Origin of the sequence: Allobosea spartocytisi, assembly GCF_014764685.1 — a bacterium.
In the GTDB taxonomy this organism is placed as follows: domain Bacteria; phylum Pseudomonadota; class Alphaproteobacteria; order Rhizobiales; family Beijerinckiaceae; genus Allobosea; species Allobosea spartocytisi.
Genome location: NZ_JACXWY010000005.1, coordinates 110,826 through 222,506, shown reverse-complemented (window position 1 = coordinate 222,506; position 111,681 = coordinate 110,826). Strand labels below are relative to the sequence as shown.

Annotated in this window: 109 protein-coding genes, 2 tRNA genes and 1 pseudogene (2 of these 112 running past the window's edge); 51 read left to right on the top strand and 61 right to left on the bottom strand. The window is 66.7% G+C overall.

The features are described from left to right. The 5 genes from IED13_RS10715 to IED13_RS10695 all read left to right on the top strand — a co-directional run. Positions 1–129, top strand: the end of a protein-coding gene (locus tag IED13_RS10715) for a hypothetical protein (protein WP_191124168.1). It extends 687 nt beyond the left edge of the window; only the last 129 of its 816 coding nucleotides appear in the window; its start codon lies off the left edge, out of view; it ends in the stop codon at positions 127–129. A gap of 514 nt (positions 130–643) precedes the next feature. Further along, positions 644–844 carry a hypothetical protein gene (locus IED13_RS10710; RefSeq protein ID WP_210323571.1) on the top strand — a complete coding sequence of 67 codons (201 nt, stop codon included), beginning with the start codon at positions 644–646 and terminating at the stop codon, positions 842–844. Then, positions 837–2,987, top strand: a complete 2,151-nt coding sequence (locus IED13_RS10705; protein ID WP_191124166.1) for a VapE domain-containing protein — start codon at positions 837–839, stop codon at positions 2,985–2,987. The genes IED13_RS10710 and IED13_RS10705 overlap by 8 nt, the downstream gene beginning before the upstream one ends. A gap of 331 nt (positions 2,988–3,318) precedes the next feature. After that, on the top strand, positions 3,319–4,560 hold the full coding sequence (locus tag IED13_RS10700; protein WP_191124165.1) for a site-specific integrase: 1,242 nt from the start codon (positions 3,319–3,321) through the stop codon (positions 4,558–4,560). Positions 4,561–4,761: 201 nt separating this feature from the next. Continuing rightward, a complete protein-coding gene (locus IED13_RS10695) occupies positions 4,762–4,941 on the top strand; it encodes a hypothetical protein (RefSeq protein WP_191124164.1) in 180 nt (59 codons plus the stop codon). Positions 4,942–5,424: 483 nt separating this feature from the next. Here the strand turns inward: IED13_RS10695 and IED13_RS10690 are convergent, their stop codons facing one another. The 3 genes from IED13_RS10690 to IED13_RS10680 form a co-directional block, all read right to left on the bottom strand. Continuing rightward, positions 5,425–6,369, bottom strand: coding sequence for a cation diffusion facilitator family transporter (locus IED13_RS10690; RefSeq protein ID WP_191124163.1), 945 nt, complete (start codon positions 6,367–6,369; stop codon positions 5,425–5,427). A gap of 66 nt (positions 6,370–6,435) precedes the next feature. Then, entirely contained in the window at positions 6,436–6,813 is a 378-nt protein-coding gene (locus IED13_RS10685) for a hypothetical protein (RefSeq protein ID WP_191124162.1), read from the bottom strand. A 58-nt stretch (positions 6,814–6,871) separates the two neighbouring features. Beyond that, on the bottom strand, positions 6,872–7,588 hold the full coding sequence (locus IED13_RS10680) for a hypothetical protein (RefSeq protein WP_191124161.1): 717 nt from the start codon (positions 7,586–7,588) through the stop codon (positions 6,872–6,874). Between the two features lie 114 nt (positions 7,589–7,702). On the opposite strand from IED13_RS10680, the gene IED13_RS10675 reads away from it, so the two are divergent. The 6 genes from IED13_RS10675 (at position 7,703) to IED13_RS10650 (ending at position 12,233) form a co-directional block, all read left to right on the top strand. Beyond that, the gene (locus IED13_RS10675; protein ID WP_191124160.1) at positions 7,703–7,939 is read left to right on the top strand and encodes a helix-turn-helix domain-containing protein; all 237 of its coding nucleotides are present in this window, start codon (positions 7,703–7,705) and stop codon (positions 7,937–7,939) included. Between the two features lie 7 nt (positions 7,940–7,946). Continuing rightward, positions 7,947–8,357, top strand: a complete 411-nt coding sequence (locus IED13_RS10670; RefSeq protein WP_191124159.1) for a hypothetical protein — start codon at positions 7,947–7,949, stop codon at positions 8,355–8,357. A 103-nt stretch (positions 8,358–8,460) separates the two neighbouring features. Next, complete coding sequence (locus IED13_RS10665) at positions 8,461–9,357, top strand: hypothetical protein (protein WP_191124158.1); 897 nt, start codon at positions 8,461–8,463, stop codon at positions 9,355–9,357. Positions 9,358–9,550: 193 nt separating this feature from the next. Continuing rightward, the gene (locus IED13_RS10660; protein WP_191124157.1) at positions 9,551–9,721 is read left to right on the top strand and encodes a hypothetical protein; all 171 of its coding nucleotides are present in this window, start codon (positions 9,551–9,553) and stop codon (positions 9,719–9,721) included. A 12-nt stretch (positions 9,722–9,733) separates the two neighbouring features. Then, on the top strand, positions 9,734–11,389 hold the full coding sequence (locus tag IED13_RS10655) for an Eco57I restriction-modification methylase domain-containing protein (protein WP_191124156.1): 1,656 nt from the start codon (positions 9,734–9,736) through the stop codon (positions 11,387–11,389). Further along, entirely contained in the window at positions 11,310–12,233 is a 924-nt protein-coding gene (locus IED13_RS10650) for a XamI family restriction endonuclease (RefSeq protein WP_191124155.1), read from the top strand. The genes IED13_RS10655 and IED13_RS10650 overlap by 80 nt, the downstream gene beginning before the upstream one ends. Here IED13_RS10650 and IED13_RS10645 read toward each other — a convergent pair. After that, complete coding sequence (locus IED13_RS10645; protein WP_191124154.1) at positions 12,230–13,264, bottom strand: Shedu anti-phage system protein SduA domain-containing protein; 1,035 nt, start codon at positions 13,262–13,264, stop codon at positions 12,230–12,232. The genes IED13_RS10650 and IED13_RS10645 overlap by 4 nt on opposite strands. Positions 13,265–13,325: 61 nt before the next feature. Between IED13_RS10645 and IED13_RS28780 the strand changes: the two are divergent. Then, a pseudogene (locus IED13_RS28780) lies at positions 13,326–13,548 on the top strand (transposase); the annotation flags it as partial. Between the two features lie 82 nt (positions 13,549–13,630). Here IED13_RS28780 and IED13_RS10640 read toward each other — a convergent pair. The 3 genes from IED13_RS10640 to IED13_RS10630 all read right to left on the bottom strand — a co-directional run bounded on the left by IED13_RS10640 (position 13,631) and on the right by IED13_RS10630 (position 15,922). Further along, positions 13,631–13,939 carry a hypothetical protein gene (locus tag IED13_RS10640; RefSeq protein WP_248312536.1) on the bottom strand — a complete coding sequence of 103 codons (309 nt, stop codon included), beginning with the start codon at positions 13,937–13,939 and terminating at the stop codon, positions 13,631–13,633. Continuing rightward, complete coding sequence (gene dndB, locus IED13_RS10635) at positions 13,936–15,054, bottom strand: DNA sulfur modification protein DndB (protein WP_191124153.1); 1,119 nt, start codon at positions 15,052–15,054, stop codon at positions 13,936–13,938. The genes IED13_RS10640 and dndB overlap by 4 nt, the downstream gene beginning before the upstream one ends. A gap of 793 nt (positions 15,055–15,847) precedes the next feature. After that, positions 15,848–15,922: transfer RNA gene (locus IED13_RS10630), tRNA-Gly, on the bottom strand. A 278-nt stretch (positions 15,923–16,200) separates the two neighbouring features. Between IED13_RS10630 and IED13_RS10625 the strand changes: the two genes are divergently transcribed. The 4 genes from IED13_RS10625 (at position 16,201) to IED13_RS10610 (ending at position 19,828) form a co-directional block, all read left to right on the top strand. Then, entirely contained in the window at positions 16,201–16,740 is a 540-nt protein-coding gene (locus tag IED13_RS10625; RefSeq protein ID WP_185748010.1) for a prolyl-tRNA synthetase associated domain-containing protein, read from the top strand. A gap of 95 nt (positions 16,741–16,835) precedes the next feature. After that, positions 16,836–17,735: a thioredoxin gene (gene trxA, locus IED13_RS10620; protein WP_191124152.1), complete on the top strand. Its 900-nt coding sequence runs from the start codon at positions 16,836–16,838 to the stop codon at positions 17,733–17,735. Between the two features lie 15 nt (positions 17,736–17,750). Beyond that, positions 17,751–18,422: an LON peptidase substrate-binding domain-containing protein gene (locus IED13_RS10615; RefSeq protein ID WP_142022817.1), complete on the top strand. Its 672-nt coding sequence runs from the start codon at positions 17,751–17,753 to the stop codon at positions 18,420–18,422. Beyond that, positions 18,419–19,828: an MFS transporter gene (locus IED13_RS10610; RefSeq protein WP_191124151.1), complete on the top strand. Its 1,410-nt coding sequence runs from the start codon at positions 18,419–18,421 to the stop codon at positions 19,826–19,828. The genes IED13_RS10615 and IED13_RS10610 overlap by 4 nt, the downstream gene beginning before the upstream one ends. Before the next feature lie 118 nt (positions 19,829–19,946). Here IED13_RS10610 and IED13_RS10605 read toward each other — a convergent pair whose 3' ends face one another. From IED13_RS10605 to IED13_RS10570, 8 genes are all read right to left on the bottom strand, one after another. Continuing rightward, positions 19,947–21,383, bottom strand: a complete 1,437-nt coding sequence (locus IED13_RS10605; protein ID WP_191124150.1) for a homospermidine synthase — start codon at positions 21,381–21,383, stop codon at positions 19,947–19,949. Positions 21,384–21,500: 117 nt separating this feature from the next. Continuing rightward, on the bottom strand, positions 21,501–22,331 hold the full coding sequence (locus IED13_RS10600) for a phosphodiesterase (RefSeq protein ID WP_191124149.1): 831 nt from the start codon (positions 22,329–22,331) through the stop codon (positions 21,501–21,503). Positions 22,332–22,438: 107 nt separating this feature from the next. Next, on the bottom strand, positions 22,439–23,770 hold the full coding sequence (locus tag IED13_RS10595) for an ABC transporter substrate-binding protein (RefSeq protein ID WP_191124148.1): 1,332 nt from the start codon (positions 23,768–23,770) through the stop codon (positions 22,439–22,441). Positions 23,771–23,781: 11 nt separating this feature from the next. After that, a complete protein-coding gene (locus IED13_RS10590) occupies positions 23,782–24,615 on the bottom strand; it encodes a carbohydrate ABC transporter permease (RefSeq protein WP_038362820.1) in 834 nt (277 codons plus the stop codon). Continuing rightward, entirely contained in the window at positions 24,612–25,547 is a 936-nt protein-coding gene (locus IED13_RS10585) for a carbohydrate ABC transporter permease (protein ID WP_133560930.1), read from the bottom strand. The genes IED13_RS10590 and IED13_RS10585 overlap by 4 nt, the downstream gene beginning before the upstream one ends. 112 nt (positions 25,548–25,659) lie before the next feature. Beyond that, the gene (locus IED13_RS10580; RefSeq protein WP_191124147.1) at positions 25,660–26,187 is read right to left on the bottom strand and encodes a GNAT family N-acetyltransferase; all 528 of its coding nucleotides are present in this window, start codon (positions 26,185–26,187) and stop codon (positions 25,660–25,662) included. Between the two features lie 229 nt (positions 26,188–26,416). Further along, positions 26,417–27,562 (bottom strand): type III PLP-dependent enzyme, encoded by a 1,146-nt coding sequence (locus IED13_RS10575; RefSeq protein WP_112761692.1) that lies wholly within the window; start codon positions 27,560–27,562, stop codon positions 26,417–26,419. Between the two features lie 569 nt (positions 27,563–28,131). After that, the gene (locus IED13_RS10570) at positions 28,132–28,692 is read right to left on the bottom strand and encodes a glyoxalase superfamily protein (protein WP_191124146.1); all 561 of its coding nucleotides are present in this window, start codon (positions 28,690–28,692) and stop codon (positions 28,132–28,134) included. 274 nt (positions 28,693–28,966) lie between these two features. Between IED13_RS10570 and IED13_RS10565 the strand changes: the two genes are divergently transcribed. Beyond that, positions 28,967–30,592 carry an OpgD/OpgG family glucan biosynthesis protein gene (locus IED13_RS10565; protein WP_191124145.1) on the top strand — a complete coding sequence of 542 codons (1,626 nt, stop codon included), beginning with the start codon at positions 28,967–28,969 and terminating at the stop codon, positions 30,590–30,592. Between the two features lie 24 nt (positions 30,593–30,616). Then, positions 30,617–30,889, top strand: a complete 273-nt coding sequence (locus IED13_RS10560; protein WP_112761695.1) for a GNAT family N-acetyltransferase — start codon at positions 30,617–30,619, stop codon at positions 30,887–30,889. A 6-nt stretch (positions 30,890–30,895) separates the two neighbouring features. Here the strand turns inward: IED13_RS10560 and IED13_RS10555 are convergent, their stop codons facing one another. Continuing rightward, the gene (locus IED13_RS10555) at positions 30,896–31,363 is read right to left on the bottom strand and encodes a Fur family transcriptional regulator (RefSeq protein WP_191124144.1); all 468 of its coding nucleotides are present in this window, start codon (positions 31,361–31,363) and stop codon (positions 30,896–30,898) included. A gap of 142 nt (positions 31,364–31,505) precedes the next feature. After that, the gene (locus IED13_RS10550; RefSeq protein WP_113254375.1) at positions 31,506–32,513 is read right to left on the bottom strand and encodes an LLM class flavin-dependent oxidoreductase; all 1,008 of its coding nucleotides are present in this window, start codon (positions 32,511–32,513) and stop codon (positions 31,506–31,508) included. Between the two features lie 207 nt (positions 32,514–32,720). Here IED13_RS10550 and IED13_RS10545 point away from each other — a divergent pair, with 207 nt between their 5' ends. Then, on the top strand, positions 32,721–32,903 hold the full coding sequence (locus IED13_RS10545; RefSeq protein ID WP_038362832.1) for a hypothetical protein: 183 nt from the start codon (positions 32,721–32,723) through the stop codon (positions 32,901–32,903). A gap of 9 nt (positions 32,904–32,912) precedes the next feature. On the opposite strand, the gene serA is transcribed toward IED13_RS10545, so the two are convergent. The 5 genes from serA to secA form a co-directional block, all read right to left on the bottom strand. Further along, complete coding sequence (gene serA / locus IED13_RS10540) at positions 32,913–34,172, bottom strand: phosphoglycerate dehydrogenase (protein WP_191124143.1); 1,260 nt, start codon at positions 34,170–34,172, stop codon at positions 32,913–32,915. Positions 34,173–34,279: 107 nt separating this feature from the next. Further along, on the bottom strand, positions 34,280–34,726 hold the full coding sequence (locus IED13_RS10535; RefSeq protein WP_038362835.1) for an NfeD family protein: 447 nt from the start codon (positions 34,724–34,726) through the stop codon (positions 34,280–34,282). Positions 34,727–34,733: 7 nt separating this feature from the next. Beyond that, positions 34,734–35,714, bottom strand: a complete 981-nt coding sequence (locus IED13_RS10530) for an SPFH domain-containing protein (protein ID WP_038362837.1) — start codon at positions 35,712–35,714, stop codon at positions 34,734–34,736. 776 nt (positions 35,715–36,490) lie between these two features. After that, positions 36,491–37,006 carry an invasion associated locus B family protein gene (locus IED13_RS10525; protein WP_038362839.1) on the bottom strand — a complete coding sequence of 172 codons (516 nt, stop codon included), beginning with the start codon at positions 37,004–37,006 and terminating at the stop codon, positions 36,491–36,493. Between the two features lie 185 nt (positions 37,007–37,191). After that, positions 37,192–39,978 carry a preprotein translocase subunit SecA gene (gene secA, locus IED13_RS10520; RefSeq protein WP_191124142.1) on the bottom strand — a complete coding sequence of 929 codons (2,787 nt, stop codon included), beginning with the start codon at positions 39,976–39,978 and terminating at the stop codon, positions 37,192–37,194. Between the two features lie 375 nt (positions 39,979–40,353). On the opposite strand from secA, the gene IED13_RS10515 reads away from it, so the two are divergent. The 5 genes from IED13_RS10515 to mutT all read left to right on the top strand — a co-directional run bounded on the left by IED13_RS10515 (position 40,354) and on the right by mutT (position 44,461). Continuing rightward, complete coding sequence (locus IED13_RS10515) at positions 40,354–41,211, top strand: peptidylprolyl isomerase (protein WP_248311156.1); 858 nt, start codon at positions 40,354–40,356, stop codon at positions 41,209–41,211. Between the two features lie 161 nt (positions 41,212–41,372). Then, positions 41,373–42,623, top strand: a complete 1,251-nt coding sequence (argJ, locus tag IED13_RS10510) for a bifunctional glutamate N-acetyltransferase/amino-acid acetyltransferase ArgJ (protein WP_191124141.1) — start codon at positions 41,373–41,375, stop codon at positions 42,621–42,623. Then, positions 42,604–43,533: a DMT family transporter gene (locus IED13_RS10505; RefSeq protein ID WP_191124140.1), complete on the top strand. Its 930-nt coding sequence runs from the start codon at positions 42,604–42,606 to the stop codon at positions 43,531–43,533. Before argJ ends, IED13_RS10505 begins: the two co-directional genes overlap by 20 nt. Then, positions 43,530–44,045 (top strand): peptidase associated/transthyretin-like domain-containing protein, encoded by a 516-nt coding sequence (locus tag IED13_RS10500; protein WP_133560920.1) that lies wholly within the window; start codon positions 43,530–43,532, stop codon positions 44,043–44,045. The genes IED13_RS10505 and IED13_RS10500 overlap by 4 nt, the downstream gene beginning before the upstream one ends. Before the next feature lie 11 nt (positions 44,046–44,056). After that, positions 44,057–44,461: an 8-oxo-dGTP diphosphatase MutT gene (mutT, locus tag IED13_RS10495; RefSeq protein ID WP_185748012.1), complete on the top strand. Its 405-nt coding sequence runs from the start codon at positions 44,057–44,059 to the stop codon at positions 44,459–44,461. A 7-nt stretch (positions 44,462–44,468) separates the two neighbouring features. Here mutT and IED13_RS28775 read toward each other — a convergent pair whose 3' ends face one another. The 5 genes from IED13_RS28775 to IED13_RS10470 all read right to left on the bottom strand — a co-directional run bounded on the left by IED13_RS28775 (position 44,469) and on the right by IED13_RS10470 (position 51,287). Continuing rightward, entirely contained in the window at positions 44,469–45,176 is a 708-nt protein-coding gene (locus tag IED13_RS28775) for a DUF930 domain-containing protein (RefSeq protein ID WP_248312535.1), read from the bottom strand. Between the two features lie 127 nt (positions 45,177–45,303). Further along, entirely contained in the window at positions 45,304–46,509 is a 1,206-nt protein-coding gene (locus IED13_RS10485; protein WP_191124139.1) for a winged helix-turn-helix domain-containing protein, read from the bottom strand. 112 nt (positions 46,510–46,621) lie between these two features. After that, positions 46,622–47,248, bottom strand: a complete 627-nt coding sequence (locus IED13_RS10480) for a CAP domain-containing protein (RefSeq protein WP_318652246.1) — start codon at positions 47,246–47,248, stop codon at positions 46,622–46,624. Between the two features lie 4 nt (positions 47,249–47,252). After that, positions 47,253–49,949 carry a DUF3772 domain-containing protein gene (locus IED13_RS10475; RefSeq protein WP_191124138.1) on the bottom strand — a complete coding sequence of 899 codons (2,697 nt, stop codon included), beginning with the start codon at positions 49,947–49,949 and terminating at the stop codon, positions 47,253–47,255. 255 nt (positions 49,950–50,204) lie between these two features. After that, complete coding sequence (locus IED13_RS10470) at positions 50,205–51,287, bottom strand: ROK family protein (RefSeq protein ID WP_191124137.1); 1,083 nt, start codon at positions 51,285–51,287, stop codon at positions 50,205–50,207. A gap of 200 nt (positions 51,288–51,487) precedes the next feature. Between IED13_RS10470 and IED13_RS10465 the strand changes: the two genes are divergently transcribed. Further along, on the top strand, positions 51,488–51,964 hold the full coding sequence (locus tag IED13_RS10465; RefSeq protein WP_133560914.1) for a DUF2938 domain-containing protein: 477 nt from the start codon (positions 51,488–51,490) through the stop codon (positions 51,962–51,964). Between the two features lie 44 nt (positions 51,965–52,008). On the opposite strand, the gene IED13_RS10460 is transcribed toward IED13_RS10465, so the two are convergent. Genes IED13_RS10460 through gloB form a run of 3 tightly spaced genes read right to left on the bottom strand, consistent with a single transcriptional unit; the run spans position 52,009 to position 53,998 of the window. Continuing rightward, on the bottom strand, positions 52,009–52,767 hold the full coding sequence (locus IED13_RS10460) for a GNAT family N-acetyltransferase (RefSeq protein WP_112761708.1): 759 nt from the start codon (positions 52,765–52,767) through the stop codon (positions 52,009–52,011). After that, complete coding sequence (locus IED13_RS10455) at positions 52,767–53,231, bottom strand: cupin domain-containing protein (RefSeq protein WP_038362849.1); 465 nt, start codon at positions 53,229–53,231, stop codon at positions 52,767–52,769. Before IED13_RS10455 ends, IED13_RS10460 begins: the two co-directional genes overlap by 1 nt. Before the next feature lie 2 nt (positions 53,232–53,233). Continuing rightward, entirely contained in the window at positions 53,234–53,998 is a 765-nt protein-coding gene (gene gloB / locus IED13_RS10450; RefSeq protein ID WP_191124136.1) for a hydroxyacylglutathione hydrolase, read from the bottom strand. Between the two features lie 143 nt (positions 53,999–54,141). Here gloB and IED13_RS10445 point away from each other — a divergent pair, with 143 nt between their 5' ends. The 4 genes from IED13_RS10445 (at position 54,142) to IED13_RS10430 (ending at position 58,750) form a co-directional block, all read left to right on the top strand. Continuing rightward, a complete protein-coding gene (locus IED13_RS10445) occupies positions 54,142–54,939 on the top strand; it encodes a class I SAM-dependent methyltransferase (RefSeq protein ID WP_112761760.1) in 798 nt (265 codons plus the stop codon). Between the two features lie 105 nt (positions 54,940–55,044). Further along, a complete protein-coding gene (locus IED13_RS10440) occupies positions 55,045–55,998 on the top strand; it encodes an acetyl-CoA carboxylase carboxyltransferase subunit alpha (RefSeq protein WP_038364053.1) in 954 nt (317 codons plus the stop codon). A 187-nt stretch (positions 55,999–56,185) separates the two neighbouring features. Then, a complete protein-coding gene (locus tag IED13_RS10435) occupies positions 56,186–57,622 on the top strand; it encodes a murein L,D-transpeptidase family protein (protein ID WP_191124135.1) in 1,437 nt (478 codons plus the stop codon). Positions 57,623–57,838: 216 nt separating this feature from the next. Then, positions 57,839–58,750 (top strand): TorF family putative porin, encoded by a 912-nt coding sequence (locus IED13_RS10430; RefSeq protein ID WP_081925362.1) that lies wholly within the window; start codon positions 57,839–57,841, stop codon positions 58,748–58,750. Positions 58,751–58,805: 55 nt separating this feature from the next. On the opposite strand, the gene IED13_RS10425 is transcribed toward IED13_RS10430, so the two are convergent. Further along, a complete protein-coding gene (locus IED13_RS10425) occupies positions 58,806–59,309 on the bottom strand; it encodes a MarR family winged helix-turn-helix transcriptional regulator (RefSeq protein ID WP_142022836.1) in 504 nt (167 codons plus the stop codon). 228 nt (positions 59,310–59,537) lie between these two features. Here IED13_RS10425 and IED13_RS10420 point away from each other — a divergent pair, with 228 nt between their 5' ends. Further along, complete coding sequence (locus IED13_RS10420) at positions 59,538–60,248, top strand: alpha/beta hydrolase (protein ID WP_185748016.1); 711 nt, start codon at positions 59,538–59,540, stop codon at positions 60,246–60,248. A gap of 108 nt (positions 60,249–60,356) precedes the next feature. On the opposite strand, the gene hemH is transcribed toward IED13_RS10420, so the two are convergent. Further along, positions 60,357–61,421 (bottom strand): ferrochelatase, encoded by a 1,065-nt coding sequence (hemH, locus tag IED13_RS10415; protein WP_191124134.1) that lies wholly within the window; start codon positions 61,419–61,421, stop codon positions 60,357–60,359. 178 nt (positions 61,422–61,599) lie between these two features. Here hemH and IED13_RS10410 point away from each other — a divergent pair, with 178 nt between their 5' ends. Beyond that, positions 61,600–63,123: a bifunctional metallophosphatase/5'-nucleotidase gene (locus IED13_RS10410; protein WP_191124133.1), complete on the top strand. Its 1,524-nt coding sequence runs from the start codon at positions 61,600–61,602 to the stop codon at positions 63,121–63,123. Further along, on the top strand, positions 63,120–63,818 hold the full coding sequence (gene ung, locus IED13_RS10405; protein ID WP_191124132.1) for a uracil-DNA glycosylase: 699 nt from the start codon (positions 63,120–63,122) through the stop codon (positions 63,816–63,818). Before IED13_RS10410 ends, ung begins: the two co-directional genes overlap by 4 nt. Before the next feature lie 115 nt (positions 63,819–63,933). Here ung and IED13_RS10400 read toward each other — a convergent pair whose 3' ends face one another. The 8 genes from IED13_RS10400 to IED13_RS10365 form a co-directional block, all read right to left on the bottom strand. Continuing rightward, positions 63,934–65,166 (bottom strand): phenylacetate--CoA ligase family protein, encoded by a 1,233-nt coding sequence (locus tag IED13_RS10400; RefSeq protein ID WP_142022841.1) that lies wholly within the window; start codon positions 65,164–65,166, stop codon positions 63,934–63,936. 41 nt (positions 65,167–65,207) lie between these two features. Beyond that, positions 65,208–65,888, bottom strand: coding sequence for a zinc metallopeptidase (locus IED13_RS10395; RefSeq protein ID WP_191124131.1), 681 nt, complete (start codon positions 65,886–65,888; stop codon positions 65,208–65,210). A 28-nt stretch (positions 65,889–65,916) separates the two neighbouring features. Further along, on the bottom strand, positions 65,917–66,762 hold the full coding sequence (locus tag IED13_RS10390; RefSeq protein ID WP_113253462.1) for an ABC transporter ATP-binding protein: 846 nt from the start codon (positions 66,760–66,762) through the stop codon (positions 65,917–65,919). A 175-nt stretch (positions 66,763–66,937) separates the two neighbouring features. Further along, complete coding sequence (locus IED13_RS10385) at positions 66,938–68,269, bottom strand: ABC transporter substrate-binding protein (RefSeq protein ID WP_191124130.1); 1,332 nt, start codon at positions 68,267–68,269, stop codon at positions 66,938–66,940. Between the two features lie 104 nt (positions 68,270–68,373). Next, complete coding sequence (locus IED13_RS10380) at positions 68,374–69,453, bottom strand: branched-chain amino acid ABC transporter permease (RefSeq protein WP_142022843.1); 1,080 nt, start codon at positions 69,451–69,453, stop codon at positions 68,374–68,376. 12 nt (positions 69,454–69,465) lie between these two features. Next, complete coding sequence (locus IED13_RS10375) at positions 69,466–70,380, bottom strand: branched-chain amino acid ABC transporter permease (RefSeq protein WP_051988150.1); 915 nt, start codon at positions 70,378–70,380, stop codon at positions 69,466–69,468. Between the two features lie 172 nt (positions 70,381–70,552). Beyond that, complete coding sequence (locus tag IED13_RS10370) at positions 70,553–71,353, bottom strand: ABC transporter ATP-binding protein (protein ID WP_208112841.1); 801 nt, start codon at positions 71,351–71,353, stop codon at positions 70,553–70,555. Positions 71,354–71,364: 11 nt separating this feature from the next. Then, positions 71,365–73,347: an AMP-dependent synthetase/ligase gene (locus IED13_RS10365; protein WP_191124129.1), complete on the bottom strand. Its 1,983-nt coding sequence runs from the start codon at positions 73,345–73,347 to the stop codon at positions 71,365–71,367. 274 nt (positions 73,348–73,621) lie between these two features. Here IED13_RS10365 and IED13_RS10360 point away from each other — a divergent pair, with 274 nt between their 5' ends. Then, a complete protein-coding gene (locus tag IED13_RS10360; RefSeq protein ID WP_038362859.1) occupies positions 73,622–74,020 on the top strand; it encodes a VOC family protein in 399 nt (132 codons plus the stop codon). A gap of 90 nt (positions 74,021–74,110) precedes the next feature. Here IED13_RS10360 and IED13_RS10355 read toward each other — a convergent pair whose 3' ends face one another. The 4 genes from IED13_RS10355 to IED13_RS10340 form a co-directional block, all read right to left on the bottom strand. Continuing rightward, entirely contained in the window at positions 74,111–74,404 is a 294-nt protein-coding gene (locus IED13_RS10355) for a hypothetical protein (RefSeq protein WP_038362860.1), read from the bottom strand. Between the two features lie 85 nt (positions 74,405–74,489). Continuing rightward, positions 74,490–74,693, bottom strand: a complete 204-nt coding sequence (locus tag IED13_RS10350; RefSeq protein ID WP_191124128.1) for a hypothetical protein — start codon at positions 74,691–74,693, stop codon at positions 74,490–74,492. Between the two features lie 103 nt (positions 74,694–74,796). After that, positions 74,797–75,471, bottom strand: a complete 675-nt coding sequence (locus IED13_RS10345; RefSeq protein ID WP_112761723.1) for a Crp/Fnr family transcriptional regulator — start codon at positions 75,469–75,471, stop codon at positions 74,797–74,799. Positions 75,472–75,638: 167 nt separating this feature from the next. Further along, positions 75,639–79,178, bottom strand: a complete 3,540-nt coding sequence (locus IED13_RS10340; RefSeq protein WP_248312534.1) for an indolepyruvate ferredoxin oxidoreductase family protein — start codon at positions 79,176–79,178, stop codon at positions 75,639–75,641. Between the two features lie 290 nt (positions 79,179–79,468). Between IED13_RS10340 and IED13_RS10335 the strand changes: the two genes are divergently transcribed. Next, the gene (locus IED13_RS10335) at positions 79,469–80,119 is read left to right on the top strand and encodes a DUF1007 family protein (RefSeq protein ID WP_191124127.1); all 651 of its coding nucleotides are present in this window, start codon (positions 79,469–79,471) and stop codon (positions 80,117–80,119) included. After that, positions 80,110–81,177 (top strand): nickel/cobalt transporter, encoded by a 1,068-nt coding sequence (locus tag IED13_RS10330; protein WP_191124126.1) that lies wholly within the window; start codon positions 80,110–80,112, stop codon positions 81,175–81,177. Before IED13_RS10335 ends, IED13_RS10330 begins: the two co-directional genes overlap by 10 nt. A 3-nt stretch (positions 81,178–81,180) precedes the next feature. Here IED13_RS10330 and IED13_RS10325 read toward each other — a convergent pair whose 3' ends face one another. Genes IED13_RS10325 through IED13_RS10305 form a run of 5 tightly spaced genes read right to left on the bottom strand, consistent with a single transcriptional unit; the run spans position 81,181 to position 85,721 of the window. Then, complete coding sequence (locus IED13_RS10325) at positions 81,181–81,648, bottom strand: nitrile hydratase accessory protein (RefSeq protein WP_318652245.1); 468 nt, start codon at positions 81,646–81,648, stop codon at positions 81,181–81,183. Beyond that, entirely contained in the window at positions 81,635–82,294 is a 660-nt protein-coding gene (nthB, locus tag IED13_RS10320) for a nitrile hydratase subunit beta (RefSeq protein WP_191124125.1), read from the bottom strand. The genes IED13_RS10325 and nthB overlap by 14 nt, the downstream gene beginning before the upstream one ends. Continuing rightward, entirely contained in the window at positions 82,291–82,917 is a 627-nt protein-coding gene (gene nthA, locus IED13_RS10315; RefSeq protein WP_133560886.1) for a nitrile hydratase subunit alpha, read from the bottom strand. The genes nthB and nthA overlap by 4 nt, the downstream gene beginning before the upstream one ends. A gap of 12 nt (positions 82,918–82,929) precedes the next feature. Next, a complete protein-coding gene (locus IED13_RS10310) occupies positions 82,930–84,126 on the bottom strand; it encodes an amidase (RefSeq protein ID WP_191124124.1) in 1,197 nt (398 codons plus the stop codon). A gap of 5 nt (positions 84,127–84,131) precedes the next feature. Beyond that, positions 84,132–85,721 carry a gamma-glutamyltransferase family protein gene (locus IED13_RS10305; protein ID WP_191124123.1) on the bottom strand — a complete coding sequence of 530 codons (1,590 nt, stop codon included), beginning with the start codon at positions 85,719–85,721 and terminating at the stop codon, positions 84,132–84,134. Between the two features lie 172 nt (positions 85,722–85,893). Here IED13_RS10305 and IED13_RS10300 point away from each other — a divergent pair, with 172 nt between their 5' ends. Beyond that, positions 85,894–86,133, top strand: a complete 240-nt coding sequence (locus tag IED13_RS10300) for a hypothetical protein (protein WP_038362877.1) — start codon at positions 85,894–85,896, stop codon at positions 86,131–86,133. A 153-nt stretch (positions 86,134–86,286) separates the two neighbouring features. On the opposite strand, the gene IED13_RS10295 is transcribed toward IED13_RS10300, so the two are convergent. The 3 genes from IED13_RS10295 to IED13_RS10285 form a co-directional block, all read right to left on the bottom strand. Next, positions 86,287–86,652, bottom strand: coding sequence for a DUF1850 domain-containing protein (locus IED13_RS10295; RefSeq protein WP_191124122.1), 366 nt, complete (start codon positions 86,650–86,652; stop codon positions 86,287–86,289). Continuing rightward, positions 86,649–88,784, bottom strand: a complete 2,136-nt coding sequence (locus IED13_RS10290; protein ID WP_191124121.1) for a TRAP transporter permease — start codon at positions 88,782–88,784, stop codon at positions 86,649–86,651. The genes IED13_RS10295 and IED13_RS10290 overlap by 4 nt, the downstream gene beginning before the upstream one ends. Before the next feature lie 150 nt (positions 88,785–88,934). Beyond that, the gene (locus IED13_RS10285; protein WP_038362881.1) at positions 88,935–89,903 is read right to left on the bottom strand and encodes a TAXI family TRAP transporter solute-binding subunit; all 969 of its coding nucleotides are present in this window, start codon (positions 89,901–89,903) and stop codon (positions 88,935–88,937) included. 257 nt (positions 89,904–90,160) lie between these two features. On the opposite strand from IED13_RS10285, the gene IED13_RS10280 reads away from it, so the two are divergent. The 7 genes from IED13_RS10280 to IED13_RS10250 are packed head-to-tail and all read left to right on the top strand — an operon-like array spanning position 90,161 to position 95,259. Continuing rightward, the gene (locus IED13_RS10280; RefSeq protein WP_156115940.1) at positions 90,161–90,322 is read left to right on the top strand and encodes a hypothetical protein; all 162 of its coding nucleotides are present in this window, start codon (positions 90,161–90,163) and stop codon (positions 90,320–90,322) included. A 12-nt stretch (positions 90,323–90,334) separates the two neighbouring features. Beyond that, the gene (gene aztA, locus IED13_RS10275; RefSeq protein ID WP_191124120.1) at positions 90,335–91,069 is read left to right on the top strand and encodes a zinc ABC transporter ATP-binding protein AztA; all 735 of its coding nucleotides are present in this window, start codon (positions 90,335–90,337) and stop codon (positions 91,067–91,069) included. Positions 91,070–91,088: 19 nt separating this feature from the next. Beyond that, positions 91,089–91,964, top strand: a complete 876-nt coding sequence (locus tag IED13_RS10270; RefSeq protein ID WP_038362885.1) for a metal ABC transporter permease — start codon at positions 91,089–91,091, stop codon at positions 91,962–91,964. Positions 91,965–92,000: 36 nt separating this feature from the next. Further along, a complete protein-coding gene (locus IED13_RS10265) occupies positions 92,001–92,939 on the top strand; it encodes a metal ABC transporter substrate-binding protein (protein ID WP_191124119.1) in 939 nt (312 codons plus the stop codon). 42 nt (positions 92,940–92,981) lie between these two features. After that, entirely contained in the window at positions 92,982–93,944 is a 963-nt protein-coding gene (locus IED13_RS10260; RefSeq protein WP_113253480.1) for a CobW family GTP-binding protein, read from the top strand. Positions 93,945–93,958: 14 nt separating this feature from the next. Further along, a complete protein-coding gene (locus tag IED13_RS10255; protein ID WP_191124118.1) occupies positions 93,959–94,966 on the top strand; it encodes a WD40 repeat domain-containing protein in 1,008 nt (335 codons plus the stop codon). Between the two features lie 5 nt (positions 94,967–94,971). Continuing rightward, positions 94,972–95,259: a hypothetical protein gene (locus tag IED13_RS10250; protein WP_191124117.1), complete on the top strand. Its 288-nt coding sequence runs from the start codon at positions 94,972–94,974 to the stop codon at positions 95,257–95,259. Between the two features lie 168 nt (positions 95,260–95,427). On the opposite strand, the gene IED13_RS10245 is transcribed toward IED13_RS10250, so the two are convergent. Then, positions 95,428–96,252, bottom strand: coding sequence for an OmpA/MotB family protein (locus IED13_RS10245; RefSeq protein ID WP_113253481.1), 825 nt, complete (start codon positions 96,250–96,252; stop codon positions 95,428–95,430). 14 nt (positions 96,253–96,266) lie between these two features. Next, positions 96,267–97,037: a motility protein A gene (locus IED13_RS10240; RefSeq protein WP_038362894.1), complete on the bottom strand. Its 771-nt coding sequence runs from the start codon at positions 97,035–97,037 to the stop codon at positions 96,267–96,269. 140 nt (positions 97,038–97,177) lie between these two features. On the opposite strand from IED13_RS10240, the gene IED13_RS10235 reads away from it, so the two are divergent. From IED13_RS10235 to IED13_RS10225, 3 genes are all read left to right on the top strand, one after another. After that, complete coding sequence (locus tag IED13_RS10235; RefSeq protein ID WP_051987945.1) at positions 97,178–98,995, top strand: glucan ABC transporter ATP-binding protein/ permease; 1,818 nt, start codon at positions 97,178–97,180, stop codon at positions 98,993–98,995. Positions 98,996–99,050: 55 nt separating this feature from the next. Then, on the top strand, positions 99,051–100,031 hold the full coding sequence (locus IED13_RS10230) for a TRAP transporter substrate-binding protein (protein ID WP_038362896.1): 981 nt from the start codon (positions 99,051–99,053) through the stop codon (positions 100,029–100,031). Between the two features lie 107 nt (positions 100,032–100,138). Next, positions 100,139–101,251 carry a calcium:cation antiporter gene (locus tag IED13_RS10225; protein WP_191124116.1) on the top strand — a complete coding sequence of 371 codons (1,113 nt, stop codon included), beginning with the start codon at positions 100,139–100,141 and terminating at the stop codon, positions 101,249–101,251. An 18-nt stretch (positions 101,252–101,269) separates the two neighbouring features. Here IED13_RS10225 and aroB read toward each other — a convergent pair whose 3' ends face one another. Continuing rightward, the gene (aroB, locus tag IED13_RS10220) at positions 101,270–102,424 is read right to left on the bottom strand and encodes a 3-dehydroquinate synthase (protein WP_248311160.1); all 1,155 of its coding nucleotides are present in this window, start codon (positions 102,422–102,424) and stop codon (positions 101,270–101,272) included. Then, positions 102,421–103,020 carry a shikimate kinase gene (locus tag IED13_RS10215; RefSeq protein WP_038362902.1) on the bottom strand — a complete coding sequence of 200 codons (600 nt, stop codon included), beginning with the start codon at positions 103,018–103,020 and terminating at the stop codon, positions 102,421–102,423. Before IED13_RS10215 ends, aroB begins: the two co-directional genes overlap by 4 nt. Before the next feature lie 248 nt (positions 103,021–103,268). On the opposite strand from IED13_RS10215, the gene IED13_RS10210 reads away from it, so the two are divergent. Together IED13_RS10210 and IED13_RS10205 are read left to right on the top strand one after the other, a co-directional pair. Then, positions 103,269–103,415, top strand: a complete 147-nt coding sequence (locus IED13_RS10210) for a histidine kinase (RefSeq protein WP_112761739.1) — start codon at positions 103,269–103,271, stop codon at positions 103,413–103,415. Continuing rightward, complete coding sequence (locus tag IED13_RS10205) at positions 103,412–104,341, top strand: site-specific tyrosine recombinase XerD (RefSeq protein WP_191124115.1); 930 nt, start codon at positions 103,412–103,414, stop codon at positions 104,339–104,341. Before IED13_RS10210 ends, IED13_RS10205 begins: the two co-directional genes overlap by 4 nt. 143 nt (positions 104,342–104,484) lie before the next feature. Here the strand turns inward: IED13_RS10205 and IED13_RS10200 are convergent, their stop codons facing one another. Together IED13_RS10200 and IED13_RS10195 are read right to left on the bottom strand one after the other, a co-directional pair. Further along, positions 104,485–105,183: a carbonic anhydrase gene (locus IED13_RS10200; protein ID WP_112761741.1), complete on the bottom strand. Its 699-nt coding sequence runs from the start codon at positions 105,181–105,183 to the stop codon at positions 104,485–104,487. Between the two features lie 68 nt (positions 105,184–105,251). Beyond that, positions 105,252–105,581: a DUF167 family protein gene (locus tag IED13_RS10195; RefSeq protein WP_142022858.1), complete on the bottom strand. Its 330-nt coding sequence runs from the start codon at positions 105,579–105,581 to the stop codon at positions 105,252–105,254. 139 nt (positions 105,582–105,720) lie between these two features. Between IED13_RS10195 and IED13_RS10190 the strand changes: the two genes are divergently transcribed. Together IED13_RS10190 and IED13_RS10185 are read left to right on the top strand one after the other, a co-directional pair. Then, the gene (locus tag IED13_RS10190; RefSeq protein ID WP_191124114.1) at positions 105,721–107,214 is read left to right on the top strand and encodes an amidase; all 1,494 of its coding nucleotides are present in this window, start codon (positions 105,721–105,723) and stop codon (positions 107,212–107,214) included. A gap of 50 nt (positions 107,215–107,264) precedes the next feature. Next, entirely contained in the window at positions 107,265–108,845 is a 1,581-nt protein-coding gene (locus tag IED13_RS10185) for an ABC transporter substrate-binding protein (protein WP_191124113.1), read from the top strand. Positions 108,846–109,032: 187 nt separating this feature from the next. Here IED13_RS10185 and IED13_RS10180 read toward each other — a convergent pair whose 3' ends face one another. Together IED13_RS10180 and IED13_RS10175 are read right to left on the bottom strand one after the other, a co-directional pair. Beyond that, positions 109,033–110,628, bottom strand: coding sequence for a gamma-glutamyltransferase (locus tag IED13_RS10180; protein WP_210323570.1), 1,596 nt, complete (start codon positions 110,626–110,628; stop codon positions 109,033–109,035). 123 nt (positions 110,629–110,751) lie between these two features. Further along, positions 110,752–111,042 (bottom strand): YggT family protein, encoded by a 291-nt coding sequence (locus IED13_RS10175; protein WP_038362916.1) that lies wholly within the window; start codon positions 111,040–111,042, stop codon positions 110,752–110,754. Between the two features lie 119 nt (positions 111,043–111,161). On the opposite strand from IED13_RS10175, the gene IED13_RS10170 reads away from it, so the two are divergent. Further along, positions 111,162–111,237 (top strand) — tRNA-Ala (locus tag IED13_RS10170). 250 nt (positions 111,238–111,487) lie between these two features. Here IED13_RS10170 and IED13_RS10165 read toward each other — a convergent pair. Next, positions 111,488–111,681, bottom strand: partial view of a xanthine dehydrogenase family protein molybdopterin-binding subunit gene (locus IED13_RS10165; RefSeq protein ID WP_260368413.1) — the end only. 2,155 nt of this gene lie beyond the right edge of the window; 194 of the gene's 2,349 nt are visible here — the last part of the coding sequence; its start codon lies beyond the right edge, outside the window — the gene reads right to left on this strand; the stop codon is at positions 111,488–111,490.

Genomic DNA, 111,681 nt, shown 5'->3' with positions numbered 1-111,681 from the left:
CGCCCGTCCTCTCCAACAGCGCTTCGCAAGCTTGTTTCGCAATCCGCGGTTGCTGACTTCCAACATGGTGTTTTGTCGGCTCGTTCATCCCTTCGAACCGGCGGTTCGGCTCTGTTCCTGAACGGTTGAGTGGCCCCTAGAAACAGCGCCGTGAGCGCCGCAGCCGTACCGCGTCACAGCTCCGTGACGCGCCGCGCGCACATACCGGAATACTCCGACGGCGGCGGCTACGCGGGCGTGCGCACGCGGGAGATTGACAGCCCGCCCGCGCTGAGGCACCAAGCTAGGGTGATCCGGGCACAGCGCCAGGCCTTTTACGTTGGGACATAGGAGCCCACGCGCGGGTACTGGGCTCATAGGCAAGCGATCGCGTCATTCCTCCCATCTTGGGCGGTGATGCGCTTTCGTGCCTAGCTTACGAAGGATCAGCAGCATCGCCCTCTTCGCAATGAGGCGATGTTGTGGATTCCGATCCTCTTCTCTCGATCAAAGATGCCGCCGACCGCGTTGGCGCCAAGTACTGGCAGCTCCTCCGTGCTGTCCAGAGCGGTCGCGTTCCTTATTTCCAGCCATTCAACTCCCGAAAGTTGGTTCGCCTCTCGGATGTCCTCGCCGTCATCGAGGCGTCGAAGAAGGGGTGCGAATGATGGCCGACATCATCAAGGCACCCATCGATATCCGTGACGAGGAAGACGCCTTCCTCGTCCCGCCGGGTCAGCCGGGCTCAGATGTCGACGCGCTCGCAGCTGCTCAGCGCTGGGCGACTATGCGCACCATCGTCATCGAAATTTTCGACAACGATATCGGCGCCGCCGTCACTATCACGGAGGTGCGCCATGTCTGAGGAGTTGCAGCTCAACCTGGAAGCAGCCTGGGATTTTGTCAGCAACATGAGCCGCGGCCGGCCGATGCACCTAGCGGCAATCGGGGAAGCTGGAGGTGTCGTGGCAGCGACCTTCGAGCCGAACGAGACCTCGCGGCTCACTGGCTGGATCACAAACCAGAGCGGCAAGAACATCTATTTTCACGTCAACCCGCTCCGGGTCGGCGTGAAAAATAAAAAGGGGAGCAAGGGCGATGTCGAGGAGGCGGTGGCCCTCTACATCGATCTCGACAACCCCGACGCGTTTGAACTGCTCGAAAACTTCCCTCTGCGGCCCACGGCCGTTGTTGCCTCAGGCGGCGGCCGCCAGGCCTTCTGGCTCCTGCGCGAGCCGCTGCGTGATCTAGCGCTGGCTGAGCGCCTCAACAAGGCCATCGCGGAACTCTGCGGTGGCGATCATTGCTGGAACAGCGACCGCCTCATGCGCGTGCCGGGGACAGTGAACGTCCCGAACGCCAAGAAGCGGGCGGCGGGACGGGTGCCGGTCCTAGCCCAGGTGATCGAAGCGGACTGGAGGCGTCTCTATGTCGCTGAGGACTTCCTGCCGTTCGACCCCGGCCCTAGCGCCCCGGGCACGGCGCTCCTTCCGACCGACTTAGTTCCAATCGGCCGAGAAAAGCTGCCGGAGACAATCCTGCCCGCAACACTCAGCTTGCTGGAGAACGGGGACGACCTGGATCGCCCGCGCGGTGGCCCAAATCCGCGACATAAATCGCGAAGCGAGAGTGTCTACCGCGGTGCCTGTGACCTAGCCCGCCTGGGTTGCAGCGCCGAGTTCATCGCCGGCGTCCTGCTAAACCCGCAGTTCCGCATCTCGGAATCGGTCCGGGAGAAACGCCGCCCCGAGGCCTATGCGTTGCGCCAAGCAAGCAAGGCGATCGAGAGCGTTGCCCAGGGCTGGCCGGACACCTTTAAGTCCGGCGCGCCGAAGCCTTCTATGCGGAATGCACGTGCTGCTTTGCGCCGCCTGGGCTTGTCGTTCGCCTATGACATGTTCCGTCATCGTAAGATGGTGGAAGGCCACGTGATCGAGCAGTTCGCGGGTGAGATCACCGATGACGCCTGCATGATGCTGCGCGGCTTGATCACGGACAAGTTTGGCTTCGATCCCGGAACGCAGCATGTCCAGGACGCGATCATGCTGATGTGCATCGAGGAGCCGGAGCACCCGGTTCGTGAGATGCTGGACAACCTCAAGTGGGATGGCGTGGCGCGGCTCGACACCTGGCTATCGCGTTACCTCGGCGCAGCGGACACTCCGCTCAACCGCGCCATCGGCACCATCATGCTGATAGCAGCGGTGCGTCGCGTTCGCGCTCCCGGCGTCAAGTTCGACCAGATCATCGTCTTCGAGGGTGCCCAGGGCACCGGCAAGTCCACCGCGGTCAAGATACTCGCCGGCGAGGGATTTCACTCAGACCAGGAAATCCTGTTGCTGGAGCCGAAAGCCCAGCTCGAGCTGCTCGACGGCGTATGGTTCTACGAGATCAACGAGCTGGAGGGCATGAACCGAGCCGAGGTCACCAAGATCAAGGCGTTCGCGTCCCGCCAGGTCGATCGCGCCCGTCTAGCCTATGGCCGCAACGCAGTCTCGCGCCCGCGCCAGGTAATCTTCATCGGCACCACCAATGAGGACAAGTACCTGCGCGACCAGACCGGCAACCGCCGCTTCTGGCCGGTGAGAACGGGCGCGATCGACCTGCCCGCACTCGCTCTCGATCGAGACCAGTTGCTCGCGGAGGCCGCTCACCGTGAACGCGAGGGTGCGTCGCTCGCCCTGCCGCCGGAGCTGTGGCCGGACGCAGCTGTTGAACAAGAGGCGCGCGTCGAGGAAGACCCCTGGGTCGAGCAGATCGAGGCCGCCGTGCCGATCGTCGCCGGCGATAAGCTGCGCTTCGTGACGACAAGTCTGCTGACCGACCTCCTCGGGATCAGGCCAGAATACCAGAACCAGGGACATACCAAACGGCTATCGGCACTGATGAAGCGTCTCGGCTGGCGCAACGAAAAATTCAAGCTGCACGGAAAGGTCGTGCGCGGCTACGAAAAGGCGAAGCCGGACGGCTATGAGCCGCCGCCCAAACCATATCATCGGAACTTTTGACCGGTGGCATGGTGGCGGGGGTGGCGTGTGCGGTAGGCGGCTGGGGTGCGGTGGGGCTTAGAGCGGGCATTTTTCTACCGCCAGCCCGGCAGCGCAGGCCAGGGCGCGCCACCCACGCCACCATGCCACCGCCCCTGCGATTTCAATCTCGGCGAGGCAATAATGCGATGTAACGAGAGCCCCGCCGAGACGTCATCTGAGCGTATTCCAAAATTTTGTGGTTACGCTCGTGGTTTCAATGCGAGTGCTCTGAAGATATCGGGTGCCTGATGATTAATTGTGCGGGTTCCTTCGCCGTGATTTTCTGAGCGTTTTTTATTCAGAGGTCGATATGACGTTTCGAACCAACATCACCAGGCGGGTTCGCCACCGCAAACTCAAGTCCGGCGAGATCGTGAAGCAGCTGCGCTATGTGCTGAATTACCGCGAGCCGATCTCGGGCGATCGTCGCCAGGAGTTCTACGAGACGTTGAAGGCCGCCGAGGCCCGCCGCAACGACCTCACCGCCAAGGTGATGTCGGATGGCTATGCCGATGAGCGTAAGGCGCCGACGGTCAGTCAGGCCGTCGATCATTGGATCGCCGATCGTGTCGGCAAGGTGAAGCCGAACACCCTTGCGGGCTACAAGGTGGTCGTCGAACACATTCGCGGGCCGTATTTCGAGGGCTCAGCCAAGGACAAGCTGGCCTGGAAAGCATCCGGAAAGCTTCCAAAGGGTTGCCGGCTCGTGGCGATGCTCGGCGAGATCAAGACGACCGAACTGACCACAGCGCGTATCCGCGCCTGGCACCGCGATCTGACCGCACTTTCGGGGCAGTACACCGCCAACCGGGCGAAATCGCACCTGATCTCAATCCTCGCCCTCAACGAGGAGGACTTCCGGGTACGGGCGCCCAGCATGCCGCGCGGTCTCGGTCGCAACCGGGTCAAGACGAAGAAGGTCATTCTGACGCCGGCCGAGATCGGCAAGCTGGTCGATGCGGCCCGGAATGATCCGGAGCACGGGCTTTACTATGCCTTCCCGTTCCTCGCCGGCACGCGCCCATCCGAGCAGCTCGGACTGCTCTGGGCGGATATCGACTTTGATGCGAACGTCGTCCGCATTCGTCGCATCCAGGAGCGTGACGGGTCGCTGACCAACATGACCAAGACCGAGGCCGGCACGCGCGACATCCCGATGAGCGCGGTTCTGCGCGCGCTCTTGTTGGAATGGCGGCTCCGTTGCCCCCGGTTGGGCAAGGTGCTGCATCGGGTGTTCCCTGGTCCAGGCCGGCTCCAGCCGTGGCCGAAGGTCGCTCGCATCGGCGGTGGTGGGCCGCTGCTCTACCAGAACTATCGCAGCCGATATTGGGAGCCGGTCTTCGCGAAGCTCGGGTTGCCTTATGTGACACCGCATTCGGCACGGCATTCCTTCATCTCGACGCTGCAGGCTGAGGGCATTGAGGTCGGTCTTGTCGCCAAGCTTGCTGGCCACGCCAACGCGACCGTGACGCTCGGCCATTACACCCAGGCGGTTCGCGGCGGCGAGGCCGCCGTGGCGGCGCTGGACCGGGCCTACGCCGCGGGCAGGTAGAACGCGCTCGCGCATGCGAACGCCTGTGAGCGGGGAGGATGGTGACGAGCCGCCCTCCCCATCGTCATTTGCGGTCGCTACCGGCGTTATTGGCGCCTGCGGCGATCCTGCGTCGAACGCAATATCACCCCGTCTCCCCGAAAATTATGCACGGCGTCTCGGCGTGTTTCGATCGTTCCAGAACACGATGGAGACGACGCCATGGACCAATACCGCCTGATCGATCTGCGCAGCCAGGCGCTAACCATCGTCACGCTGGACCAGGCCGCCGAACTCGCCGAGATCGACGCCGAAGAGATCCTCTGGGCGATCGAGGCCGAGGGCATCTGCGAGACCGACCTGCACGTCATCGCAGCCGTGGACGAGCCCGCCGCGCTCTGATGCGCGGCGATCTGCATGATCGTATCGTCGCCCGCCTCGTCGCGGAGCGGCGATTGCGGCGTCTGACCCGGGCTGAGCTCGTCCAGCGTCTCGGCCGCCCGACCAGCTTCGTGTTCCGCTGCGAGGCCGGCGCCCGCTATCTCGACGTCGCCGAACTCATGGTCATCGCTCGCGCTCGGTGTCGACCCGTGCGAGCTGCTGCGGCAAGCCGGAGCGGAGGGCTGACGGGCGGGCATAGCGCGCGGCAGGCACCACACCCGCTGCCCCGCCCGCACGGGGCGTTGGGGTACGTACCCCGGCCCGCGGCGCCCATGCTGGGCAGCACCGTGGGCCAGCCGCCGCCGTAGAACCATGCCCCTGGCCTTCCGGCGCAGATACTTCGCAACTCCCCCAACAATCCTATGGTGAGCGTGATTGTCGGAGGGACCCGCACGACAATCGCAAGTCGTTCCGAACCTGTACTATGGTACGGTGCCGCCGGCTCTAGTCAGCCAATTCAGCACGCCGCTGGCGCCATACTGCCGAAGTCTGAGGCTTGACGAAGACGGATGCGATGTCGGAGCGCCGTTCTCTCAACTTCGCTTCGATCCGCTCGACGCAGTCTTCGATGTCGGCGGTTGACCGATCGTCTTTGAACTCCAGGCTGAGCGCCACGACGATCTGATCGGGGCCAAGATGGACCGTTGTCATGCCATTGACGCGTTCAATGTCGGGGTCACCGCTGACTGCAGCCATGATCTCCTTTTGGACATGGGGCAGAGCCGCTTCACCCATCAGCAGCGCCTTCGACTCGCGGGCGAGAAAGATGGCAGTCGCCGCGAGGATAACGCCGATGAGGATTGACGCGACGCCATCCAGTTCGGGCCGATCGAAGTAGGCTGCAGCCGTGATACCGAGGAATGCGACAACCAAGCCAAGCAGCGCTGCCGTGTCTTCGAATAGGACGGTAAAGACGCTCGGGTCCTTGCTCTGTCGCACGGCTGCGAAGTAGCTGAGTTCGCCCTTCGCGGTACGAAATTCCTTCAGCGCCACTCGCCAGGAATAACCTTCGAACAGCACCGAGAGCCCCAACACGACATAGCTCACGGTAAGGTTCGTCGCGGGGTGCGGCTCGATGATATGCGCAACGCCTTCGTAGAACGATACGCCGGCGCCCACGGCGAACACCAAGAGCGCGACGATGAAGCTCCAGAAGTAAAGTTCGCGCCCATGACCGAACGGGTGGGTCAGGTCAGGCGGCCGCGCGGCTCGGTTCAGGCCGTAAAGGAGCAGCACGCCGTTGCCGGTATCGACGAGGGAATGGATTCCCTCCGAGAGGATCGCCGAGCTCCCGGTCCAGACTGCCGCGATGAACTTGGTAAGGGCGATCAGAAGATTGCCAGCGAGCGCGGAATAGATGACGGTCTTTGAGCCTGCGTGCGCTGCCATCGTCTTTCCCCACTCTCGCTGGCAACAAGTCCAGGTCACGGTGGTTCCGACGACAGCGCCGCGTGATCAGAATGTCAGGCAGTTCACCACCCCGTTGGTGTTGGTGCAGCGGGTGAGGTTAGGCGACGACGCAGCCTGACGGCGATTGAATTCGCTGTTACCCCGCTCCAGTTCGATCGCGAGCCGGGCCTTCGCCTCGGCATCGCTCATCTGGCCGGAACGGACGCTCTGCGCCAACAGGTCGCTGACGGCGAGATAGCGAACGCCGAGGTCGTTGTTCATCTGGCCAGCGGTTCCAGCGGCAACGCGGCCGCGAATGCAATCCCACATGGTCAGGTACGAAGCGGACTGCGCAGAGCATTTCGACTGCGCGTCGACGAGGCCGACGCAGCCAGATAGGGCGATGCCGGAGATCAGCGCAGCGGCAATGGTGGTGAGTTTCATTCGGAAAGCTCCTCAGGCAAAAAAGCGGCACCGAAACACGTCGAAAATTCGCGCACAATCATGGGCTTGCAGGCGCTGTCAGCTGCGCGTGCAGAAAACTCGGATCGACAGTTTCGCGGACGTGATGAGCGGCTTGAGATAGAGACGGCCGGTGTCGTGACTGGATCGCCAGCATGAACACGACATGCGAGGTTCGAATTGCCCAGATCTCGGCATCGGGAGCGACTCGCCGCAGATCATCCGCAACATCGCGGATGAAGCTTTCACGCTCCTTGCGCTGGAAGTGCTGATAGACCAGCAGCGAGTGACCGGCGCGATAGGTCGCGGCCAGTTCGTCGCGATAGATATACTTCGAGGAGTTGCGCCGGCCCTTGCCGACTGAGCCGACCTCGACGCCGTTGTCGGGGTCGAAAAAGATCACATCGGCATCCGCTAGCGCCGCGCTCGCCTGCTTGAACCAGAGCTGTCGTTCGAACAGCGTCTCGGGCACGATGGTGTTGACGAAGACGGCTCTGGGCAGGATCTCGCTGCCTTCGATCAGGATCAGCCGGCGGGCGTCGGGCTCGTTCCGCACTCGGCGCAGCAGCGCGAACAGCTCGGGATCGTGCCGTTCCTGCTTCGACTGATCGAGATAGCCGAGCTTGTTGCCGTCGCTGCGCCCATCATTCGGCGTCAGCATCCAGCAGACGCCGAGCCTCAGACCAGATCGGCCGAGCAGCCGCAGGAGGGCATATTTCCGATAGTCGTTGACGTCGCCAACGTACTGCTCCTTCACGCGCCGTCCCCCGAATCACAACTTCGGGGTGCAGCATGATCGAATACCCTGTTTTGGGGTATCCGAAATTAGGGTTCCATTGGTCGGCCGGTTTCACCGTTTCAGGCGCCGGCTTTGGCTTCAACGCAACCCGACCTCTATAAGGCCCTCCTCCAGGCGCTTATTCTGGCGCGCAAGGATGCCGGTATCACGCAGGTCGAACTCGCGGCCCGTATCGGCCGCCGGCAGACGTTCGTGTCGAAATACGAGACCGAGGAACGGCGGCTTGATGTGGCCGAATACATCGCGATCGCGAGGGCGATCGGCGCGGAGCCGTTTGAGCTGATGCGTTCGGCTGAAGCCACGAGGTAAGCTGATCATGGGGCAGGACCGCGAAACGGGTGCAGCTGGCAACGCTTACGGTCATCGTATGGGAAAGGCCGTTGCGGCATTGCTGCAGATTGAGAAGCTGTCCGATCGCTCCAATGAGGTGAGGTGGCGGGACGGTTTGGCCGTTATCAAATGCTGCGGGCCGCGCACGACGTTACTCGGCGTCAAGAGCAAAATGCTGGAGCGAATCCAAGCGGTTCTGGTCGCCTGCGAGGATGACAGTGGCAACGTCGAGATCATCGAGCTCGCCGCCGATCAATTTCGTCAGAGTATGGTCAACAGCCGTAGTGCGAGTGCTATTGGTGGACAAGTGAAACAGGTTCGTCGCTCGGTGGCCCGTCGAAATGGCGTGCGACTATGCCTGCTTAGGGCGGATCAATTACCCATTCTTAGCCGTTAGTGGTCCCATTGGCGGACACACAGAGTTTCTGGTTCCCAGCATCCCATTTCGGGCAAACAGCCGGCGCCAGGGCTGCTCCGCCGATTACTCCGAGGGCAATAAAATGTCCGATCAAGTACGTGCAGTCGAGGCGCCCAAGCCGAAGCCTCCAAAAGCCCCTGACATCGGCCTGGGCTATGGAAGCCTGATTTGTAACATGTCCACGGAAAAGCGACTCGCATTCATTGCCGAAGGCGTACCTTTGATCCATGCGAGCGCGCGTTCTCTCATGGAGGCCACTAACACGCTGAAGGAATATCCTCGGGAAGCGGAGATTCTTGAAGGTCAAGCTATCGAGGAATGCGCCAAAATCCTGATCCTCGTCGATATCATCCGTTGCCCAGCCAAGGTCGTGTCCTCGCGGGTGGGGACCATGATACGCTGGTTCTACGATCACCTTGCCAGGCGCATCTATGCCAAGGCCCAGACGTGGAAGCCAACATCGCTTGCGGAGCTGCAGGAGTACATAGATTACGACCGCCGCTCGCACTTTGTGGACGGCGATTATTTCGAACACATCATGCCCAATTCGGAATTGTTCTGGCGAGAAGCGGCCCTTTACGCCGACGTCGTCAGCAACGGCGAGGGGGAGCCGCAATGGCATACTCCGCTGAGAGGGATGGGACGGATCGGCAGCTGGGACCCTCCCGTTTTCTCGCTCGTCAACTCCCTTGCCGCAGCGGGCGCCTTCAGTCCTAAGGGGTTAGCAATCCTCAGAGACACATGGGGATCCATCGAATTTAAGGGTGACGTTTCTTGGGACGCAGTTAAGGAACCCTGCGAAGCGATGCTCAAGGCATTATTTGACGCGGGTCTGGTCTCGGAAAGCATTACCAAAGGCGATGTCAGCCTCATTCGCGGCAACTGGCAGATGCCCATGTACCACCTCGATTTCGCGAAGGTGGCCATCCCGCTTGAAGATCTCAAGCGAGAGCAGGAGGCTCGCCAGCCACGTGAATGATGCTTCGACCGGGTAAGCGGCAACCTATCGACCCGCGTTGCACTGCCGTTGCGTCGAATCCGAAATTAGAACATAATAAGAACATTCGAATCGCTACAGGAGGCAGGGTCGCCCGTTGAGCAGCTGTTTCCGCTCTTGCCAAGTGTGCAAAAAATCTGTTGAATGTGTCGACTCAAGTCGACAAGGTTGAGACATGGCAAAGACAGACTCGCGAAAAAGCCGTCAAGAGCGGCAAATCGTCGGGATCTCTCTCGATCCCGAAACGGCGAAAGCTGTGAAGGCCGAAGCGGAGCGGCGGGGTGTGACCGTTAAGCGTCTGTTTATGGAAGCGTGGGCGCTTTATCAAAAGCATCCTCCGAAGTAGCCGGGTAGCGTCATGATCATCGGATCGGAGACAACCCTCGCCGCGATCGCGGCGAGGATGGCGAACTCTCGCCGGTTGACCGCCAAGGAGCGGGCTCTGGTGCGAGATCGATGCGTCGTCTCCGAGGAGATTGTCTCGACAGCCTCCGCTCGGATCGCCAATGGCGAGGACGTCTTCGGCGACGCCTTCCTGAGCCTTCGCTCCAGCATCGCGCGTCGGGAGCTCGGCGCCGTCTACACGCCTGCGAAGATTATCGAGACGATGATCACTTGGGCGAAATCCGAGAATGCGGCGCCCTCGCTGGTGGTCGATCCTGGCTGCGGGTCCGGGTCCTATCTTGTCGCGGCTGCCGCCGCGTTCCCGGAGGCGCGCCTGCTCGGCATCGACATCGATCCGCTCGCCGCGCTCATGACACGCGCCCGAGCCGCCGTCCTGGGGTTTGCGGACAGGTTAGAAGTTCGCGTCGAGGACTATCGGAAGACCAAGCTGCCAAAGGTGGCCGGCGCCACGCTGTTCATCGGTAACCCGCCCTACGTCCGGCACCACGACATTGAGCCACACTGGAAGGCCTGGTATTCCGCGACGGCCTCCCGCCTCGGCTTCAAGGCGTCGCAGCTCGCCGGATTGCACCTGCATTTCTTCCTGCGAACCCGCGAGATCGCCCAGCCCGGGGACTACGGCGCTTTTATCACCTCGTCGGAATGGCTGGACACTAATTATGGCTCGACTCTCCGCGCCATGCTCGCGGACGGGCTTGGCGGCACTTCGGTTCACGTGATCGCGGCTGAGGCGCAGCCGTTCGCCGAGGCTATGACGACGGGTGCCATCACTACGTTCCGTGTCGGGAATCGTCCGGACGTGCTCCACATGCGTGCGGTAGCCAGTGCTGAGGATCTGCTAGGTCTGGGTTCGGGACAGCCCGTCGCGTGGTCCGACGCGACGCCTACGGCGCGGTGGTCGGAGTTTCTCCAGCAACACCGCTCGCGCAGGAACGACGACATGATGGAGCTCGGCGAACTATTTCGCGTCCATCGCGGCCAGGTCACAGGCAACAACGCTGCATGGATCGAGGGCATTCATAACGCCCACCTCCCTCGCCGCTTCTTCTATCCAACGATCACCAAGGCGAAGGACCTAATCAAGGCCGGCGCGGTGCTTTCCGACGTCTCGGTCCTCCGTAGCCTTCTCGACCTGCCAAATGACCTGGACGGGCTTCCCGCCCAAGAGAAGAAGGCGGTAGAGCAGTATCTCAAGGTTCTCAGGAACCTGGGGGTCCACGATGGTTATGTAGCGAAGAACCGCCGGGTCTGGTGGAGCGTGAACCTGAAACAGGCCGCTCCGATCCTCTGCACCTATATGGCTCGCCGTGCTCCTGCCTTCGTCAGAAATCGGGTAGGCGCCCGGCATATCAACATTGCTCACGGCCTGTATCCGAAGGAACAGATGACTGACGCGCTGCTCGATGCGATCGCGCTCTGGCTTGGCGAGAACGTGACCGTGCAGGGCGGCAGGACCTACGCCGGAGGTCTAACAAAATTCGAGCCGCGGGAAGTTGAACGAATCAGAATTCCGAGGCTAGATCGCCTCCATGGCCTTGCGACCGAAACGTTGGAACAAAGACGAGCTGACCGCCGACATAGGAACGGCGAAAGACGAGTTCCGGGCTGACCGGACGAAGGCACCGAGAGACCTCTATCTCAAGTACGTAGCCAGCGCACGGATCGACCTCGGTGCCGTCGTCCCGCAGTTGACAGAAATCCTAGGCAAGAAGCTCGATCTAGAAGCCCTCGCCAAGATCATCGCCCGCGACGAACACCGTCGAGCCTTGCTTTACACCGCAGCGCCTCCAATCAGCCAGGACGACCTGAAGACGGTCGCGAAAGCCAAGTTGTCGAGGAAAGCAATCCTCGACGCCAAGGGGGGCGACGGCGCCCGCATCGCCGCGATCCTCAAGTCGCACATAGATCCGGAGCGCTTTCCCTGGATCGAGAAGAATCGTGCCGCCACTAAGGACGAAGTGCGGGACGCGATCATGGCGACCGCCGCCATGCTCGCCGCGCAGCGCGTCCAAACCATTCGCCGGAACGCGGCCAAGCTGCTCGAAGAAACCGTCAAAGAGGAACTCGTCGCTCTCGGTTTCAAGGAGGTGCCCCGAAAGCCGATCACGACGATGGGACATGCCCCGCCGCCTGGATCGTTCATGGGCGAGACCAAGGTGGTCGGCCATCGCGCGGACGTCGTTGTCCGTCTGCCGGATCAGCGGTTGCTGCTGATCGAGTGCAAGGTCTCGAACTCCGAAGTGAATAGCTTCAAGCGCGTCGTCGCTGACACCGGCGGCAAGGCGCCGAGCTGGTATCGCGACCTGGGCGCAGCCAATGTCGTGGCCTGCGCTGTCCTGAAAGGCGTCTTCAAGAAGGACAACCTGCTGCACGTGCAGGACGACAAGGACGTCTACATCTTCTGGTCGCACCGGCTCGAAGACATGGCCAACTACATCGGCCGAAACCCTTAGGCAGAACCGCCTTCAAGATAGGCGAGCACGCGACGGGCGATAGCGAGCAGCCCATCGTACGTGATGACCTGGATGCGATGCAGATGCCCATTGAGACGCCTGAGCGCCGCCTGCTGTTCAGCATCGCCATCGCGCCCAATTATGACCTTCGCGCAGATCTTGGTCACGTCCACCTCGTCGTTGGCCAGGATGGCGTCGCGTTGCCGGTCGAGCTTCTCCAGATAGTTCTGACATTGGGCGATCACCTTAGAGAGCTCGGCTGACGGGTAGAGCGTGTTGTGCGATCGGTCACGGACGAACAAGAGCTGCGTCGGCATCGGCGTCTTAATCTCGATGAGTTCGACAACGCCGCTGGTCGTTCGCCTCGTCAGGAAATCCACCTGCTCGTCGCGTGTCCAGCGCCGGCGATCAAGGACCGCGCTGTATTCGCTGCCGAAAATCCAGGGGTTCGCTTCGAGCAGCCGCTGGAAATCGGCTTCCCTGTCAGACGTCTCAATCAGCCCGTTGAGCTCGGCGACGGCCTTGCAATAGACCTCCAAATTCAACGCCGTCGCGGCCTTCTCAAGGAAGCTCTGATCCTCCGACAGCTTGGCCGCGAGCTTGGCCAGCACGCCGGGCGTTGAAGCCGCCTGGCGCATGAGGGTGGCAAGCGCATCGAGCTTCGCACTATCGCCAAGCTCGGTCAGTTGTCGCAGCGTCTGCGCGTCACGCCCAGCGTCCAGTACCAGGAAGCTTCTGGCCCGATCCGGCAGGTCTCCGCCGCGGGCCGTTAGAAGGAAATCCGAGAGTTTGGTAATCTCGCCGCCTTCGAGACTGAGGCTTCGCTCCTGCACGAACGTGCAGGCCACTTTCGTCATCTTGTAGGTCTTCAGGCTCAGCGTGTCGTGGTGGAAGGCGCCGGAGTGCTGATCCTGGATATCAGTAATCTTGGCGATCTTACGGACCTGAGGGCCGTCTTTCAACGTCACTTGCTTAACGGCGCGAAGGTTTGGATGACGGTCGGCAGCTGGCTTGGCGATCTCTACCTTCATATTCGTGATCCACTCCCGTTTAATTGACCCACCTTGAAGTATGTCAGACAAGAGGACCACAATGCCGAAGAAGCAGCATAAGCCCGAAGAGAACATCGCGAAGTTACGGCAGATTAATGTACTGGTCTCGCAGGGGCGATCCGTTGCCGAGGCGATCCGTTCGATCGGCATGACGGAAGTTAGTTACTAATTACCGCTGGCGCCGTGAGTTCGGCAGCCTGAGATCGGATCAGGTCAAGCAGATGAAAGAACTTGAGGTCGAGAGCGCGAGACTCCGCCGCGCCGCCCCCCTACCACGACGATCGCCGAGATCCTGACCAATATGTTGAAAGCGCCGCCCAGGATGAGCTCGCGGCGCCTTCGGTGTTACTGGTGCTGCAGGACCGCTTCGCGCGCCGCGTGGAGCGCCTGCTCCGCTACCGCGAGGGCCTCAAGGGCGGCTACTGCATCACGGCCGCGAGGATACGGTCCAGGAGGCGGAAGCTCGCCGGTATACGGCTCTACCCAGTGGAAGGTGTGGCCAGTGGCGATCTCGGCGATACGGCCGCCGTTCACGCCGAACCATGCCGCGATGTCATGCTGACGGTCGCCACGAGCCAGCATGGCCTTGGCGATTGCAGCATCCGCCTCATTGAGAACCATGCCGCTCTTGTGTGCCCGCGAGCCCATGGTCATGCCACCGCTTTCGAAGCGATGAGGTCATCGGCCGTCGTGAGCGACTTTGCCTCAGCATCAGAGAGCGGGAGCCCCAGCTTGCGCTTGACATAGGCCTTGGTGGCCTGACGCGCTTGGCGGTTGGACGCGACCGAACCGGCCACAACCACGACGCCTTCCCACTCAGGGTTGGACTTGCGCCAGTCGATGTCGGTCAGCTTTTCCAGGCGCTGGCTCCAGTCGTTCGGGTATTCCTTCATCAGTTCGGCACCGGCCGAGCCGATGGCGCGGAGGATCGTCGCGTGGGAAGCGATGCTCTCCTGGCGCAGTTCCATGGCCTTCATGCCTCCGTCGCGCACTGCGCGCCATGAAGGCATATAGTCGGCCACGGCCTTCCAGAAGGTCACCGACAGCGCGGCCAGTTCGGAGGGAGGAGCATTATCTTCGTCATCGTTGGCGGAGAGACCGGCAATGTCTCGGAACTTCAGCAGTTCATTGTTGGCCTCATAGATCGAGGACAGCGAGAAGAGCTTCGGCGAGCGGATGCCGATGGAGATGGCATCTCGGTCAACCATGCCGTCGAATACGTCGACCAGGCGAATGGTATCGAGCGTAAGGCGACTCATCGGGTCGCGCTTGTCGTAGAGGATATTGAGCGACTTCGACGTGTTCTGACCGTACCGGTTAAGGTCGGAAAACATCTGCTGCATGCGGTCGCGGTTCTCATATGGGAACAGGAGTACCGACAGCGTCTCGTCGCCGAGCTGTGGGTTTTCCTTGATAGCCTTGGCGATCGCTGCACAGCGGTGCTGGCCGTCGTTGATGACGAATTCCGCGTCTTGAAAGTCCATTTCAAGCATGCCGAGCCCATCGCCCCCGATGGGCTTGAAGTTTACGTCGCATTTATATGAAGCAGTGATCGACGAGAACAGATAACCCTCTTCGTTGTCAAGGATGTACTTCGCCATGTGGGGGATGCGTTTCTCGTTAAGGATGCGCTGCTCGCGCTCCTCAGGCGTGAACTCCGCCCAGTCGCGGAAGGTGAACATCTTCGGGACGACGCTCATCTTCATCATGCAGGAGTAGTATTCGCGCTGGCCAATAGCGCCTTTCATGGCCGGGAAGGAGACCTTCATTTTTCAGTTTTCCTCATGAGAGCTCGGGTTGGTGCCGGGGTTAGAGCGCCGTCGCTCAGTCCGGCGAGGGGTGAGCTCGCGAGAATATAAAGCACAGCTCTGAGGATTTACGTCAAGAGCTCGAATGCATTTTTTTCGGAGCTCTCATAAAAAAACAACAGAGCTCTCGCGATAACTGACAAGAGCTCGTCAAAGAAATTGAGTTCCCGGGGATGCGCCGCGTCGTGAGCAAGTTCGATTTGACAGCGGCCAACCTTGTCGGGGTGCTCGTCGATCGCAGAGGCGAATCGTCGCTAGCGCATTTTGGAGGGCTGATCGCAAAAGCCGCTGCGGGGCGCGAAAGCTGGCGCTGCTGATTTTGAGACATATCGGGCTGCTACCTCGCCCGGTAGCATTCGGCGATCGGCGGTGTTTAGCGAACCGAGAGAAATTCGAACACACACATCGAAATGATCGGTAGGCGCTCTTTTGCGGCCGCCATGATGCAACGCAGGGGAAGGCCGCTCCGAGTCATGCTCTACAAGCCGGCAGGTCAAGCACTACCGCCGCCGCGAGCCCATGACCATCCGCATCCCCATTTCCTGCGGTGGCACCACGAAAATTGCTTCAAACAGTGGGGGTCAGCGGGCGCGCGCCTGAAAGGCCGGGAAGGACTATGGGGCCGAACGTGTAACCGCGAGGTAACCACGGGCTTTCGGAGCCCTTCGGAAGCGACCTCGAAACCCTCAGGCCCAAAAAGCAAAAAGCGCCGGGAAACCCGACGCTTGCATGCTTCTCAAACCTTGAGATTGTCTGGAGCGGGCGAAGGGATTCGAACCCTCGACCCCAACCTTGGCAAGGTTGTGCTCTACCCCTGAGCTACACCCGCATCCGAGACAGTCACGCCGTGGCGGCGCGGCCGGGTTATTGCCCCAAAGCGCTGCGGAGTGCAAGCGTTTCGGCAAAGTTTTTTTGCCCCCTGTCGATAAATCCCGCAGCGGACCGGCTTCGCGCCTCGGAATGCCGGAGGGCGGGGTCCGTCGATTCCGGGCCGGAGACGGCTCGGCGCGCGGCGCGGCCCGTCCTTGCCGGAAATGCGGATTCCGCTGCCGCCTCAAATGGTCTAGAGCCGGATCGGATCGGATTGAAACGGTTTCCCGCCCCGCCATGATTCCCACGTCCCAGATCATCCCTCTGACCGATGCGGAGCTGTGCGCGCGCCTCGCGGCGAGCGGCATCGCGTTCCACCGCACCGACCATCCGGCCGTGTTCACGGTGGCGGAGACCGCGCCGCATCGCGACATGATGATCGGATTGCAGACCAAGAACCTGTTCCTGAAGGACAAGAAGGGCCGGCTCTTCCTGGTCTCGGCCAAATCCGACGCACGCATCGACCTGAAGCGCTTGCACGAGACGCTGGGCGCCAGCGGCCGGCTGTCCTTCGGTTCGGCCGAATTGCTGCTGGAGAAGCTGGGCGTCACGCCGGGCTCGGTCACGGCCTTTGCCGTCGTCAATGATCGCGAAGGGGCGGTGACCATGGTGCTCGACGCCAATCTGACGACCGGCGAGGAGGTCAACTTCCATCCCCTGGTCAACACCGCGACCCTGCGCATCGGCCGGGACGATCTCGTCGCCTTCCTGCGCGAGACCGGCCATGAGCCGCTGATCGTCGATTTGCCGGTGCCGCCCGATGGACAGAACGGCTAAAGCTCCCCATTTAAGGGGCGGCCGCGTCGCGGCCGCCAATTGCTGAAAACACGCGAATCCGAACGTCGGAACGACGGCATCACGAAGGGCGACCCATGCTGGTCAATGGCGAGGCGGCCGAGCAACCCGGCCTGATCAAGGACACCACCACCCAGGGCTTCCGCCAGGACGTCATCGCCGAATCGATGCAGCAGCCGGTGCTGGTCGATTTCTGGGCGCCGTGGTGCGGGCCGTGCAAGCAGCTGACGCCCGTCATCGAGAAGGCGGTCAAGGCCGCCGGCGGCAAGGTCAAGCTCGTCAAGATGAACATCGACGAGCACCCGCAGATCTCCGGCCAGCTCGGCATCCAGTCGATTCCCGCCGTCATCGCCTTCAAGCAGGGCCAGCCGATCGACGGTTTCATGGGCGCGCAGCCGGAAAGCCAGGTGAAGGCCTTCATCGAGCGCCTTGTCGGGCCGGTCGGGCCGGGCGAGGCGGAGGAGCTGATCGCGGCCGCTCAGGAAGCGCTCGCGGCCGGCGATGCCGCCGGGGCGAGCGAGCTCTACGGGCATGCCCTGCAGCTGGAGCCGGAGAACCTCGGCGCCATCGCCGGCCTCTCGCGGCTGCATCTCGACACCGGCGACATCGAGGGCGCCAAGGGCATCCTCGCCATGGCGCCGCAGGAGAAGGCGAGCGACCAGGCGATCGCCGCCGTGCGGGCCGCTATCGAGCTTGCCGAGCAGGCCGCCTCGCTCGGCGACACGGCCGAGCTCGAGGCGAAGGTCGCCGCCGATCCGAAGGACTATCAGGCGCGCTTCGATCTCGCGCTGGCGCTCAATGCGCGCGACAAGCGCGAGGAGGCCGTTGACCATCTGATCGCCATCATCAAGGCCGACAGGAAGTGGAACGACGATGGCGCGCGTAAGCAGCTCCTCCAGTTCTTCGAGGCCTGGGGGCCGATGGACGAGGCAAGCGTGGGCGGACGCCGGAAGCTGTCGACCCTGCTGTTTTCCTGAAGCGAGGATGCGCGGATGGGCATGAACGCCGTCTACAAGGGGGCCGGGGATTGCCCGCAGGTGATCCCGCTCTTCCCTTTGACCGGCGCGCTCTTGCTCCCGCGCGGACAGATGCCGCTCAATATCTTCGAGCCGCGCTATCTGGCGATGATCGATGACGCGATCCGGGGCGACCGCGTCATCGGGATGATCCAGCCCGAGCCGGATGACGGTCGCCGCGTCGAGATTCCGCCGCTGGTCAGGGTCGGCTGTCTCGGCCGCATCACCCAGTTCGCCGAGACCGGCGACGATCGCTACATCATCAGCCTGACCGGCATCAGCCGTTTCCGCGTCGTGGAGGAATTGTCCGTGGTGACGCCCTACCGGCAGGGACGGGTGGATTACGAGCCCTTCGCGGTCGATTTCATCGCCCGCTCGGGCGAGGAGGCGGTCGATCGCGACGGGCTGCTCAAGGCGTTGCGCGACTTCGCCAAGGCAAACGACCTCAAGATCGACTGGAAGGGCGTCCATGAGGCGCCGAACGAGGCGCTGGTCAACGCGTTGGCGATGATGTGCCCCTTCGGCCCGCGCGAGAAGCAGGCGCTGCTGGAGGCGCGCAGCCTCAAGGAGCGCGCCGAGGTGCTGGTGGCGATCACCGAGATCGAGCTGGCGCGCGGCGGCGGCGATCCGGACACGACGCTGCAGTGAGCTCCGCCATTTCCTCGTCCGAGCCGGTTGCCGTCGCGCCGCCGTCGACCTGGCCGCCGCGGCGCGCGGTCGTGGCGTGGATCTTCTTCGACTGGTCGGCGCAGCCTTTCTTCACGCTGATCACCACCTTCGTCTTCGCACCGTTCTTCGCCTCGGCCCTGGCAAGCGATGCGGCGGAGGGGCAGGCGCTGTGGGGCTATGCCACGGGCTTCGCCGGCTTCTGCATCGCGCTGCTCTCGCCGCTGCTCGGTGGCGTCGCCGACCGGACGGGGCCGCGCAAGCCCTGGATCGCGGCCTTCGGGGCGCTGCTGGTGATCGGTTCGGCCATGCTCTGGTTCGCGGTGCCCGGCTCGCCATGGGCGGTGACGATCGCGCTCGCCGGCTTCGTCATCGCGACGGTCGGCGCCGAATTCGCGACGACCTTCAACAATGCGATGATGACGCGGCTGGTGCCGGCGGAGCGGTTGGGCTGGCTCTCCGGCACGGGCTGGGCGGTCGGCTATCTCGGCGGGCTTCTCTCGCTGGCGGTGACGCTTGGCCTGCTGGCGGCCGATCCGCATACCGGCAAGACGCTGGCCGGGCTGTCGCCGATCTTCGGGCTCGATGCCGCCAGCCGCGAGGGCGACCGTTTCTCCGGGCCGCTGACGGCGCTATGGTTCATCGTCTTCGTCGCGCCGATGTTCCTGCTCACTCCCGACTCGCCGCGAACCGGGATGCGGCTCAAGGAAGCGGCGCAAGGCGGCGTCGGACGGCTCAAGGCGACGATCGCGGAATTGCCGAAGCTGCCTGCGCTCGGGCGTTTCCTGCTCGCGAACATGATCTACCAGGATGCGCTGGTCGCGCTCTTCGCCTTCGGCGGCATCTATGCGGCCGGCGTCTTCGGCTGGCAGACCATCGAGCTCGGCGTCTTCGGCATCCTGCTCACCGTCACCGGCACGCTCGGCGCCTGGCTCGGGGGCAAGCTCGACGACGCCATCGGCGGCAAGCCGGTGATCCTGGGCTCGATCGCCTGCCTGCTCTTCGCCTGCCTCGGCATTCTCTCGCTGAGCGCCGACCATATCCTGTTCGTGATCCCGGCCGCCCCGGCGGTGCCGGGGGATGGGCTCTATGCCTCGGTGCCGGAGCGAGTCTATCTCGGCCTCGGCCTGCTGATCGGCCTCGTCGCCGGTCCCATGCAGGCGGCTTCGCGCAGCCTGCTGGCGCGGCTCGCGCCGGAAGGACGGATCGGCGAATTCTTCGGGCTCTTCGCCCTGTCGGGGAAGGTGACGTCCTTCATGGGGCCGACGCTGGTCGCGCTGGCGACGAGCGTCTTCGCCAGCCAGCGCGCGGGCCTGGCGGTGCTGATCGTGTTCTTCCTGGCGGGCGGGGCGCTTTTGGCGGGTGTTAACGTGAAACGGGCGCCGTAGCGCCCGTCTGTCACTGCCGTCATGCTCGGGCTTGCCCCGAGCATCTTTGGAACCAGTTGTCTCTCGTCATGAGAGTCTCGGGTCGCCGCTCAGCGGCGCCCGAGAATGACATCCAGCCTTACCGAACCAGGATGTTCCTGAACTGCCAGGGATCGCTGGTATCGATGTCCTCCGGGAACAGGCCCGGGCGGCCGTCGAGCGGGGTCCAGTCGGTGTAATAGCCCTTCACCGGACCGAGATAGGGCATCTGGATTCCCAGGCAGCGGTCGAGATCCATCTCCTCGACCTCGACGATGCCGGCATTGGGATTCTCGAGCGCCCAGACCATGCCGGCGAGCACGGCCGAGGTGACCTGCAGGCCGGTCGCGGTCTGGTACGGAGCGAGCTTGCGGGCTTCCTCGGTCGAGAGCTGCGAGCCGAACCAGTAGGCGCCCTTGTCGTGGCCGTAGAGCAGCACGCCGAGCTCGTCGATGCCGTCGACGACCTCGTTCTCCTCGAGGATGTGGTGCTTCTCCTGCGGACGGCCAGCATTGCCGAACATCTCGTGGAGCGAGAGCACCGCATCGTTCGCAGGGTGATAGGCGTAGTGGCAGGTCGGCCGGTAGATCGCCTTGCCGCTCTCGTCGCGCACGGTGAAATAGTCGGCGATCGAGATCGACTCGTTATGCGTCACCAGGAAGCCGTATTGCGGGCCGGGCGTCGGGCACCAGCTGCGTACCTTGGTCTCGGCGCCGGGCTGCATCAGGTAGATCGCGGCCTGGGAGCCGGTCTCGTGGGTGCGGGCATTCTCCGGCATCCATTTCTCATGGGTGCCCCAGCCGAGCTCGGCCGGCTGCACGCCCTCGGAGATGAAGCCCTCGACCGACCAGGTGTTGACGAAGACGCCGGGCGGCTTGGGGTTCTTCGAACGCTGCGTGTCGCGCTCGGCGATATGGATGCCCTTGACGCCGACCTGCTTCATCAGCGCGGCCCATTCCTCGCGGGTCTTCGGCTGGGGCACGTTGAGGCGCATGTCGGCGGCGACGTTCAGCAGGGCCTTCTTGGCGAGCCAGGAGGCCATGCCCGGATTGGCGCCGCAGCAGGAAATGGCCGTCGTCGAACCAGGCTGACGGGCGCGCTTGGCGGCCAGCGTCATCTCGCGCAGGGCATAGTTCGAACGCTCGCCCGGCCCCTTGCTCTCGTCGAAATAGAAGCCGAGCCAGGGCTCGTTGACGGTGTCGATATAAAGCGCCCCTAAGCTGGAGCAGAATTCCATCAAGTCGCGCGAGCCGGTGTCGCAGGACAGGTTCACGCAGAAACCCTGTCCGCCGCCGGCCGTCAGCACCGGTTCGAGCAGCGCCTTGTAGTTCTCGGGCGTCAGCGCTTCCTGGATGAAGCGGATGCCACGCTCATCGAGGAGCGCCCGGTTCTCGTCGTCCGGCGCGATCACCACGAAGCGGCTCTTGTCGTATTTGAAATGCCGTTCGATCATCGGCAGCGTCCCGCGGCCGATCGAGCCGAAGCCGATCATCACGATCGGGCCGGTGATCTCGCCGTATACGGGCCAATCCGTCATTCTTTTGAACTCCTGGGTTCGGGAAACATCGAAGCGAAGGCTGGTATGGGCGGGCGGCCCCGGCGTCAACAGCCGCGGCGGCATCGGACCGATGCGCCAGGCTCGCCCGCGCCGGATTCAGGCCTGCGCGCCCGGATAATCGGCGTCGAGCACGAAGGGGTAGGGGCCGGGATAGCGTTCGACATAGGCCGTGTGGCTGACGAAGCCGGCGACCGGATCGTAGCTGTGCAGGAGATAGGCCGGCGGCTCCATATGGAAGGTCGCGGCGCCCTCCTCGGTCAGGTCGAGCGTGACCTGATGGGTGACCGAGGGGGCGATCTGGGCGAGGGTGCCGGCGAAACGCGTCACGATCGGGCGGTGGTGATGGCCGCACAGGATGCGCTCGACATTGGGATGGCGCGCGACGATGGCCGCGAATTCCTCGGCGCCCTCGAGCAGGCGGATGGCGTCCATGTGGCGGATGCCGCAGTCGAAGGGCGGGTGGTGCATGAAGATCGCCACCGGACGCCCCTGCGCCTCGGTCAGCGCCTTGTCGAGGAAGGCGAGCCGCGTCCCGCAGAGCGCGCCGGCGCTCTGGCCCGGCAGCAGCGTGTCGAGGCCGATCAAGCGCATCGGGCCGAGATCGGCGCAGAACTGGACGAAGCCGTCCTCGCGCAGGCTGCGCGGGTCGAAGCTCAGGCCGGCGAGCAGCGTCTCGCGGCGGTCGTGATTGCCGGGCACCAGCAGCACCGGCATCGGCAATCGGCGCAGCATGGCTTCCAGCAGCGCATATTCCTCCGGCAGGCCGCAATCGGTCAGGTCGCCGGTGATCACCACGAGATCGGGGCGCGGGCGCAGCGCCGCGATCGCGTCGATGGCGCGCTCGGTCAGCGCATTGGTCTCGGAGACGCGATAGGCCGGCTTGCCGCGCGGGCGGATATGCAGGTCGGTGAGATGGGCGATGAGCATGGGCGGTGTCCGGAATGCCGTCATGGCCGGGCCCGGGCCCGGCCATTTCAGGCGGAAGGTCAAAAGAGGGATGCCCGGGACAGGCCCGGGCATGGCGCTGGGCGCGATCAGTTGCTGCCGGGCAGCTTCAGCGCGGTCTGCTCGACATAAGGCTTCATGATCTCGTCGGCGGCCTTCTGGGCGGCGACCAGCGCCTCCTTCGGCGATTTCTTGCCGGAGAGGACATTGGCGAGCTCGTCCTCGACCGCCTTGCGGACCGGCACGGTCTTGTAGGTGGCGAACCACGGCCTAGCATAGGCGAGCTGGTCGACAGCAACCTTGGCGTCAGGGTTCTTGTCGAGGAAGGCCTTCATCTCGGGCAGTTCATAGGCCTGCATGTTCGGCGCGAAATAGCCGGTGGCGCGGCTCCACCAGCCCGATTTCTCAGGGCTGGTCATCCAGTTGATCAGCGTCCAGGCGGCCTTGCGGCGCTCGCCCTCGACGCCTGTCGGAACCACCAGCGAGGCGCCGCCGATCGGAACCTGATTCTGCAGGTTCTTCGGCACGAAGGCGACCTTGAGCGGGAATTTGGCATTGCTGCGCACGAAGGTGAGCGAGCCGGTCGAGTGCAGCATCATCGAGGCCTGGCCGGAAAGGAAGGCGGTCGAGACCGCGCCGTTCTGCTGCACGCCGGGCTGCAGGACCTTGTTCTTGACGAGGTCGCTCCAGAAGGTCAGCGCGCCCAGCGTCGAGGGCTCGTCGTAATAGACCTCGCCGGCATAATCGACGTTGAACCAGCGCCCGCCATTCGAATAGGTCAGCGCCTGCAGCAGCCAGCCGCCGGTGTCGTATTGCGAGGGGATCGCGATACCCCAGCGCGTGACGCGGTCGCCTTCGCGCTTGGTCAGCTTCGCGGCGGCGGCGGCGAGCTCGGTCCAGTTCTTCGGCGGATTCTCGGGGTCGAGCCCGACTTCCTTGAAATGCTCGGCGTTGATGTAGAGGATCGGCGTCGAGTTGTGGAAGGGCACGCCATAGACCGAGCGGTCGAGCACGGCATTGCCGGAGAGCGCCGGGAAGAACTGGCCCATGAACTGGTCGTTGCTCTTGCCGTCGGCCTTGATCAGCGTGTCGAGCGGCTGGATCTCGCCCTCGATCTGGAGGTCGCGCAGGAAGTTCGCGGACATGATCGAGACCGCCGGCGGCTTGCCGGCCTTCATCGCGGCGCGGGTCTTGATCAGGGTCTCGTCATAGGAGCCGGTATAGACCGGCGTCACCTTGATCGCCGGATGGCCCTCGTTGAACTCCTTGATCAGGGTGGCCATGTCGCGGGCGAGCTGCCCGTCGACGGGAACCGGGAAGAACAGCTCGATCTCGGTCGGGGACTGTCCGAAGGCCGGCGTCATTGCGAGGGTCGCGGCGAGGGCGGCGCCGGCGAGAAGGGAACGGCGGGTGGTCGTCATGAGGCAATCCTCTATTTGATGCCGGAGGAGACGAAGGAGTTGACGAAGGCGCGCTGGAACAGGACGAAGGCGAGGATCAGCGGCGCGCTGACGATGAGCGTGCCTGCCGCGATGACGCCCCAGGCCTGCGCGCCCTCGGCCCCACGGGTGAAGGTGGCGAGCCCGACGGTGAGCGGGCGCAGATCGGGCGAATTGATCACCATCAGCGGCCAGAGGAACTCGTTCCAGTGGCTGGTGACCGAGACGATCGCGAAGGCGATCAGCGAGGGCTTGGCCAGCGGAAGGTAGATCAGGCGGATGCGCTGCCCGATGGAAGCGCCGTCGATCAGCGCGGCTTCCTCCAGCTCGCGCGGGATCGCGCGGAAGGCCTGCCGCATCAGGAAGGTGCCGAAGGCGGAGGCGAAATAGGGCGCCATCACGCCGAGCAGGCTGTCATAGAGGCCGAGCGAGGCAATCGTCACCAGATTGGGCACGATCAGCGCGACCGGCGCCAGCATGAGCTGCGTCAGGAACAGATAGAAGCAGAAGCTGCGGCCGGGGAAGTCGATCCGCGCGAAGGCATAGCCCGCCAGCGTGATCGTGACGAACTGCACCGCTAGGATGCCGAAGCTGATGATCGCGGTGTTGAGGCCGTAGCGTGGGAAATCGGCGAGCCCCCAGGCCTCGGCGAAATTGGCGAGGCTCGGCACATAGTCCGGGATCAGCGCGGCCATGCCGGCGCCGGTGCTCTCCGGGTTGAAGGCCGCGACCAGCATCCAGAGGAACGGCACGGCCCAGAGCGCGGCGACCAGCAATGTCGCGCCATAGCCGAGCTTCGGCGAGATCTCGCGATTGGCGACGCTCATGATTCCGGCTCTCCGAAGGAGCGCTCGAGAGTGCGCAGCGAAGCCGCCGTCAGCGCCAGCAGGAGCCCGAGCATCGCCAGCGAGCCGGCGGCCGCCCGGCCGGGCTCATAATTTTCGACCGCCTGCTGGTAGACGTAGAACAGCAGCAGGTTGGTGGCGTCGGCCGGGCCGCCCTTGGTCAGGACGAAGACGTGGTCGACCTGCGTCACGACATTGGTCAGGCCGATGACGAGGACGAAGCCGATGGTGGGCTTGAGATAGGGCAGGGTGACATAGCGCAGGCGCTGCCAGGGATTGGCGCCTTCGAGGATCGCCGCCTCGTTGGCGTCCGCCGGAATCGCCTGCAGCCCGGCGAGGAAGAACAGCATGTAGTAGCCGGCGTTCTTCCAGATCGTCAGCACCATGATCGACCAGAGCGCGACATCGGGGTCGCCGAGCCAGTTCGGGCCGGAGAGGGCGAGCTTGGCGAGGTAGTAGTCGAGAAGCCCGACATTGGGCAGGAACAGGAACAGGAAGATCGAGGCGGCGGCGACGAGCGGCAGCAGCACCGGCAGGAAGAACAGCGAACGCAGCACGGTGTTGATGCGGTTCGAGCGCGCCAGCGCCAGCGCGAAGCCCAGCGCCAGCACGAGGCTCGGCAGCACCGTGCCGAAGGCATAGATCAGATTGTTGACCAGCGCCTTGCGGAAGGCGGGGTCAGCGACGAGATCGGCGAAGTTCTTCAGGCCGGTATAGACCTGCGGCCCGCCGACACGCTGCTGGCCGTGCAGCGACTGCCAGGTCAACTGGATGATTGGCCAGTAGGTAAACAGCGCCAGCAGCACGAGCGAAGGCGCGAGCAGGCCGAAGGCGACGAGCGTCTTCCGGCGTGGATGCCTGATCGCCAGGCGCCATGCTGGTGCCGGCCGGCTTGCGATGATGGTGTCGGCCATGATGCGTCCCGTCTTGGGGCGCGGTCATGGCCGGGGTCGGTGACGGAGCCGTCACAGTGGGATGACAGCTCGGTGACGAACCCCGCATGTCGCGGGGTGCGCTGTCAATATTTCAGGCTGCCTTGCGCAGCGGCACAACACCTTCGGCCAGTTCGCCGGTCGCGATGAGCACGCCCTGCGCGCCATCGAGTGCGCCGTCGCGCAATTCGATGGCGAGGAAGCGCTCGCGCTCGACCGGGCCGGGCATGGCGAGGTCGCGGGTCAGCGCCGGATCGAAGCCGAAGCGGGCGTAATAGGATGCGTCGCCGACGAGGATGACCGCGCCGTGGCCACGGCAGGCCGCGCGCCAGAGCGCCTCGCGCATCAGCATCTTGCCGAGGCCCTCGCCCTGAAGCTCGGGCTTCACCGCGAGCGGGCCGAGCATGAGCGCCGGCACGCCGTTGGCTTCGACATGCCAGAGTCGGACCGTGCCGACGATCTCGCCGTCCAGCTCGGCGGTCAGGGCGAGCCCTTCCGCCGGCAAGCGGCCCTCGCGCAGGCGCTCGCTCGACTTGGCGGTGCGGCGCTCGCCGAGGCAACGGTCGAGCAGCGCCTCGCGGGCGGGAACATCGGCAGCGATTTCGTCGCGGATCCGGATCATGACGCACCTCCGGCCGGAGCGCCCGCTTCCTGGCGGACCTTCCCGGCGCCGCGCGAACGCGGCCACAAGCAGAACAGGATGTGGGAAGAGGGGTCCGGCGGGAGCCACGCCCGCGCTCCATTCTGGAGACGCGGTCGCTCCGCCCGGATTTCGCCGGGCAGCCTGCCGTTTCGGACAGGGCGCTTCGCCGGACCCGATTGGTGAGGGAGGGCCGGTCAGCCCTCCCACGTCAGATGACGTACTGCCTCAGCGGCGGGAAGCCGTTGAAGGCGACGGCCGAATAGGTCGTCGTATAGGCGCCCGTGCCCTCGATCAGCACCTTGTCGCCGATCTCCAGCGAGAAGGGCAGCATGTACGGGGTCTTCTCGTACATGACGTCGACCGAGTCGCAGGTCGGGCCGGCGAGCACGCAGGGAACCGTCGCATCGCCATCGCGCTCGGTGCGGATGGGATAGCGGATCGCCTCGTCCATCGTCTCGGCCAGGCCGTTGAACTTGCCGATGTCGAGATAGACCCAGCGGACCTTGTCGTCCTCGGCCTTCTTCGAGATCAGCACGACCTCGGCCTCGATCAGGCCGGCTTCGCCGACCATGCCGCGGCCCGGCTCGATGATCGTCTCGGGCAGCTGGTTGCCGAAATGCTTCGACAGCGCCCGGAAGATCGCGTCGCCATAGGAGGGCACGCCCGGAATCGGCTTCAGGTAGCGCGCCGGGAAGCCGCCGCCGAGGTTGACCATCGACAGCGAGATGCCACGGGTGGCGCACTCCTTGAAGACCGCCGAGGCCGAGGCCAGGGCGGAATCCCAGGCGTTCACATTGGCCTGCTGCGAACCGACATGGAACGAGATGCCATAGGCGGTCAGGCCCAGGCGATGGCCGTGCTCGAGCACATCCGCGGCCATCTCGGGCACGCAGCCGAACTTGCGCGAGAGCGGCCAGTCGGCGCCGGCACCGTCGCAGAGGATGCGGCAGAAGATGCGCGCGTCCTTCGTGCCGGTCTTGTCCGCCGAACGGGCGACCTTCTCGACCTCGGCCGTGCAGTCGACCGCGAAGAGGCGCACGCCGAGCTCCATGGCGCGCACGACGTCGCGCTCCTTCTTGATGGTGTTGCCGAAGGAGATGCGGTCGGCGGTGGCGCCGGCGGCGAGCGCGAGCTCGATCTCGACGACCGAGGCGCAGTCGAAGCAGGAGCCGAGCTTGGCGAGCAGGGCAAGCACCTCCGGCGCCGGGTTGGCCTTCACCGCGTAGAAGACGCGGGTGTCGGGCAGCGCACGGGCGAAGGCGTGATAGTTCTCGCGCACGACATCGGTATCGATGACGACGCAGGGCCCGTCCTCGCGGCGGGTACGAAGAAACTCACGGATGCGGTCGGTCATGACGCGCGACTCCCCCGGCGCAAGCGGCGCCGATGCGATGTATCGCCGAATGAATCGCTGCCGTCGCGAGGCGCTGTGGAGACGCCGGCGACAGCGGACGAAACGTCCGGACCCGAAACACCGTTCGATTGGGGAAGACCCCGCACGGCCGGCAATGAAGGACAAGCCTCTTCGGTGTTGGCCTTTGGAGGACCAACGAGACCAAAAAAGCCCGCTCCGTCGTTGCTTTAAGCTGCGTCCCCCGTGGAGATTCGGGGTTCGCCGGTTTTGCCTCCGGCTGCTGGTCTGTGTCGGGGAACAATCTCCTTGCGGAGACTGGGAGGCGTGATTTGAGGGATGTCCATCCCCTCCATCCGTCCTCCAACCCCTGGCGGCTGTCCGGCCTCTTGTCCGGATGCCCACCGACCAGCACGCGGCCACAGGCACGTGCGAATTGGGTGAACGCGATATACGGATAGCGACCCCGGACCACAAGTGTTTTGTGAACCCGAAGCCGCATTTTTTTGCAGGGCGGATCTGCGCGCCTCCGGGAACGGGTTAACGGCGGAAAGCGCTGTGCCGGCTATGGGTTAGCCGCGCTTCTCGCAGAAGCGGATTCGATTGCCGAACGGGTCCGGCACCTGCAGGGTGCGCCCGCCCGGCCCATCCTCCTCGATGCCCGGTCGCGAATAGGTATAGCGCTTTGCGATCAGCTCGGCATGGAGGGCGTCGATGCCGTCCATCCAGACGAAGACGGTCGAGCCGGGGCTGGCGTCGCCGTGATGCTCGGAGAGATGGAGCTCGAGCCCGGAGCGCGAGACCTGCATATAGAGCGGCGTGTCCGGCCCGAAGCGATGGTCCCAGTCCATGCGGAAGCCGAGGAAGTCGAGATAGAACTCCTTTGCCTTGGCTTCGTCGAAGATGCGCAGGATCGGGATGCCCATCCGCAGGCGCACGGCTTCGGCGGGCTTTTCGGCGGGCATGGCCGGCCCGGTCTCGCCGATCCTGGCCGCCAGCACGTTCCAGTCGTCATGGCCGAACTGGCGCGCCACGATCTCGAGGGTCTCGGAGTGGGTCAGCTGAACCTGCCTGGCGGCCATGGCCTCGCGCAGGCTTTTCGCCATCAGCTTCGCGTCGCGGAAATCGCGCATCGTCGTGATCCTTCTCGTTCGGGACGGAAACGATCGGGGCTCGCCTTGCCGATATCCGTCCGCGAGGAGAGCGGGATCAGGACAGCGTCGTCTCAAGGGATGCGTTCACCATGCCCAAGGGGCGCGAGCGGCTGGCCGCATCCGGCCGGGGGCAAAGGTTGCCATCTCTTCATGTCTTGTCAATCGCGCTGCCCTAGACCGGCCCCATTTCATGGCGTTAAGTCGCTGGCGCAGGCGCCTCCGCGACAACCGGTACCCAGTAGACGGACGAGAGATGACGAAGTTTGACCGCCGCCGCGTCCTTGGCGGGATTTCCGCCATGCTGTGCCTTTCGGCGGCTCCGTCCGCCCTGCTCGCACAGCAACCGCAGAATCCGAACCCGGTGCCGCCGCCGCAGACGCCGCCACAGCCGCGCTTCGGCTTCGAGGATGTGCAGCGCCGGGCGCGCGAGGTCGCCGCCGTCGCCTATGAGCCGCCGGCGGCCCTGCCCGAGCCGCTTGCGCGGCTCGACTACGATTCCTGGCGCGACATCCGCTTCCGCCCGGACCGGGCCCTGCTCGCGCAGAACGGCTCGCCCTTCCGGATGCAGATGTTCCATCCGGGCTTCCTGTTCACCCGGCCGGTCACGGTCAATGTGGTGCGCGACGGCGTGCCGACGCCGGTGCCCTATTCGGCCAATCTGTTCGACTACGGCAAGGTCAAGTTCGACAAGCCGCTGCCGGTCAATCTCGGCTTCGCCGGCTTCCGGCTGCACTACCCGCTCAACGATCCGCGCGTCCTCGACGAATTGATCGCCTTCATCGGGGCGAGCTATTTCCGCGTGCTCGGCCGCGAACAGCGCTACGGGCTGTCGGCGCGCGGGCTCGCCATCGGGGCAGGCACGAACAGCGAGGAATTCCCGGTCTTCCGCGAGTTCTGGGTCGAGCAGCCGGCCGCGAATGCGGAGCGGATCATCGTCAACGCGCTGCTCGATTCGCCTTCGCTGACCGGCGCCTATCGCTTCACGATCTATCCGGATGTCGACACGCTGGTCGAGGTCGCGGCGACGCTCATCCCGCGCAAGCCGATCGAGAGGCTCGGGCTCGCGCCGCTGACCTCGATGTTCTTCACCGGCGAGAACGACCGCCGCTTCTTCGAGGATTACCGCCCGGAGCTGCACGATTCCGACGGGCTGATGATCCATTCGGGCTCGGGCGAGTGGCTGTGGCGGCCGCTGCGCAATCCGAAGCAGCAGGCGGTCTCCGCCTTCGTCGAGCGCAGTCCACGCGGCTTCGGCCTGATGCAGCGCGACCGCAATTTCGAGCACTATCAGGATCTCGACCTCGCCTATGAGCGCCGGCCGTCCTACTGGGTCGAGCCGCAGGGCGACTGGGGCGAGGGCGTGATCGAGCTGATCGAGATGCCGACGACGGATGAAAGCAACGACAATGTCGTCGTGCAGTGGACGCCGAAGACACCGCTGGAGCCGGGCAAGGAATTCGCCTTCGGCTACCGGCTGACGGCGATGCTGGATTCCAGCGATCTCCATCCCGGCGGGCGCGTGGTCAACACCTTCCAGGCGGCGCCGAAGGCGCTCGGTTCGGTCGAGCCGGTGGCGGACGGCGCGCGCCGCTTCATCGTCGATTTCGCCGGCGGCGATCTCGACTACCATCTCAAGCAGCCGGACAAGGTGGAGATCGTGCCGTCGATCACCCGCGGCAAGATCGATCGCGCCTTCCTGGTGCCGAACCCGAAGATCAACGGTTTCCGCGCCTTCGTCGACATCACCGGCGAGCCGGGGCAGCTCGCCGAGATGCGCGCCTTCCTGAAGAGCGGCCCCAAGACGCTGACGGAAACCTGGAGCTATCCGTGGCGCGCGGAGGCCAGCGAGAAGCCCGCCCCGCAGCAGCCGGGCCAATAGCACGGGCCGCCAAGGAGAGACGCGATGGACGTCGTCGAGAAACCGGAAGAGAACCGCTTCGAGCTCGCTCTCGAGGGCGGCACTGCGGTTGTCGCCTATCGGATGGACGGCAACCGGCTCGTCCTGATCCATACCGAGGTGCCCGAGCAGTTCGCCGGCCAGGGCGTCGGCTCGCGGCTGGCCAAGGGCGTGTTCGAGCTGATCCGGGCGAGCGGGCGCAAGGCGGTGGTGCGCTGCCCGTTCCTCAAGGCCTGGGTCGCGAAGCATCCGGAATACGACGACATCGTCGACGGCTGAGCGGGCTCAGCGTTCCCTGGGGCCCGGCTCCTTGCGGCCCTTGCGCGCGGGCTGCTTCTTGCGGCCGTAGAGTTCGAGCCGGTGGCGGACGAGCTCGTAGCCGAGTTCGGCCGCGATGCGCCGCTGCAGCTCCTCGATCGCATCCGAGGAGAACTCGATCACGTCGCCGCTATCGACGTCGATGAGATGGTCGTGATGCTGCTGGTCGGCGTGCTCATAGCGCGAGATGCCGTCCTCGAAGGCATGCCGCTCGATCGCGCCCTGCGATTCCAGCACCTTCATGGTGCGGTAGACGGTCGAGAGCGAGAGCGTCGGATCCTGCGCGAAGGCGCGCGTGAAGATGCCCTTCGCGTCGGGATGATCGTCGGCCTCGGCCAGCACGCGCAGGATCAGGCGGCGCTGCTGCGTCATGCGCAGGCCCGCCCCCTTCAACTGGCTTTCGAAAACGGCAACGCGCCGGTCGGTTTCACTCATGCTCAGCCCATAGCAATGAGTGCGGCTATTTGCAAAAGCTGCCTTTTTGGAAGTCATAAGCATTCGCATTAAAATCGCGAATGCGTGTCATTCCCATCTGGATCATGAGCGCGTTGTCCGGCCGCAAATCCGGCCCTGCGCGTCACGCGGCGCCGCGCGCCTTCGCGAGCTCGGGGGCCAGTTCGGCGACGATCTCGAAGGAGCGCTTGCGCTTCTCATGGTCGAAGATCGGGGCCGTGACCATGATCTCGTCGGCGCCGGTATTGGCGACGAAGGCGCCGAGCTCGCGCCGCAACGTCTCGGGCGAGCCGATGAAGGCATAGCGCAGCATCTGCGAGACATGCGCCTTCTCGGCCGGGCTCCAGTACTGCTCGATGTCGTCGATCGGCGGCTGGAGCTTGCCGCGCGCGCCGCGGACCATGCCGACGAAACGCTGCTGCAGGGAGGTCGCGAGATGACGCGCCTCCTCATCCGTCTCGGCCGCGACGACGTTGATGCCGGGCATGGCGTAGGAGGATTGCAACTGCTCCGACGGCTTGAAGCGCTCGCGATAGACGGCGAGCGCCTGCATCAGCGCGTCCGGGGCGAAATGCGAGGCGAAGGAATAAGGCAGGCCGAGCTCGGCGGCGAGCTGCGCGCCGAACAGGCTGGAGCCGAGAATCCAGAGCGGTACGTTCAGCCCTTCACCGGGCACCGCGCGGATCGCCTGGTTAGGGCCGGCCGGGGCGAAGAGCGCCTGTAATTCCAGCACATCCTGCGGGAAGCTGTCGGAGGACATCGGGCTGCGGCGCAGCGCCCTGAGCGTGAGCTGGTCGGTGCCGGGGGCGCGGCCGAGGCCGAGATCGATGCGGCCGGGAAAGAGCGCCTCCAGCGTGCCGAACTGCTCGGCAATGACGAGCGGAGCATGATTTGGCAGCATGATGCCGCCGGCACCGATCCGCATCGTCTTCGTGGCGGCGGCGAGCTGGCCGATCACCACCGAGGTCGCGGCGCTGGCGATGCCGACCATGTTGTGGTGCTCGGCCACCCAGTAGCGGGTGAAGCCCAGAGCTTCGGCATGGCGGGCGAGGTCGATCGACTTCAGCAGCGCCTCGCGCGGGCCTTCCCCTTCGACGACGGGAACGAGATCGAGGACGGAGATCGCGACCATGGCGGGCCCTGCTGGCTGGTGCCGGAGCGAGCCGGCGACGATGGCGTGGCCTCACCAGATGGGAAGGATGGGCGTCGCGGTCCAGAGGTGCCCGCGCTTCGTCATGGCGCGCCTGCGCTGGCGTTCTGGCGGAACGGGCGCCGGGCTGACGCGTTGCCCAGATGACGGCCGCGTTTCCGCGCGGCGCCATCGAAAGGGGGGCAACCCATGACCACGACTGCCAATCCGGCCAAGGAGAGCTTGCGCAAGGAGCAGAAGGAGCAGCGCAAGGCCGAGCGCGAGCACGGCAAGGACGCCGAACTCAACCGGGCGCTGAAGGATACCTTCCCGGCCAGCGATCCCGTCGCGACCCAGACGCCGACCAAGCCCGGCGGCCGGGGAAAGCGCTGACGCGGCGGATCAACCGCGCTGGTAGAGCAGGCGGGCGCGGATCGTGCCGTCGAGCGCGCGGATCTCGCGCAGGATATCGGTCGCCTCGGGGCTGGTGACGCCGTCGGCCTCGATGACCGCGTAACCGACCTCGCCGTCGGTGTGATAGTTCTGCGCGGCGATGTTGACCTGGCGATTGGCGAAGACGTCGTTGAGGCGCCTGAGCATGCCCGGAACATTGCGCTGGACATGGATGAAGCGCGTGCCGACGGCCCGGGCCGGGATCTGCACCTGCGGGAAGTTGACCGCGCCCACCGTCGCGCCGACATCGGAATAATCGACGAGCTTGCGCGCCACCTCGGCGCCGATCCGCTCCTGCGCCTCTTCGGTGGAGCCGCCGATATGCGGCGTCAGGATGACGTTGGCGCAGCCTTGCAGCGGCGAGACGAAGCGTTCGGCGTTGGAGGCGGGCTCGACCGGGAAGACGTCGACCGCGGCGCCGGCAAGATGGCCGCTCTTCAGCGCCGCCGCCAGCGCGCCGAGATCGACGACCGTGCCGCGCGAATTGTTAATGAGGTAGCTGCCGCGGTTCATCTGGGCGAGCTGCTCGGCGCCGATCATGCCATGGGTCTGCGGCGTCTCGGGAACGTGCAGCGAGACGATGTCGGCCGAGCCGAGCAGTTCCGCCAGGCTGCCGACCGGCTCGGTGTTGCCGTGGCGCAGCCGGTCGGTGTGATCGTAATAGATCACGCGCATGCCCATCGCCTCGGCCAGCGTCGAGAGCTGGCTGCCGATATTGCCGTAGCCGACGATGCCGAGCGTCTTGCCGCGCACCTCGAAGGAGCCCTCGGCCGACTTGTCCCAGCCGCCCTCATGGGCCGAGCGCGAACGATCGGGGATGCGGCGCAGCAGCATGACGATCTCGCCAATGGTCAATTCGGCGACGCTGCGGGTGTTGGAGAAGGGCGCGTTGAAGACCGGCACGCCCTGCTGGCGCGCGGCTTCCAGGTCGACCTGGTTGGTGCCGACCGAGAAGCAGCCGACGGCGAAGAGCCGGTCGGCGGCGGCGAAGATCTCCGGCGTCAGCTGGGTGCGCGAGCGGATGCCGAGGACATGCACGCCCCGGATCTTCTCGATCAGCGCCGCCTTGTCGAGCGCCTTGGGCAGGCGTTCCAGATTGGAGTAGCCGGCCTGCTGCAGCAGCGCGACGGCGGAATCGTTGATGCCTTCCAGCAGCAGGACCTTGATGCGGTCCTTGGGAAGGGAGAGGCGTTCGCTGGCAGGGGTCATGGAATTCGCGCTCGTGAAGGAGCGGTTGCTATAGTCCTCGCCGGGCGCGAGGCCAACGCCCTAGATGCAACGCTGACGCGCGAAACGCCGCAAGCGATGCAAAAACCTCATGCCTTCTCGATCACCAGCGTCGAGCCTTCGACGCGTACGACCTTGACCTCCGTGCCCGCCAGCAGCTCGGGGCCGATGATCCGCCAGGAGGAATCGCCGACGCGGACGCGCCCTTCGCCGCCGGTCATCGTTGCTTCCAGCCGGAAGACCTTGCCGATGAGCTGGCGGCCGCGGTCGTTGAGCCCGGTCGCCGCATCGGGCTCCTCGCCGCGGCGGCGGGTCAACAGTCGCCCGGCGGCGACGCTGGCGATGGCGAGGATCGCGAAGACGATCGAGGCCGCCTGCCAGCCGAGGCCGAAGATGCCGACGACCGCGCCAGTGACGAGCGCGGCGAGGCCGAGCCAGATCAGGAAGACGCCCGGCGCCAGGATCTCGCCGCCGATGAGGACGAGGCCGAGAATGGCCCAGAGCCAGCCATTATGGGTGAGGAGCCAGTCAGGCATGGCGACCTCAGCTATTCGCGCGCCCGGCCGGCGGAACCGAGCCCGAATTGCGCCGCGCCGCGACGGCGTCCTCGCCGAAGACGGCCTTGGTGAGCTGGGCGATGCCGCCGACCGTGCCGGCGAGCGAGGCCGCCTCGATCGGCACGATCACCACCTTGCTGTTAGGGCCGGTCGCGATGGCCTTCAGCGCATCGGTATAGCGCTCGGCGATCAGGAAGTTGGCGGCCTGGATGTCGCCCTTGCCGATCGCCTCCGAGACCATGGCGGTCGCCGCCGCTTCCGCCTGCGCCAGCCGCTCGCGCGCCTCGGCGTCGCGCAGCGCCGATTCCTTGCGGCCCTCGGCGGCGAGGATCTGAGACTGCTTCTGGCCCTCGGCCTTGAGGATCTCGGCCTGGCGCAGGCCTTCCGCTTCCAGGATCGCGGCGCGCTTCTCGCGCTCGGCCTTCATCTGCCGGTTCATCGCGCCGGCGATGTCGGCCGGCGGCAGGATGTCGCGGATCTCGATGCGCGTGACCTTGACGCCCCAGGGCGAGGCGGCGGCGTCCATGACGCGCAGCAGCCGCTCATTGATCTCGTCGCGATGGGAGAGGAGCTGGTCGAGGTCCATCGAGCCGACGACGGTGCGGATATTGGTCATGGTCAGGACCATCAGCGCATCGTTGAGCGAGGACACCTCGTAGCAGGCCTTGGCCGCGTCGAGCACCTGGTAGAAGGCGGCGGCGTCGATGCGCACGCCGGCGTTGTCCTTGGTGATCGCCTCCTGCGAGGGAATGTCGAGCACCTGCTCCATGACATTCACCTTGTGGCCGATGCGGTCGATATAGGGGACGATCAGCCCGAGGCCGGCGCTGAGCGTGCGCGAATAGCGGCCGAAGCGCTCGACGGTGTAGTTGAAGCCCTGTGGAACGGTGCGGACGCCGCGCGCGATCGTCAGGATCACCAGCGCCACCACGACGATAACCGCGATATTGAAGCCCGACAGATCCATTCCGTTTCCCCCGCCGCGTTAGGCCTGCCCGTCTTTGCCGGCAGCGGCCCAAACTGGCGGTTGTGGCGGGCGGATGCAAGCGCGGGCGCAAACGTCTTCGCCCGCCCGCGTCGCCGCGTTCGGTGGTGGTGAGGGGCAGCGGAGCGCCGCGAGGCGCGGTGGATATAAAGCCGCTTCCATTGAGCCAGGATGCGGCGCGGAAGGATTGAGCCACCTTCCGCACGCCCCGTGGCGCTCCGCTTCCGGCGTTCTTTAAGTCTCCGGGCCGCGCTTATCGGGCCTGCGGCCATCCTTCGCCGCGAGCCCTTTCGACGCCAGTTCGGCTCATCGCCTTGTCGCGTCTACTCGGGCATGGGACGAAGGCGTGCTGCCATCGGCCGTTCCCAGCGAGCTCCTCGCACAGGGATCGTAGTGTCCCCAGGGCGGTGCCCCGAAGCCTCCCGGGAGTGGATCGTGACTCCACCCGCAGGCGCCGACCTCAGCCCCACCAACGGCACACCTCCGGATGGCTGCCCCTCGGGGATGAGGTGGCCCGAGGATAGGCGCGATGTGGGAGGGCGGGGATAAGTTTGCAGGGGAAGTGCGACGGCCCCTTCCTTCTCCCGGGTGGGAGAAGGTGGCGCGGAGCGCCGGATGAGGGTGTGTGCTTTCCGCAGAAGGCGCGGCGGCCGCGTCGTGCCTTGGCGGGAAGCGGCGGTCCCTCACCCCTGCCCCTCTCCCATCCGGGAGAGGGGTTCCCCGCGCCTTGCATCGGAGCCGCGAACGCCACCGATGTCCTAGCTCTGTGCCGCTGCCGTGTCGCAGCGCTGGAGCAGGCGTGAGGCGGCGGTGACGCCGGCGAGCGAGAAGGTGTAGCTCGTGGCGTTGCCACGGGCCGAGCGGGCTTCGAGCACCATGTCGCTGCCCGCGCGCATCGCCGCGAGAAGGGCGGGCTCACGCTCGACCTTCTCGAGCCAGGCGTTGTTGCCCTCGGTCAGCATGCGGAACTCCTCGTCGCCGATGGTGACGGTGACGGTCGAGTTCGTGGCGAAGCTGTAGCCCGTCTGGAAACTCGATTCCGTATTGGTGCCGTTATTTCCCGTCTGGACGAAGAAGAAGACCTCGCCGTGACGCAAGCCCGACGGATTCTCGGCCGTGGGGCTGCTCATGATGAAGCAACGGGTCGAATTGTCCTTGTCGTAGGCTGCCGCACTCCAGGCGTTGAACTGTCCGAGCGATTTGGCGGAAGCCGCTTCAGCACCCGTGCTCGTCAGCAAAGCCAGGCAGATTGCCGAAAGCGTTGTCTTGATCATCCGTTCATCTCCTTTCGCAGCGCGCAACTTGGAAAGAAGAGCCTTACCGAGGCGTAAACATGACCTCACGAATCCGTGCGTCCATCAGGCGCAGGCGCAGCTGCGAGCCGCCCATGCGCCGAGCCAAAACGACAATGCCCGGCCGGAGCCGGGCATGACGAAAGCGAAGCCGGAAGCGTTCTGCTTCAGACGTACTGGCCGTGGCAATGCTTGTATTTCTTGCCGGAACCGCAGGGGCAGGCCTCGTTGCGGCCGACCTTGCCCCAGGTCGAGGGATCGTCGGGGTTGCGGTCGAGCACCGCCGTATCGTCGGCACCGAGCGCCGCGAACTGCACGCCGCCGCTGCCGCCATAGTCGCCGCCGAAACCGCCCACCGGGCCCGCATCCTGCACCTGCAGCGGGGCCTGCTCCTCGGGCTGATCGAAGCGGACCTCGACGCGCGAGAGATGGCCGGTGACCTGCTGGCGGAGCTGCCCGATCAGCCCGTCGAAGAGCTCGAAGGCCTCCTGCTTGTATTCCTGCAGCGGGTCGCGCTGGGCATAGCCGCGCCAGCCGATGACCTGCCTGAGATGGTCGAGGGTGACGAGATGCTCGCGCCAGAGATGGTCGAGCGTCTGCAGGAGCACCTGCTTCTCGACATAGGTCATGACCTCTTCGGTGTTGCGCTGGATGCGGGCGGCATAGTCCTCGTCGGAGAGCTTGCGGATGCGCTCGCGCAATTCGGTGTCGGCGATGCCCTCCTCCTTGGCCCAGTCCTCGATCGGCAGATCGAGGTTGAGGTACTGCACCACCTCCTGCTTGAGGCCGGCGGTGTCCCACTGCTCGGGATAGGCCTCCTCGGGGATGTGGCGGGCGACGAGGTCCTCGGCGACGCCCTGGCGCATGTCGTCGATGGTTTCGCGCACGCTCGGCTGCTTCATGAAGTCGCGGCGCTGCTCGAAGACGACCTTGCGCTGGTCGTTCATGACGTCGTCGTATTTCAGGATGTTCTTGCGGATGTCGAAGTTGCGCGCCTCGACCTTGCCCTGCGCCTTCTCGACCGCCTTGTTGATCCAGGGGTGGACGATCGCCTCGTCCTCCTTGAGGCCGAGCTTCTGCAGCATGCCGTCCATCCGGTCGGAGCCGAAGATGCGCATCAGGTCGTCCTGCAGCGACAGGAAGAACTTGGAGCGGCCGGGATCGCCCTGGCGGCCGGCGCGGCCGCGCAGCTGGTTGTCGATGCGGCGGCTCTCGTGGCGCTCGGTGCCGACGATGTAGAGCCCGCCCGATTTCAGCACGCGCTGCTTGAAATCGGCGACCTCCGCGCGGATGGCGGCGGCCTTCGCGTCACGCTCCGGGCCCGGCTCGATCCCGGCGAGGTCGTGGGCGATGCGCATCTCGGCATTGCCGCCGAGCTGGATGTCGGTGCCGCGGCCGGCCATGTTGGTGGCGATGGTGATGGCGCCGGGCACGCCGGCCTGGGCGACGATATAGGCTTCCTGCTCGTGGAAGCGGGCGTTCAGCACGGCGAAGGCCTTGACGGTCTCGCCCTTGCGGGCGGCGGCGTAGACCGGCTCCAGCGCGGTGGGATCGGTGAAGTCGATGAGCTTGTAGCCCGCCTTCTCCAGCATCTCGGCGATGAGCTCCGAGCGCTCGATCGAGGTGGTGCCGACGAGCACCGGCTGGCCGTTCTCCTGCGCCTGCTTGATCTCGCGGATGACGCCGCGGACCTTCTCCTCGAAGGTGCGATAGACCTCGTCGTCCTCGTCCTTGCGGGAGATCGGGAGGTTGGTCGGGATCTCGACGACCTCGAGCTTGTAGATCTGGAAGAACTCGTCGGCTTCGGTCGCGGCCGTGCCGGTCATGCCGGCAAGCTTCCTGTAGAGGCGGAAATAGTTCTGGAAGGTGATCGAGGCGAGCGTCGCGTTCTCGGGCTGGACGGTGACGCGCTCCTTGGCCTCGAGCGCCTGATGGAGCCCTTCCGAATAGCGCCGGCCCGGCATCATGCGGCCGGTGAACTCGTCGATGATCACGACCTCGTCGTTGCGGACGATGTAGTCCTTGTCGCGGGTGAAGAGGGCGTGGGCCCTCAGCGCCTGGTTGACGTGGTGGACGATGGTGATGTTGTGGGCGTCGTAGAGGTCGCCCTCGGTCAGGATGCCGGCCTGCCGCAGCAACTCCTCGATATGCTCGTTGCCGGCTTCGGTCAGCGCCACCGTGCGCTGCTTCTCGTCGACCTCGTAATCGGTCGGGACGAGGCCGGGCAGCACCTTGTCGATCGAAACATAAAGGTCCGACTTGTCGTCGAGCGGGCCGGAGATGATCAGCGGCGTGCGGGCTTCGTCGACCAGGATCGAGTCGACCTCGTCGACGATGGCGAAGTGGTGGCCGCGCTGGCTCATCTGCGCGACGTCGTACTTCATGTTGTCGCGGAGATAGTCGAAGCCGAATTCGTTGTTGGTGCCGTAGGTAATGTCGCAGGCATAGGCGCGCTGGCGCTCCTCGTCGTCGAGGCCGTGGACGATGGTGCCGACGGTCAGGCCGAGGAAGTTGTAGAGCTTCGCCATCCACTCGGCGTCGCGCCGGGCGAGGTAGTCGTTGACGGTGACGACATGGACGCCCTTGCCTTCGAGGGCGTTGAGATAGGTCGGGAGCGTCGCGACCAGCGTCTTGCCCTCGCCGGTCTTCATCTCGGCGATGGCGCCCTCGTGCAGCACCATGCCGCCGACGAGCTGGACGTCGTAGGGGCGCTGGCCGAGCACGCGCTTGGCCGCCTCGCGCACCGTGGCGAAGGCCGGCACCAGCAGGTCGTCGAGCTTGGCGCCATTGGCGAGCTGCTGCCGGAATTCGTCGGTACGGGCCTTCAGCGCCTCGTCGCTCAGCGCGGCGATGTCGTTCTCCAGGGCGTTGATCGCCGCGACGCGGGGCTGGTAGCCCTTGACGCGGCGGTCATTCGACGAGCCGAAGATCTTCTTTGCGAGCGCGCCAAGCATGTTGGGCCTTTCAGGTGATGTCTCGGTCCACCGGCCGGCGCGGCCCCTCGGGTTTCGCGCCCGGGCCGGCAGGCCGCGGTATTCTCGAATTGCGACCGCGTGTTTAGACGCGTGCGCGGGCATGGTCCAGCATGCGTTTCGTCCAAGAGCGGGCAAAACGGCAAGAGATTTCCCGACCATGTGGGGTTTTGCCCGGCCGCTTCCAAGGGCGTCGGCCGCGCGGAAGGCATGGCCGCGAGCGGCGCGGCGCCGCTTGCCTCCGGATGATGCGCGATCCGCGCCGGGAACCCCCTGAACCGCCTTGCCTTTGCCGCGTTCAACTGGCAGTGCAGCGCCAGGTCGCGTCTTCGGCTCTCTATGGGAAAGGCCGTTTTCATGAAATCCACCCGTCTCATCGCCGCTCTCGGCTTCGCGCTGCTGGCGGGACCGGCTTTTGCCCAGGCCGACAAGGTCGTCGCCAAGGTCGACGGCATCCCGATCACGGAGCAGGAGGTCCAGCTCGCGACGGAGGATCTCGGCGAGCGCCTCGCCCAGCTCCCCGAAGACCGCAAGCGCGACGAGGTCATCAACTATCTCGTCGACCTCAAGCTCGGTGCGAAGGCCGCGGCCGAGGCCAAGGTCGCCGATACGCCGGAATTCGCCGCGCGCCTCGGCTATTACCGCGAGAAGGTGATGCTCGATCAGTATCTCTCCGGCGTCGGCAAGAAGGCCGTGACCGCAGAGGCCGCCAAGAAGCTCTATGACGACACCACCAAGGCGATGGCCCCCGAGGAGGAGGCGCATGCCCGCCACATCCTCGTCGAGACCGAGGACCAGGCCAAGGCGGTCGAGGAGCGGCTGAAGAAGGGTGAGGATTTCGCCAAGGTCGCCGCCGACGTCTCGAAGGATCCGGGCTCGGGCAAGGAGGGCGGCGATCTCGGCTGGTTCACCAAGGACCGCATGGTGCCGGAATTCGCCGAGGCCGCCTTCAAGCTCAACAAGGGCGAGGTCTCAGTGCCGGTGAAGAGCCAGTTCGGCTGGCACGTCATCAAGCTCGAGGACAAGCGCTCGAAGCCGCTGCCGGACTTCGCCGCGGTGAAGCCGCAGATCGACCAGTATCTCGAGCGCAAGGCCCAGCAGGACACCGTGCTGGCGCTGCGCGAGAAGGCCAAGGTCGAGCGCCTCGACAAGCCGGCTCCTCCGGCTGCCCCGGCTCCGGACGCCGCCAAGCCGGCCGAGCCGAAGAAGAACTGAGCGTTTCGCTCCCGACTACGCGATTTTGGAGGGCGGCCCTTGCGGCCGCCCTTCTTGTTTTCGTCATCGGCCTGCGGCAGAGGGGCTCTTGAACGAGACGCACTGCCCGGCGAGCGGACGATTCGCCGGTCTTCGAGCAGTGTCCCGCAGGAGGAAGCCCGATGGCCGGCAAGGATGTTCCCGTTTCCCCGCTCGCGCCGAAGCGCCAGCCCAAGGTTCCGCCGATCCCGGGCGTGCGCTTCGCGACCGCCGAAGCCGGCATCCGCTACAAGGGCCGCCAGGATGTCTGGTTCGCGCTGCTCGATCAGGGCACGCAGGTCGCCGGCGTCTTCACCCGCTCGAAATGCCCTTCCGCCCCGGTCGACTGGTGTCGCGAGAACCTGAAGCAGGGCTCCGCCCGTGCCATCGTCGTCAATTCCGGCAACGCCAACGCCTTCACCGGCCTGAAGGGGCGTGACTCGGTCAAGCTGACGGCCGAGATCGCCGCCAAGGCCGCCGGCTGCCAGCCGCAGGAGGTCTTCATCGCCTCGACCGGCGTGATCGGCGAGCCGCTCGACGCGACCAAGTTCAAGGGCGTGCTCGACGATTGCGCCAAGCGCGCCGCGGACGGCCCCTGGATCGACGCCGCCAAGGCGATCATGACCACCGACACCTTCCCGAAGGCGCTGACCCGCAAGGCCAAGATCGACGGCAAGGAGGTCGTGATCGCCGGCATCGCCAAGGGCGCCGGCATGATCGCGCCGGACATGGCGACGATGCTCTCCTTCGTCTTCACCGATGCACCCGTAGCCGCGCCCGTGCTGCAGGCGCTGCTGTCGAAGGGCGTGAAGGGCTCGTTCAACGCCGTCACCGTCGACAGCGACACCTCGACCTCGGACACGCTGATGCTCTTCGCCACCGGCAAGGCGGCGGCGCGCGGCGTGCCGGAGATCACCGAGGTCAATGATGCCCGGCTCTCGGGCTTCAAGCGGGCGCTGAACTCCATCCTGCTCGAGCTCGCCCATCTCGTCTGCAAGGACGGCGAAGGTGCGCGGAAATTCGTCGAGGTGCGCGTCAGCGGCGCGGCCTCGGCCCGCTCGGCCAAGCGCGTCGCGCTCTCGATCGCCAACTCCCCGCTGGTCAAGACCGCGATCGCCGGCGAGGACGCCAATTGGGGCCGCGTCGTCATGGCGGTCGGCAAGGCCGGCGAGCCGGCCGATCGCGACAGGCTCGACATCGGCTTCGGCGACATCGTCGTGGCGAAGCAGGGCGCCCGCGCCCCGTCCTATGACGAGCAGGCCGTGTCGAATTACATGAAGGGCGATACGATCGTCATCACCGCCGATCTCGGCATCGGGCGCGGCAAGGCCACGGTCTGGACCTGCGACCTGACCAAGGCCTATGTCGAGATCAATGGCGATTACCGCTCCTGAGCGGCCGCTTCCGGCCGATCCAAGCCGCAGCTTCATCGCCGTCAACCTGCTGATCTGCTCCCTGCTCTGGGGATCGAGCTACCTGTTCATCAAGCTGATGAGCGGGGAGGTTTCGGCGCTGGCGATCGCCGCCAGCCGGGGCTTGCTCGGCGCCGCCGTGCTGTCGTTGTGGAGCCTGGGCCGCGGGCGCAGCCCGCTGCCGCGCCGGGCCGAGATCCTGCCCTGGATCATGCTCGGCACCACCAATGGCTGGCTACCGAACGTGCTCGTCGGCTATGCGCTGATCCAGCTTGCCAGCGGCCCGGCGGCGATGATCCAGGCGGCGGGCCCGCTCGTCACCGCGCTCGTCGCGCATCTCGTCTTCGCCGAGGAGAGGTTGAGCCGGTGCAGGCTCGGCGGCATCCTGCTCGGCATGGCCGGCGTCGCGCTGCTGATCGGCCCGCGCCTGTTCGAGGGCGGCGGCACGGCGCTCAGCGTCGTCGCGATGATCGGCGCGACATTGAGCTACGCCGTCGCGAACCTCTATGTCCGGACCGTCCCGGCCGCGATCGGGGATCCAGCCCGGCTGGCGCTGGGCCAGCAGATGTTCTCCGGCGTGATCGCGACGGCGCTGACGCTCGCCATCCTGGGCCCCTCGGCCTTCCTGCCGCTCGGCTCGCATCTGCCGGTGATGCTGGCGCTCGGCATCTTCGCCACGGCGATCCCGGTCACGGTGTTCATGCGGCTGATCCGGGCGGCGGGGCCGACCCGGGCGGCGATGACCGGCTATCTTGTGCCGACGGTGGCGGTGATCCTCGGCGTCGTCGTCCTGCGCGAGGCTTTGGAGTTGCGGCAGGTTCTCGGTGGCTGCATCATCCTGGCCGGCGTCTTCCTGGTCACGACGGCGCCGCGCAAGCTGGGGGCTGCATGAGGATCGGGCTATTCGCGGCGGCGGCGCTGGCCGCAGCCATCATGGCCGGTTGCGTCGAACGCAAGCCGGCGACGGCGGCCTTCTCGACCGAGGAGGCCGCCTTCATCAAGCAGAGCGGCAACGGGGTCATCGTCGGCCACGCCTTCCGCACCAGGCCGAGCGGCACGGTGGTCAACGCTGCCGGGCAGGTGGTGCGCCTGATCCCGGCGACGGCCTTCGCCCGCGAGCGCTTCGCCAATTTCTACGGCAAGGGCAAATATGTTCCGCACCGCGCCTACCCGGCCGATGACGCGGTCGATCCCGCCTATAGCGAATACACCCGCACCACCAAGGCCGAGGCCAATGGCCGCTTCAGCTTCGACAAGGTGGCGCCCGGCAGCTATTTCGTCACCACTCAGGTGATCTGGGGCGACGAGGACGCCTTCTCGCGCGAGGGCGGCTCGGTCTATGACAGCGTCACGCTGACGGGCAAGGAAACCGAGCCCGTCCAGGTCATCCTCTCCGGCAACTGAGTCCTGTCCCCGTGAAACTGCTTCTCGTCGTCGCCTGCGCGCTGATCGATGCCGACAACCGCATCCTCGTCACCCAGCGACCGGAGGGCAAGGCGCTCGCCGGGCTCTGGGAGTTCCCCGGCGGCAAGTTGGAGCCGGGCGAGCGGCCGGAGCCGGCGCTGATCCGCGAGCTGCATGAGGAGCTCGGCATCACCGTGAAGGAGGAGTGCCTCGCGCCGCTGACCTTCGCCAGCTATGCCTATCCCGAATTCCATCTGCTGATGCCGCTCTATGTCTGCCGACGCTGGGAGGGCTCGCCCGCCTCGCGGGAGGCGCAGGCGCTGAAATGGGTTCGCCCAGGCAAGCTGCGCGATCTCGCCATGCCCCCGGCCGACGAACCGCTGATTCCGCCGCTGGTCGACCTGCTCGGAGCGTAAGCCCCGCTCAATGCACGGCCGGCAGGCCGAGCGCCTCCCAGCGATCTCGCGGGATGGGATCGCCGACATGGAAGGCGAAGGCGGTGACGCGCTTCAGATCGGGCGAGAGTGTGCAGGCGAAGCGCAGCCCATACCAGCGCTGCCGGCTGCGGAAGGCGGCTCCCTCGGCCATCAGGACCTGGCCTGAAAGCTTGGTGCCCGCCAGGGCATAGGCAGTGACGCGGTCGGGCTCGAAACTGCGCTGCCAGTCATGGATCTGGCCCATCGCTTCCAAACCGCAGAGCTGCTCGACCCGCTCGTCGGGGGCGAGGCGCGGCAGCATGGCGAGCGCATCGCGGCTGCGCGGATCGGCCAGCACACGCTGCGAGAGCATGCGCGGCGGGTGGACCATCCCGTCCGCCGCGACCGGGGCGGGAGGGCTCGGTGCCGGCGCGGCAGGGGTTGCGGGAGCAGGCGGGGCGGCGAGCGGTGGCGCGATGTCCGGGACAGGCGCGGTCGGTACGGGGGCCGGCGTCGGCGGTTGCGGCCGGGTCAGCGCCTCGAATTGCTCGGATGTCTGCAACTCGACCTCGACGCTCTGCTCGGCGATGGGGGCGATGTCGAATTGCTGGATCGCGACCGAAGCGAGCCAGGCGATCAGCGCGGCATGCAGGATCGCGGCAGCCGGCAGTCCCGGCGCCAGCGTCGCAGCTCGTGACCGAGGCGCCGATGGCATGGTTCAGGGCACGGCCTTGCCGCGCGCAGATGTGCCGCGAACAGACTTGCCGCGAACAGAATCGCCCGGTCGGAATATCGCCATCATCCGGTTTCGCGCCTCGCCCCTCGCCGGGGAACAGCCGCGATCAAGCCGGCATTTTTGTGTCGATCTCGGCCGGAGCGGGTTCCGCCTCGTCGCGGCCGAGCTGAAAGCGCTCGAAACGCTGCAACTCCTCCTCGATGGCGGTCTTGAGGGCGGGCGCCTCGAAGCCATCGAGCCAGGTCCAGCGCTGCATCAGGAGCTTGCCGGCGGCGCGGTCGGTCTTGAGGTCGAGGACGGCGACGATCCGGTCCCCCGCCAGTACCGGCAGGCCGAAATAGCCGTAGACGCGGTTCTCGGGGCGCAGATAGGCCTCGAAGACATGGGCGTAGTCGAAGAACAGCTTCGCGCGCTTGCGCTGGATCACCAGCGGGTCGAAGGGCGAGAGAATATGGATCAGGCCGGGCTCCGGCGGCTCCGGCACCGTCTCCAGCGCCTCGGGCGCCGCCCAGTGGACCTGCTTGCCGGCGCCCTCGATCGCGACGGGCACGAGCTCCTTGCGCCTGACCCGGCCGGCGATCTGCGCGGCCACCGCCTTTTTGCTGGGCGCGTCGAGATGGCAGGCGGAATCGAGGCTGACGAGCCCCTGCGCCCTCAGCGCCCGGTCGAGCTTGTAGGCGGCAACCTGCCGCTCGCTCGCCGGCGTCGGCCGCTTCTCCCACTGGAAATGCCGGTCGAACAATTCATAGGTCTTCACCATGCCGGTGCGGGCGGAGATCACCAGCTCGCCATCGTAGAAGGCGCGCTCCAGCAGGCCCTTCGAGGGCTTCTTGCTGGCCCAGAGATGGGCCTTCTCGATCAGCTCCTCCTCGATGTCGCGGATGGAGAGGGCGCCGTCCCGGCGGATGCGGCGCAGCAGCTTGCGGGTTTCCTCGCGGGAGCCGACGGCCGACCAGCGCTTCGGCTCCTCGCGATGCGCCTTCATCTCCGGCAGAAAATAGCGGATGTCGCGGGTGGGCACATAGGAGAGCGCATGCGTCCAGTATTCGAAGACGCTCTTCTCGACCGATTGCGCCTGGGCGAGGTCGCTGCGGCGATAAGCGGGGATGCGGGCGTAGAGGATATGATGGTGGCAGCGCTCGATCACGTTGATCGTGTCGATCTGGACATAGCCGAGATGCTCGACCGCGGCCCGAGTCGCTTCGGGGCCCGAGCCGAAGGGTGCGCGCCGGTTGAGCCGCTGGGCCGCGAGCCAGATGCGGCGGGCCTGTTCGGCGGAGAGGGCGAGCGGCTTGCGGGGGCGGGGCGGCATGGATGCAAGCTAGCCACCGCGCCGGCGCTTCGTAAGAGGGCGCGGGCTTCTCCGCTGACAGCGGCTGGCGGGAGCCGCATGGCGGATCCTCGAGCAGCCGCGACGCCGGGCCTCAGGGCGCGACGATCAGCGCCCAGTAGACCTGGTACTTGGAGCCCGGCGCATAGGCCGTGGCGATGCCCATGCGCTTCGCCTTCGCGTCCTTCATGACGCGGTCGTGCTGGGGCGAGTCGCGCCAGCCGGAGAAGGCTTCGGCCAGACGCCGGTAGCCGGCCGAGAGATTGGCCTCGGCGCCGGGCACGCCCTCCTTGGCGAGCCGTGCCTTCACCGCATCGGCCTGCGCCGGCTTGTCGGAGCGGGCCATCGCCTCGGCCTCGCGCTGGGCCGCCTCGTCGAGGGAGGGGTCGAGCGCCAGCGTGCCGAGGCCGGCGTTCATGCGGTAGGCCGAGATCATGGCGCGGGCCTGCTCGGCATCGACCTTGGCCGAGGTCGAGCCGAGGTCGCGATAGAAGGCGGGCTGGGCCTGGCGCTGCGGCTCCGTGCAGCCGGCGACGCCGAGCAGGGCGAGCGCGCCGGCGATGGCGGCGGGGCAGGTCATGGCGCGCTGGCCCGCGAGGCGGCGCAGGAGGCTGCGGCCATTCCGCGATCCCCCGAAGCGCGGAACGGCCTCAGTTCCTTGTTCCGGCGCATGGTCTCGACGCAAACCGATGTCCACTTCGCTCGCAAATGCTTTGGGCATCCGGTCATTCCTTGTCGCTGTCCTTGGCATTGGCGAGGTCGGGGAGGGGAAGCGGCTTCGTATCCGGCTTGTCCTCGTCCTGTGTTTCGTCCGCGTCGGGCGTGGCGGCCCGGGACCGCCGCGGTTGCGCCACGGCGGTCTTGCCGTTTGTCGCCGGCTTGCCGGCGCCGGGCGCGGCCTTGTGCCGCGCCTCGCCACCGCGGCCGACGGCAGCGGCGATCTCGCCCAGCGAGTGCTCGACGCCGTCGAGCCCTTTCACCAGCAATTGCGGCGTATCGGCCGGTGGCTCCAACTCGGTCAGGCGCTTCTGGATGGCGAAGTTGAGGTCGCTGTTGACCCGGCCGGTGATCTCGACGTCGGCGACGACGCAGATCAGCTCGAAATCCATCGTCGTGGTGCCGATCTTCTTGAACATCACGGCCGGCGGCGGCTTCTGCAGCACGTCGCCATGATTGCTCGCGACCTCCGAGAGCATGGCGCGGACCTGCCCGGCATCGAGCGTGCGCGGCACGGTGAGCGCGATCAGCACCCGGCCGGTGCGGTCGCTGCGGACGCGGTTGCGCACCACGCCGGAGATGAGGTTCGAGTTCGGGACGATGACCGAGGAGCGGTCGAAGGTCGCGATCTCGGTCGAGCGCACATTGATGCGCTTGACGATGCCCTCGACATCGCCGACCACGACCTGGTCGCCGACCCGGATCGGCCGCTCCCAGAGCAGGATCAGGCCCGAGACGAAGTTCGACACCACCGACTGCAGGCCGAAACCGATACCGACCGAGAGCGCCGAGGCGACCAGCGTCAGCCGTTCCAGGCTCAGGCCCACCGCCGAGACGGCGATGGCGACGGCGGCGATGTAGCCGAAATAGCCGGCGGCGGTGGTGATCGAGTTGCGCAGGCCGGGGTCGAGATGCGTCGTCGGCAGGAATTTGTTGTCGAGCCAGCGCTGCAAGGTCCGGGTCGCGGCGATGCCCAAGGCGAAGACGACGGCGCCGACGACGATGGTCGAGACCGAGACGGTGACGCCGCCGACCTGGAAGCCGAAGAAGGCGGCGCGCAGCGAACCCAGGAAATCCGAGGATTCCAGCCCCCAGGGCGCCAGCACCAGCAGCAGCGTCACGAAGAGCAGCAGCAGCTTCAGCACCCCGGCGCCGAGCACCGCGATCTTGTCGAGCGTGGCCGCGCGCAGGCCGACACCGGCGCGCAGCGTCAGCGCCAGCCGCCCGTTGCCGGTCAAGAGACGCGGGATGCCGAGATCGACGAATTGATGCGTCAGCAGATAGAGGCAGGCGACGATGCCGAGCCAGAGCGCCTGCTGGGCCAGGAAGGAGGCGAAGACGATATAGCCGCTGAGCGCGGCCGCGATGATGGCGAGGCCGATGATCCAGCCGAGAATGCGAAGCGGGCCGAGGCTCGCGCCATCGACCGGGACATAGGGGCCGAGGCAGGCTTCCTGCTCGACATCTTCGTCGTCCCGGATCCGGTAGAGCCCGGCAATCAGCGCCAGCGCGAAGAGGATCGCGAAGAGCGCCTTGACGATGATCGAGATGGCGAGGCCGGCGGCGATGGCCTGCAGCCAGGCCTCGAAGACCTTGCCGACCGCCGTCACCAGCGCGAGCGCGCTCGCGATCCAAACGACGCTGCGGGCGGTGTCGTCGAGCACGCGGATCAGGCGCCGCTGCGGGCTCGAGGGTGCGAACACCGCATCGGCGAGGGCCTGCACGAAGGCGACGAAGGCCAGCCCCATCACCACGGCCCAGATCACGGGCTGGATGCGCTCCGGCAGCAGGCCGGTGGTGCTGAGCGCCTTGTAGAGCAGCCAGCTCGCCAGAGCCGGCGGCGCGGCGCCGGCGACGATATGCGCCAGCGCCACGTAGAGGCAATGCAGGCTGCCGGTGTCCTGGGTGTTGGCGTAGCGGGCCTTGAAGCGCGGCAGATAGCGGGCGCGGGCCCAGTAGAGCAGGATGGCGCCGATCAGCGCGAGCGCGAGAATGCCGCCGCGCGTGCCCGAAAGCGCATCCGAGACGCCGGAGAGCCAGCCGCCGAAGACATAGCCCGAGGCGCGCAGGTCCTCGGGCGCTGTCGCCACCGCGTTGCCCCAGACATCGGGGCTGAGCACGGAGGGGCCGGCGGCGAAGAGGGTCGTGGCGAAGATCTCGCGGCGCTTGTCGCCGATGGTGCTCTGCAACTGCTCCGCCTGGAGCAGCGCGGCGCGGGCGATCTTCAGCGTCTCGTCGGCATCGGCATAGGCCTTGGTCCGGGCCTCGCGCTCGCGGGCGATCTCGGCGGATTCGGGCGGGGCCTTCTCGTCCGGCTTCGGGCCGAGCTGGTCGAGTTTGAGCTTGGCCTGGTCGACCAGCGGGCCCTGCTGCTCGATGACGAGGCGAAGCTGGTCGAGCGAGGGCTGCAGACGGACGCGCTGCCGCTGCAATTCGGCATCGCTGAGGTCCGGGCGCGTCAGGGTCGTCTCGATCTGCGAGAGTTCGAGCCGGACCGCATCGAGGCGCCCGCGCGGGCTGTTGGGGTCGACCGGCGCGGCGGCCGGCGCGGCCGCGGGAGCGGTGGCTGGAGCGCCGGTCGGCGCCGGGGCAGGTTGCTGGGCCTGCGCGCCCGGCTGCCCGGCGGCCAGTGCCAGCGTCAGCACGCAGAGGGCGAGCAGAGCACGCATAGCGTGCCGAAAGCGCGGCGCCAGCTCAGTGGTCATGGTCGGGCGGCCCCGCTCCTGAGGGTGATTCGTATCGCTCCCGAGCCTCGGCACAGCCACGGGCTCAAGGCAAGACGAAGGCCGCTTTTCGACTGCCGGCAAGGCAAGACTCCCGCAATTCCTTTGCTGGATCGCGCCCGAACCGGACGCCACGCCGCGTCTTCACCGGCAAAGGCGACCTGAAGATGGCAGGGCCGCGCTTTTTCTCCGCTGCGCGGCTCTCAGGACGAGGGCCCGTCTTCCCGAACCGGATCGTCAGCCCTTCTTCTTCACCTTGTCGCGGTTGCGATAGCTCGCATTGCCCAGCCCTGTGCCGATCGTGAGCACGGCCCAATTCTCCACGTCCTGCATCGCCGGCATCTCGCTCAGCCCCTGGATGACGGCGTCGTTGTGCATGACGATCTCGGTGTCGTGCTCGCCGATCCGGGGCACGAGCTCGCGCACGCTGGCGACGAGGTTGAAGCGGCTGCTCTCCCAGTTGCCCGGCAGGTTCTGGGCGCCGCGGTCGATGCTCCCGTCGGGCTCGATCAGGCCGGGGCAACCGATGCCGATGAAGGGCGCGACGCGCAAGCCCTCCTTCTCGGCCTGCTCGATCTGTTCCTTGAGCATCCGGCCCAGACGTTTGATCGCCTCGTCGCGGCTCGTCTCTTCGTCGGCATGGCGCCAGAGCTCGGATTTCCAGACGCGGGCCTTGCCCAGATCGGGCGCCTTCTTCTGTCGGAGCTCGACGATGCCGGCGCGGATGTTGGAGCCGCCGATATCGACGGCGACGAGGCTGTCGAAAGCCTCGAAGATCCATTTCGGCGCGAGATGCGCGCTACCGACGAGCCCGGCCTCGTCCGGGTGGTGACGGATCGGGACGAGGTCGATGTCGCGGCCCTCCGTGCGCAGGATGATGGCGGCGCGCGCGATGGCGAGCTCGCCGATGCGGCTCTCGCGAAAGCCGCCGCCCACGACGATGCGCTCGACCTCGGCCCAGTTCTTCAGCCGGGCAAAGCGGCGGATGACGAAGGCGAGCGACTGGGCGAAACCCTCGACCGCGCCGAGGACGAGGGCGGCCTCGGTGGCGTCGCCCTCCTTCAGCAGCGCATCGAGCTCCTTCTTGCTGATCTCGGCCGTCTTGCCCCGGAGCGGATCGTCGCCGTTCTTCTTCAGATGCTGCCGCAGCGCATCGAGATGCTCGACGAAGGCGCTGCGGCTCGCCTTGTCGCCGACGAAGCCGTCCTCGTCGCGGATTTCGAGATTGTAGCTGGTGACGATGACGGAAGGCAGCTCCGCCGCCCCGTGCGGGCCCGTCGCGCCGGCACTGCGCGTCTTCTCTGCCGTTGCCCCAGCCATGTGCTCTCCTCTTGCGATCTCTCCGGAGGCAACACCGCGCCCGGCGCGAGGTTCCGGTGCGGGCCGGATGCGTCTTCCGCAGGCCGCGGCTGCGTCGGGGGCGCCTCCGGCCGGTTGACCGCGGCGGCGATCGCCGCTCCAACGAGGAGGGCAGCGAAGATCGCCGGTTTTTGGGGGCGAGAGTTTTGGGGGGACGAGATTTGGCGGATCTGATCTATCGCGCGGTCGTCATCGGCATCGGCGCGACCATCCTGTTCGATCTCTGGGCGCAGTTCCTGCGGCTCTTCGGCATGCCGAAGCCGAACTGGGGTCCGCCGGGGCGGTGGTTCGCGCATCTGCTGCGCGGGCGCGTCGTGCATGAGGATATCGGCAAGGCCGAGCCGGTCGCCAACGAGGTCGCGCTGGGCTGGCTCTTCCACTACCTCGTCGGCATCCTCTTCGCCGGCATCGTGCTGGTGGTCTGGGGCATGGGCTGGGCGCGCAACCCGACCTTTCTCCCGGCGCTGATCGTCGGGCTCGCGACGGTGGGCTGCGGCTGGTTCATCCTGCAGCCGGGCATGGGCATGGGCATTGCCGCCTCGAAGCGCCCGAACGCCAACCAGATCCGCCTGCTCAACATCGTCGGGCATACGGTCTTCGCCATTGGCCTCTACGGCACGGCGCTGCTGATCCGTTGAGGCACTGCGCCGTCATGCTCGGGTCAAGCCCGAGAATGACGGCGCTAGTCCAGGATTCGCGTCTCGTAGGCGTAGAGCTGGCGGTAGCCGAGGCTGCGATAGAGGCTGATTGCGATGGCGTTGCTCTGCTCGACCTGCAGATAGGCGCTGTGGCAATCCATGGCGCCGGCCCAGCCCATCAACCCGGCGACGATCCGGCGGCCCAGCCCCTTGCCGCGATGGGCGGGATCGACGCAGATCAGCCCGATCTCGGCCATGCCGCGCTCCGCCACCGCCATGCCGAAGGCGACAGGCTCGCCCTCGACCAGCCATGAGGCGAAGGCGGCGGGCAGGCGGACCTTCTCGACGATGGCCGCCAGATTGCCCGCATGCGTCTTCACGCCGCTCTGGCGCGCGGCGACGCCGGCGATCCATTCCAGCTCGGGCCGGGCCTCGATCTGGAGCTCCGCCTCTTCGGAGACCGGGAGCCCGGCTAGCGGCGCGATCATGCCGAAAGAGGCGTCCTTGACCCTGTAGCCGCGTGCCAGCACGGCCGCGCGGGTCGCCTCGGCGACGAGCGGGGTCAGCCGGATCGTGGGCGGCAAACCGTCAGCGCGGTAGAGCTCCTCGAGCATGTCGAGCATGGCATCGTCGAGCTCGGCGCCATAGGCGAGCGGCGTCGCCGAGTTGGCGCGGCCGGAATAGCCATTGGCGAAGCGCAGCACCCAGTCGCCGAGGACGAGCGTCGACAAGGCCGGCCAGGCATTGATGATCCGCCGCTCGCATTCCAGCGCGAGCTGGCTGTCCTCGTTCGTCGTCAGCATCATGCTCCTCCAGCCGGCTTGCGGGGCGTCGGCCGCCAGCCCGGCGGCGCCATCTCGAATCCCGAAAACGCGAAGCCCGGCGCGACCGTGCAGCCCACCAGCGTCCAGGCGCCGAGCGAGGTCGCGCTCTGCCACCAGCCGGCCGGCACCACGAATTGCGGGCGCTGGCCGGCGGCGAGATCGGTGCCGAGATGATGGGCCGAGGCGTCGTGGCCATTGGGCGAGACGGTGATGACCAGCGGCGCGCCGGCATAATGGTGCCAGATCTCGGCGGCATCGACGCGGTGCCATTCCGAGGTTTCGCCGGTGTCGAGCAGATAGTAGATCGCGGTCGAATGGCCGCGTCCTTCCGGACCTTCCGCGTCGCGGAAGGTCTCGCGGTAATGCCCGCCTTCGGGATGGGGCTTGAGGTCGAGCAGGCGGATCACCTCCGCCGCCGTCAGCCCTTCGAGGCGATGCGGCATGGTCAGAACTTGTTCTTGGCTTCGCGGAGCGCCGCGAAGACCTGGGAAGTCGGCTTTCCGGCGAGATGGACGGCGGCCGCCAGCGCGGGCTCGCCGGCGCGGAAGAAGGGGTTCGTCGCCTGTTCCTCGGCGATGGTGGTCAGCGCCCAGAAGCGGCCTTCGGCCTTGGCTGTCCCGGCCTCGGCGAAACGCGCGGCGAGCGCCGCGTTCGTCGGATCGACCGAGCGGGCGAAGCGGGCATTGGCGAGCGTGTAGTCATGGCCGGTGACCAGCCGGATGTCGCCGGGCAGCGCCATGATGCGCGAGAGCGAGGTCCACATCCGGTCCATCTGGCCGGGCTGGACCCGGCCGCAGCCCATGACGAAGACGACGTCGCCGACGAGCGCGATCTTGCTGCCCAGGCCGATATAGCTGAGATGGCCGTCGGAATGGCCGGGCGTGTGCCAGATCTCGAAGCGCTCGCCCGCCAGCGCCACGCTGTCGCCTTCACCGATCACGCGATCGAGCGGGGCGGATGTGCGGGCATCGGCCGGGCCGACGACGGTCGCGCCCGTCGCCTGCTTCACCTCGGCGACGCCTTGCGTATGGTCGTGATGGGCATGGGTGATGAAGATGTCGCTGATCGTCCAGCCCTTGGCCCTGGCGGCGGCGAGCATCTCGCCGGCATCGGGCACGTCCACCGCCGCGCAGGCGCCGGTCGCGGGGTCGTGGAGCAGGGCGCCCGCATTGTCGCTGAGCGTGCGGAAGACATGGAGGTCGAGCGGCATGGCGGACTCCTGCGAGTGCGAACGGACGCCCTGCATGGGCCATGGCCGCCTGCCGATCAAGCCACCGGGCGCGCAGTGTCGTCGTGCAGTTGCTGCGGAAGCCGCCCTTGCGTTCGCGCGCGTGGCGTTCCATCTCAGGCGCCATGCCTCTCGACGTCGTCGACCTGCGCGCCTTCTACGCCAGCCCGCTCGGGCATGTGGCGCGACGCTTCATCGGCCGGGCGATGCTGCGCTTCTGGCCGGATTGCGACCGCCAGCGGCTGCTGGGGCTGGGTTTCTCCACGCCCTATCTCTCCGTGCTCGGCATCGAGGCCGAACGCACCATCGCCTTCATGCCGGCGGCACAAGGCGTGGTGAACTGGCCCTCGCCGGGGCTTTCCGCCTCGGCGCTGGTCGAGCCGACCCTGCTGCCGCTGCCGACCGCCTCGATCGACCGGGTCGTGCTGGTCCATGCGCTGGAGGAGACCGAAAGCCCCGACGACCTGCTGGAAGAGGTCTCGCGCGTGCTCAATCCGGGCGGGCGGATGATCCTGGTGGTGCCCAACCGGCGCGGCCTCTGGGCGCGCATGGACGGCACGCCCTTCGGGCAGGGCCGTCCGTTCAGCCGCCGCCAGCTCTCGGCGCTGATGCGCGCCGCCGAATTCTCGCCCGAGCACTGGGCCGAGGTGCTCTATGTCCCGCCGCTGCAGCGGCGGATCCTGATGCGTTCGGCCTATGCCTGGGAGCAGATCGGGCTCGGGCTGTCGCTGCCCTTCGCCGGGGTCCATGTCATCGACGCGACCAAGCAGTTCTACCGGCGCGCGCCGCTGCGCGCGACGCGGCGCAGCTTCGCGCTCAGGCCCATCCTGCTGCCGCAGCCCGCGCCGACGCCGCGCGCCGCGAAGCCTTCCGGCAGCGCGGGACTGGAATTCCCGTCACCTCGAAAACCCCATGCGGGTTGACAATTTCGCCGGGTCGCGGACATGGTCCGCCGCCTTTCGAGCCCCGGTTTCATGCGAAACCGCCGATCCGTGCCGAACCCGGCGCGGAAGCTGAACTGGATCACGATGCGTAGCTATCTGGATTTCGAGAAACCGGTCGCCGAGCTCGAGGCGAAGTCGGACGAGTTGCGGGCTCTCGAGGCGCGTGGCGACGGCATCTCGTTGTCGGAAGAGATCGGCAAGCTCGACGCCAAGGCGAACCAGGCGCTCAAGGAAATCTATGCGGCGCTGACGCCCTGGCAGAAGACGCTGGTGGCGCGCCATCCGCAGCGGCCGCATTTCAAGGATTACTGCGCCGCGCTGATCGAGGAGTTCACGCCGCTCGCGGGTGATCGCGCCTTTGGGGAAGACGAGGCGATCGTTGGCGGCTTCGGCCGCTTCCGCGGCGAGGCGGTCTGCGTCATCGGCCAGGAGAAGGGCGATTCGACCGAGACCCGCATCCGGCACAATTTCGGCATGCCGAAGCCCGAGGGCTATCGCAAGGCGGTGCGGCTCGTCGAGATGGCCGGCCGCTTCGGCCTGCCGGTGCTGAGCTTCGTCGACACCGCCGGCGCCTATCCGGGCATCGATGCCGAGGAGCGCGGCCAGGCCGAGGCCATCGCCCGCTCGACGGAGGCCTGGCTCGGCCTGCCCACCGCCAGCGTCGCGCTGGTGATCGGCGAGGGCGGCTCGGGCGGGGCGATCGCGATCGCGGCGGCGAGCCGCGTGCTGATGCTCGAGCATGCGATCTATTCGGTGATTTCGCCGGAAGGCGCGGCCTCGATCCTCTGGCGCGACACGGCGCGCGCGCAGGACGCCGCCACCGGCATGAAGATCACGGCGCAGGATCTGCTCAGGTTCGGCGTCATCGACGGAATCGTCTCCGAGCCGACCGGCGGGGCCCATCGCGACAAGCAGGCGGCGATGACCCGGGCGGGGGACGCCATCGCGGCGGCGCTCGCCGATTTCGCCGGCCTCGACGGGGCCGCGATCGTCGACAAGCGGGCGGAAAAATTCCTCGGGATCGGGCGCCATCTCTGAAAGCGTTGATTTCGCGCCTGCGAAACGGCGGCGTCTTTACCGGGCATTGACCATGTGGCCAGACTCAGGGAGCCTATGGTAAGGAACCCTCAAGGCTAACGCTTCTAAAACAGGACGACGGCACAATTTAGCCGTCTTGCGAAGTCACAGGTCGCGCCCCGGCCTGCCGTTCGATGGGATTGACGACGTGGCACTGAAGCAACTCGCGCTCGTGGCTTTTGTTGCATTGACCCTGGCGGCTTGCGAGGAAGAGCGTTATCGCGGCGCCGGTCGCCACAACATCCCGATTCCGTCGGCGACCTATGCGCTGATGTCCGAGAAGGGCATGAGCAAGGACCAGCCGATCCTGATCCGCTCCTACAAGAAGGAGTCGGAGCTCGAGGTCTGGAAGCGCAAGGCCGACGGCCGCTACGCCCTGCTCAAGACTTTCCCCATGTGCCGCTGGTCGGGCCAGCTCGGCCCGAAGGTGCGCGAGGGCGACCGCATGGCGCCGGAGGGCTTCTACGCCATCGCGCCGCAGCAGATGAACCCGAACTCGTCCTATTACGTCTCGTTCAACATGGGCTATCCCAACGCCTATGATCGGGCCCATGGCCGCACCGGCGCGCATCTGATGGTGCATGGCGCCTGCTCCTCGGCCGGCTGCTACTCGATGACGGACGACCAGATCGGCGAGATCTACGCGCTGGTGCGCGAGGCGCAGAACGCCGGCCAGAAGGCCGTGCAGATGCAGGCCTTCCCCTTCCGCATGACGGCGAAGAACCTCGCCCAGCACCGGCTCGATCCGAACATCGCCTTCTGGAAGAACCTGAAGGAAGGCTCGGACTATTTCGAGGTCGTGAAGGACGAGCCGGCGGTGTCCGTCGCCGGCGGCCGCTATGTCTTCAATGGCGGCTCGGAGCCGGCCGAGGTCGCCGCGAAGGAACGCCAGGACGCGGTCGAGGTCGCTGCCCTCGTCGCCAAGGGCACGCCGGCGATCCGGCTCGTCTATGACGATGGCGACCAGCATAATTCGTTCAAGCAGGCTCTGATGGCCGGCGGGGCCGATGCGCTCAACCGCAGGGCGTCCTGGGCGTCGCGGGATGTCGGCATCAGCCGCGAGGATGCGCTGGCCTCGGGGCCGAGCGTGGTCGTGCTCGACGACAAGGGCAAGGCGAAAGGCACGGCGCGCGCCGCTTCTGCGGATGACGGCGCGGTGATGGCTGCGGTTGCCGCCGCCGCGCCGGCCGAGGTTGCCAAGCCCGAGCCCAGCAAGCCCGAACCGGCAAAGGCCGAGACCAAGCCGTTCACCGCCCCGGCGACGACCCAGCTCGCGCGAATCCAGCCCGGCAAGGCCGAGCAGGCGCCGGTGCTGGCCAGCACCACCTCGGTGCCGGTGGCTGCGCCGGCCGAGGAGAGCAAGCCCTTCCTGCAGCGCGCGCTGAGCTTCATGCCGACATTCGGCGGCTCCTCCAGCACGAGCGGGCAGAGCACGGCTGCCGTCGAGGTGCCGGTCGAGGTCACCGTGCCGACAAATCCGACCAATATCCGCGCCCCGCTGCCGCCGCGACGGGCGACGAATCTGCGCACCAGCAGCCTGGACCAGTCGCCGGCCGCCTATGCCAGCCAGCCGGTCACGCGCTGATCGCGGTCGTTTCCGGCGTTTTGGGTATGTGACGGAACTGCAACAGTTCCCGATCAAATGATCTGAGCCTGTTTTGCAGGCGCGAAGGCCCCCGTTTCGGGGGCTTTTGCTTATTTGGCGGGCAGGCTGCCGAAAAGCTCGTCTTGCCGAAAATCCCCCGTGCCCTGCTTGATTGTGGCGAAAGCGCGACCAAGGCGCGGTGAGGGGTGCTGGGCGATGGTTCTGGATCTTTTTCGGTCTTCGGTGTTGGGGTTTGGCATTTCGACCGTCTTGGCGGCCGGTGCGCTCGCTTCGGACCTGCCCAGCAAGAAAGGGGCGCCGCCCGCTCCGGTCGTGCCGGCGATCACCTGGTTCGACATCGCGGTCAATGTGAAGGGCCAGACCGACTATAATTTCCGCGGTATCTCGCAGACCGATCGCAGGCCGGGCTTCGGCGCCGGCGCCGAGCTGCAGGTCTACAACAATCTGTTCTATGCCGGCATCTACGGCTCCAGCGTCGATCTGGCGACCAAGCCGAGCGCGGAAGTCGACTTCTACGGCGGCATCCGTCCGAAGTTCGGCGATCTCGCCTTCGATTTCGGCGTGATGCAGTACTACTATCCGCGCGAAAAGCAGCTGATCGACTTCGCCGGCACCTACTGGACGCCGAAGAACACCGATTACACCGAGGTTTATGGCAAGGTGTCCTACACCTTCGCCGAGAGCCTGACGCTTGGCGCGAACGTCTTCTACGCCTGGGATTGGCTCGGCACCGGCGCCGACGGCACCTATGCCTCGGTCACGGCGAAATACGCCCTGCCCTTCCTCGAGGGCCTGTCGGTTTCGGGCGAGCTCGGCCATTACTGGCTCGGCAGGACCAATCTGGCGATCTGGTCGACCAATCCGCCGACCAACCTGCCCGACTACACCTACTGGAACGCCGGCGTCTCCTACACCTGGAAGAACGTCACGGCGGATCTGCGCTACCACGACACGACGTTGTCGAAGACCGAGTGCTTCGCGCTGACCGCCGATCCGAGCGGGATCTATTCGGGCAGCGGCCGCTCGAAATGGTGCGGCGCCGCCGTGGTCGGCACGCTCTCCTTCGACATCACAGCCAGCAGCCTCGGCATCTTCGCACAGCAGTAAGCCGGGCTCTCCTTGTCCATCGCGAAGGGCCGCCCGTTGGGGCGGCCCTTTTGCGTCAGCTTTCCAGCGCCTTGGCGACGCGGCGCATCATCTCGCCGATCGCGTTGCATTCGTCCTCGCTCAGCACCGTCATCATCGCCTCGATCTCCGCGACATGGATCGCCATCGCCTTGCGGGTCAGAGCCTCGCCCTCCGGCGTGAGCCAGAGCCTGCGCACGCGCCGGTCCGCCTCGTCGCCGCGCCGCTCGATCAGCCCGCGCCGCTCCAGCACTGGCAGCAGCATGCTCATGGCGCTGCGCCCGACCAGCAGCTTCCCGGCCAGGGCCTGCTGCGTCAGGCCGGGCACGTGGAAGATGTTGGCGAGCACGTCATAATGGGCGACCTGGATGTCGAGCGGCGCCAGCGCCTCGCCGAAGGCCTTTTCCCAGAGCGTGTGGACGCGGGCGACCGAAATCCAGTTGCGGAAACGCGGCAGATCCCAGGGCAGGAGCTGGCGCGCCGGCTCCGGCCCGGAACCCGCCGTCGAAGAGGTCTGGGAAGAGGCTTGCTTTTTGTTCATGGCTGAACATAATAGTTCAGCGTTGAACAGATTGGGCTCCATGCCATGGCCGACACCGCTCTCCGCCTCCTGCGTCCTCTGACCCGGGTCGCCAGCTTCGTGGCGCCCGCGGCAACCGGCAGACTCGCCTTCCGTCTGTTCTGTACCCCGCCGCGCCGCCTGGCGCGAAACGAAAACGCGTCCTCCGGTGCGCGGAGCGCCGCGGGCCGCCTGGCGGAAGCGGAGGCGATGGCGGTTCCGTTCCCCTGCGGGAGCGTCACGGCCTATGTCTTCGCGCCGGAGGGGGCCAGCCAGCGCGGCACCGTGCTGCTGGTGCATGGCTGGAACAGCGAAGCGGCTTTCATGGCCGCCTTTGCAGCGCCGCTGCGCGAAGCCGGCTTCCGCGTGGTCGCCTTCGACCTGCCGGCGCATGGCGCCTCGACGGGGCGGGTGCTGAACCTGCCGCTCGGAGTGGCCAGCCTGGCGGCGGTGGCGCGGGCTTTCGGGCCGCTGCATGCGATCGTGACCCATTCCTTCGGCGGGGCGATCGCGCTCGCGGCGCTGGCGGGCTCGGTTCCCAGCCAGCCGCCGGTGAGTGCCGGGCGCCTCGCGATGATCGCCGCGCCCTCCTCGATCAAGCAGATCACACGGCGGTTCGGCGCCGGTATTGGGCTCGGCCGGCGCGGCCAGGCGGCGCTCGAACGGCGCATCCATGTCGTTGCCGGCAATCCGGTCGAGGCTTTCGAGGGGCCGGCGCAGCTTGCGGCGATCGGCGTGCCGACCCTGGTCGTCCATGACCGGCAGGATCGCGAGCTCGATTTCCGCCATGCCGAGGCGCTGGCGGCGGCAGGCTCCTTCGTCGACCTGGAGGAGACGAGCGGCTTCGGCCATCGCCGCATCCTGCAGGCGAAGCCGGTGATCGAGAGCGTCACGCGCTTCGTCGGTAGCGAAGAGCGTTAGAGTATTTCCGCGTTTCTCCGAATCGCAGAAATGCTCTATCTCTTTGTTTTAACGCATTTTCTTCACGCGAGCCGGTGTCCACTTCGCTCGAAAATGCTCTAGCTTGACTCAGAGCCAGCCCATCAATTCGCGCTGCACGACTTCGGCGATGACGTCGATACCCTCGGCGGAATCGTTGAGGCAGGGCAGGTAGGCGAATTTTTCGCCGCCATTGTGCAGGAAGATCTCGCGGTTCTCGCCGTCGAGCTCCTCAAGCGTCTCCAGGCAATCGGCCGAGAAGCCCGGCGCCACGATCGCCATCGACTTCTTCCCGGCCAGCGCCAGCGCCTTCACCGTCTCGTCGGTATAGGGCTTGAGCCATTCATCCGGCCCGAAGCGCGACTGGAAGGTCAGCGGGAAACGCTCCGCGGACAAGCCGAGCTCGGCGCGCAGCAGCCGCCAGGTCTTCACGCATTGGCAGTAATAGGGGTCGCCCTTGAGCAGGTAGTCCTTCGGCATGCCGTGGAAGGAGCAGAGGATAACCTCCGGCTCGAAATCGAGCCTGGCCAGCGATGCCCGCATCGAGCGGGCGAGCGCGCCGATATAGGCGGGGTCGTCGTGATAGGGCGGCGAGACGCGCACCGAAGGCTGCCAGCGCATCTGCATCAGCGCGCGGAAGGCCTGGTCGCAGGCGGTGGCCGAGGTTGGCGCGGCATATTGCGGATAAAGCGGCACCAGCAGGATGCGGTCGCAGCCCTGGTCGAGCAGGGCCTTCAAACGGCTCTTCACATCGGGCAGGCCGTAGCGCATCGCCCAGTCGAAGACGACGCGCTCGCCGGCCAGCGGCTTCAGGCGCTCTGCAAGCTGCTCGGTCTGCGAGCGCGTGATGGTCTTGAGCGGACCCTCATTGCGCTCGTTGTTCCAGATCGAGGCGTAGTCCTTGCCTTTGCGGCCCGGCCGCGTCGACAGGATGATCAGGTTGAGGATCGGCCACCATTTCCAGCGGGGTTCCTCGATGACGCGTCGGTCCGAGAGAAACTCCTTGAGATAGGCGCGCATCGGCCAGTAGCCGGTGCCTTCCGGCGTGCCGAGATTCATCAGCAGCACGCCGATGCGGCCGTATCGGGCTTGCGGGTGATCCGGCGGGAGCGGAACGGCTTCGCGGGCCGGGGCCGTGGCGATGTCAGCAGTCATGAGCGCAGGCTCTCCTTGCGCTCGTGATTTAGACGAGTTCGCGCTTTCGTCCAGCCTTGAAGAGAGGGGACGGGCCGGGTGCGACATCGCCGACAGGCAGGTCCGGGGCCGAAAGGCATCTGGTCAGCGCGGCGCGTCTCTTGCTAGTCTGGATGCCTTCTCAGGAGGGGCGCCCGCCATGACAAAGCTGACACGTCGCAAAGCCCTTGGCGTTCTCGCCGCCCCCGCGGCCCTTGCCGCGACGGCCCCGGTCGCGATGGCGCAGCAACCGGCGCCGAGCTTCACGCTGCTGCTGGTCAACGACATCTACAAGATGAGCGACGACAAGGGCCGCGGCGGCTTTGCGCGCGCGGCCGGCATCGCCAAGGCCGAGCGCGCCAAGGGCGTGCCGGTGCTGTTCTGCCATGCCGGCGACTGCTACTCGCCCTCGCTGATGTCAGGCTTCGACCAAGGCGCGCATATCGTCGCGATGCAGAACAAGATGGGCCTCGACGTCTTCGTGCCGGGCAATCACGAGTTCGATTTCGGCAAGGAAAACTATCTCAAGCTCGTCGCCGCGCAGACCTATCCGACCTTCGCGGCCAATCTGCGCGATGCGGCCGGCAACCCGCTGCCCGGCCACAAGGACAGCCAGATCTTCGAGCTCGGCGGCATCAAGGTCGGTGTCATCGGCACGGCCTATGACCCGACGCCGCAGATCTCCAATCCCGGCGACCTGAAATTCTCCTCGACCATGGAGGCGCTCAAGCGCGAGGCCAAGGCGCTGAGGGGGCAGGGCGCCGATATCCTCGTCGCCGTCGTTCATGCCGACCGGGCGATGGACAACGAGATCGTGCGCTCGCGCGTCGTCGACGTCCTGCTCACCGGCCACGACCACGACCTCGCCATCGCCTATGACGGCAAGGTGGTGATGGTGGAGTCGAACGAGGAGGGCAATTACGTCACGGCCATCGACATCGCGGTCAGCATCAAGGGCGAGGGCGCGGCGCGGCAGGTGACGTGGAGCCCGACCTTCCGCGTCAACGATTCCCGCTCGGCGACGCCGGACCCGGAGGTCGCGGCCATCGTCAAGGGCTACGAAGGGGAACTCTCGAAGGAGCTCGACGTCGATGTCGCCAAGCTCAACGTGCCGCTCGACTCGCGCACGGGCGTCATCCGCACGCAGGAGGCGGCGATCGGCAACCTGATCGCCGACGCGATCCGGGCCGCCACCGGCGCGCAGCTCGCCATCACCAATGCCGGCGGCATCCGCGCCAACAAGCAATATGCGGCCGGCACGACGCTGACGCGGCGCGACGTGCTGAGCGAACTGCCCTTCGGCAATGCCACCGTCATGGTCGAGATCACCGGCAAGGACGTGAAGGACGCGATCGAGAACGGGCTTTCGCCGGCGCCGCAGGGCTCGGGCAAGTTTCCGGTCGTGGCGGGGCTGAAGTTCGAGGCGGATATCAAGCAGCCGGTCGGCTCGCGCGTCACTACGCTCACCCTGACCGACGGCACGCCGATCGACCCGGCCGGCAAATACACCGTCGCCTCCAACAACTTCATGCTTGAAGGCGGCGACGGCTATACCGCGCTCGGCCGCGGCAAGACGCTGATCGGCCTGACCGACGGCAAGCTGATGGCCAATGAGGTGATGGTCTATCTGCGCCGGCTCGGGACGATCGACGCCAAGGTCGAAGGGCGGGCGGTCCTGAAGTGAGCTGCAGCAAGGCGCTCGCGGCTTTCCTGGCGAGCGGGAATTCCCGGGGCTGGCGCGACCTGCCGGTCTTTGCTCCCGGTGCGGAGGCTGCACGCGCCTGCGCCGCCGTGGATGCCGAGCGAGTTGCGGGGCATGTCGTGGCACCGGCCCCGGAACGGGTGTTCGCGGCGTTGTCGCTGACGCCGCTGGACGCGGTCCGGGCGGCCATCCTCGGACAGGACCCCTATCCGACGCCCGGCCATGCCAACGGGCTCGCCTTCTCCTATGTCGGGCCGCCGCCGCTGCCGCGCTCGCTCGTCAATATCTACAAGGAGCGCGCGGAGGATCTCGGGCTACCGGCGCCGGGCGATGGTGACCTGACGCGCTGGGCGCAGCAGGGTGTGCTGCTGCTCAACACGGCGCTGACCGTGCGCGAGGGGGCGAGCAAGGCGGGTTCGCATCTTCAATTGGGCTGGGGCAAGGTCACCGACGAGATCATCGCCGCCGTCGCGCGGATGCGGCCGCATGTCGTCTTCCTGCTCTGGGGCGCGCCGGCGCAGACGAAGCGGCCGCTGATCAACGAGAGCCGGCATCTGGTCATCGCCAGCGCCCATCCGTCGCCGTTGTCGGCAAGGCGGGGATTTTTTGGGTCGAAGCCGTTCAGCTGGGCGAATGCCTGGCTGGAGGAGCAGGGGGAAAAGCCGATTGCGTGGTGAAGCGTACCGCCTTCATGCTCGGGCTTGACCCGAGCATCTCGTGACGGAAAAGCGCCTTATCCTGGAAGAGATTCTCGGGCGAAGCACCGCTTCGACCCGAGAATGACGGCGCGGACTACCCCACCGGTCGCTCGTCCGCGATGACCTTGCCGTCGTTCGGCAGGGCGCCGAGCGGCAGGATTTCGACTGCGCCCTTGAGCTTGGTCACCTGCTGCAGCGTCGAGGACATCGCGTCGACCAGCCCGGCCGGCTCGGCATAAATCTCGGCCTTCAAGGTCATGGTGTCGACCTCGTCGGCGCGGCCGACAACGAGGCGGAGCTTGGCGATCTCGGCATGGCGCCTGGCGATCTCGGCGACCTGCTCGGGGCGCACGAACATGCCCTTGATCTTCGCCGTCTGGTCGGCGCGGCCCATCCACCCTCTGATGCGGGTGTTGGTGCGTCCGCAGGCGCTGATGCCGGGCAGGACGGCGGTGAGATCGCCGACGGCCAGCCGGATCTGCGGATGATGCGGGTCGAGATTGGTGACGACGACCTCGCCGACCTCGCCCTCCGGGACCGGGTCGCCGGTGCCGGGGCGGACGATCTCGACGATCAAATTCTCGTTGAGAACCATGCCCTCGCGGGCCGAGGTCTCATAGGCGATGACGCCGATATCGGCGGTGGCATAGAGCTGGTAGGCGTCGATGCCGCGCTCCCTGACCCAGGCCTGGAGCGAGGGCGGGAAGGCCGCGCCGGAGACGACGGCGCGCTTGATCGAGGCGATGTCGACGCCGCGGGCATCGGCGGCCTCGATCAGGATCTTGAGGAAGTCGGGCGTGCCGGCATAAGCGCTCGGGCGGTAGGCCGCGATCACCTCCATCTGCTGCTCGGTATTGCCGGGACCTGCCGGAATGACGGCGCAGCCGGCGGCACGCGCGGCCGAGTCCATGATGAAGCCGCCCGGCGTCAGATGATAGCTCAGCGTGTTCAACACGATGTCGCCCGGCCGGAAGCCGGCGGCGACAAGGCCGCGCGCGGCGCCCCAGGCGTCGCTCGCCGTGCCTTCCGGCTCGAAGATCGGGCCGGGCGAGGTGAACAGCCGCCCGAAGGAGCCGGGAGCGGAGGGGACGAGGCCGCCAAAGGGCAGGGCGGCCTTCTGCAGGGCCGGAAGATCGGCCTTGCGCAGAACCGGCAGGCGGGCCAGCGCCTTGCGGTCGGTGATCCCGGCGGGGTCGATGCCGCCGAGACGCTCGGCATAGGCCGGGGCGCGCATCGCGGCGGTGAGCAGCCCCGGCAGGCGCGCGAAGAGATCGGCCTCGCGAATCTCGGGGGGCCGAGTCTCCAGATCGTCGTGATGCGCGTTCATCTGTCGGGTCCCAGGTCGTGATCTCGTTCGGGGCGGCGGCGTCAGCGGATGACGCGCAGCAGGCGCAGGAAATTGAGCAGGCCGATCAGCGCGCCGGCGACATAGGTGAGGGCCGCAGCCCGCAGCACGCCGCGGGCGGCAGGCAAGTCGCGCCGGTCGAGATAGCCGTCCCCGGCGAGGATCGGCAACGCCTTGCCGAAGCTGGCGTCGAATTCGAGCGGCAGCGTCACCAGATGCACGACAAGCCCGATGCCGAGCAGCGCCACGGCAAGGCCGAACTGCATCAGTCCCAAGGCCGGCAGATGCGTCACCGCCGCGACCAGCGGGGCGGTGATCAGGATCGCCATGGCGACCTTGTCGACGATCCCCATTGTGCGGGCGAGCATGCTGCGCGCCGCGAGCAGCGTGCTGCCTTCCGCATGCTGGATGGCGTGGCCGACCTCATGGGCGGCCACCGCAACGGCCGTGATCGAACGGCCGTCATGGTTGTCGCGCGAGAGGCGCACGGTGCGCGCCTCCGGATCGTAGTGATCGCCGCCCTCGGTGGTCTCCACCGCGACGGCGCCGAGCTGGAAGCGGTCGAGCAGATGCCGCGCCAGTTCGCCGCCGGTTCCCGGCAGGTCCGGCCGGGCCACGGCATGGCGGCTCATCTGGCTGCGAACCCAGGCCTGTGGCCCGAAGATCAGCAGGAGAACCAGCAGGGCTGCCACGGCGTAGAGCATGGTGATCGACCGTTGAACCCGTCCCGTCTCAGGAGAGCCAGCGCTTGCGGCGCTTGTAGCTCTTCACCTCGCGGAAGGACTTCTTGTCGCCTTCCGCCACGCCGAGATAGAATTCCTTCACGTCCTCGTTCTCGCGCAGCATCTTCGCATCGCCATCCATGACGACGCGGCCGGTCTCCATGATATAGCCATAGGTGGCATAGCGCAGCGCCATATTGGTGTTCTGCTCGGCAACGAGGAAGGATACCCCTTCATCGGCGTTGAGCTGGCGCACGATCTCGAAGATCTCCTCGACGATCTGCGGGGCGAGCCCCATCGAGGGCTCGTCGAGCAGGATCATCTTGGGGTTCGACATCATCGCCCGGCCGATGGCGCACATCTGCTGTTCGCCGCCGGAGGTGTAGCCGGCCTGCGACGAACGACGCTGTTTCAGGCGCGGGAACAGCGTGTAGATCTTCTCGAGGTCGCGTTTGATTGCGGCATTGCCGTCGCGGCGGGTGAAGGCGCCGGTCAGCAGGTTCTCCTCGATCGAGAGATGGCCGAAGCAGTGGCGGCCTTCCATGACCTGGATGCAGCCGCGCCGGACGAGCTCGTTCGGCGAAAGCTTGTCGACGCGCTCGCCGTCGAAGACGATCGAGCCCTTGGTGACCTCGCCGCGCTCGGCCTTGAGCAGGTTGGAGATCGCCTTCAGCGTCGTGGTCTTGCCGGCGCCGTTGGCGCCGAGGATCGCGACGATGCCCTGGCGCGGCACGGTGAGCGAGACGCCCTTCAGCACCAGCACGACATGGTCGTAGATGACCTCGATATTGTTGAGCGACAGGATGGTGTCGCGCGCGGTCGCTGCGGCCGGTTTTTCGAGGGTGGCGGTCGACATCTCACACTCCTTCCTTCTCCCCTCGGGGGAGAAGGTGGCCCGGCGGAGCCGGGTCGGATGAGGGACATGACGGATGAGAACGGAGCAAGTCTGCCCTCATCCGTCTGCTTCGCAGACACCTTCTCCCCGAGGGGAGAAGGAAGGCGGGGGCGGCGCGAACCGCCCCCTTTTGTCGTCAGGACGACTTCTCGCAGGACTCCGAGCGCTTCGGCCAGTTGCCGGCCTTCTCGACATAGTCCTTGGCGTTGGATTCGATGAGCGGACGGACCTCGTCCTTCATCGGCTCGACCCAGTCGGCCTTCTTGGTCCATTTGGTGCCGTCCCACTCGGAGACGAACATCTTGCTGTGGCCGGAGTGGTCGGTGCAGGAGATCGTCGTCGGCGTGACGAAGCCGCCGAGCCCGATCTCCTTCAGGCGCGCCTCGGTCAGGTTGAGCGATTCCAGGCCCCGACGCATGTCCTGCGCGTCGATCACCTTCTTGCCGGTGAGCTTCTGCGCGTTGCGGATGCCCTCGACGACGAGCATCGCGTTGTAGACGCCGCGGTTGTAGAGGGCTTCGCCGACCTTCTCCTTCGGCGTCGTGCTCTTGCCCTTGTCGACCACGAATTTGAGGATGTCCTGCATCGCGGGCGCTTCGGTGCCGGCGAGCGTCCAGCTCAACGACGAGTAGCCCTTGGCCTGCTCGCCGCCGGCACGGGCATCGTCATCGCCGCCGGCCCACCAGACGCCGACGAACTTGTTCATCGGGAAGTTGTTCTTGGCGGCTTCCTTGACCGCGGTCGGGTTCATCGCCCCCCAGCCCTGGTTGTAGAGGAAGTCGGGCCGGTCACGCCGGATCGAGAGCCAGAGCGAGCCCTGGTTCTGCATGTCGGCCGCCGCCACCGGATAGAGCTTCAGCTCGAAGCCGTATTTCTTGGCGAGGTTCTCCAGAACCGGGATCGGCTCCTTGCCGAAGGGTGCGTCGAGATGGATCAGGCCGAGCTTCTTGCCCTTGAGCTTGTCGAGGCCGCCGAGCTCGGCCGCCATGTGCTTCACCATGACGGAGGCGCCGTCCCAATAGGTGAAGGGCGGGATGAAGACCCAAGGGAAGTTCGTGCCGTCGGCCGAAGCGGAGAGGCCATAGGCCATCGACAGGATCGGAATCTTGTCGACATGGGCGCGCGGGATCGCGGCCAGCGTCGCGCCGGTCGACCAGGGCGAGTAGACGATGGTGTTCTTCGCCTTGGCCTGCTCGTAGCACTCGATCGACTTCTTGGTGTCGTAGCCGGTCTCGCATTCCTCGTAGATGACCTTGACGCCGTTCACGCCGCCGTCGCGCTCGTTGATCATCGTGACGTAGTCGCGCATGCCGTCGCCGATCGGAATCCCTGAGCCCGAGAACGGGCCGGTGCGATAGGCGTTGTTGGCGAAATAGACGCTGTCCTGCGCATAACCCGGCGCGACGATGGCGGTGGCGGCCAAAAGGGCCCCGAGTCCGGCAGCTTTCATCAACTTGCTCGTCTTCATGGACTTCCTCCGTTCGTTTCCTCCGGGGCCGGTTCCAGCCGGTCCCGTCTTGCTTTTCGCCGGCGCTTCTGGCGTGCCGGTCGTTTGTTGGACTCTCTCCCGCCTCAGTACGGGAAGGGCCATGTCCGCAATTTCTGCTTGCCGATCTGCCAGAGCCTTGCGAGGCCGTGCGGCTCGACGATCAGGAAGGTGATGATCAGCGCGCCGACCAGCATGAAGGTGACGTGCTCGGCCGCGGCGCCGCCGATCGGGACGCCCAGCGCCGGCAGGCCGAATTTCAGCGCCGTCGGCAGCACCGAGAGGAAGGCCGCCCCGAAGAAGGAGCCGATCAGCGAGCCCAATCCGCCGATGATGACCATGAACAGGATGCTGAAGGACAGCCGGATCGAAAACACGTCCGCCGCCTCGCCGCCGCCGTACCAGAGGAAGATCATCATCGCGCCGGCGACCCCGGCGAAATAGGAGGAGACGGCGAAGGCCATCAGCTTGGCGTTGAGCAGCTTGATGCCCATGAGCTCCGCGGCGATGTCCATGTCGCGCACCGCCATCCAGGAGCGGCCGAGCTTGCCATGGACCAGGTTCGAGGCGAACCAGGTCAGCACCACGACCAGGCCGAGGCAGACGAAATAGCGCGTCTCCGGGGTGGCGGATGCGCCCGTGAGCGGGATATCGAAGAGGGTGCGCTGCGGCACCTCGATCGCGCCCGAAGCGTTGTAGTTGAACAGCCAGGGCACGCGCACGAAGGCCCATTGCAGGAAGAACTGCGCGGCGAGCGTCGCGACCGCGAGGTAGAAGCCCTTGATGCGCAGCGAGGGCAGGCCGAAGAGCACGCCGATGCCGGCCGAGAACAGCCCCGAGAGCAGGATCAGGACGATGATGTTCACGCCCGGGAACAGCGTCGTCAGCTTGTAGCAGCTATAGGCGCCGACCCCCATGAAGGCGGCAGTGCCAAGCGAGATCAGCCCGGTATAGCCGGTGAGGATGTTGAGCCCGATCGCCGCCAGCGAGAAGACGAGGAAGGGGATCATCACCGAGGCGATGAAGAAGTCGCTGCCGAAGAAGGGAATGACGACGAGGGCGATCGCCAGAATGACGGCGATGCCGATCCGGTCCTCCCGGAGCGGGAAGACGCCCATATCGGCGGCGTAGGTGGATTTGTACTGGCCGGCCTCACGGTAGAGCATGGTTCCGGCTCCTCAGATGCGTTCGATGATCTTGTCGCCGAACAGGCCCTGCGGCCGGAACAGCAGGAAACCCAGGGCGATGAAATAGGCGAGCCAGCTCTCGATGCCGCCGCCGACCAGGGGACCCCAGTAGAACTCGCCGAGCTTCTCGCCGATGCCGATGATGAGGCCGCCGACGATGGCGCCGGGGATCGAGGTGAAGCCGCCGAGGATCAGCACCGGCAGCGCCTTCAACGCCACGATCTCGAGCGCGAAGGACACGTCCGAGCGCGCCCCCCACATGATGCCGGTGATCAGTGCGACGATGCCGGCGGTGAACCAGACGATCACCCAGATCTGGTTGAGCGAGATGCCGACCGAGAGGGCAGCCTTGTGGCTGTCGGCGACGGCCCTGAGCGCCCGGCCGATGCGGGTGTACTGGAAGAAGGCGGCCAGCGCGGCGATCATCAGCGAGGCGATGACGGCGGCCGCGATGTCGATCTTCTGCAGCGAGACCAGCCCGCCGAGGATTTGCAGGTCGATCGCGCCCTTGGGCAGATAGAGCTGGTCGGCGATCATCTGCTTGGGATTGCCGCCGAAAAGCGCCTCGCCGAAGCCGATCAGGAAATAGGTGATGCCGAAGGTCGCCATGAACAGGATGATGTCGGGCTGGTTGACCAGGGGCCTGAGCACCACGCGTTCGATGGCCACGGCCAGCGCGAACATCACGCCGAGCGTGATGATGACGGCGAGAAAGGCCGGCACGCCCTTCTCGTAGAGGCCGACCAGCGTCAGCGCCGCGAACACCACCATGATGCCCTGGGCGAAGTTGAACACGCCCGAAGCCTTGAAGATCAGCACGAAGCCGAGCGCGATCAGCGCATAGAGCACGCCGGAGACGAGCCCTTCCCAGATCGTCTGCACCAGCAGGTCGGGCGCCTGGGCCATCTGCCGGAATGGGTCGACGAAGATCGCGTAGAGCGTGTTGGAGGAATCGAGCCAAATGCCGGCGGCGAGCGCCACCACGATGGCGGCCAGGAGCAGGCCGAACTTGACCAGCGGGCTGGCGAGCAGGTTCGGAGCGGGGCGGGTGGCGATGTCGCTCATGTCTCCACGCTCCTCAATGCGCCACGCCGAGATACGCGTCGATGACCTTCTGGTCGCGCTTCACCTCGTCGGGCGTGCCGTCGGCGATCTTGCGGCCGTATTCGAGCACGACGACGCGGTCGGAGAGGTCCATGACCACCCCCATATCGTGCTCGATCAACGCAATGGTGGTGCCGAACTGGTTGTTCACGTCGAGGATGAAGCGGCACATGTCCTCCTTCTCCTCGAGATTCATGCCGGCCATCGGCTCGTCGAGCAACAGGAGCTCGGGCTCCATGGCGAGCGCGCGGCCCAGTTCAACACGCTTCTGCAGGCCGTAGGGCAATTTGCCGACCGGCAATTTGCGGATGTGCTCGATCTGCAGGAAATCGATGATGTCTTCGACGACGCGGCGATGCTCGATCTCCTCGCGCAGCGCCGGGCCGTGACGCAGCGCCTGCCAGAAGAAGCCCCGCTTCATCTTGAGCGTGCGGCCGGTCATGATGTTGTCGAGCGTCGACATGCCCTTGAACAGCGCGACGTTCTGGAAGGTGCGGGCGATGCCGCCGGCGGCGGCGCGGTGCGGGCGCATCTTGGCGCGGCGCTCGCCCTTGAAGACGACGCGGCCTTCCTGCGGCTGATAGAAGCCGTTGATGCAGTTCAGCATCGAGGTCTTGCCGGCGCCGTTGGGGCCGATGATGGCGCGGATCTCGCCCTTGCGGATGTCGAAGGAGACATCGGTGATCGCCTTCACGCCGCCGAAGCGCAGCGAGATGTTCTCGACCGAGAGCAGGACTTCGCCCTTGTCGCGGAGGGGGGTGCCGGTCACGTTCATCGGTTCCGCGTTCATGCCGCCTTCGCCGTCGCCGGCGCTCCCTCGGCTGTCACGGGGTAGGTCTTGGCGTCGCGGACCTTGACGCGGGCCGAGATCACGCCCTTGCGCCCGTCCTCGAAGGTCACTTCGGTCGAGATATCCGCCGCTTCCGAGCCGTCATAGAGCGCCGTCACCAGCGGGGCGTAGCGCTCGGCGATGAAGCCGCGCCGGACCTTCTGGGTGCGGGTCAGTTCGCCGTCGTCCGCGTCGAGTTCCTTGTGCAGGATGAGGAAGCGCCTGATCTGGGCGCCGCCCATCATCGGCTCGGAAGCGAGCGAGCGGTTCACCTCGTCGACGTGCTTGGCGATCATGTCGTAGACGAGATCGTGGCCTGCAAGCTCCTGATAGGAAGCGTAGACGACGTTGTGGCGCTCGGCCCAGTTGCCGACGGCGGTGAGATCGATGTTGAGCGCGACCGTGGCGTAGTCGCGGCCCTGGCCGAAGGCGACGACCTCCTTGATGTTCGGATAGAACTTCAGCTTGTTCTCGATGTATTTCGGCGGGAAGAGATCGCCGTTGTTGAGCTTGCCGACATCCTTGGCGCGGTCGATGATCTTGAGATGGCCGCTCTCGTCGAAGAAGCCGGCATCGCCCGAGCGGACATAGCCGTCGGCGGTCATCGTCTCGGCGGTCTTGTCCGGGTCCTTGTAGTAGCCGCCGAAGATCGAGGGCGAGCGGTAGAGCACCTCGCCATTGTCGTCGATGCGGATCTCGACCATCGGCGCGGGCTTGCCGACGGTGTCGGCCTTGATCTCGCCATTGGGCTGCATGGTGATGTAGACCCCGGCTTCGGTCTGGCCGTAGAGCTGCTTCAGATTGACGCCGATCGAGCGGTAGAAGCGGAAGAGCTCGGGGCCGATCGCCTCGCCCGCGGTATAGCCGACCTTGATGTTGGTCAGGCCGAAGCGGTTGCGCAGGGGGCCGTAGACCAGGATGTCGCCGAGCCTGTAGAGGAGCCGGCCCTTCAGAGGCACGCTCTCGCCATTGAGGATCTGCTCGCCATAGCGTTTCGCGACGCCGAGGAAGTAGTGGAACATCTTCCGCTTGAGGGCGCCGGCATCCTCCATGCGCACCATGGTGATGGTCAGCATGGTCTCGAAGACGCGCGGCGGCGCAAAAGCGTAGGTCGTGCCGACCTCGCGGCGGTCGTCGATGACGGTCTCGGGGCTTTCCGGGCAATTGACGCAGAAGCCCGCCAGCATCGCCTGCGCATAGGAGAAGACGTGGTCGCCGACCCAGGCGATCGGCAGATAGGCGATGACCTCGTCGCTCTCGTTCAGCCCGTCGAAGCTGCAGCCGATCTCGGCCGCGATCAGGATGTTGTAATGCGAGAGCATCACGCCCTTGGGCCGTCCGGTCGTGCCGGAGGTGTAGAGGATGATGCCGAGATCGGAACCCTTGCCGACTTCCATCTCGCTTTGCAGGGCGGCGGCTTGCTGCGGGTCCTTCAGCGCCTTGGCGCCCGCCTGCATCACCGCCTCGATGGCGTGGAGCTTGCTGTGGTCGTAGTCGCGCAAGCCGCGCGGCTCATCATAGAGCATGTGCCGGAGATGCGGCAGGCGCTCGGCGATCGAGAGGATCTTGTCGACCTGCTCCTGGTCCTGCACCACGGCGAAGACCGCCTCGGCATGGTCGAGGACATAGGCCATCTCCTCGGCGACGCTGTCGGCATAAACAGGCACGGGGACGGCGCCGAGCCATTGCGCCGCGCACATCGACCAATAGAGCCTGGGCCGGTTGTAGCCGATGATGGCGACCTTCTCGCCGCGCTTCAGGCCGAGATCCTGCAAGCCCTTGGCGAAGCTGCGGACATGCTCCGCCACCTCGGCCCAGTTCCAGGACTGCCAGATGCCGAGGTCCTTGTGCCGGAAGGCGACGCGCGCGGCGCGCTCCCTGGCATTGCGCAACAGCAATTTCGGAAAGGTGTCCGCCTCAACAGCGGTGCCGCTCGCCACGATTGCGTTCTCCCTGTCGAGCCGCCATGCGTCGTGGCGACTTCAGCGGGCCGGTTTCCGGCCTCGTTCTCATGCCAGACTTGCAGGCGGCCATCATCCTTGCAAGGACCCGCTTGACAGACAATTCGCCTTTTGGTGACTATTGTCCCGCCGAAGTTTGCTTTTCACGCAGATGTGTTGCGCGGATTTTTCGCTTCGGCCCTGATTTTCCTCACGAATTCGGCAGATCGAATCGGCGGGCGGAACCGTGCCTGCGACGGTGGCGGACCGACTCATGCTTCATCATCTGTCTTTCGGCGTTGCCGATATCGAGCGTGCCTGCGCCTTCTACGATGCTGTGCTGGCGCCGCTCGGCTATGTCAGGGTCTGGCAGGATCTGCGCCCAGGCGAGACAGGGCAGGCAGTTGGCTACGGCGCTCCTGGCGGCGGCGACAGGCTCGCGCTGAAGCACAGGCCGGAGGGACAGAAGCCGCCGGGGCCGGGGTTCCATCTCGCTTTCGCGGCGCCCGATCGCGCGGCCGTCGCTCGCTTTCACGAGGCCGCGCTCCGTCATGGCGGGCGGGACAATGGGGCGCCTGGCCTGCGCCCGCATTACGGGCCGCATTATTACGCGGCCTTTGTGGTGGATCCGGACGGCTACGCCATCGAAGCCGTCTTCAATGCGCCGGCCTGATCGGCACGCCGCCGAAACCGTCTTCGCCATGCCCCGCGCAAGAAAAAGGCCCGCCCCCCGGTCAGGGGACGGGCCTCTCAGGCTGGATGCTCAGTAGCGATAGCCGTGGTGGCGGCGATAGCCATGCGCGGGCGCCCAGGGCGGCGGGCCGCCATGGCGGCGATAGCCGTAACCGCGGTCATAGCCACGGCCATGGCGGAAGTGCCGCCGTTCCATGTTCCGCTGGATTTCCCAGTGGCGGTGCTCGCGGTTGTGGCGGGTGAACTCGGCCGGCAGCTTGTCGAGCTGTTCAGCCTGCGGGAGGCTCTGCGGTGCGGCGGCGCCGGCAGGGGCCGCGGCGAAGGCAGCCAGGGCCAGGCTGGCGGCAATCAGAAGCTTGCGCATCGAATATGTCCTTCTTTTGCATCGACTGAGAGGATTTGAACAGCCCGGGTTGGAACCCCGCCTGAACGGTGTGTTCTGCTGGCGTTCAGCGAGGGCGGGAGGCGCTTTTTGCCATTGCGAGGCGGTGAAGCCGCTTGTCCCTTGCCGAAGAGCTTTCGATTCTGACGGGCTGGGCGGTCAAATCCGGCCACAGGCCGAAGCAGCGTTTCAGAACCTGTGTCTGCGCCGCGGCGTATTCCGCGGCCTGCTCGTTGATGCGTTTTGCGAAGGCTTCGAAGAACCAGAACATTGTCTCAATCCCGTCGCGCCGGAGGGCGCCTCGGGAAGAGCAACGCGCGAAGCGAGATTTTGTGCCGCCAGCTTGGCAGGCGCGGCGCTGGCCGATGATCCGGCTACGCCTCGTAGCGCGCCAGCCGCTCGAGATCGATGATGGTGACGCTGCCATGGCCGAGCTCGATCAGGCCGAGCGCGGCCAGCTTCGCCAGCCCCTGATTGGCCATCTGCCGCGAGATGCCGGCGAGCATGCCGAGCTCCTCCTGTGAGACTGTGAGCGTGCGGTCGAGGTCGGGATAGAGGATCGGGTTGAACAGCCAGGCGAGGTTGCGGGCGAGGCGCCCGGTGGAATCGAGCGTGCGTTCGGTCTCGGCCAGCGAGATGAACTGGGCGAGGCGCTCGTTGAACTGGTGGACGAGGAAGCGGTTGAACGCGGCCGAATGCTCGAACAGCCAGAGGAAGGTCGAGCGGCGCATCAGGGCGATCCTGGAATCGCGCAGCGCCACCAGCTCGTAGCGGCGCGGCTCGGCCTTGATCACCGTGCCCTCGCCGAACCAGGCGCCGGCGCGCAGGCCCGCGAGCGTCGCGGTCTTGCCGGATTTCGAGGTGGTCGCCATCTTGACCAGCCCCTCGGCCACGCCTGTCCAAGATTCCAGCCGGTCGCCGACATGGCAGATCGAGGCGTTCTTGCCGTAGCTCCTGAAACTGATGCCGCGCCGCGCCTCCTCGAATTCCGCTTCCGACAGATCGCGGGACCAGGAGGCGATGGCGCGCAGCTCTTCGGGGGCGATCAAGGTGGCGGTTATCCGGGTTGGCGGGGGCAGACTTCGGGCAGCGTGGCGTCATTCTCGGGCGAAGCGGAGCGTAGACCCGAGAATCTCCTTCAGGAAGGGGCTCCAGAGCCTGCTTGTCACGAGATGCTCGGGTCAAGCCCGAGCATGACGGCACAGAGCGTTGCCGGCTATTCCGCCGCCTGCGGCAAGGCCGCGGGCAGCCCCTCACGCAACTGCCCCAGCAACATCGCCTCCTCGGCCTTCGCCGCCTTCAGGTGCCGCTCCTTGACGTGGCCGAAGCCGCGGATCTTTTCCGGGATCGCGGCCAGCGCCATGCAGAGCGCGTGGTTCTCCGGCGAAAGCCGGGTCAGGATCTCGTTCAGCAGCGCCTCGTAATCGGCGATCAGCCGGCGCTCGGTGCGGCGTTCCTGCGTGTAGCCGAAGAGATCGAAGGCGGTGCCGCGCAGGCCCTTGAATTTCGCCAGCAGCGAGAAGGCCCCCATCATCCACGGCCCGAAGCTCATCTTGCGCGGCAGGCCGGTGTTCGGATCGCGCCTGGCCAACAGCGGCGGGGCGAGGTGGAATTCGTAGCGCAGCGCTTTGCCATCCTTGCCGTCGGCCTCGAAGGTCGCGGCGAGCTGCTGGCGGAAGGCGCCGTCGCTGTAGAGGCGCGCGACCTCGTATTCGTCCTTATAGGCCATCAGCTTGAAGAGATTGCGCGCGACGGCCTCGCTGAGCGCGCTCTGGCCGGGCGAGACGGCCGCTTCCTTCGTCTGCACGCGCGCGACGAGATGGCGGTAGCGGGCGCCATAGGCGGTGTTCTGATAGGCGGTGAGATAGGCGACGCGGCGGGCGATGATCTCGTCGAGCGTCTCCGAGAGATGGCGGGCGGCTGTCGGCGCCTTGGCCTGCGCCAGCAGCGCGTCGAGCGCGGCCGGATCGTGCGCGGCGCGGCGGCCGAGCTCGAAGGCCTCGAGATTCATCGCCACGGCCTCGCCATTGAGCGTGATCGCCCGGCGCAGCGCCGCGCGGGACAAGGGCACGGCGCCGAGCTGCCAGGCATGGCCGAGCATCAGCATATTGGCCGCGATGGCATTGCCGAGGAAGGCGACCGCCGTCGCGGTCGCGTCGAGGAAGCGGGTGTTGTCGCGGCCCGCCGCCGAGAGGATCGCGCGCTTCAGGCGTTCGGTCGGCAGTGAGAAGTCGGCATTGCGGGTGAAGTCGCCCGGCAGGCTCTCGGCGGTGTTGACGATGACCATGCCGCCTTCGGGCCGGATCGCGCCGAGCACCTTCTTCGAGCCGGTGACGGTCAGGTCGCAGCCCAGAACGAGATCGGCCTGTCCGGCCGTGACGCGGATGGCGTGGATGTCCTCGGGTCTCGGCGCGAGCTTGACGTGGCTGAAGACGGCGCCGCCCTTCTGGGCGAGGCCGGCCATGTCGATCATGCCGCAGCCCTTGTCCTCGAGATGGGCGGCCATGCCGAGGATCGCGCCGATGGTGACGACGCCAGTGCCGCCGACGCCGGTGACGATCACGGCGAAGCTGCGGTCGAGCGCCGGCACGGCGGGCTCGGGGATATCGGCCTCGCCCAGCGCCTGCGCATCGAGACGCATCGGCTCCGCCTTCTTCGGACGGGCGCCGTGGACCGTTACGAAGGACGGGCAGAAGCCCTTCACGCAGGAGAAATCCTTGTTGCAGTTGGACTGGTCGATCTGGCGCTTGCGGCCGAATTCGGTCTCGAGCGGCTGCACCGAGACGCAGTTCGACTGCACGCCGCAATCGCCGCAGCCCTCGCAGACCAGCTCGTTGATGACGACGCGCTTGTCGGGGTCAGGATAGGCTCCGCGCTTGCGGCGGCGGCGCTTCTCGGTGGCGCAGGTCTGGTCGTAGAGCAGCAGCGAGACGCCCGACGTCGCCGCCAGCTCGCGCTGGACGGCGTCGAGCTCCTCGCGGTGGTGCAGCGTCGTGCCGGCCGGCCATTGCGTGCCGGGAGGATATTTGCCGGGGTCGTCGCTGACCACGGCGATGCGCTTCACGCCCTCGGCCGCGACCTGCCTTGCCATCTGGTCGGGCGAGAGATGGCCTTCCGCCTGCTGGCCGCCGGTCATGGCGACGGCGTCGTTATAGAGCAGCTTGTAGGTGATGGTGACGCCGCTCGCGACAGCCCAGCGGATCGCGAGCGAGCCGGAATGGGTATAGGTGCCGTCGCCGAGATTCTGGAAGACGTGGCCGCGCGTCGAGAACGGCGCCTCGCCGATCCAGTTCGCCCCTTCGCCGCCCATCTGGGTAAAGCCGGCGGTGTCGCGGTCCATCCACTGCACCATGTAGTGGCAGCCGATGCCGGCATAGGCGCGCGAGCCCTCGGGCACGACGGTCGAGGAGTTGTGCGGGCAGCCCGAGCAGAAATAGGGCGTGCGCTTCGCGATCTCCTGCGCCTCGGCGAGCCTGCCTTGCGCCTTGGCGATCTCCTCCAGCCGGGCGCGCAGGGCGGGATCGTCGCGGTATTGTAGCAGGCGGCCACCCAGCGCGATGGCAATGTCATTGGGGTCGAGCGCGCCATGGACGGGGAAGAGCCAATTGCCGTTCTCGTCCTTCTTGCCGATCACCATGGGCTGATGCGCCGCGCCGTAAAGCTCCTCGCGGACCTGCACCTCGATCAGCGAACGCTTCTCCTCGACGACCATGATCAGGTCCAGGCCCTCCGCGAAGGATTTCAGCTCGGCCGGGTCGATCGGCCAGGGACAGGCGAGCTTGAACAGGCGGATGCCGAGATCATTGGCCCGGACCTCGTCGATGCCGAGATCCTCCAGCGCCTGGCGCACGTCGAGATAGGATTTGCCGACGGTGGCGATGCCGATACGCGGCTCCCGGCCGCCATGGGTGACGATGCGGTTGAGGCGGTTGGCGCGCAGATAGGCCAGCATCGCGTCGCGCTTGTAGAGATGCAGGCGTCGCTCCTGCTCGACGAAATCCAGTTCGCGGCGGATGGCAAGCCCGCCCGGCGGTGGCACGTAGTCCGTCGGCGTCACGATCGAGACGCGGTCGAGCGCGCCGTCGATCGAGGCGGTCGATTCGATGTTGTCCTTGACGCATTTGATGCCGACCCAGACCGAGGCGAAGCGCGAGAGCGCAATGCCGTGCAGGCCGTAATCGATGATCTCCTGCACCCCGGCGGGGTTCAGGATCGGCATCATCCGATCGACCAGGACGAATTCGGTCTGGTGGGCGTTGGTCGAGGATTCCGCGGTGTGATCGTCGCCCATCAGGCAGATCACGCCGCCATGAGGCGAGGTGCCGGCCATGTTGCCGTGGCGGAAGACGTCGCCCGAGCGGTCGACGCCCGGCCCCTTGCCGTACCAGAGCGCGAAGACGCCGTCATATTTGCCCTCGCCCTGCAGTTCGGCCTGCTGCGTGCCCCAGATGGCGGTGGCGGCGAGGTCCTCGTTCAGCCCGGGCTGGAAGACGATGTTGGCCGCGGTCAGGGCCTTGCCGGCGCGCATGAGCTGCTGGTCGAGCCCGCCGAGCGGCGAGCCGCGATAGCCTGAGACGAAGCCGGCGGTGTTCAGCCCTGCCCGCCGGTCGCGCTCGCGCTGCATCAAGAGCATGCGGGCGACGGCCTGCGTGCCGGTCAGGAAGATGTCCCGCTTGCCGAGGTCGTATTTGTCGTCGAGCGCGACGGAGCGAAGCGTGCCCGCATCGACGCTGGAATCGCGCATTGGCTCAGTCATGCCGGCCTCCCGATCGTCGTTCCCGCGGGCCGGTTGATCCGGCCTCTCGACCTGTCTCGATGCAAGATATGTCAGCAACGCTGACATATCGCCCGAAGGCGGTCAATCACATTGGCATTGTTCCAGTTTTTGCGAGGAGGTCCAGTCTTGCCGGCACGGGCAGCCTTGCGCGAAATGCCTGCGCCGCGATTTGGCCCCGATTCGCGGCGAAGGCTGCGACGGCCCGGTCGCAAAATCGTTGCGGGCCGGCCTTATCGCCCTCGGCTCCGGATCTGTGGAGGATACCGTTCTTGACGGGACGTGCGTTTCTTACGGCCTTGCCGGCCGCCACCCTGCTCGCCGCCTGCCTGGCGGGGCCGGCGCAGGCGCATCCGCATGTCTGGGTGAAGGCCAAGGCCGAGATCCTGTTCGCGCCGGATGGGACGGTGAAGGCGATCCGGCAGCACTGGAGCTTCGACGAGGCCTATTCGGCCTATATCACCCAGGGCCTCGACAAGAACGGCGACGGCAAGCTGACGCCGGACGAGCTGGCGGACCTCGCCAAGGTGAACATGGATTCGCTGCCCGAGGTCGAGTTCTTCACCATCGCCAAGGTCAATGGCCGCAAGCAGGAATTCGGCACGCCGACCGATGCCGGGCTCGTCTTCGAGAACAAGATCCTGACATTGAACTACACGCTGCCGCTCAAACATCCGCCGCCGAAGAGCCGCTCCTTCGGCATCGAGGTCGGCGACCCCACCTATTTCGTCGCCTTCGAGATCGTCGATGAGCCGGACGCCGTGGTGACGCGCGATGCCCCGGCCGGCTGCATCGTCAGGGTCAATCGCCCGCCCAAGCTCGCCGACGACGTCGCGCAGAAGCTGGCGCAGGAGGACATCACCGCGACGCCGGACATGAGCGGCTACGAGGTCACGACGCGGGCGCTGGTGGCATGTCCCTGACGACCCCCCTCAGTCCTCATCCCGAAGAGCCGCGCGCTTCCGGCGCTCCTCAGGCCGAGGGCTCGCAAAGGGCGACGTCGCTGTTGTCGCGCATCGTCGTCGCCGCGCTGGCATTGGCATTGGTCGCCGCCGCGCTCGGCCTGTTGGCCTGGGGCATCTCGCTCTGGAGCCCGCCGGCCCCGCCGCCGCCGCGAAACCCGTTCGGGACCGCGCTGCCGCGCGAGGCGCTGCCCTCGACGACGGGCTTCGGCGCCGTGCTGATCGCCTGGCAGTCGAGCTTCTATCGCGAGCTGACCGCGACGCTGAAGGCGATCGCCCAGACGCCGACAGCGGTCTGGGGGTTGCTCGGCCTGTCCTTCGGCTACGGCGTCTTCCATGCGGCCGGGCCCGGCCACGGCAAGGCGGTGATCTCCGGCTATATCGTCGCCGACAACCGCAGCCTGAAGCGCGGGCTCTCGCTCAGCTTCGCCGCGGCGATCCTGCAGGCGCTCGTCGCCATCGCCATCGTCTCGGTTGCGACGCTGATCTTCCGCACCACCGCCGTCAAAATGAACATGGCGACCAGTGCCATCGAGCAGGGCAGCTTCCTGCTCGTCGCGCTGGTCGGCCTGCTCGTGCTCTGGCGCAAGGCGGGCAGTTTCCTGGTGCTCGGGCAGGGGGCCGCCGCGCATGATGCGTCCTGCGACCACGTGCATATGCCGGATGCGCAGCAGGTCGCCGGGCTCCGGGACTGGCGCGACATGGCCGGCGTCGTCCTCGCCGCGGGCCTGAGGCCCTGCGCGGGGGCGCTGATCATCCTCGTCTTCGCAGCCTCGCAGGGGCTCTACTGGGCGGGCATCGCCGCCGCCTTCGCCATGGCGCTGGGTACCGCGATCACGACAGGGGCGCTGGCGGCGCTCGCCGTCTTCTTCAAATTCGCGGCGCTGAAATTCGCCAGCGGAGGCAGCTTGCGGGCGGTGCGACTGCTCGCCGGGCTCGAATTGGTGGCGGCCGCCTTCATCGTCGTGCTCGGCGCCGCACTCTCGCTCGGCCTGTGGATCGGCGGGATGGGAAGCTGAGGCTCAGCTCCGCAGCGGATCGTTCTCCAGCAGGATCGGCTTGCCATGCGGCGTCGCCTCGGCGGCCCGCGCCCAGGAGGCGGCAAGCGCGTCGACGCCAGCATGCGAGGCGAGGCCCTTTTCGATCAGCAGATGTTCCAGCGCCTCGCACCAGCGTTCGTAATAATCCGAGCCGTCGCGGCAGCCGCCCGCAGCCAAGGCCTCGCGGATCTCGGCACCCAGCGCCTGCGCCCATTCATCCGCCGTGAAGACGCCCCGGTTCTGGAGGGCGACGACCAGCGCGAAGGCCTGCGCCTGCCAGGGCTCGGTGAAGACCGGCCCCTCGACATCGCGCGGGATCGGCGTGTCCGCGGCCAGCGCCAGAGCATCGCACGAAAAAGTGGCCTCCGGTTTTTCGGAAGAGCAATGCTCCGAATTTTGGACATCGATCACATCGTGATCGATGCGCAGATCGGTCTCAGGCCGGCTCAAGATAGCTCTCCCAGGCCTCGATGCTGACGGTAGAGGTCGGATCGCCGTCGCGGCCCCAGAGCTCGGGGCCGGCGAAGACCACCGTGTAGAGCCACTGTGCCGTCTCGGCTTGCCCTTGAGCGCCGGTATCCGGGAAGACATGGCAGCCGGTGACGCGCTCGATCACGCCCTGCTTGCCGCGGGCATAGCGCGGCAGCCGCGTATGGTGCTGCGGATGCATGACGACGGTGCGGACCTTGTCGCCGACAGTGAAGCGTGCCGGCGCCTTCGCCTCGCGCTCATAAGGGAAGCCGCGCCTGAGCACCGCCGGCACCTCCTCGCCCTTGAGCACGCGCTTCGGCTCGCGGCGCCCGGGCGCGGGTTTGCCGGAAAGGAGCTCGGCCGAGGTCAGGAAGCCGTGCTTGACCAGTACTTTGTCGAGCGCGGCGAGCCAGATCTCGTAATAGCTCGCCGAGAGATACTGGGCCGGCGGCAGGCTCTCGCGATGATGACGGATCTCGTCGATGCTCCAGGCGCCCATCGCACCGGCCGCGACATTGATCGCGAGCACGCGCTTTTCCCAATCGCCGTGGAAGACCGGCTCGTCCGGCTCCGGCACGACCGGGCCGAAACCCATCTGGCCGCCGAGGTCGTGGGCGCTGTTCATGCCGCGTCCTCCACATGGGGCAGGCCGGTGCCGATCATCGAATCGCGGCTGACGATGCTCGCCAGCTTCTCCTCGCTCCAGCCTTCGGTGCCGGCCGGACGCATCGGGATCACGATGAAGCGGGTTTCGGCGGTGGAATCCCAGACGCGGATGCGCTGGCCCTCCGGCAGCGTCACGCCGAAATCGGCGAGGGTGCCGCGCGGATCGATGACCGCCTTGGCGCGGTAGGGCGGGGATTTGTACCAGACCGGCGGCAGCCCCAGCACCGGCCAAGGGTAGCAGGAGCAGAGCGTGCAGACGACGAGGTTGTGCTCCTCCGGCGTGTTGAAACAGGCGACGATATGCTCGCCGCCGCGCCCGCCATAGCCGAGCTCGGCCACCGCTGCGGTGCCGTCGACCTTGAGCCGCTCGGCATAGGCCGGGTCGGTCCAGGCCTTGGCGACGACTTGGGCGCCGTTGCGCGGGCCGACCCTGGTTTCGTAGGTATCGACGATGGCGTCGAGTGCGGCCGGATCGACATAGCCCTTCTCGACCATCAGCGTCTCCAGCGCCTTCACCCGCGCCTCGATGGCGGTGAAGTGGTTGTCGTGATCGTGGTCGTGGTCGTGATGGTGTCCGCTCATCCGGGCCTCCTCTCAGGCGATCCTGACGCGCGTGGCGCGCTGATAGGCGACGGCGAAGGCGATCAGCGACTTGTCCGAGCCTTTCGGCCCGATCAGCGACAGGCCGAGCGGCGCGCCTTCGCGCTGCGCCACCGGAATCGTCACTTGCGGGAAGCCCGACAGGCCGGACAGGCAGAGCAGCCTCAGCGCCCGGTTGCGGAAATCCTCCAGCTCGGGCTCCTCGGCGCTGACCAGTGGCGCGATGTCCGGCACGGTCGGCAGGATCAGCACGCCGTCCTGGCCGAGCAGGCGGGCGAGCCGCGCGCGGAAGGTCTTTCGCGTCGCCTCGCCCTTGGCGTATTCGGCATCCGTCACGGTTTTCGAGAAGGCGAAGCGCTCCTTCACGCCCGGCCCCAGCGGCGGGGCGAAGCGCTCGATCATGGCGCCGTCGGAGGCCCAGGCCTCGCGGCCCTGGATCCAGCGGAAGGCCCAGTAGAGCGCGTCGATGTCGCGCACGAGCTTGACGCTCTCCGGCTGGCCGACGCTGGGCAGCGCCCGCTGCACGACATTGCGCAGGATCGTTTCGGCCTCCGGCACGGCCTGGGCGAACATGTCGTCGGCCAGCAGCAGGCGCGGCACCTCCGGCAGTTCAGTGCGGTCCTTGCCGAGCAGGACGTTGCCGACGCGGGCAAAAACCTCGCCGTCGCGGGTGAACCAGCCGGGCGTGTCGAGGCTTTCCGCCAGCGGCCAGACCCGCTTCAGCGAGAGCCGGCCATGGGTGGGACGAATGCCGAAGAGCCCGCCATAGCTCGCCGGCGCCCGGACCGAGCCGCCGGTGTCGGATCCGACAGCGATGTCGGCGAGACGCCCCGCGACGGCTGCCATCGAGCCGCAGGAGGAGCCGCCGGTGATCCGGTCCGGCGCGGCCGGGTTGATCGGCGAGCCGAAATGCGCGTTCTTGCCGTTGAGCGAGAAGGCGAGCTCGTCGGTATGCGTCTTGCCGACGAAGCGCGCGCCGGCCTGCAGCAGATCCTTCACGATCGGCGCGGTCTTGGTCTTGATGCCGGATTGCGCCAACACAATCGGCGATCCCGCGCCCGTCGGGTAGCCCTTGACGTCGAAGAGGTCCTTCACCGCCAGCGTCAGCCCGGCGAGCGGACCGGTCGGGCTGTGTTTCACCGCCGCGTCGGGATAGGGCACGAAGCAGCGGAACGGGTCGTCATAGGTCATGTGAATCAGATCCCCCTCGCATCGCCATCGGAACGCGGATCGTGCGCGGCCTCGACGCGGCCATTCGCATGCTTCACCAGCATGCCGGCATGGCCGAAGCCCTCGGAATAGGCCAGTCCGCTCTCCTCGACCGGATGGCCGGCGGCGTCGAGCCGCTCCAGCAGGGCGGAATCGAAGCGGCTTTCGACCTTCAGCCCGGTGGAGGCCGAGCCCCAGGTGCGGCCGAAGAGCCAACGCGGCGCATCAATCGCGGTCGCGAGATTCTGGCCAAGGCGGTAGCGCGTCAGGATCTGCGCCTGGAATTGCGGCTGGCCGTCGCCGCCCATCGCGCCATAGGCGAGGATACGGCCGTCGTCGAAGCGGGCGAAGGCCGGATTCAGCGTGTGGAAGGGCTTTCGGCCAGGCATGAGCGGATTCGCGGCGGCCTTGTCGAGCGAGAAGGAGATGCCACGGTTCTGCCAGTGGATGCCGGTCGCGGGCAGCACGCAGCCGGAGCCGTATTCCCAATAGATCGACTGGATGTAGGAGACGGCGAGGCCCTTGCCGTCGATGGCGCCCATCCAGATCGTGTCGCCATGGCTCTGCTTCACCGGCCAGGGCGCGGCGCGCCTGGCATCGATCTCGGCGGCCTCGCGGGCCAGCATCGCCTCACCCAGAAAGCGGGCGGGATCGCCGGTCGCATAAGCGGGGTCGGTGACATGGTGGTCGCGGATGGCGAGTGCGCGCTTCGTCGCCTCGATCAGCCCGTGATGATGCGCGAAGGAATCGAGTTCGACCCGGCCGAGCCGCTCGAACAGACCGAGGATGACGAGGGCGGCCAGGCCTTGCGTCGGCGGCGGCATGTTCCAGACCGTGAGGCCGGGCAAGGCGAGCGCGAGTGGGGTGACGGTGCGGGCGTGGTAGCGTTCGAGATCGGCGCGCGTCACCGGCGCGCCGATGCGTTCGAGATCGGCGGCGATCTCGCGGCCGACATCGCCGCGGTAGAAATCGTCGAGCCCGGCACCGGCGAGCTGCTGCAGCGTCTCGGCCAGCGCCTCCATCTTGCGATGGCTGCCGGGTTTGGGTGGCGCGTCGTCAGGCCAGAAGGTCTTGAGGAAGCCCGGCGCGGCCTTCAGCGCTTCCAGCTCGTTGGGCCGGTTGCCGCATTCGGAAGGGGACACCGCATAGCCCTCGCGGGCGTGGCGGAGCGCATCGGCAAGCAATTCGCGCAGCGGCAGGCGGCCGCCGCGGGATCTGGAGAGGTCGAGCGCGAGACGCCAGCCCTCGACGGCTCCGGCGACGGTCAGCGCGGCTTCCGGGCCGCGCGCCGGGATGCTGTCGTAATCCTTGGCGCGATAGCGCTCGATCGTCGCGAGCGTCCCGGCCGGGCCGCAGGCCTCGATGCCATGCATCTTGCCGCCGGGCTCGTGGATCAGCCAGAAGCCGTCGCCGCCGATGCCGTTCATATGCGGATAGACCACGGCGATGGTGGCGGCCATCGCGACCATGGCTTCGATGGCATTTCCGCCTTCCGCGAGGACGGCGCGGCCGGCTTCCGAGGCAAGATGATGGGGCGCGGCGACTGCGGCCGAACCGAAGACAGGCGTATCGACCATCAGGACTTTTCAATCTCCCCATGCGTCCCCATCTGGCGCAAGGGCGCCTTCGGGGCGCGATTTTGTTGCATGGCGCGGCTGTGTCCGCTAGGTGCGTTGGGCGCATGGCGGCGTGAAGGCGCCAGTGCTCGACAATGTGTCCGCGAAGGCGGGCATTCGAAGGAAGGACAGCATGGCCGGACGGCACACCAACTGGCGCAGCCTGACCATCGTGGTTTCGCTGGGAATCCTGATCGCGGTCGAGCTCTTCGGCGTCGCGCTCGCGGCCGGCTGGGCCATCGCCGGCATGTTCGATCTCGGCACGATGTTCGAGTACATCATGATGGCCGTGTTCTCGGTCTTCGCGGCCTATGGCTTCGTCAATCTGATGCGGCGCGTGCTGAAGGTCGAGCATCTCACCACGGTCGATTGAGGCTAAACCCACCCTCTTCGTCATCCCGGGCGAAGCGGAGACCCGGGATCCATCCCTGAGCATCTCCGATCGGTGTTCTGGCATGGATCCCGGATCAGAGCGGCAAAAGCGGCTTGTCCGGGATGACCGCGCTTCAACGCGATTTCACCAAACTCATTCGCAAACCTTCAGCCTGACCGGGTCGGCCTCGGCCGGTAGATAATCGCTCATCGGCTTGCAGGCGCCGTCCATGCAGAGGCGCCAGTCGGCGGTGGCGCCGGAGCGGCGCAGCACCACCTCGGGCAGTGCCGGCAGGGAGGGGTGCCAGCGCCAGAAGCCGTCGATCAGCCTGGCGCCGTGGGGCGGGTCCATGCCGGCGCCCGAGCCCTCGATGCGGGCCTCGACGAGGACAAGCCCCGCCGGGGTCTCGCGCCAGACTTCCTCCCACAGCGTCTTCTGCACCGAATGCCGCCAGCCCAGCGTGATCTCGCCATGGCCAAGCGAGACGAGGAGCGCGCCGGCCGCAAGGCACAGACTCATGCCGCCGCCGGTTCCGCATGGCGCGCGGCAAACCAGTGCCGTGCGATGATCGCCGCCGTCAGCCCATAGCCGAGCGGGTCGCTATAGGCGAACTCGCCGAAGAGCAGCACCGCCGCGACGAAGCAGAGCACCCGCTCCACGACGGTCAGCCGGCCGAAGAGCCAGCCGATCGCCACCATCCCGAAGAGGCCGATCGCGACCGAGGCCTTGAAGGTGGCGTAGATCACCGCCGGCCAGAAGCCGATGACGTTGGCCATGGGATCTCCGGCCTGGAGCATCAGCGCCGGCGAATAGACCGCGATGAAGGGGATGACGTAGCCGGCAAGTGCGACGCGCATCGCCTCCCAGCCGATCTTGTCGGGGTTCTCCTTGGCGATCGGCGCAGCGGCCAGCGCCGCGAGCGCCACCGGCGGCGAGAGGTCGGCCATGATGCCGTAGTAGAAGGCGAACATGTGGCTGACGATCAGCGGCACGCCGAGCTTCTCCAGCGCCGGTGCCGCCAGGGCCGCGACGATGATGTAGGTCGGGATCGTCGGGATGCCGGTGCCGAGCAGGATCGAGAGGATCATCGTCAGGACCAGCGCCAGGAACAGGCTGGATTGGCCGAGCCCGATGATCCAGGCGCCGAAGGTGGTGCCGATGCCGGTCTGCGTCATCAGGCCGATGATCGTGCCGACGATGGCGCAGGCGATGCCGACCGGCAGCGCCGTCTTGGCGCTGTCGGCGAGCGCGTCGCGGCTGATCGCCAGCGTGGTGCGGCCGCCCAGGGTGAAGGCGTTGGCGAGCACGAGAAGCGCGATCAGGCCCGCGACGTAGCGGACATCGAGCCCCTCCTGGAAGAGCGCGGCGGCGATGAGCCCGAGCCCGATCCAGAAGATGACGCGCAGGCTCTGCCTGCTCAGGCCGGCGGCAAAGCCCGCGCCGAGCAGCAGCCCGACCGTCAGCGCAAGGCCCATCGTGCCGGCAAAGAGCGGGGTGAAGCCGTGGAACAGCATGAAGACGAGCACGGCGAGCGGCAAGGCGAGATACCAGCGCTCGCGCAGCGCCTTGAGCGGGCTCGGCAGCAAAGCGCGCTCGACGCCCTTCAGCCCGTACTTCCCGGCTTCCAGATGCACCATCCAGAAGGCCGAGGCGAAGTAGAGGATCGCAGGGATGGCGGCCGCCTTGACGATCTCGGCATAGGGCACGCCCAGGGTCTCGGCCATGATGAAGGCGACCGCGCCCATCACCGGCGGCATGATCTGCCCGCCCATCGAGGCGGTGGCCTCGACGCCGGCGGCAAAGGCGCGCCGGTAGCCGAATTTGATCATCAGCGGAATGGTGAACTGGCCGACGGTGACGACATTGGCGACGCCAGAGCCGGAGATCATCCCCATCAGGCCAGACGAGAACACCGCGACCTTGGCCGGGCCGCCGCGCGTGCCGCCGAAGATGCCGAGCGAGACGTCGTTGAAGAGATGGATCATCCCGGCCTTCTCGAGGAAGGAGCCGAAGACGATGAACAGGAAGATATAGGTCGCGGAGACGTAGATCGGCGTGCCGTAGAAGCCCTCGGTGCCGAAGGAGAGATGGCCGATGATCTGGTCGTAGCCATAGCCGCGATGGTTGAAGGGCGCGGGCAGATACTGGCCGAAAAACCAGTAGAGCAGGCAGACGCCGCACATGATCGGCAGGGCATTGCCCATCAATCGGCGCGCGGCCTCGAAGATCAGCACGATCAACAGCGTGCCGACGACGAGGTCCAGCGTCGAGGGATCGCCGTCGCGCAGGATCAGGTCGGCGTAGAAGATCCATTGATAGAGGCCGACCGCGAAGCCGAGCAGGCCCAGCGCCCAGCCGAGCAGCCGCCCGGGTGTGTCCTTCGCCCGGAAATTGGCGATGAGCCCGAAGCTCAGCAGCAGCAGGAAGCCGACATGGACGCCGCGCGCCGCCTGGCTCGGCAGGAAATTCCAGGCGGAGATCGCGATCTGGAAGGCGGCGAAGGCGAGCGCGAGGCCATAGGCCAAAAGCCCCCAGCGGCCGGGACCGAAACCGGGCGGGAAGCCATGCTCGAAATTGTCGAGATCGGCATGCTCGACCTCGCCCGGTCTTGCGCCGGAGAGGGCTTCCAACTGGTCGGTCTCGTGGGTCATGGTCCTGCTCGGCTCCGCGTCAGGCCGTCAAAGAATGTGCCGTCATCCCGGGCGACCGGAGAGAGACCCGGGATCCATGCCGGAACGGTTCAGGCATGGATCCCGGATCGGCGGGATGACCGCGAAGGCGTCGGAAAGGCGAAAGACCGCTTACGAACCGACCTTCAGCCCCTTTTCCTTGAGGTAGCGCGCCGCGCCCGGATGCAGCGGGATCGGCATGCCGTCGAGCGCGCGCTCGAGCTTGATGTCCTTGCCGGCGGCGTGCGAGGCGGCGAGATCGCCCAGGTTCTCGAAGATGTTCTTGGTCATTTGATAGACCAGCTCGTCCTTCACGCCCTCATGGGTGACGAGGTAGTTCACCACGGCCGCAGTGTTCACCGCCGCGGTCTGGCCGGTATAGGTATTGGCCGGGATCGGGGTGCTGATGAAGGGCGGGCCCGCCTTGTCGATGACCGCCTTCGGAACCTCGACGACGTTGATCTCGATCGAGGTGGCGAGGTCGCGCAGCGAGGCGACGCCGAGGCCGGCCGATTGCAAGGTGGCATCGAGCTGGCGGTTCTTCATCAGTTCCACCGACTCGGCGAAGGGCAGGTATTCGACCTTGCCGAGATCCTTGTAGCCGAGGCCGGCCGCGGCGAGGATGGCGCGCGCATTGAGCTCCGTGCCGGATTTCGGCGCGCCGACCGAGAGGCGCTTGCCCTTGAGATCGGCCAGCGTCTTGATGCCGCTCTCCTTCGAGGCGACGATCTGGACATAGTTCGGATAGATCGCGGTGATGCCGCGCAGCTTCTTCAGCGGCGTCTTGAAACCGGCCTCCTCGTCGCCCTTCCAGGCGGCGTCGAGCGAGTCGCCGAGCGTGAAGGCGATCTCGCCGCGGCCCTGCTGCAGCAGCACGAGGTTCTCGACCGAGGCCTTGGTCGCCTGCACGGTCGGGCGGACGTTCGGGATCTTCTCGCCATAGATCTTCGAGAGCGCGACGCCCATCGGATAATAGACGCCGGAGGTGCCGCCGGTGAGGATGTTGATGAATTCCTGGGCACGGGCACCCGCCGGCGCGGCGGCCAGCAGAACGGCAGCGGCAAGGCCGGCGAGGCGCCGGCCGCGGAACAGCGTTTTCATGGAAGCTCCCTGAATCTGCCCGGCTCGAACGGTGGGCTTGCCTTGAGTTGTAAGCAGGATGCCGGCCGAGGAAAAGCGCAAGACATGGCTTTCGCTTGCGCCTTTAGCCCAATTACCGAGGGTGATTCTTGCCGAAGCTCGCATCCGGCCAGGGCTCGACCCGCGTATCTCATCCCGGCAGGCTGGAGCTTCGCGAGGCGTGCACAAGCCGCGAAGATCGCTTGTGCCGTCGTCGATGTAATATTATATCGTCTCACATGGCTCACGCGCACGACCATGGCCACAGTCACGCCGCCTCGCAGGCCGTCTCGGATGATCCGGGCTGGTCGCTGTTGCGCCTGTCGGCCTGGAATCGCGTCGGGCTGGCCGCTGTCGTCGTCGTCCTGCTCTGGGCCGCGACGCTGGCCGTGATCGCCTGAAGGAAGTTCGCGTTGTCCGCCATCCGCCTCACCGACCTGACCTTGGGCTATGACCGTCACCCGGCGATCCACCATCTCTCCGGCGAGGTCGCCACGGGGAGCCTGACCGCGATCGTCGGGCCCAACGGTGCCGGCAAGTCGACGCTGCTCAAGGGCATCACCGGTACCTTGCTCCCGCTCGCCGGCGGCATCTCGCTCGCCAAGGGCAAGCGGCTCGCCTATCTGCCGCAATCGGCCGAGCTCGACCGCTCCTTCCCGATCCATGTCTATGATCTCGTCGCGATGGGCTTGTGGAGCCGCGCCGGCATCTTCGGGCGGATCGGGGCGAGCGTCGCCCACAAGGTCGAGCACGCCATCGCGGCGGTGGAGCTGACCGGCTTCGAGCGTCGGCCGATCGGCACGCTCTCCGGCGGGCAGATGCAGCGTGCGCTGTTCGCGCGGCTCCTGCTGCAGGACGCCGAAATCATCCTGCTCGACGAGCCTTTCACCGCCATCGACGCGCGCACCACCGCCGATCTGCTGGCGCTGGTCCAGCGCTGGCATGGCGAGAGCCGTACCGTCGTCGCGGTGCTGCACGACATCGAGACGGTGCGCCGGGCCTTTCCGCAGACGCTGCTGCTGGCGCGCGAGGCCGTCGCCTGGGGCGCGACCGCCGATGTGCTGACGCCGGAGAACCTGCTCAAGGCGCGCCGCATGGTCGAGGCCTTCGACAGCCACGCCGCCCCCTGCCAGCGCGACGCGGCGTAACGCTTTTCCGGTCAGGCCGATGCTCTACGATCTCTTCATCGGCCCCTTCGCCGAATTCGACTTCATGCGCCGTGCGCTCGTCGGCGTGACGGCGCTGTCGGTCTCCGGCGCGCCGATCGGCGTCTTTCTGATGCTCAGGCGCATGAGCCTGACCGGCGATGCGATGGCCCATGCCATCCTCCCGGGCGCGGCCTTGGGCTATCTCGTCGCCGGCTTCTCGCTGCCGGCGATGACGATCGGCGGGCTGGCCGCCGGCTTTGCCGTGGCTCTGCTCGCCGGTGCGGTGGCGCGCGCGACGGTGCTGAAGGAAGACGCCTCGCTCGCCGCCTTCTACCTGATCTCGCTGGCGCTCGGCGTCACCATCGTCTCGCTGCGGGGATCGGCGATCGATCTGCTGCATGTCCTCTTCGGCAATGTGCTGGCGCTCGACAACGACGTGCTGATCCTGCTCGCGGGCGTCGCGACGGTTTCGCTCACGGCGCTGGCGGCGCTCTACCGGCCGCTGGTGCTGGAATGCGTCGATCCCGGCTTCCTGCGCTCGGTCAGCCGCTCGGGCGGCTTCGTCCACCTGACGTTCCTCGCGCTCGTGGTGCTCAATCTCGTCGCCGGTTTCAACGCGCTCGGCACTCTGCTCGCGGTCGGCATGATGATGCTGCCGGCGGCGGCGGCGCGGTTCTGGACGGCGGACATCACGCGGCTGCTGCTGCTGGCGACCGGCTTCGGCATGGTCGCCGGCTATGCCGGCCTCGTCGTCTCCTATGCGGCGGGCTCGAGCCTGCCGGCCGGCCCGGCGATCATTCTCGCGGCGGGTTGCCTCTACATTCTCTCGCTTCTGCTCGGCTCGCAGGGCGGGCTTGCGCGGCGCGCCTTGATTCGGCCCCATCTTGAAAGATAGAAACATTATATCGTTTCATTTCGAGCGGAGAGTTTCATGCCTAACCGTCGCAGCCTTGTCGCCTATCTGGTCGCGGGGCTCTCCCTCGCGGCATTGCCCACCGCCGCTTTCGCGCAGCAGAAGCTGCCGGTGGTGGCGAGTTTCTCGGTGCTGGCCGATTTCGTGAAGCAGGTCGGCGGCGAACGGGTCAGCGTGACCTCGCTCGTCGGGCCGAATGGCGACGCCCATGTCTATTCGCCGACGCCGGCCGACGCCAAGGCGATGGCGGCGGCGAAGCTCGTCGTCATCAACGGCCTGCATCTCGAAGGCTGGCTGCCGCGCCTGATCAAATCCTCCGGCACGAAGGCGACGGTCGTGACCGCGACCAAGGGCATCAAGCCGATCGAGGCGGCCGAGGAAGAGCATGACGCGAAGGGCGGGCACGGCCACGATCATGGCCATGACGATCCGCATGCCTGGCAGGACATCGCCAATGCCCGCATCTATGTCGCCGATATCCGCGATGCGCTCGGTGCCGCCGATCCGGCCGGCAAGGCGGTCTACGATGCCAATGCCACGGCCTATCTGGCCAAGCTCGATGTCGTCGAGGGCGAGGTGAAGGCGGCGGTCGCGCGCATCCCGGCCGACCGGCGCAAGGCGATCACCACGCACGATGCCTTCGGCTATTTCGTCAAGGCCTATGGCATCGAATTCATCGCGCCGCAGGGCGTCTCGACGGAATCGGAGGCCTCGGCCAAGGACGTCGCTCGCATCATCCGCCAGATCAAAGCGCAGAAGGTGCCGGCCGTCTTCCTCGAAAACGTCACCAATCCCCGCCTGATCGAGCAGATCGCCAGGGAATCCGGCGCCCGGATCGGCGGCACGCTCTACTCCGACGCGCTTTCCGACGCCTCGGGCCCGGCGGGGACTTACATCGACATGATGAAGCACAATATAAGCGAGATCGAGAAGGCGCTCGCCGCCGGCCCGGCCTGACGGCCAGCCGCTCCCGAGGCCACCAGCCATCAGGTTGCAATCATGTCCGAAAAGATCCCCGTCACGGTGCTCACCGGCTATCTGGGCGCCGGCAAGACCACGCTGCTGAACCGCATCCTCACCGAGGAGCACGGCAAGAAATTCGCCGTCATCGTCAACGAGTTCGGCGAGGCGGGGATCGACGGAGACCTCATCGTCGGTGCCGATGAGGAAATCTTCGAGATGAACAACGGTTGCATCTGCTGCACCGTGCGCGGCGACCTGATCCGCATCCTCGACGGGCTGATGAAGCGCAAGGGCAAGTTCGACGCGATCATCGTCGAGACCACCGGTCTCGCCGATCCCGCGCCGGTCGCGCAGACCTTCTTCGTCGACCAGGATGTCGGCGACGCCACCCGCCTCGACGCGGTCGTCACCGTCACCGACGCCAAATGGCTGAAGGACCGGCTGAAGGACGCGCCCGAGGCGAAGAACCAGATCGCCTTCGCCGATGTCATCATCCTCAACAAGACCGACCTCGTCTCGGCGGATGAGTTGGCCGAGGTCGAGGCGCAGATCCGCGCGATCAACCCCTATGCCCGGCTCGAGAAGGCCGAGCGCTGCAATGTCGAGATCGCATCGCTGCTCGACCGCAAGGCCTTCGACCTCGACCGCATCCTCGACATCGAGCCGGATTTCCTCGAGGCCGGCCATCACCATCACCATGCCGAGGATGTGCGCTCGATCTCGCTGACGATCCCCGGCGACGTCGATCCGGAGAAGTTCATGCCCTGGATCAACGAGATCGCCCAGATCCAGGGCCCCAGCATCCTGCGTTCCAAGGGCATCCTCGCCTTCAAGGACGAGCCGCGCCGTTTCGTCTTTCAGGGCGTGCACATGATCCTCGACGGCGACCTGCAGCGCGACTGGAAGGCCGGCGAGAAGCGCGAGAGCCGGCTGGTGTTCATCGGGCGCGGACTCAACGAGAACGAGTTGCGCAAGGGGTTTGAAGCCTGCGCGGCGTGAGTTAAAGCCGCGTCATGGCTACTTTGACCCAACCCACCTCGCTGCGCGAGCATGTCGTCCCCATCGCGGCGGGAGACCATGTCGTCGCCACCCGCTGGCTGAAGCAGGGGCTCGTCTTCGCGCTGGCCGACGGGCGCGTGCTGCGCTGGCGCGACGGCGCGACCGACAGCGTCGAGGCCCATGCCGGCGGTATCCTCTGCGCGACCGGCGACAATGAGCGGCTGATCTCGGGCGGCGATGACGGGCGTGTCGTCGCAACGCGGTTCGCGGGCGAGCCGGAAGAGCTGGCGAAGGATCCGAAGCGGCGCTGGGTCGACGCGATCACGCTGTCGCCTTCGGGCCATCTCGCCTGGAACACCGGCAAGACGGTCCATGCCCGCGACGAGAAGGGCCGCGTCCGCACGCTGGAGGCCGCGAGCACGCCGCAAGGCCTCGTCTTCGCGCCGAAGGGTTATCGCCTCGCCGTCGCGCAGATGAACGGCGTCTCGCTCTGGTATCCGAACACCGAGGCGAAGCCGGAATTCCTCGACTGGAAGGGCTCGCATCTCGACGCCGCCTGGTCGCCGGACGGGCGCTTCGTCGTCACCTCCATGCAGGAAAACGCGCTGCATGGCTGGAAGCTCGGCGACAGGCCGGGCCATATGCGGATGACCGGCTATCCGGCCAAGCCGCGCTCGCTGTCCTGGTCGCATGACGGGCTCTGGCTCGCATCCAGCGGAGCGGACGGCGCGATCGTCTGGCCCTTCCAGGGCGACGGGCCGCAGGGCAAGGCGCCGCGCGAGTGCGGCGTGCGCCATGCCCGTGTCACCCGCGTCGCCTTCCATCCGGGCGCGCTGGTTCTGGCGATCGGCTATGACGATGGCTGCATCCTGCTGGTGCGCCTGACCGACGGCTCCGAATTGCTGGTACGGCCGGCCGAGCGCGGCAGCGGCATCAGCGCCTTCGCCTGGGACAAGGCCGGCAAGCGCCTCGCCTTCGGTGCCGAGGACGGTGCCGCCGGCGTGCTGACGCTGCCGGCTTAGGCACGATGCGCTTCGGGCTCTTCGGCAAGGGCGAGGCCCGCAAGGATGACGGCGCGAAAGCCGAGGCGAAGGCCGTGGCCGAAAGCCTGAAGAGGCAGGTTCGCGAGTTGCTCGGCCTGCCCGAGACGACGGTGATTGCCGTCAACGAGATCCTCTGCGCCGATCCGAGCTGTCCGGGCACCGAGACGGTGATCCTGGTGATGCAGCCCGGCGCGAAGACGCAGGCCTACAAGCTGCAGATGGCGATGGCCGAGGTGACGGATGCGGCGCTGGCGGAGGCGCTGCGATCATGACCCGTCTTTTGCGGCCACGCGCAGTTTGAAATCGCACCGTCATTCCGGACAAGCCGCAAAGCGGCGCCGATCCGGAATCCATCGAAGCGCGCTGTGTTCCATGATGGATTCCGGGTCTGTGCTGCGCTTGCCCGGAATGACGGGGCGCGTTTCGTTCGAGCCGCTGAATTACGGCTTCAGCCCTTGCGGCAGCACCGGCGCATCAGCCTTCAGGACGATCCCGACCCGCCGGTTATAGGGCAGATAGGGGTTGTCCTTGATCAGCGGCTCGATATCGCCCTTGCCGGTGACGGAGAGGAAGCGCTCATTGGGCACGCCGGCACCGGCGAGAATCTCGCGCACGGCGTTGGCGCGGGCGACGGAGAGGCCCCAGATATCGCCTTCGGGCGGCTGGCCGGGGCGGGGCGTCGCGCTGTGGCCGGAAATGGCGATCTTGTTGGACATGCGCCGCAATGTCGGGGCGATGGCGGCGAGCACCTTGCGCATGCGCTCGTTGGGCTGGGCCGAGCCTTCCGCGAACATTGCGCGGCCCTCCTGATCGACGAGCTGGATGTCGATGCCGGCCTCGGAGACCTCGACGAGGACGTTGCGCGAGACCTCGGCGATCTCCGGCATGTCGCGCAGCGCTTGCCTCAGCGAGGCGGCAGCGAGCGCGAAGCCGCGATCGTAGGTCGCGGAGATCAGCCCGTCTTCCTTCTGGTTGTTGTGGTTGGGCGCGGTGTTGTCGGAGGCGTCCTGCAGCGGGCGGATATAGGCGTTCTTGATATGCGTCTTGGTCGGGATGCCGTCGAGCTCGACGATGCCGGCGAGCCGCACGTCGCTTTGCGTGCCGAAGGCGTCGCGCATCGAGCCGGCGACGATCTGCATCTTCTGCTTGTCCTGGCTCGAATAGGCGGCGACCATGACGAAGAACGCCATGAGCAGCGCCATCAGATCGGCAAAGGTCACGAACCAGCCGTGGCCGCCGTGACCGCCGCGTTTTTTCTTCGCCATGGCCTAGAGCCCGGTCATGCCGCTGCCGCCATCTCTGCGCGATGGTGGTCGGGCAGGTAGGCCAGCAGCATCTCGCGCACCAGCGTCGGGCTCTTGGCGTCGCGCATCTGCAGCACGCCGTCGATGATCAGCGTGCGCGAGATCTCCTCTTCCTCGAGCTTGATGTGCAGCTTGTCGGCGATCGGCAGCGTGAACATGTTGGCGACCATGGCGCCGTAGAGCGTCGCCAGCAGCGCCGTCGCCATGGCCGGGCCGAGCCTGGAGGGGTCGGACATGTTGGCGAACATCGTCACCATGCCGAGAATCGTGCCGATCATGCCCCAGGCGGGGGCGCAGTCGCCGATGGCGCGGTAGACCTTGGAGCCTTCGTCGAGCCGCTGCAGGAAGTTGTCGCGGTCGCGCTCCATCGTGTCGCGGATGAAGTCCTTGTCGTAGCCGTCGGCGATGTAGCGCAGCCCCTGGGCGAGGAACGGGTCGGAGACCTCGACATTCTCGAGCGCCACCGGGCCGCTCTTGCGGGCGATCTCGGCGACGCGCGTGATCTCGTCGATCAGCTCGCGGGGATTGACCGAACGCATGGTGAAGGCGAAGCGGACGCCCATCGGCAGGCCGTGCGCGATCACCGAAAACGGAAAGCGCAGCATGGTGGCCGCGCTGGCGCCGCCGAAGATGATGATCGCGGCGTGCTTGTCCCAATAGGCGGCGAAATTGCCGCCATCGATCAGGATCAGCGCGACGATCGTCGCGATACCCCCCAGAATACCTGCGCCGGTGGCGAGATCCATAAGAGCACCCTGATGCACGCGCTGCTCCGGGGTCGCGGGCCGGGGCTTTCCGCAGTGCGAGACCATAAGAGGTGTGGTTTGAACGAAGCGTTAAGGTTTGGGTGCTTGCCCCGGCGAAACGCTCCGTTAAGAGTCGGCCGATGTCGCTGCTTGCCCTCTATGCCCGCGTCCTCGGCGAACTCGGCCCGGAAAGGCGGCTGGGCGTCGTGCTGGCGCTCGCCAACATCCTGCTGGCGGCCGTGGCCTTCGCCGAGCCGATGCTGTTCGGTGCGCTGATCGACCGGCTGACGACGATCCAGTCCTCCGGCGGCAAGCTGACCTGGGACAGCATCGACATCCTGATCCTGGCCTGGGTCGGCTTCGGCCTCGCCAATATCGGGCTCGGGGTCTTCGTCGCGCTCCATGCCGACCGGCTCGCGCATCGGCGCCGGCTCGCGGTGATGGCGCAGTATTTCGAGCATGCGCTGACCCTGCCGCTCGCCTATCACACGCAGACGCATTCCGGGCGCGTGCTCAAGGTGATGCTCGACGGCGCCAGCGCGATGTGGGGGCTGTGGCTCTCCTTCTTTCGCGAGCAATGCGCCTCGATCGTCGCGCTGTTCGTGCTGCTGCCCTTCACGCTCTGGAAGAACTGGCAGCTCGGCCTGCTGCTGATCGGCCTCGTCGTGCTGTTCGGAGCGCTCACCGGCTTCGTGCTGCGCCGGACCGACCAGCTCCAGCGCAATGTCGAATCCTATCATTCGAGCCTGGCCGAAAAAGCCTCGGATGCGCTCGGCAACGTGCCGGTGATCCAGAGCTTCACCCGCATCGAGGCGGAGGTGCGCGGCCTGCGCTCGACCATCACGAGCCTGCTCAACGCGCAATTGCCGGTGCTGTCCTGGTGGGCGGTGGCGAATGTCGCGACCCGGGCCTCGGCGACGCTGACGGTGCTGGCGATCTTCATCGTCGGCACCTGGCTGCTGATGCACGGCCAGACGACGGTGGGCGAGATCGTCACCTTCATGGGCTTCGCCACCATGCTGGTCGGGCGTCTCGAGCAGATCGTCGCCTTCGTGAACTTCATCTTCATGCAAGCGCCGAAGATGCGCGAGTTCTTCGAGGTGCTCGACACGGCGCCGACGGTGCGAGACCTGCCGAACGCGCCCGATCCCGGCCGGCTCGTGGGCGCGGTCGCCTTCGAGGACGTGTCCTTCTCCTATGACGGCAAGCGCACCGCGGTGCGCGACGTCTCCTTCGCGGTGAAGCCGGGCGAGACGATCGCGGTGGTGGGCTCGACCGGCTCGGGCAAGTCGACCACGCTCGGGCTGCTGCACCGTGCCTTCGACCCGCAATCGGGCCGCATCGCCATCGACGGCCTGGACATCCGCGAGATCTCGCTGTTCTCGCTCAGGCGCAATATCGGCGTCGTCTTTCAGGAGCCGATGCTGTTCGCCCGCTCGATCCGCGAGAATCTGCAGGTCGGCAAGCCCGATGCCACCGATGCCGAGATGATGGAGGCGCTCGACCGCGCCCAGGCCGCCGAGGTGATGGCGCGCCAGCCGGATGGGCTCGACACGCTCGTCGGCGAGCGCGGCCGCACCTTGTCCGGCGGCGAGCGCCAGCGCCTCTCGATCGCCCGCGCGCTGCTCAAGAACCCGCCGATCCTGATCCTCGACGAGGCGACCTCGGCGCTCGACGCCGCGACCGAGGTCAAGCTGCAGAAGGCGCTGGAGGAGGTGATGAAGGGGCGCACCACCTTCGTCATCGCGCACCGGCTCGCGACGATCCGCAACGCCGACCGCATCCTCGTCTTCGAGCAGGGCGAGGTCGAGGAGATGGGCACCTTCGACGAGCTGGTCGCCAAGGGCGGGCGCTTTGCGGCGCTGGCGCGGGCGCAGTATCTGGTCGCCGACAAGCCGGCCGCCGAGCTGGCGGCGGAGACTCCGAGCCCGCTGGCGCAGAAATTGCGGGCGGATTGACGGAGGGACGCCCCTCTTGCTGGAATGATCCGGCACAGCAAGAAGAGGGTTTCTCATGCGTTGGCTCGCGGCCGGTTTTCTCGTCTCCGGCCTCCTTCTCGGTGCGGGCGCTGCCCTGGCGCAGACGACCTGGGACATGCCGACGGAATATCCGGAAACGGCGATCCCCGGCGAAGGCGTCGCGACCTTCGCCAGGCTGGTCAATGAACGATCTGGCGGGCGCCTGACGATCCGCCCCAGCTACGATGCCAAGCGCGGCATCAAGTCGGCGCAGATGATCGCCGCCGTGCAGAAGGGCGAGGTCGCCGCGGGTGACGCCTTCGCCGGAGCTCTCGGCGCGGTCGATCCGCTGTTCGGCCTGTCCTCGCTCCCCTTCCTGGCGACCTCGATCGCCGATGCCCGCCGCCTGACCGATCTGGCGCGGCCGGTCTATGAGAAGAAGCTCGCCGGTTTCGGCCAGAAGATCCTCTACACCACGCCCTGGCCGGCCTCGGGCATCTGGTCGAAGGCGCCGCTCGATTCGGCGGCTGACCTCACAGGCCTGTCGATCCGGACCTATGACGCGACCTCGACCGCGGTGATGGACGCGGCAGGCGCCAAGGCGGCCAATCTCTCCTTCGCCGATGCGATGCCCAAGGTGAAGGACGGCTCGGTCACGGCCGTGCTCTCCTCCGGAGATGGTGGCGCGGGGCGCAATCTCTGGGACTTTCTGCCTCACTTCACCGAAGTGAACTACGCGATGCCGATCTCGCTCGCGACGGTCAATCTCGCAGCCTATGAGGCACTGCCGGCCGATCTCAGGCAGGTCGTCGACGCGGCTGCGAAGGATACGGAAGCGCGGCAATGGGCCGCGATCCGCACGCGGCTCGACGAGAACTATGCTCGCATGCGGGCCAACAAGGTTTCGATTCGTGCCGATGTGCCGGCGGATGTCGCGCAAACCCTGGCCAAGGCCGGGCGTGGTGCCATCGAGAGCTGGCGCCGCAGCACTGGAGCCGACGGGGCCACCCTGCTCGATCAATACGATAGGAAATAGCGGCGGATGGCAGAAGGATCGTCGCAGCTTAGGGCGACCGTCGAGACAGCGTCGAGCGATTATGCGACAATCACCGCCTTGCCGCCGAAAATCAGAGCCATTTCAGCATGATGTTGTTTCGCCTCGCCTGTGCCTGGGCTTCCGTTGTCGCTTTCCAGCTGTTCGGCGACAGCCTGCTCGGCCAGCTCGGCGCGCCGCTGCCGTCGTTGCTGGTCTTTCTCTGGCTGCTCGCCGTGATCATCTGGTCCGCGTTCGGGGTGGTGCACGAGGCGGAGGAGCTGGCGGAGCGGCTGGGCGAGCCTTACGGCACGCTGATCCTGACGCTGTCGATCGTCATCATCGAGGTCGCGCTCGTCGGCGCCGTGATGCTGGGCGCCAAGGGCGCGCCGACGCTCGGCCGCGACACCATGTTCGCGGTGCTGATGATCGTGCTCAACGGGGTGGTCGGCATCGGGCTCCTGATCGGTGGCCTCAGGCATTTCTCGCAGCGCTACAACCTGAAAGGCGCCTCCGCCTATCTCGCCGTCATCATCCCGCTGACGGTGATCCCGCTCTTCCTGCCGAATTTCACGACCTCGACCACGGACGGGACGCTGACCTCCTTCCAGGCGGTCGCCTTCTCGATCTTCACCCTGGCGCTCTACGGCGCCTTCCTCATCCTGCAGACCGGCCGCCACAGCGCGTTCTTCCACGAGCCGGCGCCGGAAGGCGAGGTGTCCGCTGCCGCGGCCGTCGCAGAAGGGGACGAAGCCTCGTCCTCCACGGCGCGGGAAATCCTGCCGCGCATCGGGCTGCTGCTGGCGAATATCCTGCCCATCGTGATCCTGTCGAAGAGCCTCGCCGCGGTGCTGGATTTCGGCATCGTCAAGCTCGGCGCGCCGACGGCTTTGGGCGGCATCCTGATCGCGATGGTGGTGTTCACGCCGGAATGCATCGCCGCGCTCAAGGCGATCACCGGCAATCAGCTCCAGCGCGCCATCAATCTGTGCCTGGGTGCCGCCGCCTCGACGCTCGGCATGACCGTGCCGGCCGTGCTGCTGATCGGCGTCTTCACCGGCCAGCCGGTGGTGCTCGGCCTGTCGGCGACCAATATGGTGATCGCCGCGATGACCCTGCTGCTCTCGACGCTGACCTTCACCGGCACGCGCACGACCATGCTGGAAGGCGCGGTGCATCTGGCGGTGTTCTTCGTCTTCATCGTGCTGGTGTTCAGCCCGTAGGCCGATCCGGCGGCGCGATCAGTGCGCCGCGCCGTTGGCGGCGAGCTCGGCTTCGAGGAAGCCCTTGACCTCCTCGGCTGCGACGCCGGGCGCGATGAAGCTCTTGCCGATGCCGCGGGCGAGGATGAAGGTCAGCGCGCCGCGCTTGACCTTCTTGTCCTGCGCCATGGCGGCGAGGATTTCCTCGGCGCTGCCGGCCCCGCCCGGAACCTGCTGCAACCGACTCGGCAGGCCGACATGGTCGAGATGGCGGGCGACGCGTCCCGCATCCTGGCCGGAGCAGAGCTCCAGCCGCTGCGAGAAGCGGAAGGCGAGCGCGAGCCCGATGGCGACAGCCTCGCCATGGACGAGGCGGCGGGAATCGTAGCCCGTCAGCCGTTCCAGCGCGTGGGCGAAGGTATGGCCGAGATTGAGGAGGGCGCGGTCGCCCTCCTCGCGCTCGTCGCGGGCAACGATCGCGGCCTTGGCGCGGCAGGAGACGGCGACGGCGTGGTCGCGTTCCGGGCCGCCGGCGATGACGCGGCTCCAGTTGGCCTCGCACCAGTCGAAGAAGGCGGGGTCGTCGATCAGCCCGTATTTCACCACCTCGGCATAGCCGGCCTTGAATTCGCGCTCGCTCAGCGTGTCGAGCAAGGCGGTGTCGGCGATGACGAGGGCCGGCTGGTGAAAGGCGCCGATCAGGTTCTTGCCATGCGGCGAGTTGATGCCGGTCTTGCCGCCGACGGAGGAATCGACCTGCGAGAGCAGGGTCGTCGGAACCTGGATCAGGCGCACGCCGCGGCGCAACACCGCCGCGGCGAAGCCGGTGAGGTCGCCGACGACGCCGCCGCCGAACGCGATGACGAGATCGTTGCGCTCGATCTTCGCCGCCAGCAGGGCGTCGCAGAGCGCGACGAACTGGGCATAGGATTTGGAGGCTTCACCCGGCGGGATGGTGATCCGGGTCGCCGCGATGCCTTCCTGCTGCAGGCAGGTCTCGAAGGCCGCGCCATGGAGCGCGGCGACGCTCTCGTCGGTGACGAGGGCGGCGCGGGCGCCGGGCGCGAAGGCGGCGATCAGCGCCGCCGCCTCGCAGAGCTGGTGGCGCCCGATATGGATGTCGTAGCCGCGGCCCTCGAGCGCGACGGGGACGACGATGCGGGCCCCGGTTTCGCGGGACATGGTGGCGTTCATGATTCAGCGACTCCGCCAGCCGCGACGCCAAGGTAGCGTTCCAATGCGGCGACAATTTCACCGACGATGACCTCATGGGGCTCGTCGCGCGACTGGATTGTGAGATCGGCCAGCGCATAGACCGGCTCGCGCTGGGCCAGCATGGCGCGCAGCGTCGCCTCCGGATCGGCCGTCTGCAGGAGCGGGCGGTTCGAGCGCTTGCGCACGCGGCGCATCAGCACGTCCGGCTCGGCCTTCAGCCAGACCGAGACGCCGAGCTCCTTCACCCGGACGCGGGTCTCGGCATTCATGAAGGCGCCGCCGCCGGTGGCGAGCACCAGGGGCGCCTGCGTCGTCAGGATGCGGCTGATCACGCGCCGCTCGCCGTCGCGGAACTCGGCCTCGCCGCGCTGCGCGAAGATTTCGGGGATCGACATGCCGGCTGCGGTCTCGATCTCGATATCGGCGTCGACGAAGCCCATGCCGAGACGGCTGGCGAGCCGCCGGCCGATCGAGCTCTTGCCCGAGCCCATCATGCCGATCAGCACGACGGCACGGCGGCCGAGCGCGCCACGTAAATCGACGGTTTCCGGAGCTGGGATGGTTTCGACGGTCATGCTGGCTCGTTTCCTCGGGCGGGGATGTAGCACGCAGCGACGGCCTGCGTCATGCCTCTGTCACGCCTCGTCCGGCCCGATTTCGAAGAGTTTTACGCATCGCTGTGGCGTGCTTGCCCTTGCGCCGGCCGGGCGGCATCGCGGATAACAGTGGTGCGCCGACAACTGCGCGCGCATCGGCCCTCGACGCGGCATGCGGTTTTCGGACAAGGCCGGTGCCGTAAAGCAAGAGCGAAAGTTCGCCAGACGTGCCGACCCTGTTCCGGTTCCTGTTCTTCGTCGCCGTCATCGCCGGGCTGGTCTTCGCGGGCATGATCGCGCTCGTCACCTTCGTCCAGCCGGTGCAGCGTGAGATGGTCGAGATCGTGCCGCCGGCGAGGCTGCAGCCGAAATGAGCCGGATCCCGCGCCAGCGCCTCAACACCTTCCTCGACATGCTGGCGGCCGAGCGCGGGGCGGCGCGCAACACGCTCGATGCCTATGAGCGCGATGTCTCGGATTACCTCGTCTTCCTCGCCGGCAAGCCGCTGGAGAGCGCGACCTCGGACGATATTCGCGGCTGGCTCGCCGATCTGGCGGGGCGGGGGCTGAAGGCGTCCTCGGCGGCGCGACGGCTCTCGGCCGTCAGGCAGTTCCACCGCTTCCTCTATACGGAGGGGCTCTCCGGCAGCGACCCCACGGCCGCGATCGCGGGGCCGCGTCAGGGCCGGCCGCTGCCCAAGGTCGTGTCCGTCGGCGATGTCGACCGTTTGCTCGGCGCGGCGCGCGAGGCCTGCGAGCGCGAGGGGCTGACGCCGGCCGCCCGGCTGAGGGCGCTCAGGATGCGCTGCCTCGTCGAGATGCTCTATGCGACGGGCTTGCGCGTCTCGGAGCTGATCGCGCTGCCGCTTTCGGCCGCGACGACGCGCGAGCGCTTCCTGATCGTGCGCGGCAAGGGCGACAAGGAGCGGCTGGTGCCGCTGAACGAGGCGGCGCGTGCCGCCGCCCGCGCCTGGCTCGACGCGCTGCGCGAAGCCGGGCAGGCGGATGGCCGCTGGCTTTTTCCGTCAGACGGCGAAAGCGGGCATCTGACCCGCCAGGCCTTCGGGCGCGAGCTCAAGGCGCTGGGTGGCGCGGCCGGGCTGCCGGGCGCGTCCTTGAGCCCGCATGTCCTGCGCCATGCCTTCGCCAGTCACTTGCTGCAGAACGGCGCCGATCTCCGCGTGGTGCAGGAACTGCTCGGCCATGCCGACATCGCCACCACCCAGATCTACACCCATGTCCTCGACGAGCGCTTGAAGAGCCTGGTGCGCGATCTCCATCCGCTGGCGGATGGGGATTGATACGGGCGTACAGGCGTCATTCTCGGGCGGAGCGAAGCGTAGACCCGAGAAACTCTTACAGAAGGGGCGCCTGCGCCTCCGTGTCGTGAGATGCTCGGGGGCAAGCCCGAGCATGACGCGCGAGCCCCGCCCAGCTCGGCGGCCTAACCCTCGACGCAGCGGATCTGCTGGACCCGCTTGGGCATCTCGCCGACGGCGGGGATGAACTGCCCGGTCGCGGGGTCGAGGATCATCAGCACGCCGGTCGCCACTGCGAAATAGGCGCCGTGCAGATGCAGCCGGCCCTTGCTTTCGAGGATCTGCACGCAGGGGAAGGTGCGCAGATTGGCGAGCGATTGCTGGATCGAGGCGAGTTCCAGCCGGTGCAGGTAGTCGTCGAAGCTTTCGTTGCGGCCGCGCCCGCCGGTGCGTTCGGCGGCCGGCCCGATCAGGGTGATCCATTTGCCGATGAAGTCGCCGGGCGAGAGCGCCTCCTGGCTGTCGTCGGCGAAGGCGCGGATGCCGCCGCAGCGGCCATGGCCGAGCACGACGATATGCTCGACCTTGAGCGCCTGGATCGCATATTCGAGCGCGGCCGAGGTGCCGTGGAGCTGGTCGTCCGGCGCGAAGGGCGGCACGAGATTGGCGATATTGCGGGCAACGAACATCTCGCCCGGCCGCGCATCGAAGATGACCTCCGGCGAGACGCGCGAATCGCAGCAGCCGATCAGCATGATCTTCGGCGTCTGGCCGTTCTCGCCGAGTTCCTCGTATCGGTCCTTCTCGCGGATGAAACGATCGTCGAGGAAGGTGCGATAACCTTCCGTGAGCCGCTGGGGAAAGGGGGCCGCGGGCTTGTCCATGGCCCTGTCGAACAGGAAAGCGAGGCGTCCGTCAAGCGGATGCTGCGCTGCGGCAATGGAAGCGAGGATCAGGCGGCGGCGAATCGTGCCCGCAACCGCGCCGCCAGCACGGCCGGATCGCCTTGCAGGGCGACGGTCTTCAGCCGGGCGGTGGCGCCGGCCGCGATCGTGACCTGAGAGCGCGGCAGCCCGAATTCCTTCGCGACCAGCGCGACCAGGGCGGCGTTGGCCTCGCCCTCGCTCGGTGCGGCGCGGACGCGCGCCTTCAGCACGGCGCGGCCATCGGCGAGCGTCTCGACGCCGTCGAGCGCGTCGCGCCCGCCGCGTGGCGTGAGCCGCACCGAGACTTGCACGCCGCTGGGCGTCTCTCGCCAGAACGGGCTCGCCGCCTTGCTCACCGGCTCGCCCTTGTCCGAAGGTCAGCCATGCGCGCTTCGGTCATGGACATTCCGCTTTCGTTTTTCCTACGCTGTCACACCGGACGCTCGGCGCCCGGCATAACGCTTGCTGAGGGGCAGGCACAATGGAGACCATGCCTTGACTGAACCCTGCGACCTCACTGCCGTCACTGCGCGCGCCCTGATCGGCGCCAAGAAGCTCTCCGCCCGCGAACTGCTCGAAAGCTGCATCCGGCGCATGGATGCGATCGACCCGGCCGTGAACGCCATGGTGGCGCGCGACGACGAGGCCGCCCGCAAGGCCGCGGCGGCGGCCGACGAGGCTACGGTGCGTGGAGAGGCGCTCGGCGCGCTGCACGGCCTGCCGGTCGGCATCAAGGATCTGGAGAATGTCGCGGGCCTGCGCACGACCTATGGCAGCCCGCTCTATCGCGATTTCGTGCCGAAGCAGGACCAGCTCATCGTCGCCTCCGTGCGCAAGGCCGGCGCGATCATCGCGGGCAAGACCAACACGCCGGAATGGGGGGCGGGCGCCAATACCCGCAATGCCGTCTATGGCGTGACCGGCAATCCCTTCGATCCGACGAAGAGCGCGGCCGGCTCGTCGGGCGGCTCGGGCGTCGTGCTGGCGACCAATATGGTGCCGCTCGCCACCGGCTCCGACACGGGTGGCTCGCTGCGCAACCCGGCGGCTTTCAACGGCATCGTCGGCTTCCGGCCGTCGCCGGGGTTGGTGCCCAGCGAGAAGCGCGCGCTCGGCTGGACCCCGCTCTCCGTGCTCGGGCCGATGGCGCGCAACGTGCCGGATCTGTGCCTGCTGCTCTCGACCATGGTCTCCGATGACGCGGCCGATCCGCTGGCGACGACGATCCATGGCAGGACGGTGCGGCGGCCGGAGGATTTCGCCAGGCCGGACGCCATCGACCTCGCCTCGCTCAAGGTCGCGCTGACACCGGATTTCGGCTTCGCGCCGACCGAGCGCCTGATTCGCGAAACCTTCGCCGAAAAGACCGGCGCCTTCAGCCACCTCTTCCGTGCGGCCGAGGCGGCGACGCCGGATTGCGAAGGCACCGACGAGGTCTTCGAGATCCTGCGGGCGGTCGCCTTCCTCGCCGGACATCACGACAAGGTGCGCGACACGCCGGATCTGGTCGGGCCGAATGTCCGCGCCAATGTCGAGGAGGGGTTGGGCTATTCCGCGCTCGACGTGACCCGGGCGATGAAGCAGCAGACGGCGATCTATCAGCGCTGGCAGCATTTCTTCGCCGATTACGACGTCATCCTGTCGCCGGCGATGACGCTGAGCCCGCGACCCTGGAGCGAGCTCTATCCGGCCGAGATCGACGGCAAGCCGACGCGGACCTATTTCCACTGGCTCGCCATGGCCTATGCGGTCACGGTCGTCGGCCATCCCGCCATCTCGCTGCCGGTCGGGCTCGACCGCAACGGCATGCCCTTCGGCCTGCAGATCGTCGGCCCTCGCGGCGGCGACGCCAAGGTTCTGGCGGTCGCAGCGGCGCTGGAGGCGCAGCTCGTCGGCGATCCGCTGACGGCCCGGCCCGTGCCCGACCTCGCCAGGCTCGCCAAGGCCCGCCCGATCAGCGAGAGCCCGAATTTCATGGGCTTCGACTGAGCGAGCCGGAAAAAGCAGACGAATTCACCATAAAAACGAGGGGAACTGACATGAAGCGTCGCGATTTTCTGAAAGGCACGACCGCACTGGCACTGGCCGGGCCGTCTCTTGCTCGGCCGGCCGCCGCGCAGAGCTCCGATCTGATGAAGTTCGTGCCGCAGGCCAACCTGACGTCGCTCGATCCGATCTGGACGACGGCGACCGTCACGAACAACCACGGCTACTATGTCTTCGAGACGCTCTATGGCGGCGATCTCGACCTGAAGCCCCAGCCGCAGATGGCCGAGGGGCATGAGGTCTCGGCCGATCAGAAGACCTGGCGCATCAAGCTGCGCGAGGGGCTAGCCTTCCACGACGGTCAGCCGGTCAGGTCCGCCGACTGCATCCAGAGCATGAAACGCTGGTGCCAGCGCGATCCCTACGGCCAGCTCCTCGCCAAGGTGGTGGAAGCCTGGAACGCGCCGGATGAGCGCACCATCGAGATCAAGCTGACGCGGCCCTTCCCGATGATGCTGGATCTGCTTTCCAAGGCGGATAATCCGCCCTTCATCATGCCGGAGCGCCTGGCGCAGACCGATGCGACGAAGCAGGTCACGGAGATGGTCGGCTCCGGGCCCTACAAGTTCGTCGCAGGGGAATTCGTCTCCGGCAGCCAGGTCGTCTACGAGAAGTTCGACGGCTACAAGCCGCGAGCCGAGCCGCCCAGCCGCAATGCGGGCGGCAAGGTCGCGCATTTCAAGCGCATCGAGTGGAAGGTGCTGCCCGACCCGGCGACGGCGGCGGCCGCATTGACGCGAGGCGAGATCGACTGGTGGGAGCGGCCCCTGTCCGATCTGCAGCCGATGCTGGCGCAGAATCCCGACATCAAGCGCGAGGTCATCGACAAGGCGGGGCGCGGCTCGATTATCCGGCTCAATCACCTCCAGCCTCCCTTCAACAATCCGAAGGTGCGCGCCGCCGTCCGCATGGCGGTGAAGCAGGAGGACTACATGCGCGCCACCCAGGGCGACGACACCTCGATGTGGCAGACTTGTCGGAATCTCTGGTGGCGCGGCACGCCCTATTACACCGGGGAACTGGAAGATCTGATGCCGCAGAGCCTCGAAAAGGCGAAGGCCGCGCTGAAGGAATCCGGCTACAACGGCGAGAAGGTCGTGATCATCAACCCGACCGACTTCCCCGATATCGGCCCGCTCGGCGACGTGACCTTCGAATTGCTCAAGCAGCTCGGTATGAATGTCGAGATGGCGGCCAGCGACTGGGGCACGGTGATCCAGCGCCGCAACAGCCGCGAGCCGGTCGAGAAGGGCGGCTGGAGCATCTTCCACACCACCGGCGCGGCGGTCGGCTGGGGCAACCCGGCCCTGTCGAATCTGGTGCGCGGCCAGGGCGACAAGGGCTGGTTCGGCTGGTGGAAGAGCGACAAGGCCGAGGCCCTGGCCGAGGAGTGGCTCTACGCACCCGACGCGGCGGCGCAGAAGAAGACGGCGGTCGAGCTCGGCCGGCTGGCGCTGGAGGAGGTCGCGACCATCCCGCTCGGCCAGTTCGTCATCCGGACCGCCTACCGCAAGAACCTGACCGGCATGCTGGCCGGTTCGGCGCCCTATCCCTGGGGGCTGAAGCGGGTTTGAGACTGTCTGTCAACGCTACTGCGGCGGTCGACTGACGGCGTTTTCTGCGCTTCCGGTGCTCACGTACTGATGTACGCTCCGCTCCGGTTCTCGAAGACACCGCCATTCGACTCCCCGCAGCGCGTTGCCAAACAGTCTCAACGCAGCCGCGTGCAACGAGCGGGAATGATCCCGCCCCATCATCCGATTAGTGTCGGGCAGCGACGGCGGCCGACCAGGGCGAAGCCGCGTCGCTCGACCCCTCGGCGCCGTTCCGATCGACGCGGATGAAGTTCGGGCAGGCGAAGTTGATCGGCAGCACGGCGTGCTCGGCGAGCGCGGTCGGTCCGGCGGCCTCCAGCGTGGCGAGGGTCTCGGCCGGCAGGCGCGGATCGGCGCTGGTCGAATCCGGGCCGGAGACGTCGATGCGCGGCTGATGGGCGGTCGCCTCGGCCTCCATCCCGAAATCGAGCTGCCAGGCCAGCGTCTGGTAGACGCTGGCGAGGATGCGCCGCCCGCCCGAGGAGCCGGCCGCGAGGCGCGGCCAGCCGCCGTCCTTCGGCGTGACGACGACCGGGCACATGTTGCAGAGCGGCCGGGCGCCCGGCGCGATGGCGTTGGCGCTGCCGGGGCGGGGATCGAACCACATCATGCCGTTGTTCATCAGCACGCCGGTCGAGGGCAGCACGACGCGGCTGCCCATCGAGGAGAGCAGCGTCGTGGTGACAGTGACGAGATTGCCGTCGCGGTCGACCACGGTGAGATGGGTGGTGCAGGTATCGCCGGGTTCCTTGGCCGCGGTCGCGGCGCCGAGCCCGTCCAGCCGCTCGCGATAGGCCTGCCGCATCACGCGCGAGAGCTGCGCGAACCAGGCCGCGGACGGACCGCTCCCATCGGCCGGGGCGTCGGCCATGCCGGCGATGACCCGTTCCAGTGTCGGCGCGGCGGTCAGCCCGCCGGCGGTGTGGATGAGATGGCTGCCGCGCCAGGCGATGCTCGGCGCCTCGCGAATCTCGGCCTTGCAATCCGCCAGATCCTGCGCGTCGACCACGCCGCCAGCGGCCGCGATGTCGGCCGCGATACGCCGCGCGATGTCGCCCCGGTAGAAATCGTCGAGCCCGGCTTGCGCCAGCCGCTCCAGCGTCGCCGGCAATTCGCCCAGCACCATGAAGCCCGGCGAGCCCTGATAGGGCGGCACCGGCGGCAGGCCGCCGGGGAGGTAGATCCGCGCGCTCTCCTCATAGAGGCGAAGCACCGAAGCCGAGGAGGCGACCTTGAGCGTCGTGTACCAATCGGCCGGCAAGCCGCGCTTCGCGAGCGCGATGGCGGGGGCGAGCAGGTCCGCCAGCGGCAGCGCCGAGCCGAAGGCCTCCTTCAGCTTCGCGTAGCCCGCGACCGAGGAGGGGGTGACGAAGGAGAGCGGGCCGTGGATGTTCCGATCGCCGACGACCTCGGGCCAGGTGAAGAGATCCTTCTTCATCGCGCCGGTGAGGGGGTAGTCGGCGGGGTTGGCCCGGCGCGGCGCGACCGGCCCGAAATCGACGACCTGCGCGCGGGTCTCGCCCGCCTTGAGCACGACGGCGAAGCCGATGCCGCCCAGCCCGCTGTTCCAGGGTTCGACGGCGGCGAGCGCGAAACAGGCCGCGACGGCGGCATCGGCCGCGTTGCCGCCCTGTTCGAGGATCGCCGTGCCGGCCTCGGCCGCCTCCCGGCTCTGCGAGACGACGATGCCGTGCCGGCCGCGTGCGGCGGGCTTCGTCAGGTGCCAGTTCTGGCTGCGATAGGGGGTGGTGGTGGTGAACACGGGCGGCCTCCGGAAGCTGACGGCGGCCGCATGTTGCATGGGCCGGCCCGGGAGGTCGAATGCATCCTGCCCGCCCGCGGGTCGCGTCCTGCGCAGGGCGCTCCCGGGTGGAGCCGCTTCGCGTCAGAAGACGTTGGGGTAGATGTAGCGGATGATCACGCTCTGGATGAAGTAGATGATCAGCAGCAGGATGATCGGCGAGATGTCGATGCCGCCGAGATTGGGCAGCCGCTGGCGGATCGGCCGCAGCGCAGGCTCTGTCATGCGGTAGAGCATGTCCCAGACCGTGGCGACGAACTGGTTGCGGGTGTTGATGACGTTGAAGGCGATCAGCCAGCTCAGAACGGCCGAGGCGATCAGAATCCACACATAGATCTGCAGCGCGAGCAGAACCACGTCGAGAACGGCACGCATCGGTCTTCCTTTTAGGCCTGTCCGGAGAGGTTGCCGCAGAATATCGCCGACACCTGCCGAAAGAGGCAAGGGAGACGATTGACATTCACGCGACGCACGGCCTAGAAGGCCAGCGCCTTGGGGCTGTAGCTCAGATGGGAGAGCGCTGCAATCGCACTGCAGAGGTCAGGGGTTCGAATCCCCTCAGCTCCACCAAGGCCTAACTCCCGTCACCGCTGTCGAGACCGTGCCCGCGTGGCGTGGTGAAGATCGGGCTTTTGAAGCCGATTCTCCTGTTGCGGTGCGCGTGGGGGGCACCGGGCCCAAACCCGGCCATCGATCGGAACCGAACTCCGTCGTCGCGATCCGCAAGCCGGCAGCGAATCGCGCCTGTGTTCGCCGCGCCCTGTCGCCACGTCGATGCCAACGCGACCTGTCGGTGCGACGGGGCTCTCGGCCCCCCCGATCAAGCGTGGCCGCCGCGCTCGTGGATGATCCGCCAGATCGCCAGGGGCGTCGCCGGCATGTCGACATGATCGACGCCATAGGGCGAGAGCGCATCGACGATCGCGTTCATCACCGAGGGTAGCGAGCCGGCGCAGCCGGCCTCGCCGCAGCCCTTGGCGCCGACCCGGTTGGTGCGGGTGGGAACGCCCTGGC

Bases quoted from the DNA above. Each gene is read 5' to 3' on its own strand.
- IED13_RS10710 (WP_210323571.1), top strand. From the start codon at position 644: ATGATGGCCGACATCATCAAGGCACCCATCGATATCCGTGACGAGGAA.
- IED13_RS10705 (WP_191124166.1), top strand. From the start codon at position 837: ATGTCTGAGGAGTTGCAGCTCAACCTGGAAGCAGCCTGGGATTTTGTC.
- IED13_RS10700 (WP_191124165.1), top strand. From the start codon at position 3,319: ATGACGTTTCGAACCAACATCACCAGGCGGGTTCGCCACCGCAAACTC.
- IED13_RS10695 (WP_191124164.1), top strand. From the start codon at position 4,762: ATGGACCAATACCGCCTGATCGATCTGCGCAGCCAGGCGCTAACCATC.
- IED13_RS10690 (WP_191124163.1), bottom strand. From the start codon at position 6,369: ATGGCAGCGCACGCAGGCTCAAAGACCGTCATCTATTCCGCGCTCGCT.
- IED13_RS10685 (WP_191124162.1), bottom strand. From the start codon at position 6,813: ATGAAACTCACCACCATTGCCGCTGCGCTGATCTCCGGCATCGCCCTA.
- IED13_RS10670 (WP_191124159.1), top strand. From the start codon at position 7,947: ATGGGGCAGGACCGCGAAACGGGTGCAGCTGGCAACGCTTACGGTCAT.
- IED13_RS10665 (WP_191124158.1), top strand. From the start codon at position 8,461: ATGTCCGATCAAGTACGTGCAGTCGAGGCGCCCAAGCCGAAGCCTCCA.
- IED13_RS10660 (WP_191124157.1), top strand. From the start codon at position 9,551: ATGGCAAAGACAGACTCGCGAAAAAGCCGTCAAGAGCGGCAAATCGTC.
- IED13_RS10655 (WP_191124156.1), top strand. From the start codon at position 9,734: ATGATCATCGGATCGGAGACAACCCTCGCCGCGATCGCGGCGAGGATG.
- IED13_RS10650 (WP_191124155.1), top strand. From the start codon at position 11,310: ATGGCCTTGCGACCGAAACGTTGGAACAAAGACGAGCTGACCGCCGAC.
- IED13_RS10645 (WP_191124154.1), bottom strand. From the start codon at position 13,264: ATGAAGGTAGAGATCGCCAAGCCAGCTGCCGACCGTCATCCAAACCTT.
- IED13_RS10640 (WP_248312536.1), bottom strand. From the start codon at position 13,939: ATGACCATGGGCTCGCGGGCACACAAGAGCGGCATGGTTCTCAATGAG.
- dndB (WP_191124153.1), bottom strand. From the start codon at position 15,054: ATGAAGGTCTCCTTCCCGGCCATGAAAGGCGCTATTGGCCAGCGCGAA.
- IED13_RS10625 (WP_185748010.1), top strand. From the start codon at position 16,201: ATGATTCCCACGTCCCAGATCATCCCTCTGACCGATGCGGAGCTGTGC.
- trxA (WP_191124152.1), top strand. From the start codon at position 16,836: ATGCTGGTCAATGGCGAGGCGGCCGAGCAACCCGGCCTGATCAAGGAC.
- IED13_RS10615 (WP_142022817.1), top strand. From the start codon at position 17,751: ATGGGCATGAACGCCGTCTACAAGGGGGCCGGGGATTGCCCGCAGGTG.
- IED13_RS10605 (WP_191124150.1), bottom strand. From the start codon at position 21,383: ATGACGGATTGGCCCGTATACGGCGAGATCACCGGCCCGATCGTGATG.
- IED13_RS10600 (WP_191124149.1), bottom strand. From the start codon at position 22,331: ATGCTCATCGCCCATCTCACCGACCTGCATATCCGCCCGCGCGGCAAG.
- IED13_RS10595 (WP_191124148.1), bottom strand. From the start codon at position 23,770: ATGACGACCACCCGCCGTTCCCTTCTCGCCGGCGCCGCCCTCGCCGCG.
- IED13_RS10590 (WP_038362820.1), bottom strand. From the start codon at position 24,615: ATGAGCGTCGCCAATCGCGAGATCTCGCCGAAGCTCGGCTATGGCGCG.
- IED13_RS10585 (WP_133560930.1), bottom strand. From the start codon at position 25,547: ATGGCCGACACCATCATCGCAAGCCGGCCGGCACCAGCATGGCGCCTG.
- IED13_RS10580 (WP_191124147.1), bottom strand. From the start codon at position 26,187: ATGATCCGGATCCGCGACGAAATCGCTGCCGATGTTCCCGCCCGCGAG.
- IED13_RS10575 (WP_112761692.1), bottom strand. From the start codon at position 27,562: ATGACCGACCGCATCCGTGAGTTTCTTCGTACCCGCCGCGAGGACGGG.
- IED13_RS10570 (WP_191124146.1), bottom strand. From the start codon at position 28,692: ATGCGCGATTTCCGCGACGCGAAGCTGATGGCGAAAAGCCTGCGCGAG.
- IED13_RS10565 (WP_191124145.1), top strand. From the start codon at position 28,967: ATGACGAAGTTTGACCGCCGCCGCGTCCTTGGCGGGATTTCCGCCATG.
- IED13_RS10560 (WP_112761695.1), top strand. From the start codon at position 30,617: ATGGACGTCGTCGAGAAACCGGAAGAGAACCGCTTCGAGCTCGCTCTC.
- IED13_RS10555 (WP_191124144.1), bottom strand. From the start codon at position 31,363: ATGAGTGAAACCGACCGGCGCGTTGCCGTTTTCGAAAGCCAGTTGAAG.
- IED13_RS10550 (WP_113254375.1), bottom strand. From the start codon at position 32,513: ATGGTCGCGATCTCCGTCCTCGATCTCGTTCCCGTCGTCGAAGGGGAA.
- IED13_RS10545 (WP_038362832.1), top strand. From the start codon at position 32,721: ATGACCACGACTGCCAATCCGGCCAAGGAGAGCTTGCGCAAGGAGCAG.
- serA (WP_191124143.1), bottom strand. From the start codon at position 34,172: ATGACCCCTGCCAGCGAACGCCTCTCCCTTCCCAAGGACCGCATCAAG.
- IED13_RS10535 (WP_038362835.1), bottom strand. From the start codon at position 34,726: ATGCCTGACTGGCTCCTCACCCATAATGGCTGGCTCTGGGCCATTCTC.
- IED13_RS10530 (WP_038362837.1), bottom strand. From the start codon at position 35,714: ATGGATCTGTCGGGCTTCAATATCGCGGTTATCGTCGTGGTGGCGCTG.
- IED13_RS10525 (WP_038362839.1), bottom strand. From the start codon at position 37,006: ATGATCAAGACAACGCTTTCGGCAATCTGCCTGGCTTTGCTGACGAGC.
- secA (WP_191124142.1), bottom strand. From the start codon at position 39,978: ATGCTTGGCGCGCTCGCAAAGAAGATCTTCGGCTCGTCGAATGACCGC.
- IED13_RS10515 (WP_248311156.1), top strand. From the start codon at position 40,354: ATGAAATCCACCCGTCTCATCGCCGCTCTCGGCTTCGCGCTGCTGGCG.
- argJ (WP_191124141.1), top strand. From the start codon at position 41,373: ATGGCCGGCAAGGATGTTCCCGTTTCCCCGCTCGCGCCGAAGCGCCAG.
- IED13_RS10505 (WP_191124140.1), top strand. From the start codon at position 42,604: ATGGCGATTACCGCTCCTGAGCGGCCGCTTCCGGCCGATCCAAGCCGC.
- IED13_RS10500 (WP_133560920.1), top strand. From the start codon at position 43,530: ATGAGGATCGGGCTATTCGCGGCGGCGGCGCTGGCCGCAGCCATCATG.
- IED13_RS28775 (WP_248312535.1), bottom strand. From the start codon at position 45,176: ATGCCATCGGCGCCTCGGTCACGAGCTGCGACGCTGGCGCCGGGACTG.
- IED13_RS10485 (WP_191124139.1), bottom strand. From the start codon at position 46,509: ATGCCGCCCCGCCCCCGCAAGCCGCTCGCCCTCTCCGCCGAACAGGCC.
- IED13_RS10480 (WP_318652246.1), bottom strand. From the start codon at position 47,248: ATGCCCAAAGCATTTGCGAGCGAAGTGGACATCGGTTTGCGTCGAGAC.
- IED13_RS10475 (WP_191124138.1), bottom strand. From the start codon at position 49,949: ATGACCACTGAGCTGGCGCCGCGCTTTCGGCACGCTATGCGTGCTCTG.
- IED13_RS10470 (WP_191124137.1), bottom strand. From the start codon at position 51,287: ATGGCTGGGGCAACGGCAGAGAAGACGCGCAGTGCCGGCGCGACGGGC.
- IED13_RS10460 (WP_112761708.1), bottom strand. From the start codon at position 52,767: ATGCTGACGACGAACGAGGACAGCCAGCTCGCGCTGGAATGCGAGCGG.
- IED13_RS10455 (WP_038362849.1), bottom strand. From the start codon at position 53,231: ATGCCGCATCGCCTCGAAGGGCTGACGGCGGCGGAGGTGATCCGCCTG.
- gloB (WP_191124136.1), bottom strand. From the start codon at position 53,998: ATGCCGCTCGACCTCCATGTCTTCCGCACGCTCAGCGACAATGCGGGC.
- IED13_RS10445 (WP_112761760.1), top strand. From the start codon at position 54,142: ATGCCTCTCGACGTCGTCGACCTGCGCGCCTTCTACGCCAGCCCGCTC.
- IED13_RS10440 (WP_038364053.1), top strand. From the start codon at position 55,045: ATGCGTAGCTATCTGGATTTCGAGAAACCGGTCGCCGAGCTCGAGGCG.
- IED13_RS10430 (WP_081925362.1), top strand. From the start codon at position 57,839: ATGGTTCTGGATCTTTTTCGGTCTTCGGTGTTGGGGTTTGGCATTTCG.
- IED13_RS10425 (WP_142022836.1), bottom strand. From the start codon at position 59,309: ATGAACAAAAAGCAAGCCTCTTCCCAGACCTCTTCGACGGCGGGTTCC.
- IED13_RS10420 (WP_185748016.1), top strand. From the start codon at position 59,538: ATGGCGGTTCCGTTCCCCTGCGGGAGCGTCACGGCCTATGTCTTCGCG.
- hemH (WP_191124134.1), bottom strand. From the start codon at position 61,421: ATGACTGCTGACATCGCCACGGCCCCGGCCCGCGAAGCCGTTCCGCTC.
- IED13_RS10410 (WP_191124133.1), top strand. From the start codon at position 61,600: ATGACAAAGCTGACACGTCGCAAAGCCCTTGGCGTTCTCGCCGCCCCC.
- IED13_RS10400 (WP_142022841.1), bottom strand. From the start codon at position 65,166: ATGAACGCGCATCACGACGATCTGGAGACTCGGCCCCCCGAGATTCGC.
- IED13_RS10395 (WP_191124131.1), bottom strand. From the start codon at position 65,888: ATGCTCTACGCCGTGGCAGCCCTGCTGGTTCTCCTGCTGATCTTCGGG.
- IED13_RS10390 (WP_113253462.1), bottom strand. From the start codon at position 66,762: ATGTCGACCGCCACCCTCGAAAAACCGGCCGCAGCGACCGCGCGCGAC.
- IED13_RS10385 (WP_191124130.1), bottom strand. From the start codon at position 68,269: ATGAAGACGAGCAAGTTGATGAAAGCTGCCGGACTCGGGGCCCTTTTG.
- IED13_RS10380 (WP_142022843.1), bottom strand. From the start codon at position 69,453: ATGCTCTACCGTGAGGCCGGCCAGTACAAATCCACCTACGCCGCCGAT.
- IED13_RS10375 (WP_051988150.1), bottom strand. From the start codon at position 70,380: ATGGCCCAGGCGCCCGACCTGCTGGTGCAGACGATCTGGGAAGGGCTC.
- IED13_RS10370 (WP_208112841.1), bottom strand. From the start codon at position 71,353: ATGAACGTGACCGGCACCCCCCTCCGCGACAAGGGCGAAGTCCTGCTC.
- IED13_RS10360 (WP_038362859.1), top strand. From the start codon at position 73,622: ATGCTTCATCATCTGTCTTTCGGCGTTGCCGATATCGAGCGTGCCTGC.
- IED13_RS10355 (WP_038362860.1), bottom strand. From the start codon at position 74,404: ATGCGCAAGCTTCTGATTGCCGCCAGCCTGGCCCTGGCTGCCTTCGCC.
- IED13_RS10350 (WP_191124128.1), bottom strand. From the start codon at position 74,693: ATGTTCTGGTTCTTCGAAGCCTTCGCAAAACGCATCAACGAGCAGGCC.
- IED13_RS10340 (WP_248312534.1), bottom strand. From the start codon at position 79,178: ATGACTGAGCCAATGCGCGATTCCAGCGTCGATGCGGGCACGCTTCGC.
- IED13_RS10330 (WP_191124126.1), top strand. From the start codon at position 80,110: ATGTCCCTGACGACCCCCCTCAGTCCTCATCCCGAAGAGCCGCGCGCT.
- nthB (WP_191124125.1), bottom strand. From the start codon at position 82,294: ATGAACAGCGCCCACGACCTCGGCGGCCAGATGGGTTTCGGCCCGGTC.
- nthA (WP_133560886.1), bottom strand. From the start codon at position 82,917: ATGAGCGGACACCATCACGACCACGACCACGATCACGACAACCACTTC.
- IED13_RS10310 (WP_191124124.1), bottom strand. From the start codon at position 84,126: ATGACCTATGACGACCCGTTCCGCTGCTTCGTGCCCTATCCCGACGCG.
- IED13_RS10305 (WP_191124123.1), bottom strand. From the start codon at position 85,721: ATGGTCGATACGCCTGTCTTCGGTTCGGCCGCAGTCGCCGCGCCCCAT.
- IED13_RS10300 (WP_038362877.1), top strand. From the start codon at position 85,894: ATGGCCGGACGGCACACCAACTGGCGCAGCCTGACCATCGTGGTTTCG.
- IED13_RS10295 (WP_191124122.1), bottom strand. From the start codon at position 86,652: ATGAGTCTGTGCCTTGCGGCCGGCGCGCTCCTCGTCTCGCTTGGCCAT.
- IED13_RS10290 (WP_191124121.1), bottom strand. From the start codon at position 88,784: ATGACCCACGAGACCGACCAGTTGGAAGCCCTCTCCGGCGCAAGACCG.
- IED13_RS10285 (WP_038362881.1), bottom strand. From the start codon at position 89,903: ATGAAAACGCTGTTCCGCGGCCGGCGCCTCGCCGGCCTTGCCGCTGCC.
- IED13_RS10280 (WP_156115940.1), top strand. From the start codon at position 90,161: ATGGCTCACGCGCACGACCATGGCCACAGTCACGCCGCCTCGCAGGCC.
- IED13_RS10270 (WP_038362885.1), top strand. From the start codon at position 91,089: ATGCTCTACGATCTCTTCATCGGCCCCTTCGCCGAATTCGACTTCATG.
- IED13_RS10265 (WP_191124119.1), top strand. From the start codon at position 92,001: ATGCCTAACCGTCGCAGCCTTGTCGCCTATCTGGTCGCGGGGCTCTCC.
- IED13_RS10260 (WP_113253480.1), top strand. From the start codon at position 92,982: ATGTCCGAAAAGATCCCCGTCACGGTGCTCACCGGCTATCTGGGCGCC.
- IED13_RS10255 (WP_191124118.1), top strand. From the start codon at position 93,959: ATGGCTACTTTGACCCAACCCACCTCGCTGCGCGAGCATGTCGTCCCC.
- IED13_RS10250 (WP_191124117.1), top strand. From the start codon at position 94,972: ATGCGCTTCGGGCTCTTCGGCAAGGGCGAGGCCCGCAAGGATGACGGC.
- IED13_RS10245 (WP_113253481.1), bottom strand. From the start codon at position 96,252: ATGGCGAAGAAAAAACGCGGCGGTCACGGCGGCCACGGCTGGTTCGTG.
- IED13_RS10240 (WP_038362894.1), bottom strand. From the start codon at position 97,037: ATGGATCTCGCCACCGGCGCAGGTATTCTGGGGGGTATCGCGACGATC.
- IED13_RS10235 (WP_051987945.1), top strand. From the start codon at position 97,178: ATGTCGCTGCTTGCCCTCTATGCCCGCGTCCTCGGCGAACTCGGCCCG.
- IED13_RS10230 (WP_038362896.1), top strand. From the start codon at position 99,051: ATGCGTTGGCTCGCGGCCGGTTTTCTCGTCTCCGGCCTCCTTCTCGGT.
- IED13_RS10225 (WP_191124116.1), top strand. From the start codon at position 100,139: ATGATGTTGTTTCGCCTCGCCTGTGCCTGGGCTTCCGTTGTCGCTTTC.
- aroB (WP_248311160.1), bottom strand. From the start codon at position 102,424: ATGAACGCCACCATGTCCCGCGAAACCGGGGCCCGCATCGTCGTCCCC.
- IED13_RS10215 (WP_038362902.1), bottom strand. From the start codon at position 103,020: ATGACCGTCGAAACCATCCCAGCTCCGGAAACCGTCGATTTACGTGGC.
- IED13_RS10205 (WP_191124115.1), top strand. From the start codon at position 103,412: ATGAGCCGGATCCCGCGCCAGCGCCTCAACACCTTCCTCGACATGCTG.
- IED13_RS10200 (WP_112761741.1), bottom strand. From the start codon at position 105,183: ATGGACAAGCCCGCGGCCCCCTTTCCCCAGCGGCTCACGGAAGGTTAT.
- IED13_RS10185 (WP_191124113.1), top strand. From the start codon at position 107,265: ATGAAGCGTCGCGATTTTCTGAAAGGCACGACCGCACTGGCACTGGCC.
- IED13_RS10175 (WP_038362916.1), bottom strand. From the start codon at position 111,042: ATGCGTGCCGTTCTCGACGTGGTTCTGCTCGCGCTGCAGATCTATGTG.